The following is a 111,694-nucleotide window of genomic DNA, read 5'->3' on the forward strand; positions in this document are numbered from 1 at the left end:
GCACTGATGTTGCTGGGTTTTGTAGGCAACTAAACAGGGCATCGCTATCATGCGTGCCTTATTGTTCGGTAGGACTCCCATGCTTGCGTTGTTAAAGCTCCTTCAAGATGGACAATTCCACTCAGGCGAGGCCTTAGGGGTGGCGCTGGGCATTAGCCGTGCGGCTGTGTGGAAGCAGTTGCAGGCCCTGCAGGGCGAGCTGGGTATCGTCATTCATAAGGTGCGTGGCCGTGGCTACAGACTTGAAGCGCCACTGCATCTGCTCGATGCCCAGCGCCTTAATGCGCCTGCAGTAACACCGCGATGGCTCGCCCATGTGCATAGCCGTGTGGATTCGACGAATGCCGAGGCGCTGCGTTTAATTCCTGCGGCACAGCAAATCCCTTTCTATGTCGTCGCTGAGCGTCAAACCAATGGGCGCGGTCGCCGTGGGCGTGACTGGGTCAGCCCATTCGGTGAAAACCTCTATTACAGCCTGGTGCTGCGTATTGATGGTGGCATGCGTCAACTGGAGGGGTTGAGTCTGGTTGTTGGCTTGGCGCTGTTGCAGGTGATTCGTGATGTGGGTGTCGTAAGCGCGGGTTTGAAGTGGCCCAATGATGTGTTGGTGGGCAAACAAAAACTGGCCGGCATTCTGCTGGAGCTGTCGGGAGATCCTGCGGATGTATGTCATGTGGTCATCGGTATTGGCTTGAACGTCAATATGCGTGCCCATGGGCAGCAGACGATTGGTCAGCCTTGGACGTCATTACAGGGCGAGTTGGGCAGGGTGCTGGATCGCAATGAGTTGATCCTTGCTCTGAACCAGCAGCTTGAGCGCTATCTCGCGATCCAGCTGAACGAGAGTTTTGCTGCTCTGCAGCAGGAGTGGCAAGACAATCATTTGTGGCAGGGCAGTGCTGTTGCTCTCACGGCCGGGAGTGAACCAGTTCAAGGGGTGGTGTTAGGGGTTGATCGCTCGGGGGCTATACGCTTGGATGTGAACGGGCTGGAGCAGAGTTTTAGCGGTGGTGAGCTGAGCCTAAGGTTACGTGATGATTCTTGAGTTGGATTGTGGCAACACCTTTATTAAGTGGCGCTTGTTGGGCGCCGCTGCGCGCTTGGCTGGCGTCGCTGAATCGGTAGAGCAGTTGCTTGTGCAAGTTCGCGAGCAGGGCCAGCGCATTCGTGCGTGCCGTTTGGTCAGTGTGCGCAGTGACGAGGAAACTGCTGTACTGATTGCTCAGTTGGAGTCCGCTTTCGCCGTGCGCTGCCATGTTGCCCGGCCTGCTATGGCCTTGGCAGGAGTGCGCAATGGCTATGAGCAATATCAGCGCTTGGGGCTCGACCGTTGGTTGGCTGTAGTAGCTGCGTATCAACTGGCGGGTGGTGCTTGCGCGGTGATCGATTTGGGCACTGCAGTGACAGCTGATTATGTTGCGGCGGATGGTGAGCACATGGGTGGGTTTATTTGCCCAGGTGGTCCGTTGCTGCGCACGCAGTTAATCACCCATACGCGACGCACGCGGTATGACGCGGCAGAGGCTGAGCAGGCGCTGGGCAATTTGTCGCCGGGGCGTTCTACGGCCGAAGCAGTCGAGCGGGGGTGCTTGCTCATGCTGCGTGGTTTTGTGGCGGGGCAGGCGGCGATGGCGACGCAAATGCTGCCAGCAGGGCACAAGGTCTTCCTCACGGGGGGCGATGCCGCTCTGGTGCAGGATGTGATTGCGGGTGCCACCATAGTGCCTGATTTGGTGTTTATCGGTCTGGCGATCGCTTGCCCTATTGATTGAGGTCGTCCATGCGCTGGATGTTTTTGTGGTTAATCGTGCTGAACCTGTTTTATTACGTATGGCACCAGCAGCAGGCGCCGATGCGTGCCACTGAAATCGCTCCGTTAAGTCATGTGCAGGAGGCTAGGCGTGATATCCGCTTGCTCAGCGAGTCGTCCTCGCCGCAGCGCCGCGAAACGATTGCGCAGGGGGCGGGCGAGGAGGTCTGTTTGTTCCTCGGTAGTTTCGAGGAGCAGGATGCTGCCGCGGCGGTTGAGCAGCGTTTGCTGAGTTTAGATATTCAATCGAATGTGCAGAGCGTGGATGCGGCGGCTGGGGTCGACTACTGGGTCTACTTGCCGCCATTGGCCTCGCGCCAAGCGTCATTGCGCCAATTACGTGAACTGCAGGCGCGCGCTATCGACAGTTACATCATTACCCAGGGCGATTTGGCCAATGGCATCTCGTTGGGTATTTTTCCGCTCAATGATTCGGCGCAGAGCGTAATGAGTCGTTTGCGTGAGGCCGGATACGAGCCACAACTACGCGAATTGACGCGCGCGCACCGCAGTTTCTGGGTGCGCATTGCCCCGCAGAGCCGGCGCTTGGCTGATGAGCCCCTGTTGGAGCGTTTAGCTTTTGACTTCAAAGGCTTACAACATCAATTAATGCAGTGTGAAGGGGTTGCAAGCCAACCTTAGAATGCATAGAATGGCGCCCGCTTCGCAGGGTGGCCTTTTTAAGAGCTCGGTGAAGTTTCTGTCAAAGTAGCTAACCTCATAATTTTATTGAGAAAATGCTTGACAGTAGGTCGGCAGACATAGAGAATGCCGCCCGATCTGGAGGGATTCCCGAGCGGCCAAAGGGATCAGACTGTAAATCTGACGTCATAGACTTCGAAGGTTCGAATCCTTCTCCCTCCACCAGATTTAGCGAGAGCTGCAGGCTCCGCGGGTATAGTTCAGTGGTAGAACCTCAGCCTTCCAAGCTGATGATGCGGGTTCGATTCCCGCTACCCGCTCCAGCATTGTTGTTCTTGCGATGCGTTTCGCTCATGTAGCTCAGTTGGTAGAGCACACCCTTGGTAAGGGTGAGGTCAGCGGTTCAAGTCCGCTCATGAGCTCCATTTGATAAAGGCAGATATGAGAGTATCTGCCTTTGTTTTATGGTGGAGATACCTGGTCAATTCTTCTCTCGGAGGCAGCCAAGATGGCTAAAGAAAAGTTTGAGCGTAATAAGCCGCACGTCAACGTTGGTACTATCGGTCACGTTGACCACGGTAAAACTACTCTGACTGCTGCTCTGACTCGCGTCTGCTCCGAAGTTTTCGGTTCGGCTCGTGTTGACTTCGACAAGATCGACAGCGCTCCAGAAGAAAAAGCTCGTGGTATCACCATCAACACCGCTCACGTAGAGTACGACTCGACTATTCGGCACTACGCGCACGTTGACTGCCCAGGCCACGCCGACTACGTCAAAAACATGATCACTGGTGCTGCCCAAATGGACGGCGCGATCCTGGTTTGTTCGGCTGCCGATGGTCCGATGCCACAAACTCGTGAGCACATCCTGCTGTCCCGTCAGGTAGGCGTTCCTTACATCGTCGTGTTCCTGAACAAGGCCGACATGGTTGACGACGCTGAGCTGCTGGAACTGGTTGAGATGGAGGTTCGCGACCTGCTCAGCACTTACGATTTCCCAGGTGACGACACTCCAATCATCATCGGTTCCGCTCTGATGGCGCTGAACGGTGAAGATGAGGGTGGTCTGGGTACTTCGGCTGTTAAGAGGCTGGTTGAGACTCTGGACAGCTACATCCCAGAGCCTGAGCGTGCTATCGACAAGCCGTTCCTGATGCCAATCGAAGACGTGTTCTCGATCTCCGGTCGCGGTACTGTAGTAACCGGTCGTATCGAGCGCGGCATCGTTAAGATCCAGGAAGAAATCGAGATCGTTGGTCTGCGTGACACCACCAAGACCACTTGCACCGGTGTTGAAATGTTCCGCAAGCTGCTGGACGAAGGCCGTGCTGGTGAGAACTGTGGCGTTCTGCTGCGTGGCACCAAGCGTGACGACGTTGAGCGTGGTCAGGTTCTGGTTAAGCCAGGTTCGGTTAAGCCGCACACTACCTTCACTGCAGAAGTGTACGTGCTGAGCAAAGAAGAAGGCGGCCGTCATACTCCGTTCTTCAAAGGCTACCGTCCTCAGTTCTACTTCCGTACTACTGACGTAACTGGTAACTGCGAACTGCCAGAAGGCGTTGAGATGGTAATGCCAGGTGACAACATTCAAATGACTGTCACTCTGATCAAAACCATCGCGATGGAAGAAGGTCTGCGTTTCGCTATTCGTGAAGGCGGTCGTACCGTCGGCGCGGGTGTAGTAGCAAAGATCATCGCATAAGCGGTTGATCTGCTTCGATTGGGCCGGCATAATGGTCGGCCTGATTATGTTTTTAGGTCAGTAGCTCAATTGGCAGAGCGACGGTCTCCAAAACCGTAGGTTGGGGGTTCGATTCCCTCCTGACCTGCCATATTCAAACGAATTTGGCGCGTCTTTTTACAGGATACTAGTAGATGAATGTTAAGGCTGAAGCCAAAGATTCTCGCTTCGATCTGCTCAAGTGGCTGGCCGTTGCTGCCCTGGTGATCGCTGGCGTAGTTGGTAATCAGTATTTCTCTGCTGAGCCGATCCTGTATCGCGTCCTCGTGCTGTTGGTGGTGGCTGCTGTTGCAGCTGTTATCGCTCTGCAAACCGCCAAAGGTCAAGCCTTTTGGGTGTTGGCAAAAGAGGCGCGGGTAGAGATTCGTAAAGTCGTTTGGCCGACCCGTCAAGAAACCACGCAGACCACGCTGATTGTCGTGGCTGTTGTTTTGGTGATGGCGCTGTTGTTGTGGGGTCTTGATTCCCTGCTCGGCTGGATTGTTTCGTTGATTGTCGGTTAAAGGTGTCCCGTGGCTAAGCGTTGGTACGTTGTGCATGCTTACTCGGGTTACGAGAAGCATGTAATGCGCTCGTTGATCGAGCGAGTAAAACTTGCCGGTATGGAAGACGTTTTTGGTGAAATTCTGGTCCCTACTGAAGAAGTGGTAGAGATGCGCAATGGCCAGAAGCGCAAGAGCGAGCGCAAGTTTTTCCCAGGCTATGTTCTGGTGCAGATGGAAATGAGCGAGGCGACTTGGCACTTGATCAAGGACACCCCGCGCGTTATGGGCTTCATTGGTGGTACTGCAGATAAGCCTGCGCCGATCACTGAGAAAGAAGCTGAAGCCATTCTGCGTCGCGTTGCTGATAGCGGCGACAAGCCTAAGCCGAAAACTCTGTTTGAACCAGGTGAGATGGTCCGTGTGATCGACGGTCCGTTTGCTGATTTCAGCGGTGTTGTCGAAGAAGTGAATTACGAAAAGAGCCGGATCCAGGTGGCGGTGACCATTTTCGGTCGCGCAACACCGGTCGAGCTGGAGTTCAGTCAGGTCGAAAAGGCATAACTGACATAAGCATCCCTTACCCCGCAGCCTTGGGCTGCGGGGTTTTGTCGTCACTGGGATAAATAGGTAATAACTGGGGAGCCGTCAGGCGTTTGAACCCAATACTGGAGTAGCTCATGGCTAAGAAAATCTCGGCTTACATCAAGCTGCAAGTTAAGGCTGGTCAAGCCAACCCATCGCCACCCGTTGGTCCAGCTTTGGGTCAGCACGGCGTGAACATCATGGAATTCTGCAAGGCGTTCAACGCCCGTACCCAAGGCCAAGAGCCGGGTCTGCCGACTCCAGTGATAATCACTGTGTACAGTGACCGTAGCTTCACTTTTGAAACCAAAAGCACCCCAGCCGCTGTGCTGCTGAAGAAAGCTGCCGGTTTGACTAGCGGTTCGGCTCGCCCGAACAGCGTCAAAGTTGGCACTGTGACTCGTGCTCAGCTGGAAGAGATCGCCAAAACTAAACAGGCTGATCTGACCGCTGCCGACCTGGATGCCGCTGTGCGTACTATCGCTGGCTCCGCTCGTAGCATGGGCCTGAACGTGGAGGGTGTGTAATGGCTAAGTTGACCAAACGCCAAAAGGCAATCGCTGAGAAAGTTGAAGCTGGTAAGGCTTACAACTTCGTTGAAGCGGCCGCTCTGCTGTCCGAGCTGTCCAACGTCAAGTTCTCTGAGTCCGTTGATATCGCTGTTAACCTTGGTGTTGACCCGCGTAAATCCGACCAGGTTGTTCGTGGCGCTACCGTTCTGCCGAACGGCTCGGGCAAAACCGTACGTGTTGCTGTCTTCACCCAAGGTCCAGGCGCTGAAGCTGCCCTGGCTGCCGGTGCTGATCGCGTAGGTATGGACGATCTGGCTGCTGAAATGAAAGGCGGCGACCTGAACTATGACGTCGTTATTGCTTCCCCGGATGCAATGCGCGTTGTTGGTCAGCTGGGTCAAGTGCTCGGCCCACGTGGTCTGATGCCTAACCCGAAAGTCGGTACCGTTACCCCTGACGTTGCTACTGCTGTGAAGAATGCCAAGGCTGGTCAAGTACGTTTCCGTACTGACAAGAACGGCATTATCCACGGTTCCGTGGGCAAAGTTGGTTTTGACGCTGAAAAACTGAAGCAGAACGTTGAAGCGCTGATCGCTGATCTGAAGCGTCTGAAGCCTTCGACTTCCAAAGGCGTCTACGTTAAGCGCGTGACCTTGAGCACCACTATGGGCCCAGGTCTGATCATTGATCAGGGTTCGCTCGACGCGTAATGAATAGGGCGGCGCGAGTAATCGCGTCGCTAAAGGTTTGGGGTCCCTGCCTGGCGGGGGCTATCCAAGACCGTAGGTGGCGTAAGCCTTAAAAGAAATGCCTACGCAGATGGTGCTCCCGATTCTTACCGAATCAGACACCAAAATGCCGTCCGGCTTAGGTCGGGCGAAACGGTAACATCCAGGAGTAAACCCGTGGCAATTAAACTCGAAGACAAGAAGGCCATCGTCGCTGAAGTCAACGAGGCTGCCAAAGCTGCCCTTTCCGCTGTCGTGGCTGATGCCCGTGGCGTGACTGTAGGTGCTATGACCGGACTCCGTAAAGAGGCCCGCGAAGCTGGCGTATACGTACGTGTTGTACGTAACACCCTGCTCAAGCGCGCTGTTGAAGGTACTCAGTACGATATCCTCAACGACGTGTTCAAAGGCCCGACCCTGATTGCATTCTCCAACGAACATCCGGGCGCTGCTGCCCGTATCTTCAAAGAGTTCGCCAAGGGTCAGGACAAGTTCGAGATCAAAGCAGCTGCATTCGAGGGTCAGTTCCTCGCAGCCAACCAGATCGACGTGCTGGCAACTCTGCCTACTTACGACGAAGCAATTTCTCAGCTGATGAGCGTGATCCAAGGCGCTACCAGCAAGTTCGTTCGTACTTTGGCAGCTGTTCGCGACCAGAAAGAAGGCGCTGCAGCCTAAGCAGGCGGCATAACCTCTTTCAATCTTATTTGTTTAATTTGATGGCCGCGTAAGGCTGTCCCCCAATACAGGAATTAGAGTCATGGCTCTGTCTAACGAAGACATCATCGAAGCAATCGGCCAGAAAACCGTTCTGGAAGTTGTTGAACTGATCAAAGCAATGGAAGAGAAGTTCGGCGTTTCCGCTGCTGCTGCTACTGTTGCTGCTGCTGGCCCGGCTGCTGCCGCTGCTGAAGAGCAAACTGAGTTCAACGTTATCCTGACCGAAGCTGGCGATAAGAAAGTTAACGTCATCAAGGCTGTTCGTGAACTGACCGGTCTGGGCCTGAAAGAAGCTAAAGCTGCCGTTGACGGCGCTCCAGCTACTATTCTGGAAGGCGTTGCCAAAGAAGCTGCTGATAAAGCTAAAGCTGCTTTGGAAGAAGCAGGCGCTAAAGTCGAGCTCAAGTAAGCGACGACCTTGCGTCTACAGCCGAAGCGACTCGCGTAAGGCTGATGGCTGGTGGCTTTTGCCACCGGCCTTTTTCCGTTCTAGGTCGGCGAATCATAAGCTGGCCTAGTGCGTGAAAATCCCACCCGAAGTGGTGGCGCAAACCTAGGGTTTGCAAGAGTTTCTGGCAACTCCCGTCGGAGCGGCCAACTAAGCAGGTGACCAAGCTGGGGAACGCTGATGGCTTACTCATACACTGAGAAAAAACGTATCCGCAAGGACTTTAGCAAGTTGCCGGATGTCATGGATGTGCCTTACCTCCTGGCCATCCAGCTGGATTCGTATCGCGAATTCCTGCAGGCCGGAGCAACCAAGGACCAGTTCCGCGACATTGGCCTGCACGCGGCCTTCAAGTCTGTTTTCCCGATTATCAGCTATTCCGGCAATGCTGCTCTGGAGTATGTCGGTTATCGCTTGGGCGAGCCGGCTTTTGATGTCAAAGAATGCGTACTGCGTGGCGTAACTTTCGCCGTGCCGCTGCGAGTCAAAGTCCGCCTGATCATTTTCGACAAAGAATCGTCGAACAAAGCGATCAAGGACATTAAAGAGCAAGAAGTTTACATGGGGGAAATCCCCCTGATGACCGAGAACGGTACCTTCGTTATTAACGGTACCGAGCGCGTTATCGTGTCCCAGCTGCACCGTTCCCCAGGTGTGTTCTTCGACCACGACCGTGGTAAGACGCACAGCTCGGGCAAGCTGCTGTACTCCGCGCGCATCATCCCTTACCGCGGTTCGTGGTTGGACTTCGAGTTCGATCCGAAAGACGCCGTATTCGTCCGTATCGACCGTCGCCGTAAACTGCCGGCCTCGGTGCTGCTGCGTGCACTGGGCTACAGCACAGAAGAAGTGCTGGACGCGTTCTACGCCACCAACGTTTTCCACGTGAAGGATCAAACCCTCAAGCTGGAACTGGTGCCGCAGCGTCTGCGCGGTGAAATCGCGGTGCTGGATATCACCGACGAGAAGGGCAAGGTCATCGTTGAGCAAGGCCGCCGTATTACCGCGCGCCACATCAACCAGTTGGACAAGTCCGGTATCAAAGAGCTGGAAGTACCGATCGACTACCTGATTGGCCGCACCACGGCCAAGGCGATCGTGCACCCGGCTACTGGCGAAATCATCGCCGAATGCAACACCGAGCTGAGCGTTGAGCTGCTGGCGAAGATCGTTAAAGCACAGGTTGTTCGTATCGAAACCCTGTACACCAACGACATCGACTGCGGTCCGTTCATCTCCGACACCCTGAAGATCGATAGCACCACCAACCAGCTCGAAGCACTGGTGGAAATCTATCGCATGATGCGTCCTGGCGAGCCACCAACCAAGGATGCTGCCGAGACCCTGTTCAACAACCTGTTCTTCAGCGCCGAGCGTTACGACCTGTCCGCTGTGGGCCGCATGAAGTTCAACCGTCGTATCGGTCGTACCGAGATCGAAGGTTCGGGCGTGTTGAGCCGCGAAGACATCGTTGAAGTGTTGAAGACTCTGGTCGACATCCGTAACGGTAAAGGCATCGTCGACGACATCGACCACCTGGGTAACCGTCGTGTGCGTTGCGTTGGCGAGATGGCCGAAAACCAATTCCGCGTCGGTCTGGTGCGGGTTGAGCGTGCCGTTAAAGAACGTCTGTCGATGGCCGAAAGCGAAGGCCTGATGCCGCAAGACCTGATTAACGCCAAGCCGGTTGCGGCTGCCGTTAAAGAGTTCTTCGGTTCCAGCCAGCTGTCGCAGTTTATGGACCAAAACAACCCGCTCTCCGAGATCACCCACAAGCGCCGTGTTTCGGCTCTTGGCCCAGGTGGTCTGACCCGTGAGCGCGCAGGCTTCGAAGTCCGCGACGTACACCCGACTCACTACGGTCGTGTGTGCCCGATTGAGACCCCTGAAGGTCCGAACATCGGTCTGATCAACTCCTTGGCGGCCTATGCCCGCACCAACCAGTACGGCTTCCTGGAAAGCCCGTATCGCGTGGTGAAAGAAGGTAAGGTCACCGACGATATCGTTTACCTGTCGGCCATCGAAGAAGCTGATCACGTCATCGCTCAGGCGTCCGCGACCCTGAACGACGCCGGCGAGCTGATCGATGAGCTGGTTGCTGTACGTCACCTCAACGAATTCACCGTTAAGGCGCCGGAAGATGTAACCCTGATGGACGTTTCGCCCAAGCAGGTAGTTTCCGTTGCGGCCTCGTTGATTCCGTTCCTCGAGCACGACGACGCCAACCGGGCATTGATGGGTTCCAACATGCAGCGCCAAGCTGTACCGACCCTGCGTGCTGACAAGCCGCTGGTAGGTACCGGTATGGAGCGCAACGTGGCGCGCGACTCCGGTGTGTGCGTGGTAGCACGTCGCGGCGGCGTGATCGATTCGGTTGATGCCAGCCGTATCGTGGTGCGCGTAAACGATGACGAAGTTGAAACTGGCGAAGCCGGTGTCGACATCTACAACCTGACCAAATACACCCGCTCGAACCAGAACACCTGCATCAACCAGCGTCCGCTGGTGCGTAAAGGTGATCAGGTTTCGCGCAGCGACATTCTGGCTGACGGTCCGTCCACCGACATGGGTGAACTGGCTCTGGGTCAGAACATGCGCGTAGCGTTCATGCCGTGGAACGGTTTCAACTTCGAAGACTCCATCTGCCTCTCCGAGCGCGTGGTGCAAGAAGACCGCTTCACCACGATCCACATTCAGGAACTGACCTGTGTGGCCCGTGACACCAAACTCGGTTCGGAAGAAATCACTTCCGACATCCCGAACGTTGGTGAGTCGGCGCTGAACAAGCTGGACGAAGCCGGTATCGTTTATGTCGGTGCTGAAGTTGGCCCAGGCGACATTCTGGTCGGTAAAGTCACCCCGAAAGGTGAGACCCAACTGACTCCAGAAGAAAAACTGCTGCGTGCGATCTTCGGTGAGAAGGCGTCTGACGTTAAAGACACCTCCCTGCGCGTGCCAACTGGCACCAAAGGTACCGTTATCGACGTACAGGTCTTCACCCGCGATGGCGTTGAGCGTGATGCTCGTGCTCTGTCGATCGAGAAGACTCAGCTGGATGAGATCCGTAAGGACCTCAACGAAGAGTTTCGCATCGTTGAAGGCGCAACCTTCGAACGTCTGCGTGCTGCTCTGGTCGGCAAAAAAGCCGAAGGCGGCGCGGGCCTGAAGAAGGGCGCAGAAGTCACCGACGAAGTGCTCGACGGTCTGGAGCGCGGTCAGTGGTTCAAACTGCGCATGGCTGACGACGCGCTGAACGAGCAATTGGAGAAAGCTCAGGCTTACATCTCCGATCGCCGTCAGCTGCTCGACGACAAGTTCGAAGACAAGAAGCGCAAGCTGCAGCAGGGCGATGACCTGGCTCCAGGCGTGCTGAAAATTGTTAAGGTCTACCTGGCCATCCGCCGTCGCATCCAGCCGGGTGACAAGATGGCCGGTCGTCACGGTAACAAAGGTGTGGTCTCGGTGATCATGCCGGTCGAAGACATGCCGCACGACGTTAACGGTACTCCTGTTGACATCGTCCTGAACCCGCTCGGTGTACCGTCGCGGATGAACGTTGGGCAGATTCTGGAAACCCACCTGGGCCTCGCGGCCAAAGGCCTGGGCGAGAAGATCAACCGCATGCTCGAAGAGCAGCGCAAGATCGCTGAACTGCGCAAGTTCCTGCACGAGATCTACAACGAGATCGGTGGCCGTCAAGAAAGCCTGGACAGCCTGAGCGATCAGGAAATCCTCGACCTGGCGCATAACCTGCGCGGCGGTGTGCCAATGGCCACCCCGGTGTTCGACGGTGCTAAAGAGAGCGAAATCAAGGCCATGCTGAAACTGGCAGATCTGCCAGAAAGCGGTCAGATGCGCTTGATCGATGGCCGTACCGGTAACCAGTTCGAGCGTCCAACCACCGTTGGCTACATGTACATGCTGAAGCTGAACCACTTGGTTGACGACAAGATGCACGCTCGTTCGACCGGTTCTTACAGCCTGGTTACACAGCAGCCGTTGGGCGGTAAAGCGCAGTTCGGTGGTCAGCGCTTCGGGGAGATGGAGGTCTGGGCGCTGGAAGCCTACGGCGCCGCGTACACCCTGCAGGAAATGCTGACCGTGAAGTCGGATGATGTGAACGGCCGTACCAAGATGTACAAAAACATCGTGGATGGCGATCACCGTATGGAGCCGGGCATGCCCGAGTCCTTCAACGTACTGATCAAAGAGATCCGTTCGCTGGGCATCGACATCGATCTGGAAACCGAATAACACGTGACGCGAATTGAGAGCGCGGCTTAACCGCCCGCTCTCTGCTCCGCCAGGAGGAAAGGCCTTGAAAGACCTATTAAATTTGCTGAAAAACCAGGGTCAAGTCGAAGAGTTCGACGCCATCCGTATTGGGTTGGCCTCGCCTGAGATGATCCGTTCGTGGTCGTTCGGTGAAGTCAAAAAGCCGGAAACCATCAACTACCGTACGTTCAAGCCTGAGCGTGACGGCCTGTTCTGCGCCAAAATCTTTGGCCCAGTTAAGGACTACGAGTGCCTGTGCGGTAAGTACAAGCGCCTGAAGCACCGTGGTGTGATCTGTGAGAAGTGCGGCGTTGAAGTCGCACTGGCCAAAGTTCGTCGTGAGCGCATGGCGCACATCGAACTGGCTTCCCCAGTCGCCCACATCTGGTTCCTCAAGTCGCTGCCGAGCCGTATCGGTTTGCTGATGGACATGACCCTGCGTGATATCGAACGCGTGCTCTATTTCGAGAGCTATGTCGTTATCGATCCAGGCATGACCACCCTTGAAAAAGGTCAGCTGCTCAACGACGAACAGTACTTCGAAGCGCTGGAAGAGTTCGGTGACGACTTCGACGCCCGTATGGGTGCTGAGGCCGTGCGCGAGCTGCTGCACGCTATCGACCTGGACCACGAGATTGGCCGTCTGCGTGAAGAAATTCCGCAAACCAATTCTGAAACCAAGATCAAGAAGCTGTCCAAACGCCTCAAGCTGATGGAAGCCTTCAAAGACTCCGGCAACCTGCCAGAGTGGATGGTCCTGACTGTTCTGCCAGTTTTGCCGCCGGATCTGCGTCCGCTGGTACCGCTGGATGGTGGCCGTTTCGCCACTTCCGACCTGAACGATCTGTATCGCCGGGTGATCAACCGGAACAACCGTCTCAAGCGCCTGCTCGATCTGTCGGCGCCGGACATCATCGTGCGCAACGAAAAGCGCATGCTGCAAGAAGCGGTCGATGCACTGCTCGACAACGGCCGTCGCGGTCGCGCCATCACTGGCTCGAACAAGCGTCCGCTGAAGTCGCTGGCTGACATGATCAAAGGTAAGCAAGGTCGTTTCCGTCAGAACTTGCTCGGTAAGCGCGTGGACTACTCCGGTCGTTCGGTTATTACCGTAGGCCCGACCCTGCGTCTGCATCAGTGCGGTCTGCCGAAGAAAATGGCCCTGGAGCTGTTCAAGCCGTTCATTTTCGGCAAGCTCGAAGCCCGTGGCCTGGCCACTACCATCAAAGCTGCGAAGAAGATGGTGGAGCGCGAGCTGCCAGAGGTGTGGGACGTTCTCGCCGAAGTGATTCGCGAACACCCCGTACTGCTCAACCGTGCACCAACCCTGCACCGTCTGGGTATCCAAGCGTTTGAACCGGTTTTGATCGAAGGTAAAGCGATTCAGCTGCACCCGCTGGTCTGCGCCGCGTACAACGCCGACTTCGACGGCGACCAAATGGCTGTACACGTTCCGCTGACGCTTGAAGCTCAGCTGGAAGCCCGTGCGCTGATGATGTCGACCAACAACATCCTCTCGCCAGCGAGCGGTGATCCGATCATCGTACCGTCCCAGGACGTGGTTCTGGGTCTGTACTACATGACCCGTGAAGCCGTTAACGCCAAGGGCGAAGGCCGTGTGTTCGCTGACCTGCAAGAAGTTGACCGGGTCTTCCGCGGTGGTGAAGCGTCGCTGCACGCCCGCGTGAAAGTGCGCATCAACGAGGTCATCAAAGACCGCGATGGCAGCATCACCAAGAACACTCGTATCGTCGACACCACTGTCGGCCGTGCGCTGCTGTTCCAAGTTGTGCCGGCCGGCCTGTCGTATGACGTGGTCAACCAGCCAATGAAGAAGAAGGCGATCTCCAAGCTGATCAACCTGTGCTACCGCACGGTCGGTCTGAAGGACACCGTTATCTTCGCTGACCAACTGATGTACACCGGTTTCGCTTATTCGACCATTTCCGGTGTGTCGATCGGTGTGAACGACTTCGTCATCCCTGATGAGAAGGCGCGCATCATTGATTCGGCCACTGAAGAAGTTAAAGAGATCGAATCGCAGTACGCCTCCGGCCTGGTAACCCAGGGCGAGAAGTACAACAAGGTGATCGACCTCTGGTCCAAGGCCAACGACGAAGTGTCGAAGGCAATGATGGCCAACCTGTCGAAAGAGAAAGTCGTTGATCGTGAGGGTAAAACCGTCGATCAAGAGTCTTTCAACTCGATGTACATGATGGCCGACTCCGGTGCGCGGGGTTCTGCTGCGCAGATCCGTCAGCTCGCTGGTATGCGTGGTCTGATGGCCAAGCCAGACGGCTCCATCATTGAGACGCCGATCACCGCGAACTTCCGCGAAGGTCTGTCGGTTCTGCAGTACTTCATCTCGACGCACGGTGCTCGTAAAGGTCTGGCGGATACCGCGTTGAAAACGGCTAACTCCGGTTACCTGACTCGTCGTCTGGTTGACGTGGCGCAAGACTTGGTCGTGACTGCGATCGATTGCGGCACTGAGCACGGCCTGCTGATGACGCCGCACATTGAAGGCGGCGACGTAGTGGAGCCGCTGGGTGAGCGCGTACTGGGTCGAGTGATCGCCAAAGACGTGTTCAAACCAGGCACTGAAGAAGTCATCGTGCCGGCTGGCACCCTGATTGACGAGCAGTGGGTTGAGTTCATCGAAGTTAACAGCATCGACGAAGTTATCGTACGTTCGCCGATCACCTGTGAAACTCGCTACGGCATCTGCGCCAAGTGCTACGGTCGCGACCTGGCTCGTGGGCATCAGATCAACATCGGTGAAGCTGTCGGCGTAATCGCTGCGCAGTCGATCGGTGAGCCGGGTACTCAGCTGACCATGCGTACGTTCCACATCGGTGGTGCGGCGAGCCGGACTTCGGCTGCGGACAGCGTACAGGTGAAGAACGGCGGTACCGTGCGTCTGCATAACCTGAAGCACGTTGAGCGTTTGGACGGCAACCTGGTCGCGGTATCGCGTTCCGGTGAGCTGGCTATCGCCGATGACTTCGGTCGTGAGCGTGAGCGCTACAAGCTGCCTTACGGTGCGGTCATTTCCGTGAAGGAAGGGGACAAGGTCGATCCGGGCGCTATCGTCGCCAAGTGGGACCCGCACACCCACCCAATCGTGACCGAAATGAAAGGTACCGTGACCTTCGTGGGCATGGAAGACGGCATTACCATCAAGCGTCAGACTGACGAATTGACTGGTTTGACCAACATTGAAGTACTGGATCCGAAAGATCGTCCAGCTGCCGGCAAAGAAATTCGCCCTGCAGTGAAGATGGTTGGCGAAGACGGCAAAGATCTGCTGCTGCCAGGTACCGATGTACCGGCTCAGTACTTCCTGCCAGCTAACGCCCTGGTCGGTGTGGCCAACGGTGTGCAAGTGGGTGTCGGTGACGTTATCGCCCGTATCCCGCAAGAAACCTCGAAGACCCGCGACATCACCGGTGGTCTGCCGCGCGTTGCTGACTTGTTCGAAGCTCGTCGCCCGAAAGAAGCGTCGATCCTCGCCGAAATCAGCGGCACCATCTCGTTCGGTAAAGAGACCAAAGGCAAGCGCCGTCTGGTCATTACGCCGACCGATGGCAGCGACCCGTACGAAGAGCTGATCCCGAAATGGCGTCACCTGAACGTGTTCGAAGGTGAGCAGGTTAACAAGGGTGAAGTTATCTCCGACGGCCCGAGCGATCCGCACGACATCCTGCGTTTGCTGGGTGTGAGCGCGCTGGCGAAGTACATCGTCAACGAGATCCAAGACGTTTACCGTCTGCAAGGCGTGAAGATTAACGACAAGCACATCGAAACCATCCTGCGTCAGATGCTGCGTAAAGTTGAAATTGCCGAGTCCGGTGATTCCAGCTTTATCAAAGGCGACCAGATGGAGCTCACCGCTGTACTGGGTGAGAACGAGCGCTTGGCGGCTGAAGACAAATTCATCGCTAAGTACACCCGCGTACTGTTGGGTATCACCAAGGCGTCGCTGTCCACCGAGTCCTTCATCTCGGCGGCATCCTTCCAGGAAACCACTCGCGTGCTTACCGAGGCAGCGGTTACTGGCAAGCGCGACTACCTGCGTGGCCTGAAAGAGAACGTGGTGGTGGGTCGTCTGATCCCGGCCGGTACTGGTCTGGCTTATCACAGCGAGCGTAAGCGCAAGCGTGAAGCCGAGAAGCCAGTGCGTGTCAGCGCCAGTGAAGTGGAAGCGGCACTGAGCGAAGCGCTCAACTTGAGCGGCAATTAAGAACAGGGCCCCGCTGCTTCGGTAGCGGGGCTTTGTCTTGACTGGGGCGGTGAGTCTCTTTAGACTCATGCACCCCTAAATTTGGCAGGGCATGTGCTCTGCCATTTTGTTTATGTAGGGCAATAGCGTCGAAAGACAACAGTGGAGCTTAAGATGGCAACTATCAACCAGCTGGTACGTCAGCCGCGTAAGCGTATCGTCGAGAAATCCGACGTACCTGCGCTGCAGAACTGCCCGCAGCGTCGTGGTGTGTGCACTCGTGTGTATACCACTACGCCGAAAAAACCTAACTCGGCATTGCGTAAAGTTTGCCGTGTACGCCTGACCAACGGTTTCGAGGTTTCCTCGTACATCGGTGGTGAAGGCCACAACCTGCAAGAGCACAGCGTCGTTCTGATTCGCGGCGGCCGTGTAAAAGACTTGCCAGGTGTGCGTTACCACACCGTTCGCGGTTCGCTGGATACCTCCGGCGTTAAAGACCGTAAACAAGGTCGTTCGAAGTACGGTACCAAGCGTCCGAAGTAATCGGCGCTGTGTATTGAATTACGAGTTTCTATTTTCTGAGTCGATAAGAGTAAGGTCGGGCTGCCATCGCAAGGTGTGGTCCCGGGCTAACCTGAAGACCGTTTGAGGGCTTATCAAATGCCAAGACGTCGTGTAGCAGCCAAGCGCGAAGTGCTTGACGATCCAAAATACGGAAGCCAAATCCTGGCCAAGTTCATGAACCACGTGATGGAAAGCGGCAAAAAAGCCGTTGCCGAGCGTATCGTTTATGGTGCCCTGGATAAGGTTAAAGAGCGTAAGAACAGCGATCCCCTGGAAATCTTCGAGAAAGCTCTCGACGCCATCGCTCCGCTGGTCGAAGTGAAGTCGCGCCGTGTTGGCGGTGCTACTTACCAGGTTCCGGTCGAAGTTCGTCCGTCCCGTCGTAACGCTCTTGCCATGCGCTGGCTGGTAGATTTCGCCCGTAAACGTGGCGAGAAATCCATGGCTTTGCGTTTGGCTGGTGAGTTGCTGGATGCTGCTGAAGGCAAAGGCGCTGCAGTTAAGAAGCGTGAAGACGTGCACCGTATGGCTGAGGCCAACAAAGCTTTCTCGCACTACCGCTTCTAAATCTAGCATCCCAATTTTTGCGAGGGCTTTATGGCTCGTACAACTCCGATTAACCGCTACCGTAATATTGGTATCTGTGCGCACGTGGATGCGGGCAAGACCACTACTACTGAGCGGATCCTGTTTTACACAGGCGTAAACCACAAGCTGGGCGAAGTGCACGACGGTGCAGCGACCACTGACTGGATGGTTCAGGAGCAAGAGCGCGGTATTACCATTACCTCCGCTGCTGTAACTACCTTCTGGAAAGGTTCGCGTAGCCAGTTTGATAACTACCGCGTAAACGTTATTGATACCCCCGGTCACGTGGACTTCACCATCGAAGTAGAGCGCTCGCTGCGCGTACTCGACGGCGCTGTCGTGGTGTTCTGTGGTACCTCTGGTGTTGAGCCGCAGTCCGAAACCGTATGGCGTCAAGCCAACAAGTACGGTGTTCCACGTATCGTTTACGTGAACAAAATGGACCGTCAAGGCGCCAACTTCCTGCGCGTAGTTGAGCAGATCAAAAAGCGTCTGGGCCATACTCCGGTTCCAGTACAGCTGGCGATCGGTGCAGAAGAGAACTTCCTGGGTCAGATCGATCTGATCAAGATGAAGGCTATCTACTGGAACGACGACGACAAAGGCATGACCTACCGTGAGGAAGAAATTCCTGCGGAGATGCTGGCTCAGGCTGAAGAATATCGCTCGAACATGGTTGAGGCTGCTGCCGAAGCCAACGAAGAGCTGATGAACAAGTACCTGGAAGGCGGCGAGCTGTCGATCGAAGAGATCAAAGCTGGTCTGCGTCAGCGTACTCTGGCCGGTGAAATCGTTCCTGCGGTCTGCGGTACTTCGTTCAAGAACAAAGGCGTGCCTTTGGTTCTCGACGCCGTTATCGACTACCTGCCAGCGCCGACTGACATTCCGCCAATCAAAGGCGTGCATCCAGACAACGAAGAGCAAGAAGATGAGCGTTATGCAGACGATGCTGCGCCGTTCTCCGCTCTGGCGTTCAAGATCGCGACTGACCCATTCGTGGGTACTCTGACCTTTACTCGCGTTTATTCGGGCGTGCTGGCTTCCGGCGACTCCGTGATCAACTCGGTAAAAGGTAAGAAAGAGCGCGTTGGCCGTATGGTGCAGATGCACGCTAACCAGCGTGAAGAGATCAAAGAAGTTCGCGCTGGCGACATCGCGGCTCTGATCGGCATGAAGGACGTCACCACTGGTGACACCCTGTGCGACCTGAACCAACAAATCATCCTTGAGCGTATGGACTTCCCGGAGCCGGTTATTTCGGTTGCCGTTGAGCCAAAAACCAAGGCTGACCAGGAAAAAATGGGTATTGCTCTGAGCCGTCTGGCCCAGGAAGATCCATCGTTCCGCGTTAAGACTGACGAAGAGACTGGCCAGACCATCATCTCGGGTATGGGTGAGCTTCACCTGGATATCCTGGTTGACCGTATGCGTCGTGAATTCAACGTCGAGGCCAACATCGGTAAGCCGCAAGTTTCTTACCGTGAAAAAATCACCAAAAACTGCGAAATCGAAGGCAAGTTCGTTCGTCAGTCTGGTGGTCGTGGTCAGTTCGGTCACTGCTGGATTCGCTTTGCTCCGGCTGATGAAGGCCAGGAAGGTCTGGTATTCGTCAACGAAGTAGTTGGTGGTGTGGTTCCGAAGGAATACATCCCGGCGATTCAGAAGGGTATCGAAGAGCAGATGAAGAACGGCGTTGTCGCCGGCTATCCGCTGATCGGCCTGAAAGCTACTGTGTTTGACGGCTCGTACCACGATGTCGACTCCAACGAAATGGCGTTCAAGGTGGCTGCCTCTATGGCAACCAAGCAGCTGGCCCAGAAGGGCGGCGGCGTAGTACTTGAGCCAATCATGAAAGTCGAAGTAGTAACCCCTGAAGACTACATGGGGGACGTGATGGGTGACCTGAACCGTCGTCGTGGTCTGATCCAGGGCATGGAAGATTCGGTATCGGGCAAAGTGATCCGTGCTGAGGTTCCGCTGGGTGAGATGTTCGGTTATGCGACCGACGTCCGTTCCATGTCTCAGGGTCGCGCAAGCTACTCCATGGAATTCTCGAAGTACTCTGAAGCTCCGGCGAACATCGTCGAAGCGCTCATTAAAAAACAAGGCTGATTCAGCCCCTTTACGCTAGGAGTTAATTGTCGTGGCTAAAGAAAAATTTGAACGTAACAAACCGCACGTCAACGTTGGCACTATCGGTCACGTTGACCACGGTAAAACCACTCTGACCGCTGCTCTGACTCGCGTCTGCTCCGAAGTTTTCGGTTCGGCTCGTGTTGACTTCGACAAGATCGACAGCGCTCCAGAAGAAAAAGCTCGTGGTATCACCATCAACACCGCTCACGTAGAGTACGACTCGACTATTCGTCACTACGCGCACGTTGACTGCCCAGGCCACGCCGACTACGTCAAAAACATGATCACTGGTGCTGCCCAAATGGACGGCGCGATCCTGGTTTGCTCGGCTGCCGATGGTCCGATGCCACAAACTCGTGAGCACATCCTGCTGTCCCGTCAGGTAGGCGTTCCTTACATCGTCGTGTTCCTGAACAAGGCCGACATGGTTGACGACGCTGAGCTGCTGGAACTGGTTGAGATGGAAGTTCGCGACCTGCTCAGCACTTACGATTTCCCAGGTGACGACACTCCAATCATCATCGGTTCCGCTCTGATGGCGCTGAACGGTGAAGATGAGGGTGGTCTGGGTACTTCGGCTGTTAAGAAGCTGGTTGAGACTCTGGACAGCTACATCCCAGAGCCTGAGCGTGCTATCGACAAGCCGTTCCTGATGCCAATCGAAGACGTGTTCTCGATCTCCGGTCGCGGTACTGTGGTAACCGGTCGTATCGAGCGCGGCATCGTTAAGATCCAGGAAGAAATCGAGATCGTTGGTCTGCGTGACACCACCAAGACCACTTGCACCGGCGTTGAAATGTTCCGCAAGCTGCTGGACGAAGGCCGTGCTGGTGAGAACTGTGGCGTTCTGCTGCGTGGCACCAAGCGTGACGACGTTGAGCGTGGTCAGGTTCTGGTTAAGCCAGGTTCGGTTAAGCCGCACACTACCTTCACTGCAGAAGTGTACGTGCTGAGCAAAGAAGAAGGCGGCCGTCATACTCCGTTCTTCAAAGGCTACCGTCCTCAGTTCTACTTCCGTACTACTGACGTAACTGGTAACTGCGAACTGCCAGAAGGCGTTGAGATGGTAATGCCAGGTGACAACATTCAAATGACTGTCACTCTGATCAAAACCATCGCGATGGAAGAAGGTCTGCGTTTCGCCATTCGTGAAGGCGGTCGTACCGTCGGCGCTGGCGTCGTAGCCAAAATCATCGCTTAAGTGATGATTTGAGAAAAAGCCTCCGCTTGCGGGGGCTTTTTTATTGGGTTGACACCTGCTAGGGGCGTCTATAGAATCACGCCTCCTTTTAGCGGGCGTATTGCGCCCGTTGGGAATAGCAGCTTGGAATCTGAGGTCAAAATGCAAAACCAACAAATCCGTATTCGGTTGAAGGCTTTTGACCATCGCCTGATCGATCAATCAACCCAGGAAATCGTGGAAACCGCGAAACGTACTGGTGCTCAGGTGCGTGGTCCGATTCCTCTGCCTACCCGCAAAGAGCGGTTCACTGTACTGACTTCCCCGCACGTCAACAAAGACGCGCGTGATCAGTACGAGATCCGTACTCATAAGCGTGTTCTGGACATTGTCCAGCCAACGGATAAAACCGTTGACGCGCTGATGAAGCTCGACCTTGCGGCTGGCGTGGAAGTGCAGATCAGCCTCGGCTAAAACCGTTTTAGGTTTTAGTCGTGTAACGCTCTGAAATGGGCGGCCATAGCGGGTGAAAGCCCCGTACACTCATGAGGTTACAACATGACTATTGGTGTAGTCGGTCGTAAATGCGGCATGACCCGTATTTTCACCGAAGAAGGTGTCTCCATTCCGGTTACGGTCATTGAGATCGAGCCGAATCGTGTCACTCAGTTCAAAACTGAAGAGTCCGATGGCTATCGTGCAGTGCAAGTCACTGTCGGTGAGCGTCGCGCTTCTCGTGTCAGCAAGGCGCAAGCCGGTCACTTCGCTAAGGCGAATGTCGCGGCAGGTCGTACTGTTCTGGAATTCCGTCTTGAAGAAGGCGACTACCAGGCTGGCGATCTGATCAACGCTGAAATTTTCCAAGCTGGTCAACTGGTGGATGTCACCGGTCAGTCCAAAGGTAAAGGCTTTGCCGGTACCATCAAGCGTTGGAACTTCCGCGGCCAAGACAACACTCACGGTAACTCCGTGTCCCACCGTGTACCGGGTTCCATTGGCCAATGCCAGACTCCAGGTCGCGTATTCAAGGGCAAAAAAATGTCCGGTCACATGGGTGCTGAGCGCGTGACTGTGCAGTCCCTGGAAGTAGTGCGCGTCGATGCTGAACGCAACCTGCTGCTGGTCAAGGGTGCCGTTCCTGGCGCTACTGGCGGCAACCTGGTTGTCCGTCCGGCAGCCAAGGCTCGCGGTTAAGGGGAAGCTGACATGCAATTAAATGTAAATGGCGCTCAAGCGATCGAAGTATCCGAAGCCACTTTTGGCGGCGCATACAACGAGACCCTGGTTCACCAAGCTGTTGTGGCCTACATGGCCGGCGGCCGTCAGGGCAGCAAGCAACAAAAGACCCGTTCTGACGTAGCCGGTGGCGGTAAGCGCCCATGGCGTCAGAAAGGTACTGGCCGTGCTCGTGCTGGTACTACTCGTGGTCCGATCTGGCGTGGCGGTGGTGTGACCTTTGCGGCCCGTCCGCAGAATCACGACCAAAAGCTGAACAAGAAGATGTATCGCGCGGCTATCCGTTCGATTCTTGCTGAGCTGGTTCGTACTGATCGCCTGATCGTGGTTGAAGACTTCAGCGTTGAAGCGCCGAAGACTAAAGACCTGCTGAACAAGCTGAATGGCATGGGTCTGACCGACGTTTTGATCGTGTCCGATGCTGTAGATGAGAATCTGTACCTGGCTGCCCGCAACTTGCCGCACGTTGATGTGCGCGACGTTCAAGGTTCCGACCCGGTCAGTCTGATCGCGTACGAAAAGGTGCTGGTCACCGTTTCTGCCGTGAAGAAATTCGAGGAGCTGCTGGGATGAACCAGGAACGCGTATTTAAAGTGCTGCTTGGCCCGCACATCTCCGAGAAGGCCACGGTTCTCGCTGACAAGAAAAGTCAGTTCGTTTTCAAGGTTGCTACTGACGCAACCAAGCTGGAAATCAAGAAGGCTGTTGAAAGCCTGTTCGGCGTGAAGGTTGAGCATGTGACTACTCAGAACGTTCTGGGTAAGACCAAGCGCACCGCTCGCGGTCTGGGCAAGCGCAACGACTGGAAGAAAGCGATCATTTCGCTTCAGCCAGGCCAAGATCTCGATTTCTCCAGCAGTGCTGAGTAAGGAAGGGGTGCATCATGGCAATCGTTAAATGCAAACCGACTTCCGCTGGCCGCCGTTTTGTGGTCAAGGTGGTCAATCAGGAGCTGCACAAAGGCGCTCCGTACGCTCCGCTGCTCGAGAAGAAGTCGAAGACTGGCGGTCGTAACAACAACGGTCGTATCACTACTCGTCACATCGGTGGTGGTCACAAGCAGCATTACCGTCTGGTCGATTTCCGTCGCAACGACAAAGATGGCATTCCAGCCACTGTCGAGCGTATCGAATACGATCCGAACCGTACTGCGCACATCGCTCTGCTGAAATACGCTGACGGTGAGCGTCGCTACATCATCGCCCCTAAAGGCGTGAGCGCTGGCGACCAGCTGATTGCTGGCATCATGGCTCCGATCAAGCCAGGCAATAGTCTGCAACTGCGTAACATTCCAGTTGGTAGCACTATTCACGGTATCGAACTGAAGCCGGGTAAAGGTGCTCAGATCGCTCGTTCTGCTGGTGCTTCGGCTCAGCTGATCGCTCGTGAAGGCGTCTACGTGACCCTGCGTCTGCGTTCCGGTGAAATGCGTAAAGTCCTGGCTGAATGCCGTGCGACCCTGGGCGAAGTCTCGAACTCCGAGCACAGCCTGCGTTCGCTGGGTAAAGCTGGTGCTAAGCGCTGGCGTGGCGTTCGCCCAACCGTTCGTGGTGTTGCCATGAACCCGGTTGACCACCCACACGGTGGTGGTGAAGGTCGTACCTCTGGTGGTCGTCATCCGGTGTCTCCATGGGGCTTCCCGACTAAGGGCGCGAAGACTCGTGGTAACAAGCGCACCGATAACATGATCGTCCGTCGTCGCAAGTAAATAGAGGGATACGACAGTGCCACGTTCTCTGAAAAAAGGTCCTTTTATTGATCTTCACCTACTGAAGAAGATCGAAGTGGCGGTGGAAAAGAACGATCGCAAGCCAGTTAAAACCTGGTCGCGCCGTTCCATGATCCTGCCACAAATGGTCGGTCTGACCATCGCTGTACACAACGGTCGTCAACACGTCCCAGTTCTGGTGAACGAAGACATGGTCGGCCACAAACTGGGCGAATTTGCCGGCACTCGTACCTATCGTGGGCACGTGGCTGACAAGAAAGCCAAGCGTTAAGGGGTAAGGAAATGGAAGTAGCCGCTAAGTTGTCGGGCGCTCGCATCTCCGCCCAGAAAGCCCGCTTGGTCGCCGACCAGATCCGCGGGAAGAAGGTGGGCGAAGCGCTCAACCTGCTGGCTTTCTCTAACAAGAAAGCTGCCGAGATCATGAAGAAAGTGCTGGAGTCGGCTGTAGCCAACGCCGAGCACAACGAAGGCGCAGACGTTGATGACCTGAAGGTCAGCACTGTTTTCGTCAACGAGGGGCGTTCGCTGAAGCGCATCATGCCGCGTGCCAAAGGCCGCGCTGATCGCATCGTCAAGCGGTCTTGCCATATCACTGTCAAGGTTGCGGACAAGTAACGGAGTCGATCAGATGGGTCAGAAAGTACATCCCATTGGCATTCGCCTGGGAATCGTCAAGGATCATACCTCCGTCTGGTACGCAGACGGTCGCACATATGCCGACTATCTGTTCGCAGATCTGAAGGTGCGTGAGTATCTCCAAGACAAACTAAAAAGCGCGTCCGTAAGCCGTATCGACATTGCTCGCCCGGCTCAAACCGCACGCATCACCATCCACACCGCTCGTCCAGGTATCGTTATCGGGAAGAAAGGTGAGGACGTTGAGAAGCTGCGTCAGGACCTGACCAAGCAAATGGGTGTGCCAGTGCACATCAATATCGAAGAGATCCGCAAGCCGGAGCTCGACGGTATGCTGGTTGCGCAGAGCGTAGCTCAGCAGCTGGAGCGTCGTGTGATGTTCCGTCGCGCTATGAAGCGCGCTGTACAGAACGCCATGCGTATCGGTGCCAAGGGCATCAAAATCCAAGTGAGCGGTCGTCTGGGCGGTGCAGAAATTGCCCGTACTGAATGGTATCGCGAAGGTCGTGTGCCATTGCACACCCTGCGTGCCGATATCGACTATGCCACGTACGAAGCGCACACCACTTATGGTGTGATCGGTGTCAAGGTTTGGATCTTCAAAGGCGAAGTAATTGGTGGTCGCCACGAAGAACTGAAACCACAAGCACCTGCGCCTCGTAAAAAAGCTGCTAAGTAAGGGGTACGCCAAATGTTGCAACCAAAGCGTACGAAGTTCCGCAAGCAGATGACCGGCCACAACCGTGGCTTGGCTCAGCGCGGTAGCAAAGTCAGCTTCGGCGAGTTCGCGCTGAAGTCTGTCGCCCGCGGTCGTCTTACCGCCCGCCAGATCGAGTCCGCTCGTCGTGCTCTGACTCGTCACGTAAAACGTGGCGGGAAAATCTGGATTCGCGTGTTCCCGGACAAGCCTGTCACCAAGAAGCCTCTCGAAGTGCGGATGGGTAAAGGTAAGGGTAGCGTTGAGTATTGGGTAGCCCAGATCCAGCCAGGCAAAGTCCTGTATGAAATCGAGGGTGTTTCCGAAGAGCTGGCGCGTGAGGCTTTCGCCCTGGCTGCTGCAAAGCTGCCGCTCGCCACCACCTTTGTTAAGCGGACGGTGATGTGATGAAAGCGAATGAACTTCGTGAAAAATCAGCACAGCAGCTGAACGAGCAACTGCTCGGCCTGCTGCGCGACCAGTTCAATCTGCGTATGCAGAAAGCAACTGGCCAGTTGGGGCAGTCTCACCTGCTCTCGCAAGTTAAACGCGATATCGCTCGTGTGAAAACTGTGCTCAACCAGCAGGCAGGTAAGTGATCATGGCTGAAGCCGAAAAAACAGTCCGTACGCTGACCGGCCGTGTCGTCAGCGACAAGATGGACAAGACCATCACCGTATTGATCGAGCGTCGCGTTAAGCACCCGATCTACGGTAAATACGTTAAGCGTTCGACCAAGCTGCACGCTCACGACGAAACCAATCAGAGCAAAATCGGCGACAAAGTTTCGATTACCGAAACTCGTCCGCTGGCCAAGACCAAGTCTTGGGCTCTGGTTGAGATCCTCGAACGCGCAGTGGAAGTCTAAGGACTAGGGGTCGGAGAAATTATATGATTCAGACTCAATCCATGCTCGACGTCGCTGACAACAGCGGTGCTCGTCGCGTTATGTGCATCAAGGTGCTGGGTGGCTCGCATCGCCGCTACGCTGGCATCGGCGACATCATCAAAGTTACCGTTAAGGAAGCAATTCCACGCGGTAAGGTGAAGAAAGGCCAGGTAATGACTGCTGTTGTAGTCCGTACCCGTCACGGCGTTCGCCGTCCTGATGGCTCGATCATCCGCTTTGATGGCAACGCTGCTGTTCTGCTGAACAACAAGCAAGAGCCGATCGGCACCCGTATTTTTGGGCCAGTGACTCGTGAACTTCGTACTGAGAAGTTCATGAAGATCGTCTCGCTCGCACCTGAAGTGCTGTAAGGAGATCCGACATGCAAAAGATTCGTCGTGATGACGAGATCATCGTGATCGCCGGTAAAGACAAAGGTAAGCGTGGCAAGGTGCTCAAGGTTCTCGCTGACGACCGTTTGGTCGTTGGTGGGATCAACCTGGTGAAGCGCCATACCAAGCCGAACCCGATGTCGGGCGTTCAGGGCGGTATCGTCGAGAAAGAAGCGCCTCTGCACGCTTCTAACGTGGCCATCTTCAATGGCGAAACCAACAAAGCGGATCGCGTTGGTTTCAAAGTAGAAGAAGGTAAAAAAATTCGTGTCTTCAAGTCGACCCAAAAAGCGGTTGATGCTTGAACACTGCTAGGTAGAAGACCATGGCACGACTAAAAGAGATTTACCGGAAAGAAATCGCGCCGAAGCTTAAGGAAGAACTTAAGCTCGGTAACGTGATGGAAGTTCCGCGCATCACCAAGATCACCCTGAACATGGGCCTGGGCGAAGCGATCGGCGACAAAAAAGTCATCGAGCACGCTGTAGCCGACCTGGAAAAGATCACCGGTCAGAAAGTCGTTGTGACTTATGCCCGTAAGTCGATTGCAGGCTTCAAGGTTCGTGAAGGTTGGCCGATCGGCGTCAAAGTAACTCTGCGCCGTGAGCGTATGTACGAGTTCCTGGATCGTCTGCTGTCCATCTCCCTGCCGCGCGTACGTGACTTCCGCGGCCTGAATGCCAAGTCCTTCGATGGTCGTGGCAACTACAGCATGGGCGTGAAAGAGCAGATCATCTTCCCGGAAATCGACTACGACAAGATCGATGCTCTGCGCGGTTTGGACATCACCCTGACCACCACCGCACGTACGGATGATGAAGGTCGCGCATTGCTGCGTGCTTTCAAATTCCCGTTCCGTAACTGATTGGAGTTTGGATCATGGCTAAAACCAGCATGAAAAACCGTGAGCTGAAGCGTCAGCAAACGGTAGCTAAGTTCGCTAAAAAGCGCGCTGAGCTGAAAGCTACCATCGTCAATCAGAACGCGACTCCCGAGGAGCGTTGGGCGGCTCAGGTAGCCCTGCAGAAGCAACCACGTGACGCCAGCGCTTCGCGCCTGCGTAACCGTTGCCGCATCACTGGTCGTCCGCACGGCGTATTCCGCAAGTTCGGTCTGTCCCGTATCAAGCTGCGCGAAGCTGCAATGCGTGGTGATGTTCCAGGTCTGGTTAAAGCCAGCTGGTAACAACAAACAAAGCCGGCCTAGCGCCGGCTTTGTTTTATCTGTGAATCAAGCCCCTCTGGGGCTTGATTCATTTTTGATCAGTCTCTAGAATGCTCGGCTCGCCTGAGCCTGGGTTAAATGTGCCCAGAATTTCAGCGACTGTAGCCGCAAGGCTAATTCTTTTTGTATCAGGAGCGTCTAGCCCATGAGTATGCAGGACCCGTTAGCGGACATGCTAACTCGTATCCGTAATGCCCAGATGGCTGAAAAGTCCGTCGTAAGCATGCCATCTTCCACGTTGAAGGTAGCTGTAGCCAAAGTTTTGAAAGACGAAGGTTATATTGCGGGTTATCAGATCAGTGGCGAAGTTAAGCCACAGCTGTCCATCGAGCTGAAATACTTCGAAGGCCGTCCGGTTATCGAAGAAGTTAAGCGCGTGAGCCGTCCAGGCCTTCGCCAATACAAATCCGTCGATGATCTGCCAAAAGTTCGTGGCGGTCTCGGTGTTTCCATCGTCTCCACCAACAAAGGTGTGATGACGGACCGCGCTGCGCGCGCTGCCGGTGTCGGCGGCGAAGTGCTCTGCACAGTGTTCTAAGGGGGGATAAGCATGTCTCGCGTTGCTAAGAACCCCGTTAAGCTGCCAGCTGGTGTTGAAGTTAAACTCGCCGGCCAACAGCTTTCGGTTAAGGGTGCCAAGGGTACTCTAGAGCTGAATGTACACTCGTCCGTTGAGATTCTGCAGGAAGCTGGTGAGCTGCGTTTTGCTGCTCGCAATGGCGACCAACAGACTCGTGCGATGGCCGGTACCACTCGCGCATTGGTCAACAACATGGTGATCGGTGTTAGCGCTGGCTTCGAGCGTAAGCTGCAGCTGGTTGGTGTTGGTTATAAAGCACAAGCCAAAGGTCAGGTGCTGAACCTCGCTCTCGGCTTCTCCCATCCGATCGACTATGAGTTGCCGGAAGGTGTAGTGGCTGAAACCCCGAACCAGACCGAGATCCTGATTAAGGGTGTCGACAAGCAACTGGTTGGTCAGGTCGCTGCGGAGATTCGTGATTTCCGTCGTCCTGAACCTTACAAGGGCAAAGGTGTTCGTTACGCAGACGAAGTCGTCCGTCGTAAAGAAGCCAAGAAGAAGTAGGGCATAGCAAATGACCGACAAAAAAGTTACTCGACTGCGTCGCGCTCGCAAAGCACGCCTGAAAATGCACGAGCTCGAAGCCGTGCGTCTGTGCGTGTATCGCTCTTCGCAGCACATCTATGCCCAGGTCATTTCGGCCGACGGCAGCAAGGTTCTGGCCAGCGCCTCTACCTTGGACAAAGCACTGCGTGACGGCGCCACTGGCAACGTTGACGCGGCCAAGAAAGTTGGCGAGCTGGTTGCTGAGCGTGCGAAAGCCGCTGGTGTGACTCAGGTTGCATTCGACCGTTCTGGCTTCAAGTACCACGGCCGCGTCAAGGCGCTGGCTGATGCTGCTCGTGAAGGCGGGCTGGAGTTCTAAGTTATGGCAAATAACGACCAAAAGCGCGACGAAGGCTATATCGAGAAGCTGGTACAGGTTAACCGCGTAGCTAAGACCGTTAAAGGCGGCCGTATCTTCACTTTCACTGCTCTGACAGTGGTTGGTGATGGTAAAGGTCGTGTCGGTTTCGGCCGTGGTAAATCCCGTGAAGTGCCAGCTGCCATCCAGAAAGCGATGGAAGCTGCACGTCGCAACATGATCCAAGTAGACCTCAACGGTACTACTCTGCAATACGCCATGAAATCCGCCCACGGCGCTTCCAAGGTGTACATGCAGCCTGCTTCCGAAGGTACTGGCGTTATCGCCGGTGGCGCTATGCGTGCCGTCCTGGAAGTGGCTGGCGTGCAGAACGTTCTGGCTAAGTGCTATGGCTCGACTAACCCAGTGAACGTGGTTTACGCCACCTTCAAGGGTCTGAAGTCCATGCAATCGCCAGCGTCCGTTGCGGCCAAGCGTGGCAAGAGCGTCGAGGAGATTCTCTAATCATGGCTAATACCGTAAAAGTTACGCTGATCAAGAGCACGTCCGGCCGTATCCCTAACCACAAACTGTGCGTTAAGGGTCTGGGTCTGCGTCGCATCGGTCACACCGTAGAAGTCCTGGATACTCCCGAAAATCGCGGGATGATCAACAAGGCCTACTACATGCTGCGAGTCGAGGGTTAATCATGTACCTGAACGATCTGAGTCCTGCGCCGGGTTCCCGTCGCGAGAAGCACCGTCCGGGCCGTGGTATCGGTAGCGGTTTGGGTAAGACTGGTGGCCGCGGCCACAAAGGTCAAACCTCCCGTTCCGGTGGCACCATTGCTCCGGGTTTCGAGGGCGGCCAGCAGCCTCTGCACCGTCGTCTGCCTAAGTTCGGTTTCGTTTCTTTGAAAGCTATGGATCGCGCCGAAGTGCGTACTTCCGAGCTGAACAAAGTCGAAGGCGGCATTGTTACTCTGCAGTCGCTGAAGGATGCCAACCTGATCAACCAAAACGTCCAGCGTGTGAAAGTCATGCTGAGCGGTGAAGTTACTCAGGCAGTCACCCTTAAAGGTATCGCCGCCACCAAAGGTGCGCGCGCGGCTATCGAAGCAGCTGGCGGTAAGTTCGAGGAATAAATGGCTAAGCAAGGTGCTCTCTCAGCGCTCAGCAAAGGCGGGTTATCCGAGCTCTGGGCTCGTTTGCGCTTTCTATTCTTGGCGATCATCGTCTATCGGATAGGTGCACACATCCCAGTTCCAGGCATTAACCCTGATCGGCTGGCGGACCTGTTTCGACAGAATGAGGGGACCATTCTTAGCTTGTTCAACATGTTTTCCGGCGGCGCGCTGGAGCGCATGAGCATTTTTGCATTGGGGATCATGCCGTACATCTCGGCATCGATCATCATGCAGCTCATGACTGCTGTTAGCCCGCAGCTGGAGCAGTTGAAGAAGGAAGGTGAAGCTGGCCGTCGCAAGATCAGCCAGTACACCCGCTACGGCACCCTCGTCTTGGCTATTGTTCAGGCTTTCGGCATGTCCGTCGGCCTGGCCAGCCAAGGCGTAGCGTTTTCGGCTGATTTCGGCTTCCACTTCGTTGCGGTGACCACCTTTGTGGCCGGCGCAATGTTCATGATGTGGTTAGGCGAGCAGATCACCGAGCGTGGTGTTGGCAACGGTATCTCGATGCTGATTTTCTCTGGCATCGTAGCCGGTCTGCCGTCGGCGATCGGGCAATCGTTTGAGTCGGCCCGTCAGGGTGACATCAACATCTTTGCCTTGATCGCCATCGGTTTGCTGGCAGTAGCGATTATCGGTTTTGTGGTGTTCATTGAGCGTGGTCAGCGTCGCATTGCGGTGCACTACGCCAAGCGTCAGCAGGGTCGTAAGGTGTTTGCTGCGCAGACTAGCCACTTGCCGTTGAAGGTGAATATGGCGGGGGTTATCCCGGCTATTTTCGCCAGCAGCCTTCTGTTATTCCCGGCTTCGCTGGGTGCCTGGTTTGGTCAGTCCGAAAAAATGGGCTGGCTGCAGGATATTTCACAGGCTATCGCTCCTGGTCAGCCGTTGTACATCTTGCTGTTTAGTGCAGGGATCGTGTTCTTCTGCTTCTTCTATACAGCGCTGATGTTCAACCCGAAAGACGTAGCGGAAAACCTGAAGAAGTCCGGTGCCTTTATTCCGGGTATCCGTCCCGGTGAGCAATCGGCGCGCTATATCGATGGCGTGTTGACTCGCTTGACCATGTTCGGTGCTCTGTACATGACGGCCGTATGTTTGCTGCCCCAGTTCTTGGTGGTGGCTGCCAACGTACCGTTCTATCTTGGCGGGACCTCGTTGCTGATTGTGGTAGTGGTTGTTATGGACTTTATGTCGCAAGTACAATCGCACCTCGTTTCACACCAGTACGAATCCCTGATGAAGAAAGCCAACCTGAAAGGCTATGGCGGCAACGGTCTGTTGCGCTAGTAGTCCCTTAAGGTTCGAGGAGTTGGTGATGAAAGTTCGTGCATCGGTGAAAAAGCTGTGCCGTAACTGCAAAATTATTCGCCGTGAAGGCGTTGTACGAGTAATTTGCAGCGCGGAACCGCGTCACAAACAGCGCCAAGGCTGAGTGTGAGTGAGCGTTATAAGCCCGGCAGCTAGTGCGCTGCCGGGTTGATTATTTGTTTCTACAGCGTTAATATCTCGCGCCCTATTTCTTGGCTTCCGGGGCGTAGGTAGCTGTCAATTGGAGTTCCACTGAATGGCCCGTATTGCAGGCGTTAACATTCCGGATAACAAGCACACTGTTATCTCGCTGACCTACATCTATGGTGTTGGTCGCACCACTGCACAGAAAATCTGTGCTGCTGCCGGTGTTAATCCAGCGGCAAAAATCAAAGATCTCTCTGACGAGCAGATCGAGCAGCTGCGTGGCGAAGTAGCCAAGGTGAATACCGAAGGTGACCTGCGTCGTGAAGTGAACATGAAAATCAAGCGCTTGATGGACCTGGGTTGCTACCGTGGTCTGCGTCATCGTCGCGGTCTCCCGGTTCGCGGTCAGCGTACCAAGACCAACGCGCGTACCCGTAAGGGCCCGCGTAAGCCGATCCGCAAGTAATCGCATTCGCGCATCGACAGGAATCTAGTCATGGCAAAACCTGCTGCTCGTACTCGTAAAAAAATCAAAAAGACGGTGGTTGATGGCATCGCCCACATCCACGCTTCTTTCAACAACACTATCGTGACCATCACTGACCGTCAGGGCAACGCTCTGTCCTGGGCTACCTCCGGTGGTTCGGGTTTCCGCGGTTCGCGTAAAAGCACCCCGTTCGCTGCTCAGGTAGCTGCCGAGCGTGCTGGTCAAGCTGCGCTGGAATATGGCCTGAAAAACCTTGACGTAAACGTCAAAGGCCCTGGCCCAGGTCGCGAATCCGCTGTCCGTGCTTTGAACGGCTGCGGCTACAAGATCGCCAGCATCACCGATGTGACGCCAATCCCGCATAACGGGTGCCGTCCTTCGAAGAAGCGTCGCGTGTAATCAGGAGACAGTGAGAAATGGCTCGTTACATTGGTCCCAAATGCAAACTGTCTCGTCGTGAAGGCACTGATCTTTTCCTGAAAAGCGGCGTTCGCGCTCTGGAATCGAAGTGCAACATCGAAGCAGCCCCAGGTATCCACGGTCAGCGCCGTGGCCGTCAGTCTGAGTACGGCACCCAGCTGCGTGAGAAGCAAAAAGTTCGTCGTATCTACGGCGTACTCGAGCGTCAATTCAGCGGTTACTACAAGCAAGCTGCCAGTCAGAAAGGCGCTACTGGTGAAAACCTGCTGCAACTGCTTGAGTGCCGTCTGGATAACGTCGTTTATCGTATGGGCTACGGTGCTACCCGCGCTGAATCCCGTCAGCTGGTATCGCACAAGTCGATTAGCGTAAACGGCAAAACTGTAAACGTTCCGTCCTACCAAGTTCGTGCTGGTGACGTCGTTGCAGTTCGCGAGAAATCGAAAAATCAGCTGCGCATCGCTCAAGCACTCGAGCTGTGTGCTCAGCGTGGCCGCGTTGAATGGGTAGAAGTAGACACTGAGAAGAAGTCTGGCGTGTTCAAAAGCGTCCCAGCTCGCAGTGACCTCTCGGCCGACATCAACGAAAGCCTGATTGTCGAGCTCTACTCCAAGTAAGGGCTAGAAAATAGGTGCATCCATGCAGATTTCGGTAAATGAGTTCCTGACCCCCCGTCACATTGATGTGCAGGTGGTCAGTCCGACCCGTGCAAAGATCACTCTCGAGCCTCTCGAGCGTGGTTTTGGCCATACCCTGGGCAACGCGCTGCGTCGCATCCTGTTGTCCTCCATGCCTGGCTGTGCAGTAGTCGAGGCCGAGATTGATGGCGTACTCCATGAGTACAGCGCCATCGAAGGTGTTCAGGAAGATGTCATTGAAATCCTGCTCAACCTGAAAGGTCTGGCTGTCAAGCTGCATGGCCGTGACGAAGTGACTCTGACTCTGGCGAAGAAGGGCTCGGGCGTAGTTACCGCTGCCGATATTCAGCTGGATCACGATGTCGAAATCGTCAATGGCGACCACGTTATCGCCAACTTGGCTAACACTGGCGCGCTGAACATGAAGCTCACCATAGCTCGTGGTCGCGGCTATGAGCCGGCTGACGCTCGTCAGAGCGATGAAGACGAAAGCCGCAGCATTGGTCGCTTGCAGCTGGATGCTTCGTTTAGCCCGGTACGCCGAGTTTCGTACGTGGTGGAAAACGCTCGTGTTGAGCAGCGTACTAACCTGGACAAACTGGTTATCGATCTGGAGACCAACGGTACTCTGGACCCTGAAGAGGCTATCCGCCGTGCTGCAACCATTCTGCAACAGCAGTTGGCTGCGTTCGTCGACCTCAAAGGTGACAGTGAGCCTGTGGTTATCGAGCAGGAAGACGAGATCGATCCGATCTTGTTGCGTCCTGTGGACGACCTGGAACTGACCGTACGTTCGGCTAACTGCCTCAAGGCAGAAAACATTTACTACATCGGTGACCTGATTCAGCGCACTGAAGTAGAACTGTTGAAAACCCCGAACCTGGGCAAGAAATCCCTGACCGAAATCAAGGATGTTCTGGCTTCTCGTGGTCTGTCCCTCGGTATGCGCCTCGACAACTGGCCGCCGGCAAGTCTGAAGAAAGACGATAAGGCGACTGCCTGATCGTCATCATCACCAAACGTGAGTTTGGTAAGGAATTGAACCATGCGTCATCGTAAAAGTGGCCGTCACCTCAGCCGCACCAGCGCACACCGCAAGGCCATGTTCCAGAACATGGCGGTATCGCTGTTCGAGCATGAGCTGATCAAAACTACTCTGCCGAAAGCCAAAGAACTGCGTCGCGTTGCTGAGCCGCTGATCACTCTGGCTAAAGAAGACAGCGTTGCTAACCGTCGTCTGGCCTTCGACCGTACTCGTTCGAAAGCCATCGTTGGCAAACTGTTCAACGACCTGGGCAAGCGCTACGCCACCCGTCAGGGCGGTTACCTGCGTATCCTCAAGTGCGGTTTCCGCGCTGGCGACAATGCTCCAATGGCTTATGTTGAGCTGGTTGACCGTCCGGTCGGCGGCACAGTTGAAGCTGCTGAGTAAGTTGTAGGTTGTAGAAAAACCGGGCCTTGGCCCGGTTTTTTGCATTTTGGGCAACTGATAAATGTTCTCCTGATGATTGTCTTTATTATTTTCGGCAAGCATCGGGTGGTTGAGTAAGGATCGATCGTTTTGCGTGGTGATCAATCCATTAAATGGCTGCGCACTGGCCTGCTAGAGTTGGCTGAGGCGCATGCTGATGTCTCACGCTGTTTGCTAAAGGAATTGCCCCATGAAAGGTCATATTGAAGTTATTGATTACCTCAAGGTGCTGCTCAAGGGTGAGCTGGCTGCTCGTGACCAATATTTTGTTCACTCGCGGCTGTATGAAGACTGGGGCTTTACCAAGCTCTACGAGCGTATCAACCACGAGATGGAAGAAGAGACGCAGCACGCCGATGCCATTCTCAAACGCATCCTGTTCTTGGAGGGGGCTCCGGATATGGTGCCGGACAGCTTTACCTTCGGCCAAAGCGTACCGGAGATGCTCAAGCTGGATTTGGCGTTGGAATACCATGTGCGCGCGGCGTTGAGTAAAGGTATTGCCCTGTGCGAGAAGCATCAGGACTACCAGTCCCGCGACATGCTGTTGCTGCAACTTAAAGATACTGAGGAAGATCACGCCTACTGGTTGGAAATCCAACTGGGCCTGATCGATAAAGTCGGCTTGGAAAACTATCTGCAAACGCAGATGTAAGCGGCGCCTGTGCATAAAAAAGCCCCGCATGTGCGGGGCTTTTTGTTGCCTGCGAGTTTAGGCGCGGTCGCGTTGCAGCAGCGGTTTGAGGAAGTAACCGGTATGCGACTGTGGCATTTCGGCGACTTCTTCCGGGGTGCCCACCGCGATGATCTGGCCGCCTTTGGAGCCGCCTTCAGGGCCCAGGTCCACCAGCCAGTCGGCGGTCTTGATGACGTCGAGGTTATGCTCGATGACGACCACGGTGTTGCCGTGATCACGCAGACGGTGCAGCACGTCGAGCAATTGCTGGATGTCGGCGAAGTGCAGGCCGGTGGTGGGCTCATCGAGGATGTACAGGGTCTTGCCGGTGTCGCGCTTACTCAACTCGCGGCTGAGTTTGACCCGCTGCGCTTCACCACCAGACAGAGTGGTCGCCGACTGGCCCAGCTTGATGTAGGACAGGCCCACATCCATCAGGGTTTGCAGTTTGCGCGCCAGGGCTGGAACGGCATCGAAGAAGGCGCGGGCCTCTTCGATGGTCATCTCGAGCACCTCGTGGATGCTCTTGCCTTTGTATTTGATCTCCAGGGTTTCGCGGTTGTACCGCTTGCTCTTGCACACGTCACAAGGCACGTAGATGTCGGGTAGGAAGTGCATCTCGACCTTGATCAGGCCGTCGCCCTGGCACGCCTCGCAGCGGCCGCCTTTGACGTTGAAGGAGAAACGTCCTGGGCCGTAGCCGCGGGAGCGGGATTCCGGCACACCGGCGAACAGCTCACGGATCGGGGTGAACAGGCCGGTGTAAGTGGCCGGGTTAGAGCGCGGAGTACGACCAATCGGGCTCTGGTCGATATCGACCACTTTATCCAGATGCTCAAGGCCTTGGATGCTGTCGTGGGCCGCGGCCTCTAAGGTGGTGGCGCCATTTAAGGCAGTGGCGCTGAGCGGGAACAGGGTGTTGTTGATCAGCGTGGACTTGCCCGAGCCAGAAACGCCGGTGACGCAAGTGAGCAGGCCGATAGGGATATCCAGATCGACATTGCGCAGGTTGTTGCCGCGAGCGCCTTTGACTTTGAGCGAGAGTTTTTTGTTGCGTGGTGTGCGTTTGGCCGGGACTTCAATCTTCACCCGGCCAGACAGGTATTTGCCGGTGAGGGAGTCGGGGTGAGCCATGACCTCCGCCGCGGTGCCCTGAGCGACGATTTGCCCGCCATGCACGCCGGCGCCCGGGCCGATATCGACCACATAGTCGGCGAGGCGGATGGCGTCTTCATCGTGCTCCACCACAATCACCGTGTTGCCGATATCGCGCAGGTGCTTGAGGGTGCCAAGCAGGCGTTCGTTGTCCCGTTGGTGCAGGCCGATACTCGGCTCATCGAGGATATACATAACGCCTACCAGACCGGCGCCGATCTGGCTGGCCAGACGAATACGCTGCGCCTCGCCGCCTGACAGGGTATCGGCGCTGCGATCCAGGGTCAGGTAATCCAGGCCGACGTTGACCAAAAACTGCAGGCGCTCACGGATCTCTTTCAGGATCTTCTCGGCGATTTCACCGCGCCGGCCAGGCAGGCTGAGGGTGCCGAAATAGTCGGTGGCATCGCCGATTGGCATGCCGCTGACGGCGGGCAGGGTTCTCTCGCCGACCCATACATGCCGCGCCTCACGGCGCAGGCGCGTGCCATGGCAGTCCGGGCAGGGCTGGGTGCTTAAAAACTTGGCCAGCTCTTCGCGCACAGTGGCCGACTCGGTCTCACGGTAGCGCCGCTCCAGGTTCGGCACGATCCCTTCAAAGGGGTGCGAGCGTTTGACGATGTCGCCACGGTCGTTGAGGTATTTGAAATCGACGTTCTGGCTACCACTGCCATTGAGGATGTATTTCTTGTGCTCGGCGGCCAGCTCATCGAAGGGCATGTCGAGGCTAAAGCCGTAATGGCTGGCCAGGGAGCCGAGCATTTGGAAATAGTAAACGTTGCGCCGATCCCAGCCGCGAATCGCACCTTCGGCGAGGGTCAGTTCACCATTGACGAGGCGTTTGGTGTCGAAGAACTGTTTTACGCCCAAGCCGTCGCACGTTGGGCAGGCGCCGGCGGGGTTATTGAAGGAGAACAGCTTAGGCTCCAGCTCACTGATCGAGTGGCCGCAGACCGGGCAGGCGAAGCGCGCGGAGAAGATCATCTCGGCGCCTTCTTCGCCTTCCATGGGGGCGATCAGGGCCAGGCCGTCGGCCAACTTGAGTGCCGTCTCGAATGATTCCGCCAGGCGCTGTTGCAAATCGCCGCGGGCTTTAAAGCGGTCGACCACGGCGTCGATGCTGTGCTTCTTCTGCTTATCCAGCTTGGGCAGCTCGTCCAGCTCATACACCTTGCCGTTAACCCGGGCGCGGACAAAGCCTTGCGCGCGCAGCTCATCGAATACGGCCAGGTGTTCGCCTTTGCGCTCACGGATGATCGGCGCCAACAGCATCAGCTTGCTGCCTTCGGGCAGGGCCAGCACTTGGTCGACCATCTGACTAACGGTTTGCGCTTCCAGCGGCAAATCATGGTCAGGGCAGCGTGGAATACCGGCGCGGGCGTAGAGCAAGCGCAGGTAATCGTAGATTTCGGTGATGGTGCCAACCGTCGAACGAGGGTTGTGTGAGGTGGACTTTTGCTCGATGGAAATGGCCGGCGACAGGCCCTCGATGGTGTCCACATCGGGCTTTTCCATCATCGACAAAAACTGCCGGGCGTAGGCCGACAGGGATTCCACATAACGGCGCTGGCCCTCGGCATAGAGGGTATCGAAGGCCAGAGAGGACTTGCCAGAACCGGACAGGCCGGTGATCACGATGAGCTTATCGCGCGGCAGGGTCAGGTCGATGTTTTTCAGGTTATGGGTGCGCGCACCCCGGATCAGAATTTTGTCCACGAACAACGGCCTCGCATGGCGGGCGGAAAACCACCGAGTATACGGCGCTGATGGTCAGCGCGGCAAAGCGTCACTGCTGTGCCGTAAGGACTCAGACTGCTAGAATCGCCGCCTGTTTTTTATTGAGTGTTACTAGCCATGCAAGATCAGCACAGCGAGCGCATGAGTGGTAGTGAAAGCCGTGCGGCCATCGGTCTGGCCATGGTTTTTGCGTTCCGTATGCTCGGGATGTTTATGGTGTTGCCGGTGTTGGCGACCTACGGCATGGATTTAAAGGGCAGCACGCCGGCGCTGATTGGCCTGGCCATTGGCGCCTACGGTCTGACCCAGGCGCTGTTGCAAATCCCCTTCGGCATGCTCAGTGATCGCATTGGCCGGCGCCCGGTGATTTATGTCGGCCTAGTGGTCTTTGCTTTGGGCAGCTTGCTCGCGGCCAATGCCGATTCGATCCAGGGCGTCATCGCCGGGCGGATCCTGCAAGGCGCGGGGGCTATTTCGGCGGCGGTGATGGCGCTGTTGTCCGATCTGACCCGTGAGCAGCACCGCACCAAGGCCATGGCCATGATCGGCATGAGCATGGGTCTGTCGTTTGCCATCGCTATGGTGGTAGGCCCGCTACTGACCCGCGCCTTTGGTTTGTCCGGCCTGTTCCTGGCCACGGCGGCTATGGCCTTGCTCGGGATTGTGCTGGTTGCCGGCTTTGTTCCGCGCAGCACCGGCACCTTGATTCATCGTGAGTCCGGGGTGAACAAGACGGCGTTGCTGCCGACCTTGAAGAACCTCGACTTGCTGCGTTTGGACTTCGGCATCTTGGTCCTGCACGCGATCCTTATGGCCAGCTTTATCGGCTTGCCCATGGCGCTGGTGGAGCAGGGCGGCCTGCCGAAAGAGCAGCACTGGTGGGTCTACCTGACGGCCTTGCTGCTGGGCTTGTTTGGCATGGTGCCGTTCATTATCTATGGCGAGAAAAAACGCCAGATGAAGCGCGTGCTGCTCGGTTCGGTCGCCGCGCTGATGCTCTGTGAACTGTACTTCTTGCTCTTTGGCAGCAGCCTGGTGAGCCTGGTGGTAGGCATCGTGCTGTTCTTTATTGCCTTTAACCTGCTGGAAGCTTCGCTGCCATCGTTGATCAGTAAAGTCGCTCCGGCAGGCAGCAAAGGCACGGCCATGGGCGTGTATTCGACCTCGCAGTTTCTCGGCGCGGCGCTGGGCGGCATGCTCGGTGGCTGGTTGTTCCAGCACTTTGGCCTGACTGGGGTGTTTGGTGGCTGTGCAGTGCTCGCTCTTTCCTGGCTAGTCTTTGCTGTTACTATGCGCGAACCGCCTTATGTCACCAGCCTGCGTCTGCCGCTAAGCGCTGCGGCGTTGCAAGAAGTAGGGCTGGTCGAGCGTCTAAAGGCTGTGCCCGGAGTGGCGGATGCCGTGGTGGTGCGCGAAGAGGCCGCCATCTATATCAAAGTGGATACCCAACAATTGGATCGCACGTCTGTCGAACGCCTCATTGAGTCGGCGTAGGTGGCGTGCTGAAAGCCTAGGAGAACGTTATGGCCCGTGGGGTTAACAAAGTCATTCTGGTCGGTACCTGTGGTCAGGACCCGGAAACTCGCTATCTACCCAGTGGTAACGCGGTCACCAACCTGAGCCTGGCTACCAGCGAGCAGTGGACCGACAAGCAAACTGGGCAGAAAGTCGAGAAGACTGAATGGCACCGTGTTTCGCTGTTCGGCAAAGTGGCGGAAATCGCCGGTGAGTACCTGCGCAAGGGCTCGCAAGTGTATATCGAAGGCAAGCTGCAAACCCGCGAGTGGGAAAAAGACGGCATCAAGCGTTACACCACCGAGATCATCGTCGACATGCAGGGCACCATGCAGCTGCTGGGCGGCCGTCCGGACAACGCTGCTGGTGATTCGGCGCCGCGTCAGTCGCGTCCTGCACCGCAGCGTGAGCCGCAACAAGCCGCGCCACGTCCTGCGCCGCAGCCGGCCGCTCAACCTGCGCCGGACTACGACAGCTTCGACGACGACATCCCGTTCTAAGCGGCTGAGTTAGCCTTTATGCGAATGCGGCTAATGCTGCTCGGCGGTGGCAATGCCCTAGGGCAAGCGTTGATTCGTCTGGGTGCCGAGGAGGACATTGGCTTCCTCGCGCCCAAGCCACCGGAACATGGCTGGACTCCGGCCAGCCTGACTCAATTGCTCGATGACACCCGCCCCGACGCGCTGATCAACCTCGCTTACTATTTCGACTGGTTCCAGGCCGAGAATGTCAGTGAGCTGCAGTTTGTCGGGCAGCTGCGCTCCGTCGAGCGTCTGGCTGAGCTGTGTCAGCACCATCAGATTCGCCTGTTACAGCCTTCGAGCTATCGCGTATTCGATGGCGCTCGCGCCACGGCGTATAGCGAGAAAGAAGAGGCGCAACCGCTGGGTGTGCATGGTCAGGCTTTATGGCAATTCGAGCAGGTGGTGCGGGCGATTTGTCCGCGTCATGTGTTGCTGCGCTTTGGCTGGCTGATGGATGACAGTGAAGATGGCCGTCTGGGGCGTTTTCTCAGTCGGGCGGCTAGCGAAGGTCCATTGGCCTTGGCCGATGACCGCCGTGGTAACCCGACGCCGGTGGACGATGCGGCGCGGGTAATCTTAGCGGTGCTCAAGCAACTCGATTGCGAGAGCCCGTTGTGGGGCACTTACCATTACGGCGGGCAAGAGGCGACCACCGCGTTGGCCTTGGGCCAGGCGCTGCTCAGTGAAGCACGTAACTACCGCGGTAACCTGTTGCCCGAAGTCCAGGCGCAAGCGCACAGCGCTTGTCATGATGCGGCCCAAGAGCCGCAGCACGCGGTGCTGGCCTGTAAAAAAATTCTGCACACGTTCGGCATCAAGCCGCGTGCTTGGCGCTCGGGTTTACCGAGCCTATTGGATCGTTATTATCGTCATGTCTGACTCGCGTCCTATTCTGGTCACCGGCGGTGCCGGCTTTATTGGCTCCCATCTGGTCGATGCCTTGCTGGCGCGCGGCTATGCCGTGCGGGTGCTGGATAACTTGTCGATGGGCAAGCTCAGCAACCTGCCGCTGGCTAATCCACAGTTGCAGTTTATTCAGGGCGATGTGGCTGATGCGGCCGTGCTCAGCCGCGCGGTTGAAGGTTGTGCGGCGGTGGCCCATCTGGCGGCGGTGGCCTCGGTACAAGCGTCGGTGGATAACCCCTTGGCTACCCACCAGAGCAACTTTATCGGCACCTTAAATCTGTGCGAAGCCATGCGTTTGCATGGCGTGCAGCGCGTGTTGTTTGCTTCCAGCGCGGCGGTGTATGGCAACCACGGTGATGGTGTGGCAGTGACAGAGGACAGCCCCAAGGCGCCACTGACACCCTATGCCGTAGATAAGTTAGCCGGCGAGTACTACCTCGACTTCTATGCGCGTGAGCATGGCCTGCAGCCGGTGATTCTGCGCTTCTTTAATATCTTCGGTCCGCGTCAGGACCCATCCTCGCCGTATTCGGGGGTGATCAGTATCTTCACCCAGCGTGCTCAGCAAGGCTTGCCGATCACGGTGTTTGGCGATGGTGAGCAGACCCGCGACTTCTTCTATATCGATGACTTGCTGCACTTGCTGTTGCAAGGCTTGCTGGCGCCGACGGCCGTGACTGAGCCGGTCAACGTCGGTTGGGATCAGGCGGTGAGCTTGAACCAATTGCTGGCCACCATCGGCCAGCTGTGCGGACGAGAATTAACGGTCAGTTATGCTGCACCACGGCCGGGTGATATTCGGCATTCGCGGGCGGCTAATCAGCGCTTGCAGCGTTATTTTCAGCTGCCTGAGGCCACGCCCATGGCGGAGGGGCTGCGCCAGTTATTGGCGGCCAGCTAATCAGGCGCGCATAAAAAACCGGCCACTTGAGCCGGTTTTTTTATTGCACAGGGCTTAGCTTAGAACTTGTAGCCCAGGCCGACCATGTAGACCCATGGATCTACGTCTACGTCGACTTTAACTTTGTCGCCGCCGTAGTGGGTGGTGCCGGTGGTTTCAATATCGATGTAACGCAGCTGGGCGTTGATCATGATGTTGTCGGTGAGCATGTAGTCCATGCCCACTTGCGCGGCCAGGCCCCAGGAATCTTGCATATCCAAGCCGCTGAAGCCTTTGTTCTCGGCGCCGCTGCTGAGCTCAGTATCAAAGAACCAAGTGTAGTTAATGCCGGCGCCGACATAGGGTTGGAAGGCCGACTTGCCGTCCAGTGGGTAGTACACCACGCTCAGGGTTGGTGGCAGGTGTTTGATCTCACCCAGCTTGCCGTTAAGCCCTGCGAAAGCACCTGGCATGCCTTTCACGCCCACGTTATGGCTGAACGGAGTAGCTGCCAGCAGTTCGATACCAACGTGGTCGGTCAGCATATAAGCGAAGTTCAGGCCCAACTGAGTATCGCTGTCCAGCGTGGCTTTACTGCCACCGACTTTAGTGCCCAGAGCGCCGACCCAGATGTCTTCGCTGTTTTCGTGCGGATCAACGGTGACTGCGCCGGCGCGCACAATGATGTCGCCAGCCTGGTGGGCCTGAGCAAGTGGAGCGGTGATAGCCAAGGCCAATAAAGAGGCCGCGAAAAGTGTTGTGCGCATGTTGTGCTCCCGTAAAGCATCATTTCGAATTGTCTGAGGGAATTTTAATGCACTAACAAGCGTAGCTCTTGATCCAGCTCAATAAAGTTGCAAGCTATCTAATTAATTGAGCAGGCAGGACTATTCATCTTCGCGGCGATGTTTTAAGCGAGCTAAGCCCTGCGCTAGAGGGCTTAGTCGGGAGGGCTAAGTTAATTAACTAGCCGGCAGTTCGTAGGGATAGATTTTCTGCGCATCCAGTTGATAACCCGCATCGGCTAATTCACTGCTGCTTTGTTCCACTTTAACGGGGCCTTCAACCCAGAAGGGTTGATATAGCGCATCCATCATCACGCCCAGTTCGCTTTTGACATGAACGATTTGATTAGACGGTGGTGGCGGTACATGAATACAGGCGCCGAAGTAGGGCACCAATAAAAACTCGGTGACGCGACCTTCTTCGTTGACATCCAGCGGCACGATATAACCGGGCAGTTTGATCTGCTGGCCATTGAGTTCCGTGACCACCGGCGCGGCCGGCTCTTGCTGGCGCATGGCAGGGCCGGACTCGCTTAAGGCATCGGCGAGCTGCGACAGATCATGGATCGGCGCTGGCGCCACCACGGCTGGCGGCGCATTGGCCGGAATCAACTCTGACCAGCTCAGTTCACGCACAGGCTCAGCAGCCAGTAGGGGTAAGCACAGGCCGAGTAAACAACTGGCCAGCAGGAATGACTTCATCGGCGTTCTCATAGGCGAATTGACAGACCATCGGCCAGCGACTGGCGATAGGCGCGCCAGGCTGGGACGGCCCCCATCAGTAGCGCTGCCAGCACGATAGCGCCGAGCAGCTGCCACTCATAGGGACTAGGTAGTTGGAGTGGTAGATACAGGCCGTAGTTCGCTTGCACATAGCCTTGCGCAATGGCGATGGCGGCATACAGCAGCAACAAGCCTAAAGCCGCGCCAGCCACGGCCAATACCAAGGCTTCGGCAATCAGCAAACTGGCGATATGCCAAGGGCGGGCGCCGACCGAACGCAGAATCGCCATTTCACGGCGGCGCTCATTGAGGCTGGTGAGAATGGCGGTGAGCATGCCGATCAAACCGGTCAGTACGACAAACAACGACACCACGAACAGCGCCTGCTCGGCGGTGCCCATCAGGCTCCACAGTTCTTGCAGGGCGACACCGGGGAGAATCGCCAGCAGCGGCTCGCCACGGTACTCATTAATTTCCCGTTGCAGGCTAAAGGTGGCGATTTTGCTTTTAAGCCCGAGCAGCATGGCGGTGATTTGCTTGGGTTGCAGATCCATATGCCGCGCTTGTTCGGCACTGATCCGCGCCGCGCCTTGGGCTGGCATGCCGTTATGCCAGTCGATATGGATGGCTTCCATGCCGGCTAAGGAAATATGCAGCGTGCGATCCACCGGCGTGCCGGTGCGCTTGAGAATGCCGACCACCTTGAACGGCTTGTCGTCGTGCTTGACCAAACTGATGGTGGCTACGCCGTGGGCTAGGACCAACTCGCTACCAAGCTGGTAGTGCAGGGCCTCGGCCACTTCGGCGCCGAGCACCACTTCAAACGGATCATCGGCAAAGGCGCGCCCGGCACTCAGGCTCAGGCTTTGGTTGCGGCCATAGTGGTAATAGGTGAAGTAATCCTGATTAGTGCCCATGACCCGGTAGCCCTGGTGCGAGTCGCCCAAGGAAATCGGGATGGCCCATTTCACCTGTGGATGCTGGGCTAAATGCTCGAAGCTGTCCCAGCGGATATTGTTGGTGGCGTTGCCAATGCGAAACACCGAATACAACAGCAGGTTGACGCTGCCGGAGCGCGCGCCAACGATCAGATCGCTGCCGCTGATGGTATTGGCAAAGCTGGCGCGGGCCTCGGTGCGCACCCGCTCCACGGCCAGCAGCAGGCACACCGATAGGGCGATGGCGAACACCGTGAGCCAGGCGGTAAAGCGCCGGTTACCCAAGCTGGCCAGGGCCAGACGCAGCAGATACATAGTTAAATCTCCGGCGCGCGGCTGGCGCGGTTAAGTTCAGCCAGCGCCAGGCTGCGGTCAAACAGACCGGCCAAGCTCTGATCATGGCTGACAAACAACAGGCTGGCGCCGGCGGCCTGGCATTCGGCAAACAGCAACTGCAAAAAGGCCTCGCGGGCGTCGCTGTCCAGCGCCGAAGTCGGCTCGTCGGCAATCACCAGCTCAGGCTGACCGATCAAGGCGCGGGCGGCGGCGACGCGCTGTTGTTGGCCGATGGACAGATCACCCGCGCGGCGTTTAAGAAACTGTGGCTGATCCAAGCCCAAATGGCCCAGCAAACGCTGGCACGCGGCCCCCACGCTGCCATGGCGGGCGCTGGCGCGGCTGGCGCGCAGTTTGGAGAAATGACAGGGCAGCTCCACGTTCTCGCGGACCGAGAGAAACGGCAGCAGGTTGAACTGCTGGAAAATATAGCCGGTGTGGTCGACGCGAAAGCGGTCGCGGGCGCCGGCCGAGAGTTGGCTAAGGTCTTGGCCGAGCAGCTTGATGCTGCCGCGTTGCGGCTTTTGCACGCCGCCGAGCAGGCCGAGCAGGGTGGTTTTCCCGCTGCCGCTGGGGCCTTTGAGAAACAGGCTTTGCCCTGGTTCCAGGGTAAAGCTGGGGATATCCAACAACTCAGGCTGACCGGGCCAGGCAAAGCCCAGCTCAGCGAGATGGATCAGGGCTGTACTCATTCAGGTTTCGTCCAGGTAATACACTCGGCTGTGGAGCCGTATCGACGCAAGCAGGGCGCCCAAGCAGACGCCAGCGGCACAGTTAAAAGCTATTTAGCGCTTTGCGACAAGCCCCGCATGTTGATTGCGGGGCTCGTCTGGCTCGTTAAACATCGACGGCAAAACTATGGCCTAGAAACTTAAGGTTGGTTCAGCCGCGCTCAGTTGTTTGCCTTGCTGACCATTGGGACCAATTAATTGCACTTGGATTTTTTGCGTGGCCGGGAAGCGTTTAAACAGAGGTGCTAAATCCAGCTGTTTAAGTTGTTCAGGTTGTTTGCAGGTGAACCGATAGTTGGCCTGGATATCACTGTGTTCGTGCCCGCCATGTTCGCCCTTCGCCGCATGTTCATGCTCATGTTCATGCTCATGTTTGTGAGCATGGGCAGCATCGTTATCCTCTGCCGCGAACAAGGGGCTGTAGAGTTGCTGTTGGCTAACTTGGCAGTCGCCACCGTTCAAGCCAAACAGTTGCAGCGGTTGTTCCAACTGCTTATGGGTGGCGCTCAGGGTGGCCTGATCTTCGGCACTTTGCGCGGCGTGTTCAAAACCGAGCAAGTTCATCGCCGGGCTGTGCAGTTGCACTTCGAGGATCGGGCCATCCAAGGCCACATCCAATTGCGCGCTGCCGTGTTCATGGGCGCCGAGGCTGCCGTGTTCATGCTCGTGTTCGTGGGCGTAGCTCAGTAGCGGTAGCAAAGCGAAGGGCACAGCAAGCAACAATTGGCGCATGGGAATCTCCACGAGGTCCTGTTATTTGTTACGTTATAACAGCTTTTTAGCGGGCCAGACTAGCCCGCTTGGCGGTTGCCTCTGGGCATGGGAGCATGGCGGCCTTTATTGGAGGGAAATGCTGATGGTGGTGCGTGTGCGTGGGCAGATCGGCCAGTGGCCGGTGGATTTAAGCATCGAGTTGGATGCTGAGGACTGGCAGCAGCTCGCTGCCCATTTGCCCGGCGCGGTGCCGCCGGCCGCCGTGGCGCTGGCACCGAGCACGGCCGCGGCCCATGACGGTCTGTGGCAAACCACCTTGGATTTATTGCGCCAGGCGGGGAAGGTTGAGGGGCCGCAGTTGTTAAGCCAGTTATCGGCACTGGCCGGTGGCGAGGTGGCGGGCAAACGCTTATTAGTGCGCCTGCGCCATTGCAGCCAGGTGCGGGTAGAAACGGGCGCCGATGCGCCCGTCTATCACTGGCAGGGCTGACTCAGTACAGCGCCTGATACAGCTTGCGGCGGTAGGTGGTAACCAGCGGGTGATCGTTGCCCAGCAGGTCAAATACCTGCAGCAGGGTTTTATGTGGCAGTCCCTCGGCGTAGCTGCGGTTGCGCACAAACAGTTTGAGCAGCGCATCCAGCGCGGCCTCATAGTGCTGGCGCGCCAGTTGCTGAATCGCCAGTTGGTAGCAGGCTTCGTCGTCTTCGGCGTTTTGCGCCAAGCGGCTCTTCAGGCTGGCGCTGTCAGGGAGGTCCGCTGCTTGGCGCAGGAAAGTCAGCTGCGCACGGGCGCCGGCCAGCAGTTGTTTGTGCTCATCACCTTTAACCGCGCTAAGCACCGCTTCGGCCTCGTCCAGCTCGTTACGTTCCGCCAGGCAGCGGGCGTAGAGAATCAGCGCCAGGGGCTGTTCGTTATTCTCGGTGAGCAGCACCTTGAGCAGGGCTTCGGCATCGGCAAAGCGGCCTTCATTGAACAGGGCTTGCGCCGCCTCTAATGGATCAGCCGCTTCTGGTGCGGGCTCGGCGACGTGGGGCGCGAGCATTTCGCGAATCGCTGATTCCGCTTGCGCACCGGCAAAGCCATCGACCGGCTGACCGTCTTTGAACAGCACCACGGTGGGCAGGCTGCGAATACCAAAGCGGGCGACGATGTCTTGTTCGATGTCGCAGTTGACCTTGGCCAGCAGCAGCTCGCCGCGATACTCCTCGGTGATCTTGGCCAGCAGCGGCATCAGTGCTTTGCACGGTGCGCACCAGTCGGCCCAGAAATCCACCAGTACCGGCTTGTGGAAGGAGTTCTCGATGACCAACTGTTCAAAGCTGGCGCTGCCGTTGATGTCAAAAATATACGGGGTGTCGCTCATGGTCGGTCTCGGCTGGGCGAAGAATGCATGGAACTATAAATGCGGGCGCAACCCGGTGAAAACAAGAGCCGCAGTTTGTCCCCAGGAAAATGGCTGGGAGCGCTTAGGGCGATGCGGGGTCTCTGCTCGCGTGGTACAGGCTGACATGGCGAAACTCCGCAGGCTCAGCCAGATCGGGCCAGGTACAGGCTTGCAACACGGCTAAGCGCTGATACAGCGGATGATTAAAATCCCGCACCCGCGAATCGGCGACCAGCGCTTGCTGGCCCCGGCTTAAAAACTCACTGAGTAGCGGCAGGTTGGCGCGGTCGTAGAGCACGTCGGCGACGATGATCAGATCGAAGCGATCCGCCTCGGCAAAAAAATCAGCGCTGTAAGTAAGCTCAACTTGGTTCAGCTCGGCATTCGCTCGGCTGGCGGCCAGGGCCAGCGGATCAAGATCGCAGGCCACCACCTCTAAAGCGCCGGCTTTGGCCGCCGCAATCGCGGCAACCCCCGAGCCACTGCCGAAGTCCAGCACCCGCTTGCCTCGCACCCAATGCGGTTGCTCGGCCAGCCAGCGGGCCAGGACTAAACCGCTGGCCCAGCAGAAGCACCAATAGGGTGGCTCTTCGAGGATGCAGCGGGTTTCTTCGGGGCTGAACTCACGCTGCATGTTGTCCGCCGCAATCAGCCACAGCTGGATGTCCGTACCGGGCAGGGGCGTGGGCACCAGCTGCGCATCACCAAGCAGGGCATTCAGGGCTTGTTGCAGGACCACGGGCGCTGTCACGGCGCCGTCACCAAGTGCAGTACGCCGATGTTTTGACTGTCGGCATTGGCGATGGTCTTCGGCGTCAGACGCAGAATCAACTGGCCGGATTTATTCGCCCGTCCGTGCAGCTCGATACGCGGCTGTTTGGCGAAGCTTTCCGGGCTGAACGGCAGATGAAAGGTCAGCGGCTGACCGTTGCTGCGCAGCTTAAGATTGCCCAGCTCGGTGCGAGGACGGCCGCGTAAATCCACGCCGAGCAGGGCCAGTTCGACTTCCGCGCCGGCCGGTACATTGACCAGACTGCCGGTAATCTCATGCAGGTTGGCGGGCAGCACGTAGGTGTCAGCCACCGGCGCGGGGCTGCTGGCTACTGCTTCTGGTTCCGGGCTGTCGCTGGCGCAGGCGCCGAGCAAAGCCACAGCCGCCGCGAGGAGCAGGTGCGGCAGTGGGTTAAATCGATTGGTCACAGCAATGGCCTCCACAGGTTGCTTGGGCGCCTGTATACCGTAAAGGACGCGGCTTGTCTTGACTGGCGGATGCGCTACCATGAGGGCCTTTCGGCAACGGTCGGCTTTATTTATGCATTGTCCATTTTGTGCAGCCAACGACACCAAAGTGATCGACTCACGGTTGGTTGCCGAGGGCGATCAGGTGCGGCGCCGTCGTGAGTGTCTGGCCTGTGGTGAACGCTTCACTACCTTTGAAACCGCTGAACTGGTGATGCCCCGGCTGATTAAGCAAGACGGCAGCCGCCAACCCTTCGATGAAGACAAGCTGCGCGCTGGTATGCAGCGGGCCTTGGAAAAGCGCCCGGTGAGTATCGAGCGTCTGGAAGCCGCCATCGCCTATATCAAGAGTCAGCTGCGCGCCACGGGTGAGCGCGAGGTGAAGTCTTTGGTACTTGGCGAGCTGGTCATGACCGAGCTGCAAAAACTCGATGAAGTGGCCTATATCCGCTTCGCCTCGGTGTATAAACGCTTCCAAGATCTCAACGAATTCCGTGAAGAAATCGAACGTCTCTCGCGAGAGCCGAATCAAGGACGATGATGAGTTCAGACCAAGCTTATATGGCGCGTGCGTTGGAGTTGGCCCGTAAAGGCCTGTACTCCACCCATCCGAATCCCCGTGTTGGCTGTGTGATCGTACGTGACGGCACCATTGTCGGCGAAGGCTGGCATGCCCGCGCCGGCGAGCCCCATGCTGAGGTGCATGCCCTGCGCCAAGCCGGCGAGCGCGCTCGCGGTGCCACCGCTTACGTGACGCTGGAGCCGTGCAGTCATCATGGACGCACCGGGCCCTGTGCCGAGGCCTTGGTCGCGGCAGGCGTCAGCCGCGTTGTGGCGGCCATGCAGGACCCTAACCCGCAAGTGGCCGGCAACGGTTTGCTGCGCCTGATGAATGCCGGCATCGCCGTCAGCAGTGGCGTGCTGGAAGCCGAGGCGCGGCAGCTCAACGCTGGTTTTATCAAGCGCATGGAGCACGGCTTGCCCTTTGTGCGGGTCAAGCTGGCGATGAGCTTGGATGGCCGCACCGCCATGGCCAGCGGCGAAAGCCAGTGGATCACCGGCCCGGCGGCGCGTTCGGCCGTTCAGCGTTTGCGTGCCCAAGCCAGTGTGGTGCTGACTGGCGCGGACACGGTATTGGCTGACGATGCGCGCTTAACGGTGCGTGTCGACGAGTTGGCTTTGGGCGCGGAGCTGAGTGCGTTGGCGCAAACCCGGCCGCCGCTGCGCGTATTGGTCGACGGGCGTTTACGGGTGCCGCTCAGTGTGCCGTTCTTCCAGGCCGGCCCGGCGTTGGTCGCCACCTGCGCTGCCGCTTCGGCGCGTGATCGTTATCAGGGTGATGGCCATGAGCTGCTGGCTGTGCCGGGCAATAATGGCCATGTGGATCTGCGTAAGCTGATCCTGGAATTAGCCGCGCGCGGCGCCAATGAAGTGTTGGTCGAGGCCGGCCCGCGTTTGGCTGGTGCTTTTGCCCGCGCCGGTTTGGTTGATGAGTACCAATTGTTTGTCGCGCCCAAGCTGCTCGGCTCCAGCGCCAGGCCGTTACTCGATTTGCCCTTGGCGAAAATGGCCGAGGCGCCGGAGCTGAAAATCACCGACATACGTGCCGTTGGCGATGATTGGCGGATTACCGCAGTCCCGCTGCCGGGCGCAGAGTGACCAACGGTTAAACCTGTTGCCGGTAAACCGTGCAGCGCAGCACTGATTTGTGATAAAACGCGTCTCGGCCACTTAGGTGGTCGTAACGTTCTCAGGGCGGGGTGCAATTCCCCACCGGCGGTAATGGCACGCAAGGTGTCTAGCCCGCGAGCGCTTAGGCAGTCGGCAAGCTAACTTGTCAGACTAACTAAGGTCAGCAGACCCGGTGTGATTCCGGGGCCGACGGTTAAAGTCCGGATAAAGAGAGAGCGGGATTGCCTCTATCAGGCGCGCTCAGGCGTGCTGCGAAATCCCTATCGATCAAATGCGCCCTGTTTTTTTTAAACAGGAGTTGGTCTAGATGTCTGATTTTTTCTCTGCGTCCTGCACGCGTGGCTCTAGCAGCCAGCGTTCGGCTGTGGGCGCGACTCAGGGGGTGCTATGTTTACCGGCATAATCGAAGCCATTGGCAGTATCCGTGCGCTGAGCCCCAAAGGCGGCGACGTGCGTGTGTATGTGGCAACCGGCAAGCTCGATCTGGGCGATGTCAAACTGGGCGATAGCATTGCCGTTAACGGCGTCTGCCTGACCGCGGTAGAGCTGCCAGGTGATGGTTTTTGGGCCGATGTCAGCCGGGAAACCCTGGCCCGTACCGCCTTTATCGATCTGAAGGCCGGCAGCCCGGTTAACCTGGAAAAAGCCCTGACCCCCACCACTCGTTTGGGCGGCCATTTGGTCAGCGGTCATGTCGATGGTGTTGGTGAAGTGCTATCGCGGTCCGATAACGCCCGCGCCGTGCAATTCACCATCCGCGCGCCGCGCGACTTGGCCAAGTACATCGCACACAAAGGCTCGATCACTGTCGACGGTACCAGCCTGACGGTGAACGCGGTCAATGGCGCTGAGTTCGAGCTGACCATCGTGCCGCACACCCTCAGCGAGACCATCATGGCGGACTACCGCCCAGGACGGCAGGTCAACCTCGAGGTCGACTTGCTGGCGCGTTATCTGGAGCGTCTGCTGCTCGGCGATAAAGCCGCTGAGCCCAAGGCTTCGGGTTTGACTGAAAGTTTTCTGGCCGCTCACGGCTTTTTGCAGAAGTAAGGAATTTCCCGCATGTCCCTGAATAGCATTGAAGAGCTGGTTGAAGATATCCGCGCCGGCAAGATGGTCATCCTGATGGATGACGAAGATCGCGAAAACGAAGGCGACCTGATCGTCGCCTCGGAATGCATCACCCCGGAGCACATCAACTTCATGGCGCGCTTCGCCCGTGGCTTGATCTGCATGCCGATGACCCGTGAGCGTTGCGAAACCCTCAAGCTGCCACTGATGGCGCCGCGCAACGGCTCCGGTTTCGGCACCAAATTCACCGTGTCCATCGAAGCTGCTGTGGGCGTGACCACCGGTATTTCCGCGGCGGATCGTGCGCGCACCGTGGAAGCGGCAGCGGCGAAAAACGCCAAGGCCGATGACATCGTCAGCCCTGGCCACATCTTCCCGCTGATGGCCCAGCCAGGTGGCGTGCTGGCGCGTGCCGGGCACACTGAAGCGGCTTGCGATCTGGCCCGTCTGGGCGGTTTTGAGCCGAGCGGGGTGATCTGCGAAATCATGAACGACGACGGCACCATGGCCCGGCGTCCGGAGTTGGAAGTGTTCGCCGCTGAACACGGCATCAAGATCGGCACCATCGCCGACCTGATCCACTACCGTTTGATTCACGAGCGCACCGTGGAGCGCGCCAGTGAGCAGGTGCTGGATACCGAGCTGGGCCAGTTCAACCTGGTGACCTATCGTGATGCGGTGGAAGACACCGTGCACATGGCCCTGACGCTGGGTGAAATCGACGCCGAGCACCCGACTCTGGTGCGCGTGCATAACATGGACCCGCTGCGTGACCTGTTTATGGTCAACCTCGACGGGCGCTGGAGCATGCGTGCGGCGATGGCCGAAGTGGCCAAGGCCGGTAGCGGCGTGGTGTTGCTGCTGGGCAACTCGCTGACCGGTAATGAACTGATGACGGGCCTGCAACGTCAACTGGCGGGTGAAGTGAAGGCCGCCACGCCGACCACTTACAGCACCGTAGGTGCCGGTTCGCAGATTCTGCGCGACCTGGGCGTGCGTAAGATGCGTTTGATGAGTTCGCCGATGAAGTTCAACGCCTTGTCCGGTTTCGACCTGGAAGTTGTAGAATACTTGCCCTCTAACTAATTCCGCCGGCTGCCCCTGGCGGCTGGCTCTTTAACTTTGACGAGACGCGTTATGACCCTGAAGACCATTGAAGGTACTTTCATTGCCCCCAAGGGCCGCTTTGCCCTAGTTGTGGGCCGCTTCAACAGCTTCGTGGTGGAAAGCCTGGTAAGCGGCGCTGTTGACGCTCTGGTTCGCCACGGCGTGAGCGAAAGCGACATCACCATCATCCGTGCCCCGGGCGCGTTTGAGATTCCGCTGGTGGCACAGAAAGTTGCCCAGCGCAGCGAGTTCGACGCGATCATCGCCCTGGGCGCCGTGATCCGTGGCGGTACTCCGCACTTTGAATACGTTGCTGGCGAATGCACCAAGGGCCTGGCCCAGGTGTCCATGGAGTTCGGCGTACCGGTTGCATTCGGCGTACTGACTGTGGATTCCATCGAACAAGCCATCGAGCGTTCCGGCACCAAAGCTGGCAACAAAGGTGCTGAAGCGGCACTGTCGGCGCTGGAAATGGTCAGCCTGCTGGCACAGTTGGAGGCCAAGTGAGCCAGATCGAAAATGGGCAACAGCCCCAGGCACCGAAAGGTCCTAAGGCGCCCAGCGGTAAAACCCTAGCGCGCCGTCAGGCGCGCAGTCTGGCCATGCAAGCCCTGTATTCCTGGCACATGGCGGGTCAGGCGCTGAACGAAATCGAAGCGCAGTTCCGCGTCGATAACGATTTCAGCGCTGTCGACGGCAGCTACTTCCACGAAATTCTGCACGGCGTGCCGCGGCAGAAGGCCGAGATTGACGGCGCCTTTGAGTCGCTGCTGGATCGTCCGCTGGATGAAATCGATCCGGTGGAGTTGTCGATTCTGCGTCTGTCGACCTACGAACTGAAAAACCGCGTCGACATCCCGTACCGCGTGGTGATCAACGAAGGCATCGAGCTGGCCAAAGTATTCGGCGCCACCGACGGCCACAAGTTCGTCAACGGTGTGCTGGATAAGCTGGCGCCGCGTTTGCGCGCTGAAGAAGTTCGCGCTTACAAGCGCTGATCGGCTGCTTGCCTTGGGTGAGTTCGAGCTGATCCGTCACTACTTCGCCGCTGCGCCCTGTGCGCAGGCCGGCGGGGCGGTGGCTTTAGGTATTGGTGATGACTGCGCCTTGCTGAATATTCCAGCCGGGGAGCAGTTGGCCGTCTCCACCGATACCTTGGTAGCCGGTGTGCATTTCCCCCATGGGCCTGACCCTTTTTTATTGGGCCAACGTGGCCTCGCAGTGGCGGCCAGTGACCTGGCGGCCATGGCGGCAACACCTATTGGTTTTACCCTTGCCCTAACGTTGCCCGCTGCCGAGCCTGCTTGGCTGGCGGACTTCGCCCGTGGTTTAGAGCTGATGGCGCAGCACTGTGCACTGCGTTTGATCGGCGGCGACACCACCCGAGGCCCGTTAAGCCTGACGCTCACGGTGTTCGGTCATGTCCCCCAGGGCCAGGCGCTGACCCGCAGTGGCGCGCAAGTGGGCGACTTGCTCTGCGTCGGCGGGGAGCTGGGCGATGCGGCGGGGGCCTTGCCCTTAGTGCTCGCGGAGCAGGCGGTCACGGGCGCCGCGGCCGAGGCTTTGCTGGCGCGCTATTGGTCGCCCCAGCCGCAGCTCGAACTGGGCCTGGCCCTGCGCGGTAAGGCGACGGCGGCGCTGGATATCTCCGATGGTTTGCTCGCCGACTGCGGCCATATCGCCACCGCCTCGGGAGTGGCCTTGTACATTGAACAGGCGCGGGTGCCGTTATCCGCCGCACTGCGTCAAGTCGCTGGGGCTAATGCACTGAACTGCGCGCTGACCGGCGGCGATGACTATCGCCTCGCCTTCACCTTGCCGGCACCTTATCTGCCGCAGTTGCAGCAAGCCGGCTGGCCGCTGCAGGTGATCGGCCACGTACAGGCCGGCGCTGGCGTGCATCTGTTGGATCAGCAGGACCAAGCGGTGAGCATCGGCCATAGCGGCTATCAACATTTTGGATCAAGCAGTGACTAACCCGACTAAGCAAAGCTCGCCCACCTCCGTGCCGCCATCGGTGTGGAGCAATCCCTGGCATTTCATCGCCTTTGGCTTCGGCACTGGGACCATGCGCAAAGCGCCAGGCACCTGGGGCTCGCTGGCGGCGTTGCCGTTTATTCCGCTGCTGCAAATGTTGTCCGACTGGGGCTACTGGCTGGTGGTGGCGCTGAGCACGCTGTTCGGCTTTTGGCTGTGTGGCAAGGTGGCCCGCGATCTGCGCGTGCATGACCACGAGGGTATCGTCTGGGACGAAATCGTCGGCATGTGGATCACCCTATGGCTGGTGCCAGAGGGTTGGGTTTGGCTACTGGTCGGTTTTCTGGTGTTCCGCTTTTTCGACATTCTTAAGCCATGGCCGATCAGTTGGGTCGACCGCAATGTGCATGGCGGCGTCGGCATCATGCTCGATGACCTCCTTGCGGCCGTGTGCGCCTGGCTGACCATGCAGGCGCTGGTATGGGGCTGGGGCCATGGTGGGGCGGCGATCTTAGGCTTGGCCTAGGGCTTAATAACAATAACGGCGAGGCAGGTCATGCAAGCTCTCAAGCGGGTTCTGCTCATGCTCGGGGTGACTGCTGTGCTGCCGGTTTGGGCGGCCAGCAATGTGCAAGTGGTGGGGTTGTTTCCCGGCGCGGCGGTGCTCAATGTCGACGGTCAGCGCAAGCTGGTCAAGGTCGGCCAAAGTGGCCCCGGCGGTGTCCAAGTGGTGAGCGCCGACAGTCGTGGCGCAGTGTTGCGGGTCAATGGCGTCGAGCGCAGCTATGGCTTGAGCCGCGAGTACAGCGAAGGTTTTGCCGAGACGCAGAAAACCGGCCTGAGCGTGGCCAAAGGGCAGGGTGGGCATTACTGGGTCGCCGGCTCGATCAACGAGCAGATGGTGCACTTTATGGTCGATACCGGCGCCACGGCCATCGCCATGAATGAAGATCAGGCGCGGCGCTTGGGCTTGGATTACCGGGTCAGTGGCCAACCCATGCAGGTCAGCACCGCCAGCGGTGTAGCCCAGGGCTGGCGGGTGACGCTGGCGCAGGTCAAGGTCGGCGATATTGAGGTGCTGGGCGTGGATGCGGTGGTGGTGGCTGGCAGTTTTCCCAGTGAAACCTTACTCGGTATGAGTTTTCTAAATCGCGTGGGCTGGCGCGTCGAGCAAGACCGGCTGGTACTTGAAGCCAAGTATTAGGGCGAAAGCCTTAATAGCTGTTATCAACAATTCAGACTCAATGGCCGTCGGGGCCGCTGGTACAATGCCCGACCTTTAATGATCTGACTTTATATTTTAGGAGCACCCGGTGTCCGTCGTGTTTGTTGCTGCTTCCCAACTCCCCACGCCATTTGGTGTGTTCACCATGCATGGCTTCCTCGATGAGGAAACGGGTAAGGAGCACGTTGCTCTGACTTTCGGCGATATCGCCGATGGTGCGCCGGTGCTGGGCCGTTTGCATTCTGAGTGCTTAACCGGTGATGCACTGTTTAGCCTGCGCTGCGATTGCGGCTTTCAGCTTGAAGCGGCGCTGCGCGCCATCGCTGAAGAAGGTCGGGGCGTGTTGCTCTATCTGCGTCAGGAAGGCCGTGGCATTGGCCTGCTGAATAAAATCCGCGCTTACGAGCTGCAAGACGGCGGCGCCGATACCGTAGAAGCCAACGAGCGGCTGGGCTTTGCTGCGGATCTGCGCGACTACCGGATTTGCCTGCCGATGCTGGAGCACCTCGGTGTGTCGCAACTGAAGTTGATGACCAACAACCCACGCAAGGTCAAAGCCTTGACCGACATGGGCATTCAGGTGGCTGACCGGGTACCGCTGCAAAAGGGCCTGAACAGCTACAACGAGAAGTACCTGGCGACCAAAGCTGGCAAGCTGGGTCATATGCTCGGCAGCCTGCATCAGAACGAATCTGAGGGCAGTCTGTGAGTCGTTTAGTGCAACGTCGGCGTTTGGCTGGGCAGTGGTGGGGCTTGTTAGCGGTAAGTCTGGCGCCGCTGTTGATCAGTTTTGAACTCTTCAGCGCAGGGCGTCAGCCCGGCAGCTTGACCATGCCGCTGTTTATTCTCGCCCTGTTATCGCTGTTTCTTAGCCTGCGCGGCTTTAACGCCTATAAGCATGCACTGATCGCCTGCGAAAAAGCCTTGGGCACCCCAGAGGAAGACAGCGCCTGGCAGCAGCTGGGCCGTGTGCGGGCAAAATCGGCATTGATTGCGGCGCTACCGGCTTGGTTGGCGGCGGTCGCGGTATTCGCCGGCCTTGAGGCGGTACCGTTGATTCTGCTGGGCTGCGCCACCTTGCTGATGCTCTATCTGTATCGCATTCCGCGCCGTCTCGGCCGCGCCTGATGCAGAGCGGCGCGCTGACTTAGCTCGGCGCGCCGTAACTCTTGCTGACAAAGGCGGTTTCGACGAAGCCGCGGCGCTGGTTGACCACCAAGGTCAGGACAAAGAAGAAGTTGCACATTAGGTTGCATAGCCGCGGCAAAATCGCCGCTACCTGTTTCCCCTCTTGATCGACCCGCACCAAGGCGCGAATGGCCTTTTTGGCGTTGCTGCGCGCCTGATTAAGTTGCGGCACCGGTACGGCGCCACGGGGCAATACGAAGCGGTGCAGCCGCTCGCCCAACTCCGTGCAGTAATGCCTTAAACGGCCATTGAGCCATTGCAAATCCGCCTCCTCGATAGCCAAGCGCCCACGCACTGAGCCGTTGAGGTGAAAGGCCAGCGGCTGCAACTGTTCCAGGTCAGCGCGCAGGTCGCTGAACTCGTCGCCCAGATAGGCCAGCACGCCACCGATCTGCGCGCACAGCTCATCGGTGATCACCTCGAAGTCGCACAGACAGGAGCTTTCCTGAATAAACGGGTAGCAGACTTCATCCATATTCTTGCTGAGTTTTAACGGCATGGCTTCACTTCGGCACGATCAGAGGGGGCTGGTGATTGAGGTCGACGTGCACCTCCACGCCGAAGGCGGCGCGCAGGTTATCGGCGCTAAGCACGCTGGCCGGGCTGCCGAAAGCCAGCAGGCGGCCACCGGCGAGCAGGCACAGCTGATCGCAGTAGCGCGCGGCCAGGCTCAAGTCATGGATGGATAAAATCGTCGCCCGCTGCGCGTTGGCATGCTCACGCAGCAATTGCATGACCTTGCCTTGATGCAGCAGGTCGAGGCTGGCGATGGGCTCATCCGCCAGTACCACTTGCGGTTGCCCGGCCAAAACCCGGGCCAGCCAGACCCGCGCCTGTTCGCCACCGGAAAGCTGCGCCACCGGGCGCTGCCGCCATTGGCCGACGGCCGTTTGCTGCAGGGCGCTGTCGATTGCCGCCGCGTCTTCGTCGCCCCACGGCAGGCGGCCGAGGCTGACCACATCCTCGACCCGTAAATCCCAGGCGCTGTGCTGGGCTTGCGGCAGATAGCCAAGCTGTTGCGCGCGCTGGCGCGGTTTGAGCTGGCTGAGGGGCGCGCCTTGGTAATGGATCTGGCCACGGTAGTCCTGAATCCCGGCCAGGCATTGCAGCAGCGTCGATTTGCCGGCGCCGTTGGGGCCGATAATCCCCAGCATCTGCCCGGCGGCAAGGCTAAAACTCAGCGGCAGTAAACGGCCGGGCACGCTCAGTTGCTCAATCTGCATCAGCGCCATGGCTTACGCTCCTTACACACCAGCCAGATAAACAACGGCGCACCGAGTAGGGCGGTGAGCACCCCCAGATTCAGCTCGCGGCCCACCGGCAGCAAGCGCACGCCAATATCGGCCAAACACACCAAGGCGGCGCCGGCCAAGGCCGAGGGCAGCAGCAGGCGATCAGGGCGCTGACGGACCAAGGGGCGCAGTAAATGCGGCACCAGCAAACCCACGAACGCGATGCCGCCGGCCACCGCCACTGCCGCGCCGACCAGCAGGGCGCAGCCCAAGACAATCAAACGGCTGCTGCGCGGGTAATTCAGGCCCATGCTCTGCACCACCGCTTCACCCAAGCTCAAGCCGAGCAACAGGCGCCGTTGGCGGTAGATCAGGACAAAGCCCAGCAGCAACGCCGGGCCAATAATCAGCAGGTGATCCAGGCCGCGTTCAGCCACCGAGCCGAGCAGCCAGAACACCAGCTCCTGCATGGCGTAGGGATTGGGCGCGAAGTTCAGCACCGCGGCCAGCAGGGCGCCGCTTAAGGTACTGATCGCCAGCCCCGCCATCAGCACCATACCCGCGCCGTTGCGCCCGGCTAAGGCCAGCATCAACAGCAAGGCCAGCGCCGCACCGAGCAAGCCGGCCAAGGCCGGGGCCAAGGCGCCGGCCCAAGGCAGCAGGCCGAAATAAAACACTGACGCGGCGCCCAATGCCGCGCCTTGGCTGGCGCCGGTCAGGCCCGGATCGGCCAGCGGGTTACGCAGCAAACCTTGCAGTGCGGCGCCGGCCAAGCCTAAGGCGGCGCCGACGCAGAGGGCCAGTAAGGTGCGCGGCAGGCGAATTTCGCCGACGACAATGGCCGCCATGCTGCGCTCACCAGCCAGCCATTCGAGCAGGCCGCTGACGCCGCTAACGCTGCTGGAACCGAGGTTGAGCGAGAGCAGGGCGAGGGCGATGAGCAGCAGGCCCAGCAGCGGATTAATCAGTCGAGCCATTGTTGCAGTTGTCCTATCAGTTCCCAGGTCCAAGGGCCGGGGCATTGCCAGCGCCAGTAGTCGGTGCTGAGCCAATGCTCGGCGGGCACGGCGCGGTGCAGCGCGGGGTGTTCGGCGAATTGGTTGGCCAGGGCTTGATGTTCCGGCGCGGCCCAGAGAATGGCATCCGGCGGATCGCTGACCAACTGTTCGAGATCCAAACTCTGATAGCCCGGGCTTTGCAGATAATTACGCCAACCGGCGCGGCTCAGGATGGCATTTTCGAGGGTGTCAGTGCCGGTGCCGATACCGTTGGGGCCGAGCAGCAGCAAGCGTTTCTGGCTGAGCCGGGCATGCGCCGGCGGGATCTGACTGGCGCGCTCGGGCGGTAAGCCGAGTACGCGCAGGATCTGCCGTTCGTAGTCCTGCACTTGCTCCAGGGTTTGCGGCAGCGGTAGCACTTCGACTTTTATCCCCAGCTCGATTAGACGCTTGCGCAGCAAGCTCGCCGCGTATTGGCCCACCACCACTTGATCGGGCTTAAGTGCGTAGATCTGCTCCAGGCTGCCGTCGTGGGCCGGCCAGTTGTCACCAAGCCAAGCCACTGGATAACGCTGATGCAGCGGCGACAACGCGGCCACTTGCGCAGGCCTGGCGTAGTAAGCCAGCAGCCAGTCCATGCACAGGTCCAGCGATACCACGCGGCTGGGCGCCGCCTGGCTGAGCGGGCAAAGCAGGATGGCGATTAGCGCAAGCAACAGTCGCACAGTGGCTCCAGGCATAACGCCAGCCGTAGCTGGCGCGAGAAATAGGGCGGGCGGCGCAGGGTAGCGCAGCCCGCGAGGGCGTTACAGTTCAGGGCTCCAGGTCATGCCGAGCATGAACGACGACGGTGTTTCTTGGTAGCCGTGCTGCGTGCCGTTGTAGCTGTACAGCAAGCGGCTGTAGTCCTTGTCCAAGGCGTTGGCCCACTTCAGGTCGAAGGCCAGTTCCTTCGTGGCTTGCCAGCTGGTGCGCAGATCGACCACGCCATAGCCGCCGATCTTCGTGGTGTTGGCGGCATCGCCATAGCTGCTGCTCACTGCCGTGAAGCTGGCGCCAACGCCAAAGTCGCCAAACTGCCGGTCTACATCCAGGCTCAGGGTGCGGCGGGCACGGTTGGGCAGGGTGTGGCCGGTGCTGCGATCACGGGGATCGATGATGCTGATGCCGAGGTTGCTCTGCCAGCCGAAAAGCTCTTGTTTCAGGCTGGCTTCGAAGCCGTGGATGCGCGCCCGCGATACGTTAGCGGTGGTGCTCTCCCAGGTCAGCGGATCGCTGATCACGGCAATCAGGTTGCGGAAATCAGTGCGGTACAGCGAAGCCTCGAAGCTGGTGCTATCGCTGAGTTGGCTGCGCCATTGCAACTCGTAGCTCTTGGACTTTTCCGGCTGCAGGTTAGGGTTGCCCTGGTAGCCACTGTCGTAGGGCCAGTAGAGGTCGGCGAAGGTCGGCACGCGGAAGCCTTCGGCGTAAGACGCAATCACCTGGTTGCTGTCGTTCAGCGGCACGGTGAGGGCGGCGTTGAAGGTGTTTTCGCTGCCGAACTGCTCGTTGTCGTCGTGGCGCATGCCCAGTTCGGTGCTGAAGCTGTCACCCTGGAAGCTGTGCTGAGCGAACAGCGCGTGGTTGTCGCGGTCGTTCTGGGCGAAGTCGTTGCTGCTGCGTACTTTGTCGTTCAGGTACTCAGCGCCGGCGCGCAGGCTGTGGCCATTGCCCAAGGTCAGGGTGTTGAGCCAGGTAACGGTGTCGCGGTAGGTGTTATTCACCGTGCTGCCGGGGAACAGCTTATCGAAGTTCTCTTGCTTGTCTTCGCTGTGGCCCAGCTCGACGCGGCTGCTCCACAGGTCATTGATGCGCGCATCGAGATAGGCCGAGCTGCTGCTGACGCTGTATTCGTCGTAGGGCTTGGACGGGCTGCTGGTAAAGGTGCTGCTGTCCCAGCGACCGAAGGGGTTGTCGAATTCGGTTTTGCCGCGCTGATCGAGCAGGGACAAACCCACTTCGATGTCGTCGCTCAGTTGGTGGCTCAGGTTGGCGCTGATCGAGCGGTTGCGGTAGGCGTCGTGGTCGCGGTCCTCCGGGTAAGAGGTGCGGGTGCGGTCGAAACCTTGGGTGTCTTCCAGCGCTGCGGTGAGGTTAAAGCGGGTGCGTTCATCGCCCCCGGACAAGCCCAGGCTGCGCTCCCAGGTGCCGTCACTACCGCCGGCAATGCGCACGTAAGGGTTGAGGCCCTGGGCCTTGCCGCGCCGGGTAAACACTTGTACCACGCCGCCCATGGCGTCGGCGCCGTAGATGGCCGAGCGCGGCCCGCGCAGTACTTCGACCCGCTCGATTTGGTCGACGCTTAGGTACTGCAGGCTGGCGCCGCCGATGGTCGCTGAGCCCACACGTACGCCATCGATCAGCACCAGGCTTTGGGACGTGCTGGTGCCACGGATATACAGGCCATAGTTGGCGCCACGGCCGCCATAGTTAGCCACCTGTACGCCCGGCACATGGGTGAGTAATTCGAGCACGTTGCTTGGGCGCAGGCGTTCGATGTCGGCGCGGGTGAACACGCTGCTGGCGGTGGTGGATTCGCTGCGTTGTTGCACTTCACGGTTGCCGCTGATCAGCGCATCCGGCAACTGCAAGGCGTCATCGCGGCTGGCCGCGTGGGCTTGGAAGACACTGGGAGCTAGGGCGATGGCCCAAGCAAGACGAGACATTTTCATTATGATTATTCCTCAAAAGGTCGGAAGACTTTTGAGGAGGGCAGGGGCAAGAACGGGGTGCGGGCAGACGCAACCTGAGCTTGACGGTGATGCCCTCCGCAACACCTGTCACATCCACTAAGGCCGGTCTCCGGACTCTCGACTTGATCACTTCGCCTTCCCAGAATTAACCAGTGGCCAATGAAGTGACGGGCAGATGCGGTGCATCTGCGTCGATTACCGTTGCGGGGGCAGTGCCGGGATTGCTCGTTTTGAGCGCACCGGCTTCCCGTTTAACGCCTGCTGTTGCACAGCTCGGCGCACCTTTACGGAAGTAAAACGCCGCGCACCTTAATGCGCGGTACAGCCAATTACAAGCCAGCGTAGTGGCATTTACCCCAGACGCTGCTTTTAGTCGCGGCTCAGCAGGGCTAAACGAGCGTTGACCGCGCGGGCGATGCCGGCGCCGTCCAGACCGCACTCGGCGAGCATCTGCGTCGGCTGCGCGTGTTCCACGTAATAGTCGGGCAGGCCCAGGTGCAGCACGGGTTTGACTATGCCGTCTTGGGCCAGGAACTCGCTCACCGCACTGCCGGCGCCGCCCATGATGCTGTTCTCTTCGATGGTCACCAGCAGCTCATGACTGGCCGCCAGCTCACGCAGCAGTTGCTCATCCAGGGGCTTCACAAAGCGCATGTCGACCACTGTGGCGTTGAGCGCTTCGGCCACGTGCAGGGCTTCAGTCAGTTGCACACCGAACACCAGCAAGGCGACTTTTGCACCTTGACGACGGACCACGCCTTTACCGATTTCGAGGGGTTTAAGCTCGCTATCAATCGGTGCATTAGGCCCGCTGCCCCGTGGGTAACGTACCGCCGCCGGGCCTTGGAACTGGTAGCCGGTGGTGAGCATGGCGCGCAGCTCGTTCTCATCGCTGGGGGTCATGATGAGCATGCCAGGGATGCAGCGCAGGTACGACAGATCAAAGCTGCCGGCGTGGGTCGGACCGTCTTCGCCGACTAGACCGGCGCGGTCGATGGCAAACAGCACGTCGAGGTTTTGCACGGCGACGTCATGCACCAGTTGGTCGTAGCCACGCTGCAAGAAGGTCGAGTAGATCGCCACCACCGGTTTGGCGCCTTCGCAAGCGATGCCGGCAGCCAAAGTCACGGCATGCTGTTCAGCAATGGCCACGTCGAAATAACGCTCGGGATAACGCTCGCTAAAGGCGACCAGATCCGAGCCTTCTTTCATCGCCGGAGTGATGCCGACCAAGCGCTTATCGGCCGCGGCCATGTCGCACAGCCACTGACCAAACACGGCCGAGTACTTCGGCCCGCTGCTGGCTTTCGGCGCGCTGTTAGCGGGCTTTTGCACCGGCTCAAGTTTAGTGATGGCGTGGTAGCCAATCGGGTCGGCTTCGGCGGGGGAGAAGCCTTTGCCTTTTTTCGTCACCACGTGCAAAAACTGCGGGCCTTCCAGGTCGCGCATGTTGCGCAGGGTGGCCAGCAGGGTCGGCAGGTCGTGGCCGTCGATCGGGCCGATATAGTTCCAGCCCAACTCTTCAAACAGGGTGCCGGGCAACAACATGCCCTTGCCGTATTCCTCGGTTTTACGGGCGATCTCCCAGGCGCCGGGCAGGCGCGAAAGAATCTTTTTGCTGCCCTCGCGCATGCTGGCGTAGGTCCGGCTAGAGAGAATCTTGGCCAGGTAGCTGGACAGCCCGCCGACGTTCTTGGAGATCGACATGTCGTTGTCGTTGAGCACCACCAGCATATTGGCGCCAACTTCCGGAGCGTGGTTGAGGGCTTCGAAGGCCATGCCCGCAGTCATCGCACCGTCGCCAATCACCGCCACGGCCTTGCGCTTGCTGCCTTGCAGGCGGGCGCCGATGGCCATGCCCAAGGCGGCACTGATGCTGGTGCTGGAGTGGCCCACGCCAAAGGTGTCGTAGGGGCTTTCGCTGCGCCGAGGGAAGGCGGCGATGCCGTCTTTCTGACGCAGGGTCGCCATCTCCTCCCGGCGGCCGGTGAGGATCTTATGCGGATAGGCTTGATGGCCGACATCCCACACCAGGCGGTCGTCGGGGGTGTCGAAGACGTAATGCAGGGCGATGGTCAGCTCAATCACGCCTAAGCCTGCACCAAAGTGGCCGCCAGTTTGGCCCACGGTGTACAGCAGGTATTCGCGCAGCTCGTCAGCCAAGGTCTCCAGTTCGGACTCAGCCAAACGGCGTAGCTCATCCGGGGTCTTAGCACGGTCTAGCAGGGGCGTCAGCGGGCGCTCACGGGGAATCGCGTGGAAGGTCGTCGGCATCAGGCGGATCATTATTAATTCATTAAGACCGCTGAGTTTACCCGAAGCGTTGGAAACTGCCCAAACATGCCGCCGTTTACCCCGATATTTTGTGGATATTCGGCGCCGCCGCTGACCAGCGGCGCCATGGCCCTTACCAACTATCCACCGGATGCTTTTTGCCAGTACGCGGCGGCGCCTTGGGCACCGCTTGCAAACCGCGTAGCAGCCAGGCGCGGGTGTCGGCGGGATCGATCACCGCATCAATCTCCAGGAAGCTGGCCATATTGATGCCTTTGCCGTTGTCATAGGCCTTGGCCACCAGCTTATTGAACAGCTGCTGACGTTCGCTGAGGTCCGCGACAGCTGCCAGCTCCTTGGCGAAGCCCAAGCGCACCGCCCCCTCTAAACCCATGGCACCAAACTCGGCGCTGGGCCAGGCGATGGTGAACAGTGGCGAATGGAAATTGCCGGCGGCCATGGCCTGAGCGCCGAGGCCGTAACCCTTGCGCAGGACCACCGTGAAGAACGGCACGCTGAGGCTGGCAGCGGCGACAAACATGCGCGAGACATGGCGCACCGTGGCTTGTTTTTCCGCTTCGGGGCCGACCATAAAACCGGGGGTGTCGCACAGCGACAGCAGGGGGATATCGAAGGCATCGCAGAGCTGCATAAAGCGCGCGGCTTTATCGCCGGCCACGGCATCAATCGCGCCACCCAAGTGCGCTGGGTTGTTGGCCAGCAGGCCAAAGGCTTTGCCTTCGATACGGATAAACGCGGTGATCAGCCCTGGCGCAAACTGGCGCCGCAGCTCCAGCACCGAGCCGCTATCGGCCAGGCTGTGGATAACCTGGCGGATGTCATACACCCGCAGGCGGTTTTCCGGGATCAGCTGGCGCAGCTCGCGCTGATCGGCGCACTGCCAATCCTCCAGGTCGCCCTGGAAATAGCTCAGGTACTGCTTGGCCACTTGCACGGCGTCGGCCTCATCGCTGACCAACACATCGATAACGCCGTTAGGCCCTTGCACGCTGACCGGGCCGACTTGTTCCGGTGTGAAGCTGCCCAGACCGCCACCTTCGATCATCGCCGGGCCCGCCATGCCGATGCTGGCATTGGCGGTGGCGATAATCACATCGCAGCAACCGAGCAGGGCCGCGTTACCGGCAAAGCAGCGCCCGGAGACCACGCCCACCAGCGGCACCAAGCCGGACAGCTTGGCCATGGTGGCAAAGGTGTGGCAGTCCAACCCGGCCACGCCGACCCAGTCGGTATCGCCAGGGCGACCGCCACCGCCTTCGGCAAACAGCACCACGGGCAGGCGCCACTGCTGAGCGAGGCCGAGCATGCGGTCGGTCTTCTTATGGTTCATTACCCCTTGGGTGCCGGCGAATACCGTGTAGTCGTAAGCCAGGGCCAGGCAGCGCGCGGCTTCAGGGCCGAACAGCTGGGCATTGACCGTGCCGGTGCCGGCCAGCAAACCATCGGCCGGGCTCTGCTCGATCAGTTCTTGCAGCGGCCTGCGGCGGCGCTGGGCGGCAATGGCCAGGGCGCCGTATTCATTAAAACTGTCGGCATCGAGCAGATCCGCGAGGTTTTCCCTGGCGGTGCGCTGACCGCTTTTGCGCCGCTTGGCCACGGCCTCGGGACGGCGTTCGTCGCGGGTCAGGGCGTGACGTTCGAGCACTTCGGCCAGGTCGGCCCGGATATGTGCAAGGTCGCGGCTTTGTTCATCGGCACTGTGCGCGGCCTGTACTTCAGCCGGCTCGATAAACAGCAGTGGCTGACCTTCGCCCAGGCTGCTGCCGGGCTGCGCCAAGACCTGGCGGACGATACCGCTATGGCTGGCCTTGACCACAAACTCCATCTTCATGGCTTCCAGCACCGCGATGCTTTGCCCCACGGCGACGGCATCGCCAGCGCTGACCTCGAGGCTGACGACTACACCGGTACTGGGCGTTGTCAGCGCCACATAACCTTCGGGGATTGCGCTATCGGCCGCTTCGACTTGCGGTGTGGCAGGGAGCGCGATATAGCGACAGGGGTGAGCTTCAGCGGGGCTGTTCAGCAAGTGCGGCAACTGACTTTCCACATAGCGGGTGTGGACGCTGTAGTGCTGCACCTCGGGTAAGCGCAGCAAATTTTGCAGCAGGCTGAGGTTGCTGCTGACGCCTTCCAAGGCGAATTCGCCGAGCGCCCGGTAAGCGCGGTTGAGCGCGCTGGGGTAGTCCGCGCCATGGGCGATCAGCTTGGCCAGCAGCGAGTCGTAACTGGGGCTGACGCGATACCCCGCATAGCCATAGCCATCCACGCGCAGGCCAGGTCCGCTGGGCGGTTGGTAGGCGCTTAGGGTGCCAATGGCCGGGCGGGTGCTGCCGTCGGCGGCCATGCTTTCCAGGTTGATGCGCACCTGCACGGCGCAGCCGTTAAGGGTCACCGGCTGGGCTAAACCTAGGTCTGACAGGCTTAAGCCGGCTGCCAGTTTTAGTTGGGTTTGCACGAGGTCGACGCCCGTCACTTGTTCGGTGACGGTGTGCTCCACCTGAATCCGTGGGTTGGCCTCCATAAAGTAAAAGCGTTCGGCATGGGTGCCATCGAGCAAAAACTCGAAGGTGCCCACGCCTTGATAGTGGGCCGCTTGGGCCAGGCGCAAGGCGGCCGCGATCATGCGCTCGCGGGTGGCGTTGGGCAGGTCCGGGCTGGGGGCGATTTCCACCAGTTTTTGCTGGCGCCGCTGCAGGCTGCAATCACGCTCCCACAGATGACTGACGTTGCCGGCGGCATCCCCCAGCACCTGAATTTCGATATGCCGCGCGTGGCTGACCAATTGTTCGATATACAGGGCGTCACTGCCGAAGGCGGCGCGCGCTTCCGACTGGCAACGGGCGAAGGCTTCGGGCAACTCTGCAGCGCTCTGTACCGCGCGCATGCCGCGCCCGCCACCACCGGCCAGGGCCTTGAGCATGACCGCGCCATGTTCGGCGCAAAAGGCTTGGGCCTGCTCGAGGCTGATCGCCTGATTAAGCCCTGAGACCAGTGGCACATCCCATTGTTCGGCCAGTTGCCGGGCACGCGCCTTGTCGCCAAACAGGCGCAGCGTGTCGGCGGCGGGGCCGATAAAACGCAGGCCAGCAGCCGTACAGCGTTGGGCAAACTCGGCGTTCTCGGCGAGAAAACCATAACCGGGATGGATCGCCGTGCAGCCTTCTTTAAGGGCGATATCGATCAGTTGCGCGATATCCAGATAGGCCGGCACGCCGCTCCCGTTTAAGGCCACCGCTTTATCGGCGCTGCGCACATGCAAGCTGGCGCTGTCGTCCTCGGCATACACCGCCACGCTGCGGATGCCCAAGTCAGCGGCAGCGCGGGCAATACGGATGGCGATTTCGCCACGGTTGGCAATCAACAAGCCGGCAAACAAAGCACTCACAGCAGTTCCTCCAGTTCATTCTTTTTCACCTTGCCGGTGGCGGTCATCGGTAGGCTCTGTACTAGGCGTATCTGCGGCACCTTGTAGCTGGCCATGGCGCTGCGGCACCACGCCTCGAGGTTGGCCGCAGCGCTCTGGGCATGGGCTTTGAGCACGATAAAAGCCACCGGCGCTTGGCCGCGCTGCGCGTCGGCCTGGCCGATCACGGCGCAGGCGAGGACATCGGGATGCTGGCCAAGTAGCGCTTCGATTTCGCTGGGAAACACGCTCATGCCATTGACCTTGAGCATCTCCTTACGCCGGCCCAGATAACGGATAAATCCCTGTTCGGTGATCTGCCCCAGATCGCCGGTGTGCAGCCAGCCGTCGCGCAGTGCCTGCGCCGATTCCTCCGGACGTTGCCAGTAACCGTGCAGCAGCGACGGGCTGCGCACGCACAGCTCGCCTTCAGCGCCCAAGGGCAGTAGCGCGCCGCTGGCGAAGTCGCAGACTTTAAATTCAGTGCCCGGCACTGGCAGGCCAACAAAGGTGGGCGCGCTGCTGAGGTCAAAGTCGTCCTGTTGCAGGCCGGCGGTAAAGGTGTCGCAGGTGTGGGTTTCGGTCATGCCGAAGCTGAACTCAAATAGCGTGGTGCCGGTGAGCTCGAACCAGCGCCGGCGGTAGTCGCGGTTGAGTTTTTTAATAAAGCTGATGCCGCCGGTGGCTTTCAGCGAGCGCAGATCGTAGTCATGCACCTGCGGGTGTTCGAGCACCTCAGCGGCGCTGTCGATCAGCAAGCCGCAGTGACTGACTTGGTAATGGGCGATGGCCTGGATAAACGCCAGGGCGTCCCAGCGCGCCAGCAGCACCAAGCGGCAGCCGCTAAACACCGGGAATAACAGGCCGGAGTTTTCCCCGGCAATCCAGAACTCGGGGAGGAAATTCAGCAAGGTGGCGTGGGGCGTCAGCGGCATGGCCACCGGGACAAAACTGGCGCAGGTGTAGAGCATATCGCCATGGCTGTGCACGCAGCCCTTGGGCAGGCCGGTGGTGCCGCCGGTGTAGTTCAGCGCAGCGAAATCCTCCAGCCTGAGTTTGAGCTCTGGCGGCGGCGCCTGGCAGGCGGCCAGTGCCGGCAGCAGATCGATATAGCCGGCGTCCGTTACCTTCGGCGCCAGCAGCAAGTCCGGCAACTGGATGCTCGGCTGCGCCGTCCGCAGTTCGCTGAGGCTGGTGGCGAGCAGGGTGCGCACGGCGGTAGCGGCTTGCACTTGCTGCACCAGCGGCAGCAGTTGATCAAAGCCAATCAGCGTTTGCGCGCCGCAGTCTTGCAGTTGATAACTCAGCTCCAGGCCTTTGGCCAACGGGCTGATCGGCACGTAAATGGCGCCAGCGCGGAGGATGCCGTAGAAGGCGATATGCAGTTGCGGGCAGTTGGGCATATACACCGCCACCCGCTCGCCAGGCTGAACGCCCAGTTCCTGCAATAACGCGGCGCAGCGATCGGCCAATTGATCCAGCTCGGCCCATGTCAGGCTGTAGCCATAAAACTCAATGGCCACCTGGCTGCCGCGTACTTGCGCCCAATGCTTGAGGTATTCCGGGAGGGGTTTAAGCCCAAGGGGATAGTGCGGTTCGCGCGGGGCGTGGGCGGGCCAGACGGCGGCTTGAAGGCTGCTGACTTGCTGCAAATACTGATCGAGGGACATGGGCGGCACTCATTTTTGTTATTTGCTGCCATCTTAGTCAGCCACGCCGGTGCTCAGAACTGACGGTTATTCATTGTGATTTATGAATACTGTGCATGGTTGCTCTCAGGCTGTTCCTTGCTACTCTGGGCTGAATGGGCGCAGTTTCAGGGTGTAATCATGAATGGCCAGCATGAGCCTGCCGGGCTTAATCGCATCGACCTCAACCTGTTTCGCGTGTTTGAGGTGATCTACCGCGAGCGCAGCCTGACCCGGGCGGCTTGTCTGCTGCACCTCAGCCAATCGGCGGTCAGCCATGCCTTGGCGCGTCTGCGCGAGCAACTCGGTGATCCGCTGTTTGTCCGCGAAGGGCGCGGGGTGGTGCCCACTGCCTTGGCTGAACAACTGGCGCCGGGCATTCAGGCATCCTTAAATGGCCTGCGCCGCAGCCTTGGCCGCGCCCAACAGTTTGATCCCAAGCACGACCGACGGCTGTTTTGCCTGAATATGCCGGAGCAAATGGAGCCCTTGCTGCTGCCGCGTCTGCTCAAACATTTAGGCCAGGTCGCGCCCAAGGTTGAGCTGCGTTGCAGCAGCCTGCACTGGGCTGAGGTGCCACGGGAGATGGCCGCCGGACGCGTCGATGTGGCGGTGGAAATCACCCGGCCAACGGATAACGAGCTGCGTCAGCAACTGCTGTTTAGCGATCAGTTTTGCGTGTTGGCCGGGCCGCAGGTGCGCGGTCCATTGAGCGCCGAGCGCTACCTGGCCGCTGAGCATGTGGCGGTCACCTCGCAGCGTCGCGGTATCTGCGCGGAGGACTTGGCCTTGGGCCATTTGGGCTTGAGTCGCAACGTGGTGCAGCACTGCCGCCACTACTTATCGGCGGCGTTGCTGGTGGCGCAAAGCGAGCTGTTGCTGACCCTGCCTCTGGGCTATGCCGAACTGCTTAACCTAGGCGGCGATAAGCAGATTTTGCCGCTGCCGCTGAATTTACCGCCGGTGACCTTGAGCCTGTATTGGCTGCGCCAGGCCGAGGGCGACGCGGCTGGCGCCTGGTTGCGCGCCCAGCTGTTGCAGCTGGCGCGCAACTCAGCCGAGGCCTGAGGGCTACAGTTTTACTTTATGCGGGGTTAGTTGCTTGGCGTATTCGGCGTAGCCCAAGACAAACTCGATATGGGCGCGCACGCCGGTGACCAAGGTGTTTTCATCCAGCATCACGTTGGGTGAATGCACCACGGGCGCGGTGGCGAGGTCGATGCCCGGCGCAGTTTGGCCGAGGAACACATACATGCCCGGGACTTTTTCCGCGAAGTAAGCAAAATCCTCACTGCCGGGCAGCAACTGGAATACTTCTTTGGCGTTGCCATCCGCGGCTTTGCTCATCGCGGGGGCGAGGGCGCGGGTCAGCTGCGCCGAGTTGATGGTCAGCGGCATCATTTCCACCACCTTCGTCTCGGCCTTGACCTGCTGCGCGGCGGCCGTTTGCTCGACCAGGTCAGGTAACGCTTCGGTCAGGGTTTTGCGGATACGGGCGTTATCGGCGCGGATGGTGCCCTGCATCTCCAGATCAGCGGGAATGATGTTGTTGGCCGTACCGGCGTGGATGCTGCCTACCGAGACCACGCCCATGCCTTGGGTCACATCGGTGCGGCGACTGACCAGGGTTTGCATGGCGCTGATGACGCTGCCGGCGGCAACAATCGGATCGGCGCCCAGCCACGGTGCGGAGCCGTGAGTCTGGGTGCCATGCAGGCGGATGCGGAAACTGTCCGAGCTGTTAAAGGCCGTGCCGACTTTATAGGTGATGTGGCCGGTACGGCTGGAGCTGAGTACGTGCAGGGCAAACATGGCCTGAATCCCGTACTGCTCGATCACGCCCTCTTGAACCATGCGCCGCGCGCCCCAGCTCTGCGCATTCTTGGCGTAAATATCGATATTCGACGGGCCTTCCTCGGCGGGCTGGAAGATAAACACCACGGTGCCGGACACTTGGTCCTGATGGGCACTGAGGATCTGCGCCGCACCGAGCAGCATCGAAGTATGGCCGTCGTGGCCGCAGGCGTGCATCACATCCACGGTTTTGCCAAAGAACTGGCCCTGCGCTTGGCTGGCAAAGGGCAGGCCGGTGGCCTCTTTGATCGGCAGCGCATCCATATCCGCGCGCAGGCCTACGGTGGGGCCTGGGTGGGCGCCATGCAGCACGGCCACCACCCCGGTGCCGGCTACCCCGCTGTGCACCTCTAGGCCCATCTGGCGCAGATGTTCGGCGACGAAGGCCGAGGTCTTGAGTTCTTGATTGCCCAGTTCGGGATTCTGATGCAGGTGGCGGCGCCATTCGATGACTTGCGCGGCTTGGCCATCGGCGGCGGCTTTGACCCAGTCGTGACTGCCTTCTTGCGACTGCGCGGCGCCACTGCTGAGGCTCAGCGCGGCAGAGAGGGCAAGGGCTTGGGATAAAGCAGATGGCGTGGTGGTGCGGAGTTTCATGCGGCATTTCCTTTGCGATGGACGTAGCAACCAGTCAGCCATCCCAGCCACCTCGCGGCCTATGGCCGTTGTGGGGATGGGGGCTGACGCCGCAGTCCAGCCTAGAGAGGGGCAAGGGAAGCGCGTAGTAGAACAATCTGATTAGTGGACGCTGCTGGCGGCAGATCCTTTTGCCGTGCGGCCGGTTAGTTGCGTCGATCGACGATGTAGCGTGCCAGCTCACGCAGTGGTTCGGCCTGTGCATCGAACTCGTTCAGCGCGGCCAGGGCCTGATCGCGTAGCTCCAGGGCATAGGCCTTAGCCGCCGACATGCCGAGCAGGGCCGGGTAGGTAGGCTTGTGATTGGCTTCATCCTTACCCTGGGTTTTGCCCAAGGTGGCGGTGTCGCTTTCCACATCGAGGATATCGTCCTGCACCTGGAAGGCCAGACCGATGGCTTGGGCGTAGCGTTGCAGGGCGGCCAATTGCTCCGGCGTAGCCTGGCCGCTGGCGAGGGCGCCCAGGCGCACGCTGGCTTCGATCAGGGCGCCGGTCTTGTGCCGGTGCATCACTTCCAGGGCATTTTGATCCAGGGCGATGCCGACTGAACCTAGGTCGATGGCCTGTCCACCAACCATGCCCCCCGGGCCGGCCGCCTGGGCCAGGCTGCTGAGCATGGCCAAGCGCGTTTCAGCCGGCAGCGGGTTGTGCTGGGCCTCGCTTAACACGCTAAAAGCCAGGCTCTGCAAACCGTCGCCCGCGAGGATGGCGCTGGCCTCATCGAAGGCGATATGGGTGGTCGGCTGGCCCCGGCGCAGATCGTCATCGTCCATGGCGGGCAGGTCGTCATGCACCAGCGAATAGGCGTGGATCAGCTCCACCGCACAGGCTGCGGCATTGGCTTGCTCGGCAGGCGCGGCCAAGGCTTCGCAAGCGGCGTAGGCGAGTAGCGGGCGTACCCGTTTGCCGCCGTTAAACAGGCTGTAGGCCATGGCGTCGTAGAGGCGTTTGAGCTCCGGGCGCGGGCTTTCTAGCAAGCGATGCAGGGCGGCATCGACACGTTCTTGGCAGCGGGTCTGGTACGCCTTGATCATGCTGGCTCATCCCCATCGAACGGCTCGGCTTGTACTTCGCCGTCACGTTCCATGAGGATTTGCACTTTCTGTTCAGCCTGAGCCAGGGCGGCCTGGCAATCGCGGGTCAGGCGCACGCCTTGCTCGAAGGCGCTGAGGGAGTCTTCCAGCGACAGCTCGCCGGTTTCCAGTCGTTCAACCAAGGTTTGCAGGTCGGTCAGGGATTGCTCGAAGTCGAGCGCGGCTTTTTTGCGGGCCATGGTGAATGTCTCAGGCTGGAACAGGTGAAGAAAACCGGCGTGACCCTATCAGAGCCACGCCATGCGGGCAAATTACCCTGCTATGAGGCGTTGCCGTAACCCCGGGCGAACAGCACGGCGCACAGCGGAATCAGTATCAGCAGCAACAGTTCTAGGCGGATCGCCCAAGTCAGCCACTGGCCTTGGCGCTCGCTTACCGCCGGCACCACACCGGCTTTTAAGGCGCTGCCCCAAGAGATAAAGCGCACTGTCGGGCCAATCGACAGCAGCGCCACCAGCACAAACAGGCCGACCTTGGCGTGGAACAGGCTGTTATGCAGGTAATAGGTGCTGCCTTTGCCAAACCACAGCACCCGCGCGGCGCCGCTCAGCAGCACCAGCACGGCGCAGATGCCATAGGCGCGGTCGGTGATCACCAGGCTGCGCGCACGGGGTAAATCCAGCGGCAGCTTAAACAGGATGTGCTCAATGCTGAGCAGGGCGAACAGCGCGAAGATCGCCAGATAGTGCACATAGGCGGCAATGGCTTGGCTCATCGGGTCATCCTCGCTACATGGCGGTTTAGTCGGCGCTCTTAAGCGGCTGGCTAAACCAGCGGTCAGTCCGGGTTAGGTGATAAGCATAAGCGCCCAGGCACAGGCTGCGCAGTGCCATAAAGCTCAAAAATGCCAACCACAGACCGTGATTGCCTAAGCCTTTTAAGGCCCACGCCAGAGGCAGGCTCAGGCCTAACGCGAGAAGCATGGCATTGCGCATTTCCCGGGCGCGGGTGGCGCCGATAAACAGGCCATCAAGCAGATAGCTCCACACCGCAATCAGCGGTAATGCCGCCAAGTACGGCAGGTAGGTGAAGGCGATGGCGCGGACCTCAGGCATGGTGGTTTGCAACTGCACAAACCAATGCCCGCCCAGCACAAAGAACAGCGCAAACAGCGCACTGGCCAGCAGCGCCCAGGCCCCGGACACCCATAGAGTGCGGCGCAGGCCTTGGCGGTCTTGGCTACCCAGAGCATGGCCACATAAGGCCTCCAGCGCATGGGCCAAACCGTCCAGGGCGTAGGCCGTGAGCATCAGGCCGTTAAGCAGCAGGGCATTGGCCGCGACGGTGGCTTCACCTAAGCGGGTGCCTTGCACCGTGATTAAAAAGAACACGCTTTGCAGCGCCAGGCTGCGGATAAAAATGTCGCGGTTCACGGCCAGCAGCGGCCGCCAGTTAAACCAACGCTTTAATGCGGGCCAATCAAGGTGTCCGGGATAGCGGCCCAGGGTGCGCTGGGCCAGATACAAGCCGAGCAGGGCACCGCTCCATTCGGCAATCACCGAAGCCCAGGCGGCGCCGGCCACGCCCCAGTTCAGGCCCAGTACAAACCACACTTCCAGCGCCACATTCAGCACCGTGGTGGTGAGCAAAATGGCCAAAGGGCCACGGGCGTTTTGTGTGCCCAGTAGCCAACCCACCAAAGCGTAGGTGGTGAGCGTGGCGGGCAAGCCAAACAGGCGGATATGCAGGAAGCTGCTGGTCAGGTCATTCAACTCTGGCGACGGGTTCATCAGGCCCAGGGCCACGTTGGTTAACGGCACCGCCAAGGCACTGAGAATCAAGGCCAGGCCGACGCCGAGCAATAAGCCTTGTAGCAACACCTGACGCAGCGCGCCGCCATCCTTACGTCCGGCGGCCTGTGCGCTAAAGCCGGTGGTGCCCATGCGTAAAAAACCGACGCTCCACGCCAGCAAGGTGTACAGGCTGCCACCTACGGCCACAGCGGCCAGTTGGTGGGCGTGGGGCAGACGACCAATGACGGCGGTATCGACCAGCGCTACCAGCGGCACCGAGAGATTGCTCAAGATCATCGGCAGCGCCAGGGCCCACACCCGTTTATGGGTGGGGCTATGGCGCCAAGCATCGCGCAGGGCATTCATGGGTGCATCTCGAATCTGAAAGTGGCGGTTTAGAGAGGCTGGATTACGAGCCGCAGATTAAGCGCTGCTTGCTCTGCTTGGCAAAAAAACCTCAGCGCCTGTCAGCGAGTCGCCCTGTGCGCGGCAGATGGCATGGCGCTGCGCGGTGGGGCACGCTCTGGGTGAGGTGACGGGTGCCCAGTACATGACCGGACGCGGGTTGAGGACGGCGCAGTCGGCCTTAGCTTGGCGGCCCGATGCCCGTTCATCTACTGATTCGACGCTGATTTTAGCCATGCCCAAGGCGGGTGCTGGAATAGCCGGTGCCTGCTCTGTTTGCACCCCAGCGAGCCTAGCCACGCTTAGTCAATGGGCGGTCGAACTGGGGCTTAACGCGGCCAGCCTGGCAGCCCCGAGCCCCCGATAAGCGCAAGGTGCAACTGAGCTTGGGCGCCAGTGGCAAACAGGGGGCGGCGACCGGCTATAAAGGTTATGGCTTACGCGGCGTATAAACCGCACAGGTGGGCGACAGCTCGCACTCCTCCATCAAGGTGGTGACGGCCTGGCGGTAAGTCTGCAGCTCATAGTCGGCCAGCTGCAGGCCGTTGAATTGCTCATTGGAGCTATTGGCGTTGGTCGAGGAGTAACGCGAGATGGGGAATTCACCTGAATCAAATGGCACCACGCCGGCGATGGCGAAGGCCGAGAAACCACCATTGGTGAATTTGTAGACATTCGAGTGGACGAAAATCTGGAAGCGGTTGGCGGGGTAGTGGGCGATAAATTTGTCGGTGACCAGATCGCTGATCACGTCAGCGCAGCGATCCAGATTACTGTTGCGATAGGAACAGGCCACATTGAACTCACCCGCCATTGCAGCGGCGCTGCTAAGTGAGGCGAGGGTAGCGAACAGGTAAGGTACGGCTTGCTTAAACACAAAAAACTCCTTACAGCAGCGCGAAAGAACGGCCGCAGCGCGCAGGCGCAGTGGCGAGGAAAAGTCTTGGGCTTGCATGGCTCGGTGCCATCATTGGCTTAAGGGCATGATAAATAATGCACTTACCCTCGCCAAGGGAGATTGTTGGACGATTGTGCGGTGCTGGCTGAGCGACTCTGTGCGAGCAGCCATGAAATCCCAGGGGAACCTCGCTTATAGTGTCGGGCAAAATAATTCTCCGACCCTGTAGGGAGTTGGCAATGCCGAACAAAGGACTGCTTCTGGCCCTGGCGCTGAGTGTGTTGAGCGCCTGTGATTCTTCCACCTCTGATCCGGCCCAGGTCACGGTCACGCCGCCAACCAGCACGTCATCCACTGTGCCGGTCAAACCTGAGCTGGATACCAAGGCCCTGGCCGCACGTTATGTTGGTCGCGAGTTGAGCGTGGCCGATGTCTCGGAAGTGCAGTTGGAGGGTGCCAGCGCCCTGTCGGTGAGCTTCTCCATTCCCCTCGATCCACAGCAGAAACTCAGCGAGCGCCTGCATCTGGTCGACAGCAAAAACGGCAAGGTGGATGGCGCCTGGGAGCTGTCAGATAACCTGATGGAAGCGCGTCTGCGTCATCTGGAGCCGCAGCGCAAACTGGTGCTGACCGTGGATGCCGGCCTTAAGGCCGTGAATGGCGTCAGCCTGGCCCAAGAGCATGTGGCGCGCCTGACCACGCGTGACCTGCAAGCCAGTGTTGGGTTTGCCAGCCGTGGCTCGCTATTGCCGACTCGCCTGGCCGAAGGCCTGCCGGTAATTGCCCTGAACGTGGCGCAGGTTAACGTCGAATTTTTCCGCATCAAGCCTGAACAATTGCCACGCTTCCTCAGCAATTGGGGTACTTCGAGCAATCTGGATAACTGGACTGCCAGTGAATTACTGCCACTGGCCGACTTGGTCTATGGCGGGCGTTTTGCCCTGAATCCGCAGCCCAACACCCGCGAAACCGTGCTGTTGCCCATCGCCGGGCTTGAGCCCTTCAAACAGCCGGGGGTGTATCTGGCGGTGATGCGTGAGGCCGGCGCGTACAGTTATTCCCAGCCCGCCACGCTGTTTAGTCTGAGTGATATTGGCCTGTCGGCGCGGCGTTATCGCGACCGCTTGGACGTGTTTACCCAAGCCCTGGACGGTGGCGATGCGCTGAGCAAAGTCACCCTGCAACTGCTCGACGATAAGGGCCAAGTGCTGGCTGAAGGGCACACCGACGGTGACGGTCACGCGCAGTTGCCGCTGCCGGCCAAAGCCAACGTGCTGCTGGCGCAACAGGGTGAACAAACCAGCCTGCTGCGGTTAAACAGCGCCGCGCTGGATTTATCCGAATTCGCCATCACCGGAGCCAAGGCCCACCCGCTGCAATTCTTTGTGTTTGGTCCACGGGATTTGTATCGCCCCGGCGAAGCGGTGCTGCTCAATGGCCTGCTGCGCGATGCCGATGGCCGGCCGATTAAGAACCAGCCGGTCAATGTCGAGGTGCGCCGCCCGGATGAGCAAGTCAGTCGCAAATTCGTCTGGCAGGGCGATGAGTCGGGCTTCTATCAATACGCCTTGCAACTGGCCGATGAGGCGCCGACAGGGCGCTGGCAGTTGCTGCTGGATTTGGGCGACGGCAAGCCGCAGTTGTATGAGTTTTCCGTGGAGGACTTTTTACCCGAGCGCCTGGCCCTGGATTTAACCGGCAGCAAGGAGGCTCTGAGCCCGGCCGATGCACTCAAGGTAAAGGTCAGCGGCCGTTATCTGTACGGCGCCCCGGCGGCGGGCAACAGCCTGCTCGGTCAGCTCTATGTGCGGCCGCTGCGCGAAGCCGTGGCGAGCTTGCCGGGTTATCAGTTTGGCTCGGTGATTGAAGACGACTTAAAAGAAGACATCGAGCTGGATGAGTTGCAACTGGATGAACAGGGCAAGGCTGAGCTGAATATCGACAGCCGCTGGAGCGAGGCCAAGTCGCCGCTTAATTTGATCGTCCAGGCCAGCTTGCAGGAATCTGGTGGCCGCGCCATCACCCGGCGCTACAGCCAGGCCGTGTGGCCAGCGCCACGTTTGCCGGGAGTGCGCGGTCTGTTTACTGGCGAGGAAGTGGATGCCGACGGCTTGGCTGAGTTTGAAGTGCTGGTGGCCGATGCCGCCGGCAATAAGCTCAGCGCCGATCAGCTCAGCGTGCGCTTGATTCGCGAGCGCCGCGACTACTTCTGGAACTTCTCCGAAGGCGATGGCTGGAGCCACGACTACACCGAGAAGTTCCTCACCCTGGATCAGCAAGAGCTCAAGCTCGAAGCCGGTAAAACCGCCAAGGTCAGCTTCCCGGTGGAGTGGGGCCCATATCGCGTGGAGGTGATCGATAACGCCACCGGCATGCTCAGCAGCCTGCGCTTCTGGGCCGGCTATCGTTGGCAGGACAACGCCGACGGCGGCGCGGTGCGCCCGGATCAGGTCAAGCTGGCGCTGGACAAACCCGCCTATAGCGATGGCGACACCGCCCAAGTCACGGTCACGCCGCCGGCTGCCGGCAAGGGCTACCTGATGGTCGAGTCCAGCGAAGGGCCGCTGTGGTGGCAAGAGATCGATGTGCCGGCAGAAGGCAAAACCTTCGACATCCCCATGGCCAAGGAGTGGGCGCGCCACGATCTATATATCAGCGCCCTGGTGATTCGCCCCGGCGAGCGCAAAGCCAATGTCACGCCTAAGCGTGCGGTGGGCTTGTTGCATCTGCCGCTTGAGCGTAACGAACGCAAGCTCAACCTGACCTTGACTGCGCCAGAGAAGATCCGTCCGCAGCAGACCCTTAAGGTTAAGCTCAACGCCAAACAAGCCGATGGCAGCCCGGCCAAACAAGCCCACGTGCTGGTCGCGGCGGTGGATGCCGGAATCCTCAATATCACCGAGTACGTCACCCCCGATCCGTTTGCCGGGTTCTTTGGGCGTAAGGCCTATGGCGCCGATCAGTTGGATATCTACGGCCAATTGATCGAAGCCGGTCAGGGCCGCGTGGCCAAGCTGGCCTTTGGTGGTGATGCGGCCCTGGCGCCGGGCGGCAAACGCCCGGACACCAGCGTGTTGATCGTCGCCCTGCAAAGCCAGCCAGTGACCTTGAATGAGCAGGGCGAGGGCGAAGTCAGCCTGGAAATCCCCGACTTCAACGGCGAGCTGCGCTTGATGGCGCAGGTGTGGAGCGATGAGCAGTTTGGCGCTGGCGAAGCGAAAACCCTGGTCGCCGCGCCACTGATTGCCGAGCTGTCGGCGCCGCGCTTCTTAGCCGGCGGCGATAACACCCAGCTGGCGCTGGACCTGCACAACCTCTCCGGGCAGGCTCAGCAGCTCGACGTGCAGGTCGACGCCACAGGGCAGTTGCATCTGGCCGCGGGGCAAAGCGCCTACCGTCAGGTGCTGCAACTGGCCGACAACGCCCGGGAGATTCTGCATATCCCGGTCAGCGCCGCTGATGGTTACGGGCAGGGCCAGATCCGTGTGCGGGTCAATGGCCTGACCCTGCCGAACGAGGCGCCACCGGCCTTTAGCCGCGAGTGGCAAATCGGCGTGCGACCGGCCTATCCGGCGCAGCTCAAACACTTTCGCGCGGTGCTCAAAGATCAGCCATGGCAGTTGCCGGCAGAGGCCTTAAGCGGCTTTGCCCCAGCCGGTTTGGAGGCGCGCTTGGTGCTGTCGGGACGGCCGCCGCTGAACCTGGCCGAGCAGATCCGTGCGCTCAAAGCCTACCCCTATGGTTGCGCTGAGCAGACCACCAGTGGCCTGTATCCGGCGTTGTATGCCGACGCCGCGCAGCTGCAACAGCTGGGTATCGAGGCCGAGCCGGACGAGCAACGCCGCCGCGCCATCGAGCTGGGCATCGAACGCTTGCTCGGCATGCAGCGCTACAACGGCAGCTTCGCCCTGTGGAGCGCCGATGGCGATGAGGAGTATTGGCTGACGGCCTATGTCAGCGACTTCCTCCTGCGCGCTCGTGAGCAAGGCTTTGCCGTGCCCAAACAGGCGCTGGATAAAGCCCAGCAGCGCTTGCTGCAATACCTGCAGCAGAGCGGCTTGATCGAGCTCAGCTACAGCAGCAATACCGCGCAAAGTGCCTTTGCCGTGCAGGCTTATGCCGCCTACGTGTTGGCGCGCAGTCAGCAAGCCCCGCTGGGCGCGCTGCGCAGTCTGTATGACCGGCGCAGCGAGGCAGCCTCGGGCCTGCCCTTGGTGCAGTTAGCGATTGCCTTGCAGAAGATGGGCGATCAACCGCGCGCCGATGATTTGCTCAGTGCCGGCCTGGCCCGTGGCCGCAATAACGACAGCTGGTTGGGCGACTACGGCAGCGACTTGCGCGACCAAGCGCTGATCCTTGCCCTGCTGGAGGAGCATGACCTGGCCGCCAGCAGCCGCGAGCAGCGTTTGTTTAAGCTGGCCGATAGCCTGGCCGCGCAGCAGTGGTTGTCGACCCAGGAGCGCAATGCCCTGTATCTGGCCGGGCGCAGCTTGCTGAGCAAGCCGGAGGCCAAGTGGCAGGCACAGCTGCAAAGCGCCAGCCTGAACTTTGTGCTGAACAACGCGCGCAGTGGTTTGAAGCTGGATGGCAAGGATCTGAGTTTGCCGCTGAGCATCAGCAATCAGTCGGCGGATGCGGCCAATACCGCGCTGTACCAGCAACTGACCCTGTCTGGTTACCCGTCTCAAGCGCCGGCGGCCAGCTCGGAGAATCTGTGGATTGAGCGGCAGTATCTGAACGCCCAAGGCGAGCCGCTGGACTTAACCCATCTGCGCAGCGGTGAGCTGGTGTTGGTGCATATCGCCGTGAAAGCTAAACAGCGGGTGCCGGATGCCTTGGTCGTTGATTTGTTGCCAGCGGGCCTGGAGTTGGAAAACCAAAATCTGGCGCAAAGCTCGGCCAGTCTCAAGGACGCCAGCAGCGATGTGCAGCAGTGGTTAGAGGCCATGCAGAACGCCAACATCAAGCATCAGGAGTTCCGCGCTGATCGCTACGTGGCGGCGTTGGACGTGGACAGCTATGGCGTTAGCCATTTGCTCTACCTGGCCCGCGCGGTCACCCCCGGCAGCTACCGGGTGCCGGCGCCGCAAGTGGAGTCGATGTACCGGCCCAACTGGCAAGCCTTGGGCAACACGCCAGGGCGCCTGCAGGTCAATCCGCGCTAAGACCGCGTACGGTGCAAGCGCCGCACAGGCGCTTGCACCATTGCTGCGATGGTGCATGGGGTGAGGCTGGCGCTGTGTTGGGTCTGGCGCATTCCCGGATTACGCCGCTTTGCGGCTAATCCAGGCTACGGGGTGGGCAGGCTACGGGTTTGGGGTGAGTTTTTGCACCGTTAAAGGCACTCTTGTGCATCTATTGATGCGCGGCTTATTGATCCAGCCAGTTCGCCGTAGGGAAGGCTGCGCTGAAACTGCTGGGCATGGCCGCGACCTTGCCCAGCTTGTAGTTGAAGAAGACAAAGCCGGATTTGGCCAGGGCGATCAGCGTGTCGTCGGCAGGGCGGGTGATGCGGAAGATGATGTCGCCGCCGTATTTGTTGAGGTCCATGATCCCCACTTCAAACAGCAACTTATCGCGGGCATGGGCTTCTGCGCGGTACACCGTGGCCAGATCGGTAACGATAGCGCCGATGCCGTTTTCGGTTACATCTTCAACGCCGTAATCGAACAGAAAGCGCGAGCGGGCTTCAGAAATCATCGAGATCATCGAGTCGTTGCCAAGGTGATTGGCGGCGTTGATGTCGGTTATCCGCACGGTGAGTCGGGTGCGGTAGTAAAACTGGTTTTCAGGGAGTTCTAGCGTTAACCGGGCCACGTTGGCATCCGTCCAATGAGTAAGAAAGAACCAATCTTACCTGATGCCTATGGCTGGCGCGGTACACCGGCATCCCTGCGCGCTGTACCGGCCTTCTTACGCTGCCGGGTGTTGCTGGCGCTGGTAGAGAAACTCCAGCACGGCGCTGCGATAGCCGTGGTACTGGCTGTCGTTGGCCAGGGCCAGGCGGTTGCGTGGACGCGCCAGCTCGACCTTGACGATATCGCCCATGGTGGCGGCTGGGTTGCGGCGACGATCACCGAAGCCGAGTCGTTGAGCGCCATAAAGCCAATGTTCAGCTGTGGTTTTTCTGGCACGCAGCCGTTGGCGGATAGCGGCATACGGGGTTTCCTCTGGCCACAACCAACTGCCGCACCCTTGGCGCCCACACTGGGGCAAGGGTCCGACAGCGTTGTCTGGAATAAGTCGTATAGGTCCCTGCGCAGGCAGCGACGAGGTTTAAACCGCATCCGCCGTTGGACGGGTTATGCCTTGGGCCAAGCAAGGCATATGCCAGTGCTTAGGCGATCAGCCCGCCCAGCAGCCACAGGCCCAGCAGCAGCCAGATGATGGCGCGGATAAAGGCGCGGCGCAGCACGGCGCGCACGCCGAAATACATAAACAGCAGGCCCAGCACCAGCACCGCGATGTTCAGAAACGATGGCGTCACCCCTAGAGCCTTGGACAGGCCGTCGATAAAGCTGCCAATCACGCCGCCCATAGCGCTGAACAGGCCGCCGAGGTTGTCGACGATAAAGCGTATTACGGTGCCGAACGCTTGCCCTAAAGACTGAAAAAATCCATCCACTGTCGTACTTCCCTTAAATCCGTGGTTGCTATGGCGTTAAATTGTTCGCCATTTGACACAATGGGCGGGTCGTTGTCGATTGCTGCCGTCGGCTTAGGAGCCAGCGTGAAGAAAGGATTGAATCACTTGTGACTGAGCCCGTAAGCCGTTTTGCGCCATGGCTGCGGGGTGTGGGCCGTTGGCTGCGTCGTCCGTGGCTGGCCTTGCCGCTGCTCAGTGTGCTGCTGCTAAGCCTGGCCGATCAGCTGTGGCCACTGCCGTTGCCCCAGGACGACGCGGCGCGGGTGGTGCTGGCTGAAGACGGCACCCCGCTGTGGCGCTTTGCCGATGCTGGCGGGGTGTGGCGTTATCCGGTGACCCCTGCGCAGGTGTCACCCTATTACCTGCAGGCGCTGCTGACCTACGAGGACCGCTGGTTTTATCAGCACCCCGGGGTTAACCCCCTGGCTCTGGGGCGGGCGGCCTGGCAGAACCTCAGCGGCGGGCGCGTGCTGTCCGGCGGCAGTACCTTGTCGATGCAGGTGGCGCGCCTGCTGGATCCGCACTCACGGAGTTACCCCGGCAAGTTCAAGCAGCTATGGCGCACCCTGCAACTGGAATGGCATTTATCCAAGGATGAAATCCTTAGCCTGTATCTGAATCGCGCGCCCTTTGGCGGCACTTTGCAGGGCGTGGCGGCGGCCAGTTGGGCCTATCTGGGCAAACCGCCGAGCCAACTGACCCATGCCGAAGCGGCGCTGTTGGCGGTGCTGCCGCAGGCGCCGAGCCGGCTGCGCCCGGATCGTCATCCGCAGCGCGCGCAAGCGGCGCGGGATAAGGTGCTGGCGCGTCTGGCTGAGTTCGAGGTGTGGCCGCGCAACGTGGTCGCCGATGCCCGCCAGGAGGCGGTGATCCTCGCCCCGCGTCAGGAGCCGCGCTTGGCGCCGCTGTTGGCCCGCCGGCTAAACCATAAAGGCAGTCCGGCGCTGATCCACACCACCGTCGATGCTGCCTTGCAACTGCGTCTGCAAGAGTTGCTGCTGGGCTGGCGCGCGCGTTTGCCGGAGCGCACTTCGGCGGCGATCTTGGTGGTGCAGCACGACAATATGGCGGTGCGCGCTTATGTCGGCTCGGTGGATATCAGCGACGCCAAGCGCTACGGCCATGTCGATATGATCAGCGCGGTGCGCTCGCCGGGCTCGACCCTCAAACCCTTTCTGTATGGCATGGCCTTGGATGAAGGGCTGATCCATTCCGAGTCGCTGCTGCAAGACGTACCCAGGCTGTACGGCGATTACCGCCCGGGCAACTTCGCCGCTGGGTTTAGCGGGCCGGTGGCGGCCAGTTCGGCGCTGGCCTTGTCGCTGAATCTGCCGGCGGTGCAATTGCTCGAAGCCTACGGACCGAAACGCTTTGCCGGTGAGCTGCGCGGCGCCGGGGTGCCGCTGCGCTTGCCGGTGTTGGCTGAGCCGAACCTGGCATTGATTTTAGGTGGCGCCGGCAGCCGCTTGGATGAGCTGGTCAGCGGCTACAGTGCCTTCGCCCGGGGCGGCAAGGTGGCGGGGCTGCGCTTGCAGCCGCAGGCGCCGTTGCTCGAACGACCTCTGCTGTCGCCCGGCGCTGCGTGGATTGTGCGGCGTATCTTGAGCGGTCAAGCGCGTCCCGAGCAGGACCCACAGGTGGCCTTGCAACAGCGCCAGCAACTGGCCTGGAAGACCGGCACCAGCTATGGCTTTCGCGATGCCTGGGCGATTGGCGTGGGCCCGCGTTATTTAGTCGGGGTGTGGATCGGCCGGCCCGACGGCACCCCGGTGCCGGGCCAGTTTGGTTTGGCTTCGGCAGCGCCTTTGCTGCTGCAAGTGCATGACCTGCTGAGTAACCGTGATCGCCAGCGTGGTCTGCCGCTGCCGGCTGATCCACAACCGGCCAATGTCGGCGTGGCGGCGATCTGTTGGCCATTAGGTCAGCCCATGGCCAGGAACGATCCGAATTGTCGCCAGCAACGTTTCGCCTGGACCCTCGACGGCACCACGCCGCCGACCTTGCTGGCCAAGGAGCAACCGCTGGGCCAAGGCCTGCTCGAACATTATTGGCTGAATACGGCGGGGCAGCGTGTCGACCCCAGCTGTGCCGGCGCCCAGGCTCGTGAACTGGCGCTGTGGCCTGCGGCGGTGGAACCGTGGTTGGCTAAACGCGAACGGCGCAGTGCGCGCCTGCCCAGCGTGGCCCCGGACTGCCCGCCACAGCAGCTCAGTGCCGTGGCGCCGCTCAGCATTGTCGGGGTGCGGGATGGCGATCACTTGCGCCGCGCTAATGCCAAGGGCGGGCCGTTGCTGCTGCGCCTGTCCAGCTTGGGTGGCAGTGGCCGGCTGTGGTGGTTCGTGAACGGCCAGCCGATTACCCCAGAGCCTGAGCAAGGCGCCTTCACCTGGGCTTTCGAGACCGCTGGCCGCTATCAAATTAGTTTGCTCGATGAGAGCGGCCAGACGGCCCAGGTGCACTTTAGCCTCAGCCAGTAAGGTCCATCCGCTGCGCTGCTGGAGGTTCAGGCAACTCCGCCACGTGCAGGCAGTTGCGGCCGGAATGTTTGGCCCGATAGAGGGCGTCGTCGACGCGCTTAAAGAACATCTCCGGGTTGTCGTCGGCGCTGGCGCTGTAACTGCCGACGCCGACGCTGGCCGTCAGCACGAGGTGCAAACCGCTGACAGCAAAATGCTCTTGCGCCAGTTTATGGCGGAACTGATCCGCCAGCAGGCGGGCCTGCTCTAACGTCGTGTTGGGCATCAGCACGGCAAACTCTTCGCCGCCCACGCGCAGCAAAATATCGCTGGCGCGGCGGAAGTACTGGCGCATGCGCTCGGCAAACGCGGTCAGGCAGGCATCACCACAGGCGTGGCCGTGGGCATCGTTGATCTGTTTGAAGAAGTCGATATCCACCAGCACCAGGGACAGCGGCTGTTGTTGCCGGTAAGCGTTGGACAGCAGCACCGGGAACAGGCTGTTGAACTGATAGCGGTTGCCCAGTTGGGTCAGGCTGTCGGTGCGGCTTAGACGGTCGAGCTTGTCCTGCTGGCTGAGCAGTTGCAGCTCCATATTGAGGTTGCGTTGATAGGCGCGGTGGCTGAACTTCAGCGCCAGTGACAGATAGGTCAGGTACAGCAGCAGGGAAATCAGCAGCGGATATTGCTCTCTCCAGTCAAACAACAGCACCAGCAGACCCGGAGTAAAAATCAGCAGCAGGGCGACATAGGCTTGCTGTTTGCGCATGGAAAAGTTGAAAACGATGGCGGTGCCGAAGGCGATGGTGCCCATCAAGGCGATGATCTCGGACTCACTGAACGACTCATGCCGCAAGGCCAGGGCATTGAGCAGCCCCCAACAGAGGGCGGTGGCGTGCATCAGGCACCAGTGGCGGACCAACCAGCGTTGCAGTTTGGCCTCGTTGTGGTCGCGCGGCACTGGATGATTAATCCGCAGATAGAGCAACAGCAGCAACACCAGCACCCCGATCAAGCCAGGCAGCAGTAAGGCCTGTGGATCACTGCTGAAGAACCAGGTCAGCGGCCAAGCGAGAAGAAAATAAACTCCGCCCAAGGCTGAGCGCGAATAGGTGTCCTGTGCCTCGCGCCATAAAACAAAAACGCCGGGCAAACTGGGGACGCGGGAGTTATGCATAACAAGGCAATCAATGGGCTATGTCGGCTGAGCATAACCCGTTCGCCAGGAAAAAGCTGTCAAAAAGCCACCATTGTTTGTCGCCCTCAATGCCTTTTTATAAGCGGCCAAATTCTTACTGTTCGCGGAATTTGACCGCTTGGTCAGGCTTAATGAAGGCCTTGGGCGGATGCCGCCGTGGCCTTATCGTGACGGGCGTATTGCTCGATCAGCACCTCACACTCCGGGCTGACTCCGTGCAATTGCACTTGGTTGCCTGCCTCGCGCAGTTTCTCCACCACCTTATCCAGCGCGGCGATGGCGGTGACGTCCCACAGCTTGGCGTGGTGCAGATCAATGCTGACGTGGCCGACGCGCTCTTGCAGATTGAAGGCGGCGACAAAACTGTCGGCCGAGCTAAAGAACACCTGGCCGCTCACCACATAGTGGCGGCGTTGCCCGTCGGCGCTGAGGTGGCTGTGCACACTCAGCTGCTGACCCATTTTGTTGGCGAAAAACACGGCCGCCAGGACCACGCCGACCAGCACACCCAAGGCCAGGTTATGGCTGTATACGGTCACCGCCACGGTGCTGAGCATCACCAGGTTAGTGGTCAGTGGCAGGTGTTTGAGGTCGCGCAGCGAGTGCCAGCGGAAGGTGCCGATCGACACCATGATCATCACCGCCACCAGCGCCGCCATGGGGATACGGCTGACCCAGTCGCTTAAGAACACCACCATCAGCAGCAACATACTGCCGGCCACCAGGGTCGACAGGCGGCCACGGCCACCGGATTTCACGTTGATCACCGACTGCCCGATCATGGCGCAGCCAGCCATGCCACCGAGCAAGCCAGAGGCGATGTTGGCCACGCCTTGGCCTTTGCATTCGCGGTTTTTATCGCTTTGGGTATCGGTCATGTCATCGATGATGGTGGCGGTCATCATCGACTCCAGCAAGCCCACCACGGCCAGAGCCGCAGCGTACGGGAAGATGATGCGCAGGGTCTCGAGGTTCAGCGGCACTTCGGGCAACAGGAAAATCGGCAGGCTGTCCGGCAGCGCGCCCATATCTCCGACGGTGCGGATATCCAGGCCGAAGTAAATCGCCACCGCGCTCATGCTGAGGATGCACACCAGCGGCGAGGGCAGCAGTCGGCCAATCTTAGGCACATAGGGGAACAGGTAAATGATCGCCAGGCCCGTGGCGGTCATCGCGTACACCTGCCAGCTGACGCCGATCAGCTCGGGTAGCTGGGCCATAAAAATCAGAATCGCCAAGGCATTCACAAAGCCGGTGACCACCGAGCGCGAGACAAAACGCATCAGGTTGCCCAGCTTGAGATAGCCCGCCGCGATTTGCAGCACGCCGGTCAGCAAGGTGGCGGCCAGCAGGTATTGCAGACCATGCTCCTTGACCAAGGTCACCATCACCAGCGCCATGGCCCCGGTGGCGGCACTGATCATGCCCGGCCGGCCACCGGCAAAGGCGATCACCACGGCCATGCAGAACGACGCGTACAAGCCAACCTTAGGATCGACCCCGGCAATGATGGAAAAGGCGATGGCTTCGGGGATCAGGGCGAGGGCGACGACTAGGCCGGCGAGGATGTCGCCGCGCAGGTTAAACAACCAGGTATTTTTTAACTGTTGCAGCATGCTGATTCCGCAATAAGGCTAGGTGAGCAGGGCGCTTTGCCGTTCCCGCGCGGGGCCGTGGCCTGAGGGCGTAACACGGACAGCGGTGAAAGCGGCGCGCACCTTAGCACAGCCCCGTCTGGGCGCCTAAGGGCGGCGGCTCAGCTGCGGCGGATGAGCCAGATGCCGCCGACGATCAGCAGCAAACCGGCAAACTTGCCCAACGTGATCGGCGCCTCGCGAAACCCTGCCCAGCCGAAGTGATCCAGGCTGATGGCCATGGCCAGTTGCCCGGCGATCACCAGGGCCACAAACAGCACCGCGCCAACCCGTGGCCCGGCAAAGGCGGCGGTGGCAATAAAGAACGCGCCCATTAGGCCGCCAATCCAGTGCCACCACGTCAGGCTTTTAAAGCTGGCCAAGCCCGGCATTTCTTTTTGGCTCAGGACCAACAACAGCAAGGCCGCAGTGCCGACGGCAAAAGAGATAAAGGCAGCGGCTAGGACGCTGGAGAGTTGTTTGGCCAATTGCCCGTTAATCCCTGACTGCAGGGGCAAAAACGCCCCGGCAAGAAAGGGCAGGGCCAGTAACCACCAGTTGCTGGGTAGCATGGGGGAGCTCCTTGAAGAGAAAGTGGGCTCACCGCTGGCGAGCTTAGCGGCGGCAGAATAGGCCGCCGCTAAGCATTAGGCGAGCCTTACCATGGCATTGCGTGACCTTGATAGTCGACAAAGGCGCGCTCGTTACGGCCCAAGTAGCTTTGGATAACCTGATACAGACCTTGGGCACTTTGCTCGACGCTGAGCATGGCGTTCTCCCCACCCATCGCGGTGCGTACCCAGCCTGGGTGCAGCGCCAGCAAGCTCCACGGCAGTTGTTCCAGCGAGCTGCTCCAGCTCAGCAGCAGGCTGTTCAGCGCGGATTTGCTGGCACCATACAGTGGAACTGGCGTGGCCAGGTTGAGCCCAAGGCTGGCCATCTGCGAGCTAATAAAGGCGATAGCCCCGCCATTTTCGACCTGTGGCGCCAGATGTTGGGCCAGGGCAATGGGCGCGATGGCGTTGGTGTAAAACAGCTGGCCCACATCGGCGCTGGTGGTTTGCTTGATGTCTTGGTGACTCGGGCCGTAAATGCCGGCGTTGAACAACGCCACGCGGAGGGTTTGCTGGCCGAGGGCTTGGCGGATGGTGGCGACGGCGTCGGGCTGATCCAGATCGCATTCGATCAACTGAATCTGCGCGCCATAACGCTGGCTTAGTTCGTCTAATGCAGCATTGCCGCTGCGCTTGCGCGTCACCCCGTGCACGGTCCAACCGGCTTGTGCAAACACCTCTGCCAAACCTAGGCCGATGCCGCGGGATACACCTGTGATCAATACATGAGCGGTTGTAGTCATTGCCTTTCACCTTCAATTTTTAAAGCCACCCAGCACCAGGCTACGGGTGATCGTTATGCGCAAATTAAATTGTCATTTGCCTGATTGCCCGGTGATTTGGCAGTGGCATTTGCTGATCGTTCAGCGCCGCGTTTAATTCCTGTTCAGGGCGCAGAGCGGTTTATGCAGTTGGATCAGCGCCACCCGCTCGCCCTGGGGGCTAAGGCGTTCACTCAGACTGTGCAGTTGATAGCCTAGCTTGCGATACAGCAGCAGGCCGGCGCTGTTGTGGTTAAAACAGGCCACTTGCAGGCTGCGGGCTTGATAATGCTGCTGGGCGAATTGCTCCATGTGCGCCATCAACTGACCAGCGGCCCCTTGCTCGCGGGCCCAGGGCGCGACTATCAAATTGCCCAGCTCGCAGTAATCGCCGTAGTGCCATTGGCGCAGGTTGGCAAAACCGGCTAAGCGGTTGTTGAGCAGCAGCACGCTGTTGTCGCGGCGCTCGGCCATGGTCGCGGCCAGTTGGCCGACGGTGAGTGGCCAATGCCCGGCGGGGTAGCAGAAGAACAACTCGTCGGGGTTTTGTACAAAACTCACCACCTCTTGCAGATCGCCGGCTTCAGCCGGGCGCACTGACCACTGCGGGGTTTGGCTCATCGTCACTCCTAAGTTGTCTACGAAAAGTCTCCGAGCGCAGGCGGGCCTAAGTCAGGCCAGATCGGGCGAAGTCGCAGAGCAAGCGGGCTTAGTTATTCAGTGCGGCGGGTATTGGCTTAACACTTCGCGCACGCTGCTGCGGATATTCGCTTCACGCTCACTCGGCGTGCTTTCAGGTGCACGCAGAATTTGCTCGCGGCTGCCGCGCCATACCAGTTTGCCGTCTTTGCCGTCGTACAAGTCAACCTGCAAGGTGCCCACTTGGTAGTCGAGGGTGCGTGTGTCTATATAACCCGGGCCCCAATAACCACCCCAAGGATAGCCCCAGCTCCCGCCGGTTTGACTGGTGATTTGCTCCTGGCGGTTATCCACAATCAGCCACACGCCAACACGCAGATCGCCTGCCCCGGCACTGGCTTGGCGCAGGCCGCGCTGCTCGAGTTGTTCGTTGACGGCACTGCGGATGCGCTGCTCGGTGAGGTCGCTTTGCAGGCGTGGATCATTGGGGCTGTATTGCACTGCCGGGCTCTGCCAGCTCCAGCTGCGATACGCGCCGAAGTCGCGCTGCTGGTCGTAGTCGCGGTTGAGCTGGGCGTTCTGGCAGGCACTGAGCAGTACCAGCAGGGGTAAGAGCAACAAAGCACGCATGGGCGTCTCCTGAGGGTAAGAATTAGTCATCGGGCGGATAATCGGCCAGCGCTTGCTGTAAGGCACTCTGCAGGGCCTGGCTGCGTTGTTGCTTAGTGGCGGCGACTTCGCTGCGACTGCTCCACAGCAATTGGCCGTCGTGACCATCGTAGAAGTCTAACTGCACGACCAGCACCTGTTCCGCGTAGCTGCGCACACCGCCCCAACGCGGGCCGCCCCAGCCAGAATAGCCATTGCCGTAATAGCCATGGCCCCAAGCGTAGGGACGGCTGTAGCCATAGCCTGAATAATCCTCGTAGACCTGGCGCAGGCGCTGCTCTTGGCTCAGCACCACACTGATTTGCAGATCACTGGCGGCATCGCTTTGTTGCGGACGCAGGCCGCGCTGATCGAGGGCATTGCTCAGGGCCAGCTGGATCTCTGCTGAGCTGGCCCAAGTGGTCGCACTGGGCAGGCGCTGCCAACGCCAGTTGCGATATTGGGCAAAGTCCCGCGCCGGCGCCGGGTAAGCGCTGCGATCAATATGCTCCGCCACGTGCGCCGGTGTTGGCGGTATGGGCGCGCCACTGGCCACATAGGGGTTAGGGCTTTGGCAGGCGCTGAGCAGCAGGGCCAGAGCGCCTAGCAGCGGCACATTCAGCAGGTGCATAGGCGTCTCCTTCAGGGCTGATTAACGGGGGCGACAGATCCAGTGTAGATAACGGCCTAAGCCGGCAAAACTGGGATGACGCCGATGGGCCAGCTCCATCTCGACCAGTTCCGCAAGGTCGGCCTTGGCTTGGAAGGCCTGCGGCATGTAATCGTGGAATACGCGCACGCCGCTGCGACTTTCGACCTGCCAATGGCGCTCAAGTTGCGCCGCCAATTGCCGTGGGTCCAGCGGCATTTGCGGGGTCAGGCTTTGTTTCTCGCCGGCGTAATGCTCGCTGCGCAGCTTACGGAAGTGGCCTTTGAGCAGGTTGCGGTAGATCAACGCATCCTTGTTATAGAAGGCCAGCGACAGCCAGCCAGCAGGTGCGCACAGCTGATGCAGGGCGGGCAGAATCTGCTGCGGCTCGGCCAGCCATTCCAGCACGGCGTGACACACCACTAAGTCATAGGGCTGCTTGAGCTGCGCGGGCAGGTCTTGCCACGGCGCTTGGATAAATTCGGCGCTAAGACCGGCTTCGGCAAAACGCTGGCGCGCGCCGTTAAGCATCGGTGCGGCCGGCTCGGCGAGAGTCACCTGATGTCCTTGCTCGGCCAGCCACAGGCTCATATGGCCCAGGCCCGCGCCAATGTCTAATACGCGCAGCGGCCGCTGTGGCAGCGCTTCGGTTAAATCGGCCTGGAGCACGGCGAGGCGGATGGCGCCCTTCGCGCCGCCGTAAATTTTTTCGGCGAAGCGGCTGGCCAGCTCATCAAAATGGCGATCAGTCATGGCTGAAGCGCCTTTCGCTGTCGGCCAGTTTGGCCCGTACCACGGTGTCCATATCCAGACCCAGCTCGCTGCACAAGAGCAGCAGATACAGCACGATATCGCCGACTTCTTGCCCGGCGTGGGCGAGTTTATCGGCGGGCAGTTGGCGCGATTGGTCTTCGCTCAGCCATTGGAAAATTTCCACCAGCTCGGCCATTTCCACACTGGCGGCCATGGCCAGGTTTTTCGGACTGTGGAATGGCTGCCAGTCGTTGCGATCACGGATGGCGTGCAGGCGCTGGGTTAGTTCGTTGATGTTCATGGGCACTCCAAGCAAGAGTGCATAGCTTCAGGCTTTGCCGCTCTGGCAGCAAGTTGCCAGCGGATTCGCTCGGCGAGACAGGGCTTATGCCCAGGGCCGAAACCTGAACACAGCGGCGCTCTTAACGTTGCGGATCAGCGTCATGGGCGCTCGCGGCTTTAGGCCAAAGGCGCAAAAAGCGCCGGTGGGCGCTTTTCTGCAGTGCTGCGTAGTGATTGCTCTAGCTGCTTAATCCAGCGGCTTCCACGTCCCGGTAAAGTGCACCTGATCGGCTTCACCGCGCAGACTGAACTGGCCGCAGGCGCCGCCCTCACTGGCCAGCAGATGCACTTGACTGGGCAAGTACACCGGGCGCTGGAAGCGTACGCCCACTTCATAGCCGGCCTTGGGCAAACGGTCGCCTAGTTCGGCCAAGGCACGGCCCTTGTTCCACAAACCGTGGGCAATGGCGTGGGGGAAGCCGAACAATTTGGCCGTGGCCGCCGACATATGAATCGGGTTGTAGTCGCTGGCGACCCGCGCATAGCGGCGGCCGATATCGGCCGGTGCCGGCCACTTCGCCACCAAGCTTTGCTGGCGCTTGGCCCCGCCACGGTTGGCCACGGCTTTGCCCTCTAAACGCATGGCGCGGCACAGGATCAGGCTGTCGCCTTCCCACAGCAGGCCCTGCTCGTCATACAGGCGCACAAGCAGACTGAAGGTCACGCCACGGCTGTGCGGTTGCAAATTTTGCACCTGCACGCTGATGGTCAGCGGGCCTTTGCTCGTCAGCGGACGCAGCACCCGAATATGGTTGGCCAAATGCACCAAACCCAGCAGCGGGAAGGGGAAGCGCTTGTCCGTGAGCAGCTGTAATTGCAGCGGAAAAGCCAAAATATGCGGATACGGCGCCGGTAATTGCTGATCGTCCTTAAAACCGCAAATCTGTCGATAGCGCGCGAGGTGCTCGGGGTCGACGTGGATCGGGCAGCGTACGCCCAGCTCTGGCAGGCTGTTACCGGTGACTTGGCGGCGTAACAGGGTCGGCAGAATAAAGCCTGGCAGAGCAGGTGGCGCCGATAAATCAAGCCATTCGATGGCCATGGAGCAACTCCTTAAAGCAAATTACGGCAGCGAAGCACATCAACTCATCCTACATGGCCAGCTTTGACTACAGGGATGGCGAGTTGGTCAATTACTTGGTCATATTTTCTTCCTGACCGACGCCATGCACACATAGGTTAAGCAGTAGAGCATTAATCGGCGAGCTGTGCGGCTTTGCTGTGACTTGAGTTCACTTAAGCGGTTGGGGCTGGGTACTGAATTCGCTGGCGAGAAAATCGATCAGGCTGCGAATCGACGGCAATAAACCCCGGCGCGAAGGAAACACCGCGGTGATCACGCCCTCCTGCGGCTGCCAGTGTTCGAGCAACCCTAGCAAACTGCCATCGGACAGTTCTTGTTCCACCGCTTTAAGCGGCAAGGCGGCGATCCCTACTCCTTGCAGAACGGCATTTTTCAACAGGCCCACATCGTCACTGACCAGCTTGGGATAATGACTGACTTGCGCACTTTGCCCCTGACAGCCCGTTAAGTGCCAGCTGTAATGACTCTGCGCCGTGCTCCAGGCCAGGCTGGGCAACGCGCTCAGGTCCGCCGGCAGTTCGAGCTTAGGCACCGTGTCGAGCAAACGCGGGCTGGCGACTAACACCTGGGGGCTTTTACTCAACACCTTCATCACCAACTCGCTGTCTTCTAAAGGTGGAAAGCACAGGTTGAGGGCCAGGTCGTAACCTTCGCTGATAATATCGACGCGGCGGTTATAGGTTTTCACATACAGCTCGATGGCCGGATTCAGGGCCATAAATTTCGCCAGCAGCGGCGCCGTCCAAAAGTGCAGCAGCGCCGTGGTGCAACACAGACGTATCACACCACGCGGTTCGGCACGGTTTTGCTCGATTAAATCTTCTGCCGACTCGGCCTCGGCCAGCATGGCCACACAGTGGCGGTAATAAGCTTGGCCAATTTCGCTGACTTGAAATTGCCGGGTTGAGCGCTGAATCAGGCGTACTCCCAGCCGGGTTTCCAACTGGTTGATGCGCCGGCTTAAGGTCGACTTAGGAATGCCCAAGGCGCGACTGGTCGGAGCGAAGCCGCCGTATTCGACCACTTTGGCGTACAAAGAGAGTTCATTGAGATCAATCACGGGACATCCATTGTTCCACTGTTGACGCATTAGCTGACGCCAAGTTTATGGCGAAGGTGTCGCTGTTATGGCTCATGCTGGCCAGTTCGTCCCCGCTCCTGTGCTAAATCCTTTGTCAGACAGGGGCTTGGGTGGCGCTAAGACTTTCGTGGCATGTGCCTCTAGCGCGCGTGGTGCAGCTAGGTTGGCATTCTAGCAGTTTTGGCTGTTCCATTAATGGGACACTGCAATTCATTCTCGCCACTAGTCTGTCGGACATTCGCTCTATAGGGTGTGGGCATCTTTTCATAGGAGGACCACTCATGAAAAAGATTTTAGGTCTCTACGGTAACCCTCATCAGCATTGGGTGGGTGACGGCTTCCCGGTGCGTTCGTTATTTACCTACGACAGCCTCGGTCAGCACATCAGCCCTTTCCTGCTGCTGGATTATGCCGGGCCGACGCAATTCGAGCCCACGGAAAAACGCCGTGGTGTGGGCGAGCATCCTCATCGTGGGTTTGAGACGGTCACCATCGTTTATGAAGGTGAAGTCGAACACCATGACTCCACGGGCGCCGGCGGCACGATCGGGCCGGGAGATGTGCAGTGGATGACGGCTGCCTCAGGCATTCTGCACGAGGAGTATCACTCCAGCGCATTCGCCCGTAAGGGCGGCAACTTTGAGATGGTGCAGCTGTGGGTCAACCTGCCGAGCAAGGACAAGATGGCGCCACCGCGCTATCAAAACATTCTCGATAGCGATATCCCCAACATCATCTTGGCCGATGAAGTCGGTCAGGTCCGGGTGATTGCCGGTGAGTACGCCGGTCAGCGCGGCCCGGCTCTGACTTTCAGCCCGCTGCAGGTGTGGGATATTCGCCTCAACGCGGGTAAAGAGCTGGAGCTGAACGTCACCGAGGGCCACAGCTGTGCGGTGGTGGTGCTCAATGGCACGGTGCAGGTGAATCAGGATCAGGTGCTGCGCGGCCCACAGTTAGCCTTGCTGGATACCGCCGGCACGCAACTGCTGCTGGAGGCTAATAGCGATGCCAAACTGCTGCTGCTCAGTGGTGAGCCCCTGAATGAACCTATCGTCGGTTATGGCCCGTTTGTGATGAACAGCCAGGAACAAATCGGCGAGGCCATCCGCGATTTCAACAGCGGTCGCTTTGGCCAGATTGGTTAAACCTTAACGCCGCGTTGCGGTCTGCATGCTTGGATTTCAAGTGTGCTGACCGACGCTGCGTACTTATTCAAATAGCGTGCGCACGACGCCTCGTCGCGCAGGCATGGAGGCCGTGATGAGTAACCGAGACCTTGAGTGTGAGTTATCCACTTCTGCGGATTGTCCCGTACAGGATGGCGTGCGCCAGATCCAACGGATCAGCCCGCGCGCTGCGATTATTGGCGGTGGCATTCCGGTCAACCGGTTGCTCCCCGGCCCCCAGCGGCAACTGATCGGCGCCTGGTGTTTTCTCGACCATGCCGGCCCTGCCGAATTACCTGAGGGCCAAGGGCTGAATGTCGGCCCCCACCCGCATATCGGTTTGCAGACCTTCACTTGGATGATTGAAGGCGAGGGCCTGCACCGCGACAGTCTGGGCAATGAGCAAGTGATTCGCCCCGGCCAGGTCAACCTGATGACGGCTGGCCGCGGCATTGTCCACACTGAAGAATCCCCCGATGGCGAGCGCCATATCCACGCCGCGCAGCTGTGGATTGCCTTGCCAGAGGCCGATAAAGACTGCCCGCCAGCCTTTGATCACTATCCGGATTTACCCCAGTGGCAGAACCAGGGCGTGCAATACACCTTGCTGGCCGGCAGCTTTGCCGGGCAGCGCGCGCCGAGCCGAATCTATTCGCCTTTGGTGGGCGTGGATCTGACCTGGCTGACAAATTCCAATCAGCAGCTAGGCTTACAACTGGAATTTGAGTACGGCGTGCTAGTGCTGGAAGGCAACGTTGAGGTTAACGGCGAGCAATTTGCAGCTAACGAGCTGGCCTATTTAGGGCGTGGTTTGTCGAGCCTGAGTTTGCAGGCCTCGGCCGGCACCCGTGTGCTGCTGCTCGGTGGCGAGCCGTATCACCAACAGATTCATCTGTGGTGGAACTTCGTGGCCCATAGCCGTGATGAGATTGCCGTTGCTTTAGATGATTGGAACCGTCACAACCTTGAACGTTTCCCCCGTGTGCCGGGTTATGCCGGGGAGCGCTTAACTGCGCCGCCCTTACCCTGGTTGACCGGCGCGGTCTCTGGCTGAGTTCAGCGCAGCGCCCGACTCAAGGATGAGAGGCTTAATGCAACCACTGCTCAACTACTTCAGGTTGGTGTTTAACCCCAACCTAGCGGTTCTGCTGTTTGCCCTGCGCACTATCGCCGCAGCGCTGCTGACCATGTACTTGTCGTTTATCTTCGATCTGGCTGAGCCTAAATGGGCGATGATGGCGGTGATCATCGTCAGCCAGCCATTGGCCGGCATGGCTTTGCAGCGCAGCTTTGCGCAGTTTATCGGGACCACTGTAGGGGCGATTGTCGCGGTCAATATCATGGCCCTGTTCCCCCAGGCGCCGTTGCCATTTTTGATCACCCTGGCGTTGTGGTTAGGCTTTTGCACTGCGGGCGGCACCCTGCTGCGTTACACCAACTCCCAGGCTTTTGTGCTCAGTGGCTACACCGCTGTGGTGGTGGCCATGCTAGCCGTGCCGCAGCAGGAAAACACCCTGATGCTGGCCATTACGCGCATCACCGAAACGCTGCTCGCGGTGTCCTGCGTGGCGCTGGTCAGCTTGCTTACCGCGCGTCCTGGCGCGGTCGCGCGGGGCTATTTTGCCAAGGTCGATCAGGTGCTCAAACTGATGGCCCTGCACGCGGCGCAAGTGATCCGCACTGAAGAAGGCGAGGCCGAGTTTCAGCAACGGCAGATGCAACTGCTCAATGAAATCAACGTGCTGGAAGGCTTGCGCCGCCACCTGTATTTCGATGCACCGCGCCTGCGTAAGGCCAACAGCATGGTGCAGTTATTACGCAATCAACTGGTGCTGCTGACCTCACGGCTGACCGTGCTGCGCCATCAGCGGGTGTTGATCACTGAGCGTTGGCTCGGCGACTTACCGGAAGCGGTGCAGAGCCTGCGCGCCGATGAAGTGGCCCTGCTCGAACAGTTGGCCAAACATGGCCGGGCGTTGCCGGAGGCCGAGCGCCAGGGCTTTCGCGACTTACGCCAGCGCTTTGAACAGCTGGCGGAAAAAGCCGAGAGCCTGGCCGACCCGATTCCTGATCATCTGCGCTCCCTGGCTTGGGCACTGCGTTGGGAGCAGGCGCGACTGCTGCAACAACTGGATGAGGTGTTGCAACTGAGCGACGCCATCCAGTCCGGCCGCGAAGCCAGCAGTGTCTACCCTGAGCTGCGCACCAACCCCTTGCATATGGACTACCGCCTGGCTGGGATGAACGCCGTGCGCGCTTTCGTCGCCTTGATGCTAGGGGGCTTGCTGTGGATTGAAACCGGGTGGGAAGGGGCCCGCGGCGGGCTGATTTTGATTGGCGTGCTGTGCTCGTTGATGGCGACCTTTCCGCGCCCGCTGATGGCCAGCCAAAACTATGTGCGTGGCTTTGGTTTAGCCCTGGTGGTGGCGGCGCTCTATCAGTTCTGGTTGCTGCCGGCGATGACCACCGTCGAGATGCTGGCGGTGGTGCTGGTGCCGTTTTTGTACGTGGTCGCCGTAGGTTTATCCACTCCACTGACCGCCGGGATCAGCATGGGCCTGGGCCTGTCCACGTTGTTGATGGTTGGGCCGCAGAACGTCGGCGCCTGGACCAACACCGCCATGCAGTGGTTTGAGTTTGCTGGCGCCTACAGCCTGGCCTCGTTGCTGGCGCTGATGGTGTACGCCCTGGTGTTTCCGTTTAACCCGCTGCGGCGCATGCAGCGTCTGTATCGCGAGAGTCGCCAGCAGGTGCACGAGTTGTTGCTGGCGCCGAGCGCGGATCAGTACCAGTTCGTTTTTGAAAGCCGTATGGCCGACCGCCTGACCATGATGCTCGGCCTGCTGCCCTCGATCAGTAATCCGCAAGGCCAGCGTCTGTACGACGTGAGCCTGGCCTGCATGTCGCTGGGCGTGTCGCTGAACTTGCTCAAGCAGCAGCGGGCGCAATTGGAGCCGGTCTTCGACAACCGACTGCAACAGTTGCTGGAGCAGATTGGCGCGATGCTCAGCGATCAGCGCCGTATCGACCACCTGCAACTGGCGCATGACTTGCGTGACTTGGGGGCGCAGTTGGATGAGCGCCACAGCGTGGCTCGGGCCAACAGTCACGAGCAGTTGTGGTCACTGTTTCGCATCAACGTGGCGCTGTTGATCGTTGCTTCATTTATTGAACGCTATAGCGAGTTTTTGCAGCCGTTGTCGTCAGGAGAAAGCCGCCTTGCCCATTGATTTTGAGATCGGCGGGGTCTACCTGCCCCCCATCGCCCAGGCCCTGTTGTTGGCCTTGCCGATTTTTGTGTTGCTCGACTGGCTCGTTCGCCGCGTCGGCCTGCTGCAGTTTGTGTGGCATGAGGCGCTGTTTGAGGGAGCGTTGTATGTCTGTGTCTGTGCCACTTTGGTGCTGCTGATGGGGGCTGTATGAAGGCAAAACAATTACTCGCGCAAGGCGTGACGGTGGTTGTGGTCTTGCTCGCGCTGTTGCTCGGTTGGTACGCCTGGGAGTACTACACCCGTGCCCCCTGGACCCGCGATGCGCGGGTGCGCGCCGACGTGGTGACCTTATCGGCGGATGTCGCCGGGCGCATCGTCAGGCTGCCGCTGCACGACAACCAGCTTGTGAAGAAGGGTCAACTGCTCCTGCAAATCGACCCTGAGCCCTATGAGTTGGCGGTGGAACGTGCCCAACGCAGCGTCGAAGTCGCCCAGGCCACCTTAGGCCAAGCCCAGGCGACCATCACCGCCAGCCAGGCGCAACTGAGCCAGCGCCAGAGCGAGGAACGCCGGCGTAAGGTGCTGGCCGCCGCCACCTCGATTTCCCGCGAAGAGTGGGAGCGGGCGCAGACTGATGTGCGCGTGGCGCAGTCCGATTTATTGCGTAATCAGGCTGATCTGGGCCTGGCCGAAGCCAACGTGAAGCAGGCCATCGCCGTGCTCCATCAGGCCGAACTGGACCTGCGGCGCACCCAAGTGATCGCGCCGGTGACGGGGTATGTGACCAACCTGCTGACCCGTGAGGGCGACTACGCCAATGTCGGCAACGGCCTGTTGGCGCTAGTCGATAGCGACTCGTTTTATGTCAGCGGTTACTTCGAGGAAACCAAGCTGCCGCGCATTCTTGAAGGGCATCCGGTGCGGGTGCAATTGATGAGTGGGGAGACGTTTAACGGCACGGTGCAGAGCATTGCCTACGCTATCACTGACCGCGAGAACGCCACTGGTAGCCGCCTGCTGGCCGACATCAATCCCAGCTACACCTGGGTCAAGTTGGCCCAGCGGGTGCCAGTGCGCATCGCCATTGATCCCGAGTATTTAAAGCTACAACGCCTGCGTGCAGGCACCACGGCAACCGTCACGGTACTGCCAGAACTGGCCGCTACTGCTGTAGGCCCAGAAGAGTAATACAAGGAAACCAGCTTAATGCGTCGATACGGTAAAGCGCTTATGCGCGGTAACTCCCTTCTCGGTTTGAGTCTGTTGGTGCCCTGCGCCTTAGCAGATAACTCCCTGGGGCAACGGGATAACCTCAGCAGCGATATTAACGACCGGCAAAAGGCCGAGATGAAGATTCCCGCAGGCTTTACCGAAGGGGCCACGTTTAACGGTTTACTGCGTAACTACTATTTTGGTCGGGATAACCACAACACGCCGCAGGGCCGTGATCAGCGCGAGTGGGTGCAGGGTATCTATCTGTCGCTGCGCTCCGGTTATACCGATACGCCGATTGGCATGGGGGTGGATGTCCATGGCTTTTACGGCCTGCGCCTGGATGGCGGCGGTGGCAGCGGCGGGGCCGGTTTGCTGCCCCTGGATAGCCAGGGCAAACCGCAAGATGAGTTTTCCGCGGCGGGCGCTGCGCTGAAATTCCGTGCGTTCGACAGCCTGCTGATGGCCGGTGATCAACTGGTGGAAAACCCCATTGCGGCCGGTGGCGTCAGCCGCGTGTTTCCGCAAACCCTGCGCGGCGTGACCCTGCGTAACTACTCGATCACTAACCTGACCCTCGACGCCGGCTGGATCGACAGCAACCGCCTGCGTAACCAAAGCGGCCACAGCCATTTGTTTACCAGCTATGGCGCCAGTAACCGGGCCGGCGTGCGCGCCGACCAAGAGAGCCCGCATATCACTTGGCTCGGCGCTGTGTACAGCGCGCCGCAGTCCTATAGCCTGACGGTGTACAGCGGTGAGTTAGAAGACATTTGGCGACAAGACTACGTCGGCCTGAGCTGGCCGCTGAAAATCAGTCAGAACTGGAACATGACGCCGTTTGTCCACTACTACCGCACCCGTGATCAGGGCGCCAGCCAACTGGGCCAGATCGACAACCAGACCTATAGCGGTGGCCTGCTGTTTGCCGGTCACGGCCATAGCCTGTCGTTTGGGGTGCAGAAGGTCGATGGCGACACGCCGTTTGACTATATCGCCCAGGACGACCGCTCGTTTTTGTACCTGAGCAACTCCCAGCAGTACGCTGACTTCAATGCCCCCACGGAGCTGTCGTGGAAGGTGCAATACGCCGCCAGCCTGGCCTTTATCAATGCGCCTAACTTGCAGTTCAGCACCTCTTATAGCCGCGGCGAGGCCGACCTGACCAAGGCCAACCCTAACAGTGCCGGTTATGGCTATATCTACAACGCCGATGGCAAGCACGCCAAGCATTGGGAGCGTGACATCGCCCTGCGCTACGCCGTGGCCGAGGGCCAGGCCAAGGGCCTTAACCTCACTCTGCGCTGGGCCAGCCACCGCTCAGGCGACGGCTACACCGCCCCCGGCAATACTCGCGGCAATGCCAGTGCCGATGAGTACCGGGTAATTGTTGACTACCCTTTCGCCATTTTCTAAGGCAGTGCATGGAGCGCGTATGACCTTCTCAACCCGCAGCCTGGGAGTCCTCGCCTTGGCTGGTGTTTGCCAGAGCAGCTTGGCCGATAGCGTGGCGCTGCCGCCGCTGGCGCTGGGCAACAGCAGTTTTATGGACGGTGTGGTGATGCCCGGCGTACTCACCGAACTGCCCATCCAATACTCGCGCAGCAACTCTGCTTACGATGCCCACGGCCATTCCGTGCCGGGGCGTCAGGCGGTGCGCAGCCTGACCATGCTGCCGCACATTGCCTATATCAGTGAGCACAAACTGTTTGGCGCCAATGTCGGTGCCGAGGTGCTGTTGCCGCTGGTGCATCTGGACGTGGATGTGGATAACGGCCCGAGTGGCACCCGCAGCCGTCAGGGGGATTTGATCTTCAACCCGTTGCTGCTGCAATGGGCGCCGGTGCAGTTGTTTGGTCGGCCTTACTGGCAGAGGGCGGTACTGGGCTTCTCGGTGCCCACCGGCTCCTATTCGTCATCGGCGCAGATCAACACCGGGGCCAACGTCTGGGTGGTCAATCCGCATTACGCCTTTACCTGGCAGTTCAGCGAGCGTTGGGAGGTCAGCGGCCGCCTGCACTACGCCTGGACCAGCCGTAACAACGACCCGGCCGATGCCCTCGAAGCCCATGAAGTGCAGCCGGGTCAGGCCTTCCATAGCAACTTCGCGGTGTCCTATGCGCTGGATGACAACTGGCGAGTCGGTGTGGCCGGTTATCACCTTAAGCAAATCAGTGACGACCGGGTCGACGGGCACCGGCAGAAGGACTCCCGCGAGCGCGTCACCGGCCTGGGGCCTGGGGTGATGTATCAGAAGGGCGCGCAGATGTTCTACGCCAACTTCTACGTGGAAAGCCAGGCGCAAAACCGCAACGAGGGCAGCCAGCTGACCCTGCGCTATTTGCATCCGTTCTAGTTCGCCCAGCCTTAGTTGTTCTGTGCAACCGGGCCGGCGGGATTTACCCGCCGACCTGCGTTGCCCCCATGACGACAAAACACCGACAATAGCGGCCAATTTTTTGCTTAGCTGATGACGGTCCCATGGAAATTAAGGTCAACTTTCTCGACAACCTGCGCCTTGAAGCCAAGTTCGATGACTTCACGGTAATTGCCGACCAACCCATTCGCTACAAGGGTGACGGCTCGGCGCCGGGGCCGTTTGACTACTTCCTGGCCTCGTCGGCGCTGTGCGCGGCGTACTTCGTCAAGCTGTACTGCGACACCCGTAACATCCCCACCGAAAACATCCGCCTGTCGCAGAACAACATCGTCGACCCGGAAAACCGTTACCAGCAAACCTTCAAGATTCAGGTCGAGCTGCCGGCCGATATCAGCGACAAAGACCGTCAGGGCATTCTGCGTTCCATCGAGCGCTGCACCGTGAAGAAGGTGGTGCAAACCGGCCCGGAATTTATCATCGAACAAGTCGCCAACCTCGACGACGATGCCCAGGCCTTGCTGCTGCCAGGCAATAGCGACACGCAGACCTTTATCCTCGGCAAGGACCTGCCGCTGGAGCAAACCATCAGCAATATGTCGGCGATCATTGCCGAGCTGGGGATGAAGATCGAAATCGCCTCGTGGCGCAATATCGTGCCCAACGTCTGGTCCCTGCATATCCGCGATGCCCAGTCGCAGCTGTGTTTTACCAACGGCAAAGGGGCGAGCAAAGACAGCGCGCTGGCCTCGGCTCTGGGCGAATTTATCGAGCGGCTGAACTGCAACTTCTTCTACAACGACCAGTTCTGGGGCGAGGACATCGGCCATGCGCCCTTCGTCCATCATCCCTCCGAGCGCTGGTTCCAGCCTGGCCGGCGTGATGCGCTGCCGAAAGAAATTCTCGATGAGCACTGCCTGGCCATCTACAACCCGGATGGCGAGCTGCACGGCTCGCATTTGTTCGATACCAACTCGGGTAACCCCGAGCGCGGCATTTGCTGCCTGCCGTTTGTGCGTCACAGCGATGGGCAGACGGTGTATTTCCCCTCCAACCTGATCGAAAACCTGTTCCTCAGTAACGGCATGAGCGCCGGCAACACTCTGGCTGAAGCCCAGGTGCAGTGCCTGTCGGAGATTTTCGAGCGGGCGGTGAAGCGCGAGATCCTCGAAGGCGAGCTGGCCCTGCCGGATGTGCCGCAGGAGGTGCTGGCCAAGTACCCGGCCATTCTTGCCGGCATTCAGGGTTTGGAGGAGCAGGGCTTCCCGGTGCTGGTTAAAGACGCCTCCTTGGGCGGCGAATATCCGGTGATGTGCGTAACCTTGATGAACCCGCGCACCGGCGGTGTGTTTGCCTCCTTCGGCGCCCATCCAAGTCAGGAAGTGGCGATCGAGCGCAGCCTCACCGAGCTGCTGCAGGGGCGCAGTTTCGAGGGCCTCAACGACCTGCCGCAGCCGACCTTTGAAAGCCAGGCACTGATGGAGCCGAACAACTTCGTTGAGCACTTTATCGACTCCAGCGGTGTGGTGTCGTGGCGCTTCTTCAGCGCCAAGGCCGACCATGAGTTTGTCGAGTGGGACTTCAGCGCTGCGGGGGAGAACGCTAACGCCGAAGAAGCCGCGACCCTGTTCGGCATCCTCGAAGCCATGGACAAAGAAGTGTATATGGCGGTTTACGATGACTTAGGCGCCACCGCCTGCCGCATCCTGGTGCCGGGTTATTCGGAGATTTATCCGGTCGAGGATTTGATCTGGGATAACACCAACAAAGCGCTGTTCTTCCGCAGCGACATCCTCAATCTGCATAGTTTGGATGATGAGGCGCTGGCCGATCTGCTGAGCCGTCTGGAGGAATCCGAGCAGGACGATTATGGCGATGTCAGCACCCTGATCGGCATCGAGTTCGACGAGAACACGGCCTGGGGCCAACTGACCTTGGTCGAGCTGAAGCTGCTGATTAACCTGGCCCTGAAACGCTATGACGAGGCCAAGGAGCTGGTGGAGATCTTCCTCCAGTACAACGACAACACGGTGGATCGCGGCCTGTTCTATCAAGCCCTTAACGTGGTGCTGGAAGTGCAGTTGGACCGCGAGCTGGACTTGGCCGACTACGAAGTGAACTTGCGCCGCATGTTTGGCAACGCGCGCATGGATGCCGCGATCGGTTCGGTGACCGGCAGCGTGCGCTTCTATGGCCTGACCCCGACCAGCACCAAACTGGAAGGGCTGGATAAGCATCTGCGCCTGATCGACAGCTACAAAAAGCTGCATGCGGCGCGGGCCAAAGCTGCTGGCATTGCCCTTTAAGTCAGTCGCCTTTCACCAAGGGCATTGTTTGCGAGTAAAAAAACGCCCGGTTAATCCCGGGCGTTTTTGTTGGTGGCATGTGGGCGATGCGCGTTTGCTTTTAGTCGCGTGGCTGTGGGCGCCAGGTTTTTAACAACAAGGCATTGCTCACCACGCTGACGCTGCTCAGAGCCATGGCTGCACCGGCCAACATGGGGTTGAGCAAACCGGCGGCGGCCAGGGGAATGCCGATCAGGTTATAGGCGAAGGCCCAGAACAGGTTCTGGCGGATTTTGCCGTAGGTGCGCCGGCTGATTTCCAACGCATCGGCGACCAAACGCGGATCGCCGCGCATCAGGGTAATTCCGGCGGCCTGCATGGCCACATCGGTGCCACTGCCCATGGCGATGCCGACATCGGCGGCGGCCAGTGCGGGAGCATCGTTGATACCGTCGCCAACCATGGCCACCACGTCCTGTTGTTTCAGCTGGCTGATCAGCGCGGCTTTCTCTTCCGGCAGCACTTCGGCATGGGCCACGCGGATGCCCAAGGCCTCGGCCACCGCTTTGACGCTGCCGGGGTTATCGCCGCTGATCAAATGGCTGCTGATGCCGCGCTGATTGAGCGCCGCCACCGCCGCTTTGGCGCCGCTCTTCAGGGTAGCGCCAAAGGCCAATAAGCCCAGCACCCGCGCTTGCGGTTTAAGCTCAAGCAGCCACGACAGCGTCCGGCCCTCGGCCTGCCAGGCGCTGGCTTGCCCGGCCAACGAGCCTTGGCTTAGACCGTGCTGTTCGAGCAAACGCCTGTTGCCCAGGGCCAGCTCGCGGCCCTCTAAGGTGCCGCTAATGCCCAGGCCCACCAGTGCTTGGCTGGCGCTGATTGGCGGCACCATTAGCTGTCGCTCGGCGCAGGCATCGAGCACCGCCTTGGCCAGTGGATGTTCACTGCCGCGTTGCAGGGCGGCGGCTTGTTGCAGCAACTGCGCCGTGTCGCCATCCAGCGCGTGCTGATGGATCAGGCGTGGCGTGCCGGAGGTGAGGGTGCCGGTCTTGTCGAAGGCGACTAAGGTGACGCGATGGGCCAGCTCCAAGGCTTGCGCATCCTTGATCAAAATTCCATGGCGCGCCGCCACTCCGGTGCCCGCCATAATCGCCGTAGGGGTGGCCAAACCGAGGGCGCAGGGACAGGCGATGACCAGCACGGCCACGGCATTGAGCAGGGCGGTCTCCACTCCAGCGCCGAGCCACAGCCACAGGCCCAAGGTGAGCAGGGCGGCGAGCAGCACACAGGGCACAAACACCTGGCTGACCTTATCCACCAGTTTTTCGATGGGGGCCTTGGCCGCTTGCGCGTCTTCGACCAAACGGATAATCCGCGCCAATACCGTCTCGGCACCTAAGGCCGTGGTTTGCACCACTAAGCGGCCTTCGCCATTGATCGCCCCGGCCGTTACACGGTCACCCGGCTGTTTGGCTTGGGGCAGGCTTTCGCCGCTGATCAGGGCTTCATCGGCGTGGCTGTGGCCCTCGTTTACCAGGCCATCCACGGCAAAGCGTGCGCCAGGTTTAACCACAATCAGATCGCCCAGGTGCAGAGCCGCCAGGCTGACCCACTGCTCGACGCCGTCTTGCACACGCAACGCGCCATCGGGGCGCAGCGCTTGCAGGGCGCGGATGGCGCTGGTGGTCTGGCGTTTGGCGCGGCTCTCGAGGTATTTACCGAGGAGGATCAGGCTGATGATCATTGCCGACGCCTCAAAGTACAGATGGGGCATGCCATCAGTGGCCGTTGCCCACTGGTACAGGCTCAGGCCATAGGCGGCGCTGGTGCCGAGCACCACCAACTGATCCATATTGCCGGCGCCACTGCGCAGGGCCTGCCAGGCGGCGCGGTAAAAGCCGGCGGCGAAAAACAGCTGCACCGGCGTGGCCAAGGCAAATTGCAGCCAGGCCGGCAGCATCCAGTGCACGCCAAAGGGCATCAGCAACATGGGCAGCATCAGCGGCACGCTTAAGGCCAGGGCCAGCAGCACCCGCCAACGCTGAGCGCGTAACTCATGGGCGGCGCGCTGCTCGCCAGCATCCACGGCACTGGCGACTTGCGCGCTAAACCCGGCGCGTTGGATCGCTTGTAGCAGGCCCAAGGGATCAGTGCCGCTCAACACTTGCACGCTGGCCTGCTCCGTGGCCAGGTTCACTCGGGCGCTAAGCACGCCAGCTTGCTTGTTGAGCACCCGCTCGATGCGCCCGGCACAGCTGGCGCAGGTCATGCCGCTGATGGCCAGTTGCACGCTGCTGCTGGGCACTTCATAGCCGGCCTGGCTGACGCTGGCGCGTAGTTGTTCCAGGCTGTTGGCTGGCGCTTCGAGATGGGCTTGCTCGGTAGCTAGGTTGACCCGTACCTGGCTGACGCCCTCGACTTTGCGCAGGGCGCGCTCGACCCGTGCGGCACAACTGGCGCAGGTCATGCCGCGAATGGGCAGGGTGAAGGTGCTGACAGTGGGGCTGGACATTGGCAAACCTCGTGGGCAGGTCGAGAGCCTAAGGATCAACCTTGCCACCGGGGTAAGGTCAAGCGGCCACCATGACTTGACCTTGCCCCGGTGGCAAGCTTTAGCCTGAGTATCATCCTAAGCCGCCCTGCGTACTGGGCGGCCCGGTTACAATGGGTTTTTATCTAAGGAGATCGCCATGTCGGGCGCTACTGTTCATCGCTTCCACGTCACTGGCATGACCTGCCAACACTGCGTCAACACCATCACCGAGGCTGTCACCGCGCTGGATGCCCAAGCCAAGGTCAAGGTGCAACTGCAGGGCGGTTCGGTGCAGATCACCAGCACGTTGTCCAGCGACGTGCTGATGGTGGCCATGGTTGAAGCCGGTTACGACGTCGGCTTGGCCTGATCCGGCCGGCACGGCGGGAAATCCTGGCCGCGCCACTCGCGGACCAGGCCGCGAAAGCAACTATCGATCATCGGCGCCACATCGTCTTGCAGCATGAACAGGCTGCGATCGCGAATCCATTCGTGGAACAGGCCGATGATCATGGCGTGAACGGCCCGCGCCGCGATGTGCGGGTTGATCCCCGGATACAGCCGGGCACGCACGCCGGGCTTATCGAACTGCTGCTCGCAGAGTTGAATAAACGCCCTGATAAAGGTTTCCTGACGCTCTTCGGCGGGACGCAGCTCGTCGGTGAACTCACAGCGGCGCAGCAGGATGGTGAAGATGCGCTGCTTTTTCTGATCCTCGATCAGGCTGGTCAGGGCCTCGATACACAGATAGCGCAGGTTCAGCAGCGGGTCTTGCTGCGGGCAGCCGAGCAGGCGCTCAGCCAGCACTTCTGGGGGTAAGCGCACCTGATTGATCATGGCGGTGAACAAGTCGGCCTTGTTGGCAAAATGCCAATAAACCGCTCCCCGAGTGACGCCGGCGTGCCGGGCGATGTGCTCGAGACTGGTGTGGGCCACGCCGCGTTCTAGAAACAGTGCTTCGGCTGCTTCGAGAATGGCGTTGCGGGTTTTTTCGGCGTCAGCCTTGGTTCTGCGCATGCTTGTAAGGAAATTCTGCAGGGTGTCAAGGTGTTAAGTGTAATTGCTTTTGCGCTGGCTGGCTATTTACATACCGGTATGTATGTAAATAGCATGGCAATCTGCCGTCGTTGAGCGGTTCTTTGCCGACGGCTGTAGTCGCTCGTTGCTGGCCAGTTTTGAGATGCGGTGTTTTACTGACTTGTGCTGAATCTGGGGCTGCGCTTGTGGTCTGTTAATGGCACTGCCTTCTGCTCTACCGCCATGGACTCACCCTGGCACCTAAGCTTCTTTCACTGTTCACGGCGCTGGTATTGGCAAAAAAAACGCCGGGCCAGCTAAGCATTTGGAAAATCATGCCCTTACGTCTTTTGTTGATTCTTGGCGCGTTGAGCGCTTTTGGCCCATTGGCCGTCGACTTCTACCTGCCCAGTTTCCCCGCCCTGGCTGAAGCCTTTGGCACTGACGCCGAGCGCGTGCAGTTGTCGCTGGCCGCGTACTTCGTCGGCCTGGCCTTGGGGCAACTGCTCTATGGTCCTTTGGCCGACCGCTTTGGCCGGCGGATTCCACTGCTCGCTGGGGTCGCGCTGTTCTGCTTGGCCTCCTTGGCCTGCGCCGTGGCGCCGAGCCTGGAATGGCTGATTGCCGCGCGCTTTGTTCAAGCCCTGGGCGGTTGCGCGGGCATGGTGGTGTCGCGGGCGGTGGTGCGCGACCTGTGCGATCCGATCCATTCGGCCAAGGTCTTCTCGCAACTGATGCTGGTCATGGGCGTTGCCCCGATCATGGCGCCGGGGCTCGGTGGCTTATTGCTCAGCACCTTGGGCTGGCCGTCGATCTTTATCTGCCTGACGTTATTTAGCTTGGGCTGCTGGCTGGCCATCGCCCGCTGGTTGCCCGAGTCGATGCCGAAGGACATGGCCAAGGTGCCGTTGAATCAGGCGTGGGTTAACTACCGGGGGCTGTTCCGTGATGGCGCCTTTATGGGCTATGCCCTGACCAGCGGCTTTGCCATGGCCGGGATGTTTTCTTATATCGCCGGGTCGCCGTTTATTTTTATCCAGCTCTACGGCGTCGCTCCGGAGCACTATGGGTTGCTGTTCGGCAGCAACGCCCTGGGCTTTATCCTGGTGGCGCAGATCAACGCGCGCCTGGTGGCACGCTTTGGCCCGGATAAGTTACTGAACCGGGTGGTGTGGCTGTATCTGAGCTTTGGTGTGATTCTGCTGCTGGTGGCGCTGGCGCGTTTTCCGGTGCTGTGGCCTTTTTTGCTGCCGCTGTTTTGCTGCATTGCCTGCCTGGGCGTGCTGCTGCCCAATGCGTCGGCCTGTGCCATGGCGGGGCAGGGGCAGCATGCCGGCAGCGCCTCGGCGTTACTGGGCAGTGTGCAGTTTGCGATTGCCGCGAGCATGGCCAGCTTGGTCGGCTTGCTGCATGACGGCACGGCGCGCCCCGTGGCGTTGCTGATCTGCCTGTGCGGCGTGCTGACGGTCAGCTGCAACTACTTCACGCGCTGGGCCGAGGCCCGTCAGCGGCAGGCTGCGGCGGCCTAATTCAGGGCTGCTACTTGGGGCGTGGCGCTGAATTGCAGGGCCAGCCCCGCCAGCCGGGTGAACTCGGTGACCAGAGCGATATCGGCATGACTTGGCCGGGTCGGCTGCGGGTAGTAGATGCCGAAAGTGCCAAGCACCTTGCCGTGATCGTCCTTAAACGGCAGGGACCAGCAGGCGTGTAGTCCGGCGCGGGTGGCCAACTCGGCATAGTGTTGCCAGTTGGGGTGGCTGCTGAGGTCTTCGGCAATCACCAGCTCACCGCTGGCGGCGGCATGGCCACAAGAGCCCACATCGTGCTGCGCCGCAATGCCATCGATGGCCTGGCAGTATTCCAACGGCAAACTTGGCGCGGCCCCGATGCGTAACTGGTTGTGCTCATCGAGGAGCATGATCGACACGCGCATGTGCGGTTGCAACTGCTCCAGGCCCCGGCTGATGCCGGTGAGAATCTCGCCCAGCGGGTGCTTAGCCAGCAATTCATCCAGGACCGCATTACGCGCCTTCTGCAGTTGCTGGGCTTGGTGGCGCTCGTGCACATCGCGCAGGCTGCCATGCAGGGTACGCTCGGGCAGACTGACATTAAGCTGCAACTCGACCCGCCGTACCTGGCCGCTGCGGGTGAGTAACTGGCACTCCAGACGCAGGTTGTTGAGCAGGCCACTGCTCAGTTCTTCCAACTGCTGACGCAGCGGGGTTTGGCCCAGCTCGGGCATAAAGCGCGACAGGTTTTGCCCCAAACTCTCGCTGCTGCTGTAGCCGCTGATTTCGCACCAGGCCGGGTTAAGAAAGCACAGCTGGTTGTGTTCGTCGGTGATAAAAATGGCATCGCCCAGATGCTCCACCAGCGTGCGGTAACGGCTCTCGCTGACCTGCAGGGCGGCATGCATTTTCTTCTGTTCGGTCAGGTCGATATCGATCTGATACAGCTCCAGCTGATCGAAGCTATTGCGCAGGGTCATATGGCTGGAGTGCACCCACACCGGGCCGCCATCTTTACGTTGCAACTGCACTTCGCCGGCGGCCACCGGTGGCCCGTCGAGTTGCCAGAGGTTGGCGGCCACCGCCACTTTGCGCCGCGCTTGCGGTGGCACGATAAGTTCTTCCATGCGCCGGCCCATGGCCTCTTGCACGCTGTAGCCATACAGCTGGGTGCTGGCCTGGTTCCAGAAAATCACCCGGCGTTCGCGGTCGTAGCCCTGCACGGCGATCCGTGGGGTTTGCCCGAATAACTGGCGTAAGCGTTGCTCCGCCTGACGCAGGGCTTGCTCATGGTGCTTTTGCACGCTGATGTCCTGCACGGTGCCGCAAATCCCCCCGGCCTCATTCACCTGGCCACGCAATTGCAACCAAACCTGTGGGGCTTGCTCGTGGGGCGCTTGCAGTTGGACGCAGACGTTCAGCTCGCGTTTTTCTTCGAGCAGGGCCAGCAGGGCGCGCTGCACGTTGCCGCGTTCGCTTGGGTGCAACCAACTGAGCAGTTCGCTTAGGCTCGGTTGCTGTTCCAGGTTCTCGCGACCAAGCAGGCGCAGGGCCGCGGCGCTCCACTGGAAATCTTGCTGGTAGCTCCAACTGCCCTGTTTGCTGTGGGCTTGGCTGAGCTGTAAGTGCTCTTGGCTATTTTGTAACTGCTGCAGCACCTGGCGTCGTTTCTGGCGACCATGGTAGCTGGTGAACAGCAAGAACAAGGCGCTGGCCAGGACAAACAGCAAACCCTTGAGCGTTTGCAATTGCTGGATAAATTCGACGTCGTTGCTCAGCAGGCTTAACACACGGTCGCTGCAGAAAATCCATAACGCACTGAGCAGCACGTACAGGCCGGCTAGGCGCAGGGAACCTTTAAGGTCAGATTGCATGGTG

Annotated in this window: 114 protein-coding genes, 4 tRNA genes, 1 pseudogene and 2 riboswitches; of the genes and pseudogenes, 78 read left to right on the forward strand and 41 right to left on the reverse strand. The window is 59.3% G+C overall.

The features are described 5' to 3' along the window. Positions 1 to 79: 79 nt before the first annotated feature. The 49 genes from birA to bfr all read left to right on the forward strand — a co-directional run bounded on the left by birA (position 80) and on the right by bfr (position 35,178). The gene (gene birA, locus NTD81_RS19330; RefSeq protein WP_262184384.1) at positions 80 to 1,045 is read left to right on the forward strand and encodes a bifunctional biotin--[acetyl-CoA-carboxylase] ligase/biotin operon repressor BirA; all 966 of its coding nucleotides are present in this window, start codon (positions 80 to 82) and stop codon (positions 1,043 to 1,045) included. Beyond that, entirely contained in the window at positions 1,035 to 1,772 is a 738-nt protein-coding gene (locus tag NTD81_RS19335; RefSeq protein WP_262184385.1) for a type III pantothenate kinase, read from the forward strand. Before birA ends, NTD81_RS19335 begins: the two co-directional genes overlap by 11 nt. 8 nt (positions 1,773 to 1,780) lie before the next feature. Next, a complete protein-coding gene (locus tag NTD81_RS19340; protein WP_262184386.1) occupies positions 1,781 to 2,452 on the forward strand; it encodes an SPOR domain-containing protein in 672 nt (223 codons plus the stop codon). Positions 2,453 to 2,592: 140 nt separating this feature from the next. Beyond that, positions 2,593 to 2,677 (forward strand) — tRNA-Tyr (locus tag NTD81_RS19345). Between the two features lie 24 nt (positions 2,678 to 2,701). Then, positions 2,702 to 2,775: transfer RNA gene (locus tag NTD81_RS19350), tRNA-Gly, on the forward strand. 26 nt (positions 2,776 to 2,801) lie between these two features. After that, positions 2,802 to 2,877 (forward strand) — tRNA-Thr (locus NTD81_RS19355). Between the two features lie 83 nt (positions 2,878 to 2,960). Then, positions 2,961 to 4,154 carry an elongation factor Tu gene (gene tuf, locus NTD81_RS19360; RefSeq protein WP_262184387.1) on the forward strand — a complete coding sequence of 398 codons (1,194 nt, stop codon included), beginning with the start codon at positions 2,961 to 2,963 and terminating at the stop codon, positions 4,152 to 4,154. A gap of 54 nt (positions 4,155 to 4,208) precedes the next feature. Further along, positions 4,209 to 4,284: transfer RNA gene (locus NTD81_RS19365), tRNA-Trp, on the forward strand. A gap of 43 nt (positions 4,285 to 4,327) precedes the next feature. Then, complete coding sequence (secE, locus tag NTD81_RS19370) at positions 4,328 to 4,696, forward strand: preprotein translocase subunit SecE (RefSeq protein WP_262184388.1); 369 nt, start codon at positions 4,328 to 4,330, stop codon at positions 4,694 to 4,696. A 9-nt stretch (positions 4,697 to 4,705) separates the two neighbouring features. Beyond that, positions 4,706 to 5,239 (forward strand): transcription termination/antitermination protein NusG, encoded by a 534-nt coding sequence (nusG, locus tag NTD81_RS19375; protein ID WP_262184389.1) that lies wholly within the window; start codon positions 4,706 to 4,708, stop codon positions 5,237 to 5,239. A 116-nt stretch (positions 5,240 to 5,355) separates the two neighbouring features. Beyond that, positions 5,356 to 5,787, forward strand: coding sequence for a 50S ribosomal protein L11 (gene rplK / locus NTD81_RS19380; protein ID WP_262184390.1), 432 nt, complete (start codon positions 5,356 to 5,358; stop codon positions 5,785 to 5,787). Then, positions 5,787 to 6,482 carry a 50S ribosomal protein L1 gene (gene rplA / locus NTD81_RS19385; protein ID WP_262184391.1) on the forward strand — a complete coding sequence of 232 codons (696 nt, stop codon included), beginning with the start codon at positions 5,787 to 5,789 and terminating at the stop codon, positions 6,480 to 6,482. Before rplK ends, rplA begins: the two co-directional genes overlap by 1 nt. Before the next feature lie 195 nt (positions 6,483 to 6,677). Continuing rightward, positions 6,678 to 7,178 carry a 50S ribosomal protein L10 gene (gene rplJ / locus NTD81_RS19390; protein ID WP_262184392.1) on the forward strand — a complete coding sequence of 167 codons (501 nt, stop codon included), beginning with the start codon at positions 6,678 to 6,680 and terminating at the stop codon, positions 7,176 to 7,178. Positions 7,179 to 7,260: 82 nt separating this feature from the next. Further along, positions 7,261 to 7,629 carry a 50S ribosomal protein L7/L12 gene (gene rplL, locus NTD81_RS19395; RefSeq protein WP_262184393.1) on the forward strand — a complete coding sequence of 123 codons (369 nt, stop codon included), beginning with the start codon at positions 7,261 to 7,263 and terminating at the stop codon, positions 7,627 to 7,629. A gap of 219 nt (positions 7,630 to 7,848) precedes the next feature. Continuing rightward, complete coding sequence (gene rpoB, locus NTD81_RS19400) at positions 7,849 to 11,922, forward strand: DNA-directed RNA polymerase subunit beta (protein WP_262184394.1); 4,074 nt, start codon at positions 7,849 to 7,851, stop codon at positions 11,920 to 11,922. Between the two features lie 64 nt (positions 11,923 to 11,986). Then, complete coding sequence (gene rpoC / locus NTD81_RS19405) at positions 11,987 to 16,186, forward strand: DNA-directed RNA polymerase subunit beta' (RefSeq protein ID WP_262184395.1); 4,200 nt, start codon at positions 11,987 to 11,989, stop codon at positions 16,184 to 16,186. A 153-nt stretch (positions 16,187 to 16,339) separates the two neighbouring features. Beyond that, complete coding sequence (gene rpsL, locus NTD81_RS19410; protein WP_003463319.1) at positions 16,340 to 16,711, forward strand: 30S ribosomal protein S12; 372 nt, start codon at positions 16,340 to 16,342, stop codon at positions 16,709 to 16,711. A 117-nt stretch (positions 16,712 to 16,828) separates the two neighbouring features. Continuing rightward, positions 16,829 to 17,299, forward strand: a complete 471-nt coding sequence (gene rpsG / locus NTD81_RS19415) for a 30S ribosomal protein S7 (RefSeq protein ID WP_010490886.1) — start codon at positions 16,829 to 16,831, stop codon at positions 17,297 to 17,299. Between the two features lie 30 nt (positions 17,300 to 17,329). Continuing rightward, a complete protein-coding gene (fusA, locus tag NTD81_RS19420) occupies positions 17,330 to 19,432 on the forward strand; it encodes an elongation factor G (protein WP_262184396.1) in 2,103 nt (700 codons plus the stop codon). Between the two features lie 31 nt (positions 19,433 to 19,463). After that, on the forward strand, positions 19,464 to 20,657 hold the full coding sequence (tuf, locus tag NTD81_RS19425) for an elongation factor Tu (RefSeq protein ID WP_262184397.1): 1,194 nt from the start codon (positions 19,464 to 19,466) through the stop codon (positions 20,655 to 20,657). Between the two features lie 141 nt (positions 20,658 to 20,798). Beyond that, positions 20,799 to 21,110, forward strand: coding sequence for a 30S ribosomal protein S10 (rpsJ, locus tag NTD81_RS19430; protein WP_013789756.1), 312 nt, complete (start codon positions 20,799 to 20,801; stop codon positions 21,108 to 21,110). 84 nt (positions 21,111 to 21,194) lie between these two features. Continuing rightward, positions 21,195 to 21,830, forward strand: coding sequence for a 50S ribosomal protein L3 (gene rplC / locus NTD81_RS19435; protein ID WP_262184399.1), 636 nt, complete (start codon positions 21,195 to 21,197; stop codon positions 21,828 to 21,830). Positions 21,831 to 21,842: 12 nt separating this feature from the next. Beyond that, entirely contained in the window at positions 21,843 to 22,445 is a 603-nt protein-coding gene (gene rplD / locus NTD81_RS19440; protein WP_262184400.1) for a 50S ribosomal protein L4, read from the forward strand. Next, entirely contained in the window at positions 22,442 to 22,741 is a 300-nt protein-coding gene (rplW, locus tag NTD81_RS19445) for a 50S ribosomal protein L23 (RefSeq protein WP_262184401.1), read from the forward strand. The genes rplD and rplW overlap by 4 nt, the downstream gene beginning before the upstream one ends. A gap of 14 nt (positions 22,742 to 22,755) precedes the next feature. After that, positions 22,756 to 23,580, forward strand: a complete 825-nt coding sequence (gene rplB, locus NTD81_RS19450) for a 50S ribosomal protein L2 (RefSeq protein ID WP_262184402.1) — start codon at positions 22,756 to 22,758, stop codon at positions 23,578 to 23,580. Positions 23,581 to 23,596: 16 nt separating this feature from the next. Then, positions 23,597 to 23,872 carry a 30S ribosomal protein S19 gene (gene rpsS, locus NTD81_RS19455; protein WP_010486981.1) on the forward strand — a complete coding sequence of 92 codons (276 nt, stop codon included), beginning with the start codon at positions 23,597 to 23,599 and terminating at the stop codon, positions 23,870 to 23,872. Positions 23,873 to 23,883: 11 nt separating this feature from the next. Further along, on the forward strand, positions 23,884 to 24,216 hold the full coding sequence (gene rplV, locus NTD81_RS19460; RefSeq protein WP_014854224.1) for a 50S ribosomal protein L22: 333 nt from the start codon (positions 23,884 to 23,886) through the stop codon (positions 24,214 to 24,216). Positions 24,217 to 24,229: 13 nt separating this feature from the next. Further along, a complete protein-coding gene (gene rpsC / locus NTD81_RS19465; protein ID WP_262184403.1) occupies positions 24,230 to 24,916 on the forward strand; it encodes a 30S ribosomal protein S3 in 687 nt (228 codons plus the stop codon). A 12-nt stretch (positions 24,917 to 24,928) separates the two neighbouring features. Next, positions 24,929 to 25,342: a 50S ribosomal protein L16 gene (gene rplP, locus NTD81_RS19470; protein WP_042552939.1), complete on the forward strand. Its 414-nt coding sequence runs from the start codon at positions 24,929 to 24,931 to the stop codon at positions 25,340 to 25,342. After that, complete coding sequence (rpmC, locus tag NTD81_RS19475; protein WP_002555481.1) at positions 25,342 to 25,533, forward strand: 50S ribosomal protein L29; 192 nt, start codon at positions 25,342 to 25,344, stop codon at positions 25,531 to 25,533. Before rplP ends, rpmC begins: the two co-directional genes overlap by 1 nt. Positions 25,534 to 25,535: 2 nt before the next feature. Further along, on the forward strand, positions 25,536 to 25,802 hold the full coding sequence (gene rpsQ, locus NTD81_RS19480; protein ID WP_262184404.1) for a 30S ribosomal protein S17: 267 nt from the start codon (positions 25,536 to 25,538) through the stop codon (positions 25,800 to 25,802). A gap of 23 nt (positions 25,803 to 25,825) precedes the next feature. Then, positions 25,826 to 26,194 carry a 50S ribosomal protein L14 gene (rplN, locus tag NTD81_RS19485; protein WP_003281831.1) on the forward strand — a complete coding sequence of 123 codons (369 nt, stop codon included), beginning with the start codon at positions 25,826 to 25,828 and terminating at the stop codon, positions 26,192 to 26,194. A gap of 11 nt (positions 26,195 to 26,205) precedes the next feature. Continuing rightward, positions 26,206 to 26,520, forward strand: coding sequence for a 50S ribosomal protein L24 (rplX, locus tag NTD81_RS19490; RefSeq protein ID WP_008374158.1), 315 nt, complete (start codon positions 26,206 to 26,208; stop codon positions 26,518 to 26,520). Positions 26,521 to 26,540: 20 nt separating this feature from the next. Further along, positions 26,541 to 27,080, forward strand: coding sequence for a 50S ribosomal protein L5 (gene rplE / locus NTD81_RS19495; RefSeq protein ID WP_262184405.1), 540 nt, complete (start codon positions 26,541 to 26,543; stop codon positions 27,078 to 27,080). Positions 27,081 to 27,094: 14 nt separating this feature from the next. Further along, a complete protein-coding gene (gene rpsN / locus NTD81_RS19500) occupies positions 27,095 to 27,400 on the forward strand; it encodes a 30S ribosomal protein S14 (RefSeq protein WP_262184406.1) in 306 nt (101 codons plus the stop codon). Positions 27,401 to 27,584: 184 nt separating this feature from the next. Then, positions 27,585 to 27,977 (forward strand): 30S ribosomal protein S8, encoded by a 393-nt coding sequence (rpsH, locus tag NTD81_RS19505; RefSeq protein ID WP_069519903.1) that lies wholly within the window; start codon positions 27,585 to 27,587, stop codon positions 27,975 to 27,977. Positions 27,978 to 27,989: 12 nt separating this feature from the next. After that, positions 27,990 to 28,523: a 50S ribosomal protein L6 gene (gene rplF, locus NTD81_RS19510; RefSeq protein ID WP_262184407.1), complete on the forward strand. Its 534-nt coding sequence runs from the start codon at positions 27,990 to 27,992 to the stop codon at positions 28,521 to 28,523. A gap of 10 nt (positions 28,524 to 28,533) precedes the next feature. Continuing rightward, positions 28,534 to 28,884 carry a 50S ribosomal protein L18 gene (rplR, locus tag NTD81_RS19515; RefSeq protein ID WP_003293038.1) on the forward strand — a complete coding sequence of 117 codons (351 nt, stop codon included), beginning with the start codon at positions 28,534 to 28,536 and terminating at the stop codon, positions 28,882 to 28,884. 3 nt (positions 28,885 to 28,887) lie between these two features. Continuing rightward, the gene (gene rpsE / locus NTD81_RS19520) at positions 28,888 to 29,388 is read left to right on the forward strand and encodes a 30S ribosomal protein S5 (protein WP_262184408.1); all 501 of its coding nucleotides are present in this window, start codon (positions 28,888 to 28,890) and stop codon (positions 29,386 to 29,388) included. Between the two features lie 2 nt (positions 29,389 to 29,390). Next, positions 29,391 to 29,570 carry a 50S ribosomal protein L30 gene (gene rpmD, locus NTD81_RS19525; RefSeq protein WP_262184409.1) on the forward strand — a complete coding sequence of 60 codons (180 nt, stop codon included), beginning with the start codon at positions 29,391 to 29,393 and terminating at the stop codon, positions 29,568 to 29,570. Positions 29,571 to 29,572: 2 nt separating this feature from the next. Next, entirely contained in the window at positions 29,573 to 30,007 is a 435-nt protein-coding gene (rplO, locus tag NTD81_RS19530) for a 50S ribosomal protein L15 (protein ID WP_108487733.1), read from the forward strand. Continuing rightward, positions 30,008 to 31,339 carry a preprotein translocase subunit SecY gene (gene secY, locus NTD81_RS19535; protein ID WP_262184410.1) on the forward strand — a complete coding sequence of 444 codons (1,332 nt, stop codon included), beginning with the start codon at positions 30,008 to 30,010 and terminating at the stop codon, positions 31,337 to 31,339. Positions 31,340 to 31,367: 28 nt separating this feature from the next. Beyond that, a complete protein-coding gene (gene rpmJ / locus NTD81_RS19540; protein ID WP_002555468.1) occupies positions 31,368 to 31,484 on the forward strand; it encodes a 50S ribosomal protein L36 in 117 nt (38 codons plus the stop codon). 132 nt (positions 31,485 to 31,616) lie between these two features. Beyond that, the gene (gene rpsM, locus NTD81_RS19545) at positions 31,617 to 31,973 is read left to right on the forward strand and encodes a 30S ribosomal protein S13 (protein ID WP_262184411.1); all 357 of its coding nucleotides are present in this window, start codon (positions 31,617 to 31,619) and stop codon (positions 31,971 to 31,973) included. 30 nt (positions 31,974 to 32,003) lie between these two features. Then, entirely contained in the window at positions 32,004 to 32,393 is a 390-nt protein-coding gene (rpsK, locus tag NTD81_RS19550) for a 30S ribosomal protein S11 (RefSeq protein WP_262184412.1), read from the forward strand. A gap of 17 nt (positions 32,394 to 32,410) precedes the next feature. After that, a complete protein-coding gene (gene rpsD, locus NTD81_RS19555; RefSeq protein ID WP_262184413.1) occupies positions 32,411 to 33,031 on the forward strand; it encodes a 30S ribosomal protein S4 in 621 nt (206 codons plus the stop codon). Positions 33,032 to 33,053: 22 nt separating this feature from the next. Further along, positions 33,054 to 34,055, forward strand: a complete 1,002-nt coding sequence (locus NTD81_RS19560) for a DNA-directed RNA polymerase subunit alpha (protein WP_262184414.1) — start codon at positions 33,054 to 33,056, stop codon at positions 34,053 to 34,055. A gap of 42 nt (positions 34,056 to 34,097) precedes the next feature. Beyond that, complete coding sequence (rplQ, locus tag NTD81_RS19565) at positions 34,098 to 34,484, forward strand: 50S ribosomal protein L17 (protein ID WP_010487018.1); 387 nt, start codon at positions 34,098 to 34,100, stop codon at positions 34,482 to 34,484. A gap of 229 nt (positions 34,485 to 34,713) precedes the next feature. Next, positions 34,714 to 35,178 (forward strand): bacterioferritin, encoded by a 465-nt coding sequence (gene bfr, locus NTD81_RS19570; protein ID WP_262184415.1) that lies wholly within the window; start codon positions 34,714 to 34,716, stop codon positions 35,176 to 35,178. 57 nt (positions 35,179 to 35,235) lie between these two features. On the opposite strand, the gene uvrA is transcribed toward bfr, so the two are convergent. Continuing rightward, a complete protein-coding gene (gene uvrA, locus NTD81_RS19575) occupies positions 35,236 to 38,070 on the reverse strand; it encodes an excinuclease ABC subunit UvrA (protein WP_262184416.1) in 2,835 nt (944 codons plus the stop codon). A gap of 138 nt (positions 38,071 to 38,208) precedes the next feature. Between uvrA and NTD81_RS19580 the strand changes: the two genes are divergently transcribed. The 4 genes from NTD81_RS19580 to NTD81_RS19595 are packed head-to-tail and all read left to right on the forward strand — an operon-like array spanning position 38,209 to position 41,937. Continuing rightward, the gene (locus NTD81_RS19580; protein WP_262184417.1) at positions 38,209 to 39,585 is read left to right on the forward strand and encodes an MFS transporter; all 1,377 of its coding nucleotides are present in this window, start codon (positions 38,209 to 38,211) and stop codon (positions 39,583 to 39,585) included. Positions 39,586 to 39,614: 29 nt separating this feature from the next. Further along, the gene (locus NTD81_RS19585) at positions 39,615 to 40,106 is read left to right on the forward strand and encodes a single-stranded DNA-binding protein (RefSeq protein ID WP_262184418.1); all 492 of its coding nucleotides are present in this window, start codon (positions 39,615 to 39,617) and stop codon (positions 40,104 to 40,106) included. A gap of 18 nt (positions 40,107 to 40,124) precedes the next feature. Continuing rightward, a complete protein-coding gene (locus NTD81_RS19590) occupies positions 40,125 to 41,009 on the forward strand; it encodes an NAD(P)-dependent oxidoreductase (protein ID WP_262184419.1) in 885 nt (294 codons plus the stop codon). After that, positions 41,002 to 41,937, forward strand: a complete 936-nt coding sequence (locus tag NTD81_RS19595; RefSeq protein ID WP_262184420.1) for an NAD-dependent epimerase/dehydratase family protein — start codon at positions 41,002 to 41,004, stop codon at positions 41,935 to 41,937. The genes NTD81_RS19590 and NTD81_RS19595 overlap by 8 nt, the downstream gene beginning before the upstream one ends. 59 nt (positions 41,938 to 41,996) lie before the next feature. On the opposite strand, the gene NTD81_RS19600 is transcribed toward NTD81_RS19595, so the two are convergent. The 5 genes from NTD81_RS19600 to NTD81_RS19620 form a co-directional block, all read right to left on the reverse strand. Further along, positions 41,997 to 42,683, reverse strand: a complete 687-nt coding sequence (locus NTD81_RS19600) for an OmpW/AlkL family protein (RefSeq protein ID WP_262184421.1) — start codon at positions 42,681 to 42,683, stop codon at positions 41,997 to 41,999. Between the two features lie 195 nt (positions 42,684 to 42,878). Next, entirely contained in the window at positions 42,879 to 43,403 is a 525-nt protein-coding gene (locus NTD81_RS19605; RefSeq protein ID WP_262184422.1) for a DUF3299 domain-containing protein, read from the reverse strand. Between the two features lie 8 nt (positions 43,404 to 43,411). Beyond that, positions 43,412 to 44,677 carry an ABC transporter permease gene (locus tag NTD81_RS19610; protein ID WP_262184423.1) on the reverse strand — a complete coding sequence of 422 codons (1,266 nt, stop codon included), beginning with the start codon at positions 44,675 to 44,677 and terminating at the stop codon, positions 43,412 to 43,414. A gap of 2 nt (positions 44,678 to 44,679) precedes the next feature. Then, on the reverse strand, positions 44,680 to 45,390 hold the full coding sequence (locus tag NTD81_RS19615) for an ABC transporter ATP-binding protein (RefSeq protein WP_262184424.1): 711 nt from the start codon (positions 45,388 to 45,390) through the stop codon (positions 44,680 to 44,682). 171 nt (positions 45,391 to 45,561) lie between these two features. After that, the gene (locus NTD81_RS19620) at positions 45,562 to 46,161 is read right to left on the reverse strand and encodes a DUF2796 domain-containing protein (RefSeq protein ID WP_262184425.1); all 600 of its coding nucleotides are present in this window, start codon (positions 46,159 to 46,161) and stop codon (positions 45,562 to 45,564) included. A gap of 127 nt (positions 46,162 to 46,288) precedes the next feature. Between NTD81_RS19620 and NTD81_RS19625 the strand changes: the two genes are divergently transcribed. Next, positions 46,289 to 46,633 carry a hypothetical protein gene (locus tag NTD81_RS19625; protein WP_262184767.1) on the forward strand — a complete coding sequence of 115 codons (345 nt, stop codon included), beginning with the start codon at positions 46,289 to 46,291 and terminating at the stop codon, positions 46,631 to 46,633. 1 nt (position 46,634) lies between these two features. Here NTD81_RS19625 and trxA read toward each other — a convergent pair whose 3' ends face one another. From trxA to NTD81_RS19640, 3 genes are all read right to left on the reverse strand, one after another. After that, positions 46,635 to 47,507: a thioredoxin gene (trxA, locus tag NTD81_RS19630; RefSeq protein ID WP_262184426.1), complete on the reverse strand. Its 873-nt coding sequence runs from the start codon at positions 47,505 to 47,507 to the stop codon at positions 46,635 to 46,637. Between the two features lie 103 nt (positions 47,508 to 47,610). After that, positions 47,611 to 48,279, reverse strand: a complete 669-nt coding sequence (locus tag NTD81_RS19635) for a class I SAM-dependent methyltransferase (protein ID WP_262184427.1) — start codon at positions 48,277 to 48,279, stop codon at positions 47,611 to 47,613. Further along, a complete protein-coding gene (locus tag NTD81_RS19640; RefSeq protein WP_262184428.1) occupies positions 48,276 to 48,728 on the reverse strand; it encodes a YbaY family lipoprotein in 453 nt (150 codons plus the stop codon). Before NTD81_RS19640 ends, NTD81_RS19635 begins: the two co-directional genes overlap by 4 nt. 112 nt (positions 48,729 to 48,840) lie before the next feature. On the opposite strand from NTD81_RS19640, the gene nrdR reads away from it, so the two are divergent. The 11 genes from nrdR to NTD81_RS19695 all read left to right on the forward strand — a co-directional run bounded on the left by nrdR (position 48,841) and on the right by NTD81_RS19695 (position 56,967). After that, positions 48,841 to 49,308 carry a transcriptional regulator NrdR gene (gene nrdR, locus NTD81_RS19645; RefSeq protein WP_262184429.1) on the forward strand — a complete coding sequence of 156 codons (468 nt, stop codon included), beginning with the start codon at positions 48,841 to 48,843 and terminating at the stop codon, positions 49,306 to 49,308. Then, positions 49,305 to 50,426: a bifunctional diaminohydroxyphosphoribosylaminopyrimidine deaminase/5-amino-6-(5-phosphoribosylamino)uracil reductase RibD gene (gene ribD, locus NTD81_RS19650; protein WP_262184430.1), complete on the forward strand. Its 1,122-nt coding sequence runs from the start codon at positions 49,305 to 49,307 to the stop codon at positions 50,424 to 50,426. Before nrdR ends, ribD begins: the two co-directional genes overlap by 4 nt. Positions 50,427 to 50,509: 83 nt before the next feature. Beyond that, positions 50,510 to 50,680: riboswitch (FMN riboswitch) on the forward strand. Between the two features lie 166 nt (positions 50,681 to 50,846). Beyond that, positions 50,847 to 51,509, forward strand: coding sequence for a riboflavin synthase (locus NTD81_RS19655; RefSeq protein WP_262184431.1), 663 nt, complete (start codon positions 50,847 to 50,849; stop codon positions 51,507 to 51,509). Between the two features lie 12 nt (positions 51,510 to 51,521). After that, positions 51,522 to 52,616 carry a bifunctional 3,4-dihydroxy-2-butanone-4-phosphate synthase/GTP cyclohydrolase II gene (gene ribBA / locus NTD81_RS19660; RefSeq protein WP_262184432.1) on the forward strand — a complete coding sequence of 365 codons (1,095 nt, stop codon included), beginning with the start codon at positions 51,522 to 51,524 and terminating at the stop codon, positions 52,614 to 52,616. Between the two features lie 51 nt (positions 52,617 to 52,667). Further along, complete coding sequence (gene ribE / locus NTD81_RS19665) at positions 52,668 to 53,144, forward strand: 6,7-dimethyl-8-ribityllumazine synthase (RefSeq protein ID WP_213641459.1); 477 nt, start codon at positions 52,668 to 52,670, stop codon at positions 53,142 to 53,144. Continuing rightward, complete coding sequence (gene nusB, locus NTD81_RS19670; protein ID WP_410017186.1) at positions 53,141 to 53,635, forward strand: transcription antitermination factor NusB; 495 nt, start codon at positions 53,141 to 53,143, stop codon at positions 53,633 to 53,635. Before ribE ends, nusB begins: the two co-directional genes overlap by 4 nt. A gap of 13 nt (positions 53,636 to 53,648) precedes the next feature. Further along, positions 53,649 to 54,614, forward strand: coding sequence for a thiamine-phosphate kinase (thiL, locus tag NTD81_RS19675; RefSeq protein ID WP_262184433.1), 966 nt, complete (start codon positions 53,649 to 53,651; stop codon positions 54,612 to 54,614). Then, entirely contained in the window at positions 54,607 to 55,140 is a 534-nt protein-coding gene (locus NTD81_RS19680) for a phosphatidylglycerophosphatase A (protein ID WP_262184434.1), read from the forward strand. Before thiL ends, NTD81_RS19680 begins: the two co-directional genes overlap by 8 nt. 30 nt (positions 55,141 to 55,170) lie before the next feature. Further along, positions 55,171 to 55,818 (forward strand): TIGR02281 family clan AA aspartic protease, encoded by a 648-nt coding sequence (locus NTD81_RS19685; RefSeq protein WP_410017187.1) that lies wholly within the window; start codon positions 55,171 to 55,173, stop codon positions 55,816 to 55,818. Positions 55,819 to 55,927: 109 nt separating this feature from the next. Then, positions 55,928 to 56,548 (forward strand): GTP cyclohydrolase II, encoded by a 621-nt coding sequence (gene ribA / locus NTD81_RS19690; RefSeq protein ID WP_262184435.1) that lies wholly within the window; start codon positions 55,928 to 55,930, stop codon positions 56,546 to 56,548. Further along, on the forward strand, positions 56,545 to 56,967 hold the full coding sequence (locus tag NTD81_RS19695) for an MFS transporter (protein ID WP_262184436.1): 423 nt from the start codon (positions 56,545 to 56,547) through the stop codon (positions 56,965 to 56,967). Before ribA ends, NTD81_RS19695 begins: the two co-directional genes overlap by 4 nt. Positions 56,968 to 56,986: 19 nt before the next feature. On the opposite strand, the gene NTD81_RS19700 is transcribed toward NTD81_RS19695, so the two are convergent. The 8 genes from NTD81_RS19700 to NTD81_RS19735 form a co-directional block, all read right to left on the reverse strand. Continuing rightward, positions 56,987 to 57,526 (reverse strand): ATP:cob(I)alamin adenosyltransferase, encoded by a 540-nt coding sequence (locus tag NTD81_RS19700; RefSeq protein ID WP_262184437.1) that lies wholly within the window; start codon positions 57,524 to 57,526, stop codon positions 56,987 to 56,989. Between the two features lie 4 nt (positions 57,527 to 57,530). Continuing rightward, positions 57,531 to 58,259 (reverse strand): ABC transporter ATP-binding protein, encoded by a 729-nt coding sequence (locus NTD81_RS19705; protein WP_262184438.1) that lies wholly within the window; start codon positions 58,257 to 58,259, stop codon positions 57,531 to 57,533. After that, positions 58,250 to 59,236, reverse strand: coding sequence for a FecCD family ABC transporter permease (locus NTD81_RS19710; RefSeq protein ID WP_262184439.1), 987 nt, complete (start codon positions 59,234 to 59,236; stop codon positions 58,250 to 58,252). The genes NTD81_RS19705 and NTD81_RS19710 overlap by 10 nt, the downstream gene beginning before the upstream one ends. Continuing rightward, entirely contained in the window at positions 59,224 to 59,982 is a 759-nt protein-coding gene (locus tag NTD81_RS19715) for an ABC transporter substrate-binding protein (protein WP_262184440.1), read from the reverse strand. The genes NTD81_RS19710 and NTD81_RS19715 overlap by 13 nt, the downstream gene beginning before the upstream one ends. An 81-nt stretch (positions 59,983 to 60,063) precedes the next feature. After that, positions 60,064 to 61,971 carry a TonB-dependent receptor domain-containing protein gene (locus NTD81_RS19720; protein WP_262184441.1) on the reverse strand — a complete coding sequence of 636 codons (1,908 nt, stop codon included), beginning with the start codon at positions 61,969 to 61,971 and terminating at the stop codon, positions 60,064 to 60,066. A gap of 103 nt (positions 61,972 to 62,074) precedes the next feature. After that, positions 62,075 to 62,293, reverse strand: a riboswitch (cobalamin riboswitch). 68 nt (positions 62,294 to 62,361) lie between these two features. Beyond that, entirely contained in the window at positions 62,362 to 64,266 is a 1,905-nt protein-coding gene (gene dxs / locus NTD81_RS19725) for a 1-deoxy-D-xylulose-5-phosphate synthase (RefSeq protein ID WP_262184770.1), read from the reverse strand. Positions 64,267 to 64,399: 133 nt separating this feature from the next. Next, positions 64,400 to 67,666, reverse strand: coding sequence for a carboxyl transferase domain-containing protein (locus NTD81_RS19730; RefSeq protein WP_410017195.1), 3,267 nt, complete (start codon positions 67,664 to 67,666; stop codon positions 64,400 to 64,402). A gap of 5 nt (positions 67,667 to 67,671) precedes the next feature. Then, positions 67,672 to 69,363 (reverse strand): AMP-binding protein, encoded by a 1,692-nt coding sequence (locus NTD81_RS19735; RefSeq protein ID WP_262184443.1) that lies wholly within the window; start codon positions 69,361 to 69,363, stop codon positions 67,672 to 67,674. Positions 69,364 to 69,522: 159 nt separating this feature from the next. Between NTD81_RS19735 and NTD81_RS19740 the strand changes: the two genes are divergently transcribed. Then, a complete protein-coding gene (locus tag NTD81_RS19740) occupies positions 69,523 to 70,449 on the forward strand; it encodes a LysR family transcriptional regulator (protein ID WP_262184444.1) in 927 nt (308 codons plus the stop codon). Between the two features lie 3 nt (positions 70,450 to 70,452). Here NTD81_RS19740 and NTD81_RS19745 read toward each other — a convergent pair whose 3' ends face one another. From NTD81_RS19745 to NTD81_RS19770, 6 genes are all read right to left on the reverse strand, one after another. After that, positions 70,453 to 71,832: an amidohydrolase gene (locus NTD81_RS19745; protein WP_262184445.1), complete on the reverse strand. Its 1,380-nt coding sequence runs from the start codon at positions 71,830 to 71,832 to the stop codon at positions 70,453 to 70,455. 185 nt (positions 71,833 to 72,017) lie between these two features. Next, on the reverse strand, positions 72,018 to 72,905 hold the full coding sequence (gene ispA / locus NTD81_RS19750; protein ID WP_262184446.1) for a (2E,6E)-farnesyl diphosphate synthase: 888 nt from the start codon (positions 72,903 to 72,905) through the stop codon (positions 72,018 to 72,020). Next, complete coding sequence (locus tag NTD81_RS19755; protein WP_262184447.1) at positions 72,902 to 73,144, reverse strand: exodeoxyribonuclease VII small subunit; 243 nt, start codon at positions 73,142 to 73,144, stop codon at positions 72,902 to 72,904. Before NTD81_RS19755 ends, ispA begins: the two co-directional genes overlap by 4 nt. 80 nt (positions 73,145 to 73,224) lie before the next feature. After that, positions 73,225 to 73,680 (reverse strand): DUF2214 family protein, encoded by a 456-nt coding sequence (locus tag NTD81_RS19760; RefSeq protein ID WP_262184448.1) that lies wholly within the window; start codon positions 73,678 to 73,680, stop codon positions 73,225 to 73,227. A 25-nt stretch (positions 73,681 to 73,705) separates the two neighbouring features. Beyond that, complete coding sequence (locus tag NTD81_RS19765; RefSeq protein ID WP_262184449.1) at positions 73,706 to 75,064, reverse strand: MATE family efflux transporter; 1,359 nt, start codon at positions 75,062 to 75,064, stop codon at positions 73,706 to 73,708. Between the two features lie 469 nt (positions 75,065 to 75,533). Next, the gene (locus NTD81_RS19770) at positions 75,534 to 75,980 is read right to left on the reverse strand and encodes a hypothetical protein (protein WP_262184450.1); all 447 of its coding nucleotides are present in this window, start codon (positions 75,978 to 75,980) and stop codon (positions 75,534 to 75,536) included. 260 nt (positions 75,981 to 76,240) lie between these two features. On the opposite strand from NTD81_RS19770, the gene NTD81_RS19775 reads away from it, so the two are divergent. Next, complete coding sequence (locus tag NTD81_RS19775; RefSeq protein ID WP_262184451.1) at positions 76,241 to 81,166, forward strand: alpha-2-macroglobulin family protein; 4,926 nt, start codon at positions 76,241 to 76,243, stop codon at positions 81,164 to 81,166. Between the two features lie 205 nt (positions 81,167 to 81,371). On the opposite strand, the gene NTD81_RS19780 is transcribed toward NTD81_RS19775, so the two are convergent. The 4 genes and pseudogenes from NTD81_RS19780 to NTD81_RS19795 all read right to left on the reverse strand — a co-directional run bounded on the left by NTD81_RS19780 (position 81,372) and on the right by NTD81_RS19795 (position 82,626). Next, positions 81,372 to 81,818, reverse strand: a complete 447-nt coding sequence (locus NTD81_RS19780; protein WP_262184452.1) for a thioesterase family protein — start codon at positions 81,816 to 81,818, stop codon at positions 81,372 to 81,374. A gap of 96 nt (positions 81,819 to 81,914) precedes the next feature. Continuing rightward, complete coding sequence (locus NTD81_RS19785) at positions 81,915 to 82,049, reverse strand: hypothetical protein (protein WP_262184788.1); 135 nt, start codon at positions 82,047 to 82,049, stop codon at positions 81,915 to 81,917. Positions 82,050 to 82,057: 8 nt separating this feature from the next. Next, positions 82,058 to 82,159, reverse strand: a pseudogene (locus NTD81_RS21525) (hypothetical protein); the annotation flags it as partial. A gap of 179 nt (positions 82,160 to 82,338) precedes the next feature. Further along, positions 82,339 to 82,626 (reverse strand): hypothetical protein, encoded by a 288-nt coding sequence (locus tag NTD81_RS19795; protein ID WP_262184453.1) that lies wholly within the window; start codon positions 82,624 to 82,626, stop codon positions 82,339 to 82,341. 128 nt (positions 82,627 to 82,754) lie between these two features. Here NTD81_RS19795 and pbpC point away from each other — a divergent pair, with 128 nt between their 5' ends. Continuing rightward, positions 82,755 to 85,124: a peptidoglycan glycosyltransferase PbpC gene (gene pbpC, locus NTD81_RS19800; protein ID WP_410017188.1), complete on the forward strand. Its 2,370-nt coding sequence runs from the start codon at positions 82,755 to 82,757 to the stop codon at positions 85,122 to 85,124. Here the strand turns inward: pbpC and NTD81_RS19805 are convergent. The 11 genes from NTD81_RS19805 to NTD81_RS19855 all read right to left on the reverse strand — a co-directional run bounded on the left by NTD81_RS19805 (position 85,114) and on the right by NTD81_RS19855 (position 94,515). Next, the gene (locus NTD81_RS19805) at positions 85,114 to 86,280 is read right to left on the reverse strand and encodes a GGDEF domain-containing protein (RefSeq protein WP_262184454.1); all 1,167 of its coding nucleotides are present in this window, start codon (positions 86,278 to 86,280) and stop codon (positions 85,114 to 85,116) included. The two genes, pbpC and NTD81_RS19805, sit on opposite strands and share 11 nt — an antisense overlap. Before the next feature lie 149 nt (positions 86,281 to 86,429). After that, positions 86,430 to 87,917 carry a SulP family inorganic anion transporter gene (locus NTD81_RS19810; RefSeq protein ID WP_262184455.1) on the reverse strand — a complete coding sequence of 496 codons (1,488 nt, stop codon included), beginning with the start codon at positions 87,915 to 87,917 and terminating at the stop codon, positions 86,430 to 86,432. Between the two features lie 140 nt (positions 87,918 to 88,057). Continuing rightward, a complete protein-coding gene (locus tag NTD81_RS19815; RefSeq protein ID WP_262184456.1) occupies positions 88,058 to 88,507 on the reverse strand; it encodes a DMT family transporter in 450 nt (149 codons plus the stop codon). Between the two features lie 86 nt (positions 88,508 to 88,593). After that, on the reverse strand, positions 88,594 to 89,292 hold the full coding sequence (locus NTD81_RS19820) for an SDR family oxidoreductase (protein ID WP_262184457.1): 699 nt from the start codon (positions 89,290 to 89,292) through the stop codon (positions 88,594 to 88,596). Between the two features lie 132 nt (positions 89,293 to 89,424). After that, on the reverse strand, positions 89,425 to 89,931 hold the full coding sequence (locus tag NTD81_RS19825; protein WP_262184458.1) for a GNAT family N-acetyltransferase: 507 nt from the start codon (positions 89,929 to 89,931) through the stop codon (positions 89,425 to 89,427). A 96-nt stretch (positions 89,932 to 90,027) separates the two neighbouring features. After that, on the reverse strand, positions 90,028 to 90,579 hold the full coding sequence (locus tag NTD81_RS19830; RefSeq protein ID WP_262184459.1) for a DUF4136 domain-containing protein: 552 nt from the start codon (positions 90,577 to 90,579) through the stop codon (positions 90,028 to 90,030). A 22-nt stretch (positions 90,580 to 90,601) separates the two neighbouring features. Next, positions 90,602 to 91,228, reverse strand: a complete 627-nt coding sequence (locus tag NTD81_RS19835; protein ID WP_262184460.1) for a DUF4136 domain-containing protein — start codon at positions 91,226 to 91,228, stop codon at positions 90,602 to 90,604. Between the two features lie 21 nt (positions 91,229 to 91,249). Continuing rightward, positions 91,250 to 91,999 (reverse strand): methyltransferase domain-containing protein, encoded by a 750-nt coding sequence (locus tag NTD81_RS19840; RefSeq protein WP_262184461.1) that lies wholly within the window; start codon positions 91,997 to 91,999, stop codon positions 91,250 to 91,252. Further along, on the reverse strand, positions 91,992 to 92,300 hold the full coding sequence (locus NTD81_RS19845) for a MazG-like family protein (RefSeq protein WP_262184462.1): 309 nt from the start codon (positions 92,298 to 92,300) through the stop codon (positions 91,992 to 91,994). The genes NTD81_RS19840 and NTD81_RS19845 overlap by 8 nt, the downstream gene beginning before the upstream one ends. A gap of 228 nt (positions 92,301 to 92,528) precedes the next feature. Then, complete coding sequence (locus NTD81_RS19850; RefSeq protein WP_262184463.1) at positions 92,529 to 93,383, reverse strand: MaoC family dehydratase; 855 nt, start codon at positions 93,381 to 93,383, stop codon at positions 92,529 to 92,531. Positions 93,384 to 93,573: 190 nt separating this feature from the next. After that, a complete protein-coding gene (locus tag NTD81_RS19855; protein WP_410017189.1) occupies positions 93,574 to 94,515 on the reverse strand; it encodes a LysR substrate-binding domain-containing protein in 942 nt (313 codons plus the stop codon). A 272-nt stretch (positions 94,516 to 94,787) separates the two neighbouring features. Here NTD81_RS19855 and NTD81_RS19860 point away from each other — a divergent pair, with 272 nt between their 5' ends. From NTD81_RS19860 to NTD81_RS19895, 8 genes are all read left to right on the forward strand, one after another. Continuing rightward, a complete protein-coding gene (locus NTD81_RS19860; RefSeq protein ID WP_262184465.1) occupies positions 94,788 to 95,651 on the forward strand; it encodes a pirin family protein in 864 nt (287 codons plus the stop codon). A 115-nt stretch (positions 95,652 to 95,766) separates the two neighbouring features. Further along, positions 95,767 to 96,726: a pirin family protein gene (locus tag NTD81_RS19865; protein ID WP_262184466.1), complete on the forward strand. Its 960-nt coding sequence runs from the start codon at positions 95,767 to 95,769 to the stop codon at positions 96,724 to 96,726. A 37-nt stretch (positions 96,727 to 96,763) separates the two neighbouring features. Next, complete coding sequence (locus NTD81_RS19870; RefSeq protein ID WP_262184467.1) at positions 96,764 to 98,902, forward strand: FUSC family protein; 2,139 nt, start codon at positions 96,764 to 96,766, stop codon at positions 98,900 to 98,902. Next, positions 98,892 to 99,095 carry a DUF1656 domain-containing protein gene (locus NTD81_RS19875; RefSeq protein WP_262184468.1) on the forward strand — a complete coding sequence of 68 codons (204 nt, stop codon included), beginning with the start codon at positions 98,892 to 98,894 and terminating at the stop codon, positions 99,093 to 99,095. The genes NTD81_RS19870 and NTD81_RS19875 overlap by 11 nt, the downstream gene beginning before the upstream one ends. Continuing rightward, positions 99,092 to 100,072: an HlyD family secretion protein gene (locus NTD81_RS19880; protein WP_262184469.1), complete on the forward strand. Its 981-nt coding sequence runs from the start codon at positions 99,092 to 99,094 to the stop codon at positions 100,070 to 100,072. Before NTD81_RS19875 ends, NTD81_RS19880 begins: the two co-directional genes overlap by 4 nt. An 18-nt stretch (positions 100,073 to 100,090) precedes the next feature. Then, positions 100,091 to 101,512: an OprD family porin gene (locus tag NTD81_RS19885; protein ID WP_262184470.1), complete on the forward strand. Its 1,422-nt coding sequence runs from the start codon at positions 100,091 to 100,093 to the stop codon at positions 101,510 to 101,512. A gap of 19 nt (positions 101,513 to 101,531) precedes the next feature. Next, the gene (locus NTD81_RS19890; protein ID WP_262184471.1) at positions 101,532 to 102,452 is read left to right on the forward strand and encodes a transporter; all 921 of its coding nucleotides are present in this window, start codon (positions 101,532 to 101,534) and stop codon (positions 102,450 to 102,452) included. Between the two features lie 125 nt (positions 102,453 to 102,577). Continuing rightward, positions 102,578 to 104,779: an OsmC domain/YcaO domain-containing protein gene (locus tag NTD81_RS19895; protein ID WP_262184472.1), complete on the forward strand. Its 2,202-nt coding sequence runs from the start codon at positions 102,578 to 102,580 to the stop codon at positions 104,777 to 104,779. 100 nt (positions 104,780 to 104,879) lie between these two features. Here the strand turns inward: NTD81_RS19895 and NTD81_RS19900 are convergent, their stop codons facing one another. Next, the gene (locus NTD81_RS19900) at positions 104,880 to 107,270 is read right to left on the reverse strand and encodes a heavy metal translocating P-type ATPase (RefSeq protein ID WP_262184474.1); all 2,391 of its coding nucleotides are present in this window, start codon (positions 107,268 to 107,270) and stop codon (positions 104,880 to 104,882) included. Between the two features lie 178 nt (positions 107,271 to 107,448). On the opposite strand from NTD81_RS19900, the gene NTD81_RS19905 reads away from it, so the two are divergent. Then, entirely contained in the window at positions 107,449 to 107,661 is a 213-nt protein-coding gene (locus NTD81_RS19905) for a heavy-metal-associated domain-containing protein (protein WP_262184475.1), read from the forward strand. On the opposite strand, the gene NTD81_RS19910 is transcribed toward NTD81_RS19905, so the two are convergent. Beyond that, the gene (locus NTD81_RS19910; RefSeq protein WP_262184476.1) at positions 107,640 to 108,308 is read right to left on the reverse strand and encodes a TetR family transcriptional regulator; all 669 of its coding nucleotides are present in this window, start codon (positions 108,306 to 108,308) and stop codon (positions 107,640 to 107,642) included. The two genes, NTD81_RS19905 and NTD81_RS19910, sit on opposite strands and share 22 nt — an antisense overlap. Positions 108,309 to 108,643: 335 nt before the next feature. Between NTD81_RS19910 and NTD81_RS19915 the strand changes: the two genes are divergently transcribed. Continuing rightward, a complete protein-coding gene (locus tag NTD81_RS19915) occupies positions 108,644 to 109,837 on the forward strand; it encodes a Bcr/CflA family multidrug efflux MFS transporter (protein WP_262184477.1) in 1,194 nt (397 codons plus the stop codon). On the opposite strand, the gene NTD81_RS19920 is transcribed toward NTD81_RS19915, so the two are convergent. Beyond that, the gene (locus tag NTD81_RS19920) at positions 109,834 to 111,690 is read right to left on the reverse strand and encodes a PAS domain S-box protein (protein WP_262184478.1); all 1,857 of its coding nucleotides are present in this window, start codon (positions 111,688 to 111,690) and stop codon (positions 109,834 to 109,836) included. The two genes, NTD81_RS19915 and NTD81_RS19920, sit on opposite strands and share 4 nt — an antisense overlap. Between the last annotated feature and the right edge of the window lie 4 nt (positions 111,691 to 111,694).

Source organism: Pseudomonas sp. 5P_3.1_Bac2, from assembly GCF_025465995.1.
Classification (GTDB): Bacteria; Pseudomonadota; Gammaproteobacteria; order Pseudomonadales; family Pseudomonadaceae; genus Aquipseudomonas.

Excerpts from the sequence above, each read along its gene's own strand:
- rpsD (WP_262184413.1), top strand. The coding sequence starts at position 32,411 with ATGGCTCGTTACATTGGTCCCAAATGCAAACTGTCTCGTCGTGAAGGC.
- rplR (WP_003293038.1), top strand. The coding sequence starts at position 28,534 with ATGACCGACAAAAAAGTTACTCGACTGCGTCGCGCTCGCAAAGCACGC.
- rplV (WP_014854224.1), top strand. The coding sequence starts at position 23,884 with ATGGAAGTAGCCGCTAAGTTGTCGGGCGCTCGCATCTCCGCCCAGAAA.
- rplX (WP_008374158.1), top strand. The coding sequence starts at position 26,206 with ATGCAAAAGATTCGTCGTGATGACGAGATCATCGTGATCGCCGGTAAA.
- NTD81_RS19905 (WP_262184475.1), top strand. The coding sequence starts at position 107,449 with ATGTCGGGCGCTACTGTTCATCGCTTCCACGTCACTGGCATGACCTGC.
- NTD81_RS19735 (WP_262184443.1), bottom strand. The coding sequence starts at position 69,363 with ATGTCCCTCGATCAGTATTTGCAGCAAGTCAGCAGCCTTCAAGCCGCC.
- rplA (WP_262184391.1), top strand. The coding sequence starts at position 5,787 with ATGGCTAAGTTGACCAAACGCCAAAAGGCAATCGCTGAGAAAGTTGAA.
- secE (WP_262184388.1), top strand. The coding sequence starts at position 4,328 with ATGAATGTTAAGGCTGAAGCCAAAGATTCTCGCTTCGATCTGCTCAAG.
- NTD81_RS19900 (WP_262184474.1), bottom strand. The coding sequence starts at position 107,270 with ATGTCCAGCCCCACTGTCAGCACCTTCACCCTGCCCATTCGCGGCATG.
- NTD81_RS19340 (WP_262184386.1), top strand. The coding sequence starts at position 1,781 with ATGCGCTGGATGTTTTTGTGGTTAATCGTGCTGAACCTGTTTTATTAC.
- NTD81_RS19655 (WP_262184431.1), top strand. The coding sequence starts at position 50,847 with ATGTTTACCGGCATAATCGAAGCCATTGGCAGTATCCGTGCGCTGAGC.
- NTD81_RS19885 (WP_262184470.1), top strand. The coding sequence starts at position 100,091 with ATGCGTCGATACGGTAAAGCGCTTATGCGCGGTAACTCCCTTCTCGGT.
- rplK (WP_262184390.1), top strand. The coding sequence starts at position 5,356 with ATGGCTAAGAAAATCTCGGCTTACATCAAGCTGCAAGTTAAGGCTGGT.
- NTD81_RS19620 (WP_262184425.1), bottom strand. The coding sequence starts at position 46,161 with ATGCGCCAATTGTTGCTTGCTGTGCCCTTCGCTTTGCTACCGCTACTG.
- ribBA (WP_262184432.1), top strand. The coding sequence starts at position 51,522 with ATGTCCCTGAATAGCATTGAAGAGCTGGTTGAAGATATCCGCGCCGGC.
- rplF (WP_262184407.1), top strand. The coding sequence starts at position 27,990 with ATGTCTCGCGTTGCTAAGAACCCCGTTAAGCTGCCAGCTGGTGTTGAA.
- NTD81_RS19705 (WP_262184438.1), bottom strand. The coding sequence starts at position 58,259 with ATGGCGCTGATGCAGATTGAGCAACTGAGCGTGCCCGGCCGTTTACTG.
- NTD81_RS19895 (WP_262184472.1), top strand. The coding sequence starts at position 102,578 with ATGGAAATTAAGGTCAACTTTCTCGACAACCTGCGCCTTGAAGCCAAG.
- trxA (WP_262184426.1), bottom strand. The coding sequence starts at position 47,507 with ATGAGCGACACCCCGTATATTTTTGACATCAACGGCAGCGCCAGCTTT.
- rplQ (WP_010487018.1), top strand. The coding sequence starts at position 34,098 with ATGCGTCATCGTAAAAGTGGCCGTCACCTCAGCCGCACCAGCGCACAC.
- rpsL (WP_003463319.1), top strand. The coding sequence starts at position 16,340 with ATGGCAACTATCAACCAGCTGGTACGTCAGCCGCGTAAGCGTATCGTC.
- rplP (WP_042552939.1), top strand. The coding sequence starts at position 24,929 with ATGTTGCAACCAAAGCGTACGAAGTTCCGCAAGCAGATGACCGGCCAC.
- NTD81_RS19560 (WP_262184414.1), top strand. The coding sequence starts at position 33,054 with ATGCAGATTTCGGTAAATGAGTTCCTGACCCCCCGTCACATTGATGTG.
- rpmC (WP_002555481.1), top strand. The coding sequence starts at position 25,342 with ATGAAAGCGAATGAACTTCGTGAAAAATCAGCACAGCAGCTGAACGAG.
- NTD81_RS19890 (WP_262184471.1), top strand. The coding sequence starts at position 101,532 with ATGACCTTCTCAACCCGCAGCCTGGGAGTCCTCGCCTTGGCTGGTGTT.
- NTD81_RS19845 (WP_262184462.1), bottom strand. The coding sequence starts at position 92,300 with ATGAACATCAACGAACTAACCCAGCGCCTGCACGCCATCCGTGATCGC.
- birA (WP_262184384.1), top strand. The coding sequence starts at position 80 with ATGCTTGCGTTGTTAAAGCTCCTTCAAGATGGACAATTCCACTCAGGC.
- NTD81_RS19840 (WP_262184461.1), bottom strand. The coding sequence starts at position 91,999 with ATGACTGATCGCCATTTTGATGAGCTGGCCAGCCGCTTCGCCGAAAAA.
- NTD81_RS19880 (WP_262184469.1), top strand. The coding sequence starts at position 99,092 with ATGAAGGCAAAACAATTACTCGCGCAAGGCGTGACGGTGGTTGTGGTC.
- NTD81_RS19910 (WP_262184476.1), bottom strand. The coding sequence starts at position 108,308 with ATGCGCAGAACCAAGGCTGACGCCGAAAAAACCCGCAACGCCATTCTC.
- NTD81_RS19610 (WP_262184423.1), bottom strand. The coding sequence starts at position 44,677 with ATGTATCTGCTGCGTCTGGCCCTGGCCAGCTTGGGTAACCGGCGCTTT.
- dxs (WP_262184770.1), bottom strand. The coding sequence starts at position 64,266 with ATGCCGACGACCTTCCACGCGATTCCCCGTGAGCGCCCGCTGACGCCC.
- NTD81_RS19830 (WP_262184459.1), bottom strand. The coding sequence starts at position 90,579 with ATGCGTGCTTTGTTGCTCTTACCCCTGCTGGTACTGCTCAGTGCCTGC.
- NTD81_RS19755 (WP_262184447.1), bottom strand. The coding sequence starts at position 73,144 with ATGGCCCGCAAAAAAGCCGCGCTCGACTTCGAGCAATCCCTGACCGAC.
- nrdR (WP_262184429.1), top strand. The coding sequence starts at position 48,841 with ATGCATTGTCCATTTTGTGCAGCCAACGACACCAAAGTGATCGACTCA.
- NTD81_RS19335 (WP_262184385.1), top strand. The coding sequence starts at position 1,035 with ATGATTCTTGAGTTGGATTGTGGCAACACCTTTATTAAGTGGCGCTTG.
- tuf (WP_262184387.1), top strand. The coding sequence starts at position 2,961 with ATGGCTAAAGAAAAGTTTGAGCGTAATAAGCCGCACGTCAACGTTGGT.
- rplO (WP_108487733.1), top strand. The coding sequence starts at position 29,573 with ATGTACCTGAACGATCTGAGTCCTGCGCCGGGTTCCCGTCGCGAGAAG.
- rpsJ (WP_013789756.1), top strand. The coding sequence starts at position 20,799 with ATGCAAAACCAACAAATCCGTATTCGGTTGAAGGCTTTTGACCATCGC.
- NTD81_RS19810 (WP_262184455.1), bottom strand. The coding sequence starts at position 87,917 with ATGCTGCAACAGTTAAAAAATACCTGGTTGTTTAACCTGCGCGGCGAC.
- NTD81_RS19825 (WP_262184458.1), bottom strand. The coding sequence starts at position 89,931 with ATGAGCCAAACCCCGCAGTGGTCAGTGCGCCCGGCTGAAGCCGGCGAT.
- rpoB (WP_262184394.1), top strand. The coding sequence starts at position 7,849 with ATGGCTTACTCATACACTGAGAAAAAACGTATCCGCAAGGACTTTAGC.
- ispA (WP_262184446.1), bottom strand. The coding sequence starts at position 72,905 with ATGATCAAGGCGTACCAGACCCGCTGCCAAGAACGTGTCGATGCCGCC.
- NTD81_RS19860 (WP_262184465.1), top strand. The coding sequence starts at position 94,788 with ATGAAAAAGATTTTAGGTCTCTACGGTAACCCTCATCAGCATTGGGTG.
- NTD81_RS19785 (WP_262184788.1), bottom strand. The coding sequence starts at position 82,049 with ATGGGCGATATCGTCAAGGTCGAGCTGGCGCGTCCACGCAACCGCCTG.
- rpsH (WP_069519903.1), top strand. The coding sequence starts at position 27,585 with ATGAGTATGCAGGACCCGTTAGCGGACATGCTAACTCGTATCCGTAAT.
- rplE (WP_262184405.1), top strand. The coding sequence starts at position 26,541 with ATGGCACGACTAAAAGAGATTTACCGGAAAGAAATCGCGCCGAAGCTT.
- NTD81_RS19585 (WP_262184418.1), top strand. The coding sequence starts at position 39,615 with ATGGCCCGTGGGGTTAACAAAGTCATTCTGGTCGGTACCTGTGGTCAG.
- ribE (WP_213641459.1), top strand. The coding sequence starts at position 52,668 with ATGACCCTGAAGACCATTGAAGGTACTTTCATTGCCCCCAAGGGCCGC.
- NTD81_RS19605 (WP_262184422.1), bottom strand. The coding sequence starts at position 43,403 with ATGAAGTCATTCCTGCTGGCCAGTTGTTTACTCGGCCTGTGCTTACCC.
- NTD81_RS19710 (WP_262184439.1), bottom strand. The coding sequence starts at position 59,236 with ATGGCTCGACTGATTAATCCGCTGCTGGGCCTGCTGCTCATCGCCCTC.
- NTD81_RS19615 (WP_262184424.1), bottom strand. The coding sequence starts at position 45,390 with ATGAGTACAGCCCTGATCCATCTCGCTGAGCTGGGCTTTGCCTGGCCC.
- rplD (WP_262184400.1), top strand. The coding sequence starts at position 21,843 with ATGCAATTAAATGTAAATGGCGCTCAAGCGATCGAAGTATCCGAAGCC.
- NTD81_RS19820 (WP_262184457.1), bottom strand. The coding sequence starts at position 89,292 with ATGACTACAACCGCTCATGTATTGATCACAGGTGTATCCCGCGGCATC.
- NTD81_RS19855 (WP_410017189.1), bottom strand. The coding sequence starts at position 94,515 with ATGCGTCAACAGTGGAACAATGGATGTCCCGTGATTGATCTCAATGAA.
- rpsG (WP_010490886.1), top strand. The coding sequence starts at position 16,829 with ATGCCAAGACGTCGTGTAGCAGCCAAGCGCGAAGTGCTTGACGATCCA.
- rpmD (WP_262184409.1), top strand. The coding sequence starts at position 29,391 with ATGGCTAATACCGTAAAAGTTACGCTGATCAAGAGCACGTCCGGCCGT.
- rpsK (WP_262184412.1), top strand. The coding sequence starts at position 32,004 with ATGGCAAAACCTGCTGCTCGTACTCGTAAAAAAATCAAAAAGACGGTG.
- rpmJ (WP_002555468.1), top strand. The coding sequence starts at position 31,368 with ATGAAAGTTCGTGCATCGGTGAAAAAGCTGTGCCGTAACTGCAAAATT.
- NTD81_RS19760 (WP_262184448.1), bottom strand. The coding sequence starts at position 73,680 with ATGAGCCAAGCCATTGCCGCCTATGTGCACTATCTGGCGATCTTCGCG.
- NTD81_RS19745 (WP_262184445.1), bottom strand. The coding sequence starts at position 71,832 with ATGAAACTCCGCACCACCACGCCATCTGCTTTATCCCAAGCCCTTGCC.
- ribD (WP_262184430.1), top strand. The coding sequence starts at position 49,305 with ATGATGAGTTCAGACCAAGCTTATATGGCGCGTGCGTTGGAGTTGGCC.
- NTD81_RS19590 (WP_262184419.1), top strand. The coding sequence starts at position 40,125 with ATGCGAATGCGGCTAATGCTGCTCGGCGGTGGCAATGCCCTAGGGCAA.
- rpsE (WP_262184408.1), top strand. The coding sequence starts at position 28,888 with ATGGCAAATAACGACCAAAAGCGCGACGAAGGCTATATCGAGAAGCTG.
- fusA (WP_262184396.1), top strand. The coding sequence starts at position 17,330 with ATGGCTCGTACAACTCCGATTAACCGCTACCGTAATATTGGTATCTGT.
- bfr (WP_262184415.1), top strand. The coding sequence starts at position 34,714 with ATGAAAGGTCATATTGAAGTTATTGATTACCTCAAGGTGCTGCTCAAG.
- secY (WP_262184410.1), top strand. The coding sequence starts at position 30,008 with ATGGCTAAGCAAGGTGCTCTCTCAGCGCTCAGCAAAGGCGGGTTATCC.
- rpsN (WP_262184406.1), top strand. The coding sequence starts at position 27,095 with ATGGCTAAAACCAGCATGAAAAACCGTGAGCTGAAGCGTCAGCAAACG.
- rplC (WP_262184399.1), top strand. The coding sequence starts at position 21,195 with ATGACTATTGGTGTAGTCGGTCGTAAATGCGGCATGACCCGTATTTTC.
- NTD81_RS19685 (WP_410017187.1), top strand. The coding sequence starts at position 55,171 with ATGCAAGCTCTCAAGCGGGTTCTGCTCATGCTCGGGGTGACTGCTGTG.
- NTD81_RS19805 (WP_262184454.1), bottom strand. The coding sequence starts at position 86,280 with ATGCATAACTCCCGCGTCCCCAGTTTGCCCGGCGTTTTTGTTTTATGG.
- NTD81_RS19700 (WP_262184437.1), bottom strand. The coding sequence starts at position 57,526 with ATGCCGTTAAAACTCAGCAAGAATATGGATGAAGTCTGCTACCCGTTT.
- NTD81_RS19870 (WP_262184467.1), top strand. The coding sequence starts at position 96,764 with ATGCAACCACTGCTCAACTACTTCAGGTTGGTGTTTAACCCCAACCTA.
- NTD81_RS19720 (WP_262184441.1), bottom strand. The coding sequence starts at position 61,971 with ATGAAAATGTCTCGTCTTGCTTGGGCCATCGCCCTAGCTCCCAGTGTC.
- rpsM (WP_262184411.1), top strand. The coding sequence starts at position 31,617 with ATGGCCCGTATTGCAGGCGTTAACATTCCGGATAACAAGCACACTGTT.
- rplN (WP_003281831.1), top strand. The coding sequence starts at position 25,826 with ATGATTCAGACTCAATCCATGCTCGACGTCGCTGACAACAGCGGTGCT.
- NTD81_RS19865 (WP_262184466.1), top strand. The coding sequence starts at position 95,767 with ATGAGTAACCGAGACCTTGAGTGTGAGTTATCCACTTCTGCGGATTGT.
- rpsQ (WP_262184404.1), top strand. The coding sequence starts at position 25,536 with ATGGCTGAAGCCGAAAAAACAGTCCGTACGCTGACCGGCCGTGTCGTC.
- NTD81_RS19850 (WP_262184463.1), bottom strand. The coding sequence starts at position 93,383 with ATGGCCATCGAATGGCTTGATTTATCGGCGCCACCTGCTCTGCCAGGC.
- NTD81_RS19595 (WP_262184420.1), top strand. The coding sequence starts at position 41,002 with ATGTCTGACTCGCGTCCTATTCTGGTCACCGGCGGTGCCGGCTTTATT.
- rplB (WP_262184402.1), top strand. The coding sequence starts at position 22,756 with ATGGCAATCGTTAAATGCAAACCGACTTCCGCTGGCCGCCGTTTTGTG.
- NTD81_RS19920 (WP_262184478.1), bottom strand. The coding sequence starts at position 111,690 with ATGCAATCTGACCTTAAAGGTTCCCTGCGCCTAGCCGGCCTGTACGTG.
- NTD81_RS19835 (WP_262184460.1), bottom strand. The coding sequence starts at position 91,228 with ATGCACCTGCTGAATGTGCCGCTGCTAGGCGCTCTGGCCCTGCTGCTC.
- NTD81_RS19815 (WP_262184456.1), bottom strand. The coding sequence starts at position 88,507 with ATGCTACCCAGCAACTGGTGGTTACTGGCCCTGCCCTTTCTTGCCGGG.
- NTD81_RS19580 (WP_262184417.1), top strand. The coding sequence starts at position 38,209 with ATGCAAGATCAGCACAGCGAGCGCATGAGTGGTAGTGAAAGCCGTGCG.
- rpsC (WP_262184403.1), top strand. The coding sequence starts at position 24,230 with ATGGGTCAGAAAGTACATCCCATTGGCATTCGCCTGGGAATCGTCAAG.
- NTD81_RS19775 (WP_262184451.1), top strand. The coding sequence starts at position 76,241 with ATGCCGAACAAAGGACTGCTTCTGGCCCTGGCGCTGAGTGTGTTGAGC.
- NTD81_RS19600 (WP_262184421.1), bottom strand. The coding sequence starts at position 42,683 with ATGCGCACAACACTTTTCGCGGCCTCTTTATTGGCCTTGGCTATCACC.
- rplL (WP_262184393.1), top strand. The coding sequence starts at position 7,261 with ATGGCTCTGTCTAACGAAGACATCATCGAAGCAATCGGCCAGAAAACC.
- NTD81_RS19740 (WP_262184444.1), top strand. The coding sequence starts at position 69,523 with ATGAATGGCCAGCATGAGCCTGCCGGGCTTAATCGCATCGACCTCAAC.
- NTD81_RS19765 (WP_262184449.1), bottom strand. The coding sequence starts at position 75,064 with ATGAATGCCCTGCGCGATGCTTGGCGCCATAGCCCCACCCATAAACGG.
- rplW (WP_262184401.1), top strand. The coding sequence starts at position 22,442 with ATGAACCAGGAACGCGTATTTAAAGTGCTGCTTGGCCCGCACATCTCC.
- NTD81_RS19915 (WP_262184477.1), top strand. The coding sequence starts at position 108,644 with ATGCCCTTACGTCTTTTGTTGATTCTTGGCGCGTTGAGCGCTTTTGGC.